The organism is Streptomyces sp. NPDC018610, from assembly GCF_044391765.1.
Taxonomy (GTDB): Bacteria; Actinomycetota; Actinomycetes; order Streptomycetales; family Streptomycetaceae; genus Streptomyces.
In genome coordinates this window covers 1,040,681-1,150,686 of sequence record NZ_JBISAL010000001.1, presented here as the reverse complement: position 1 = coordinate 1,150,686, position 110,006 = coordinate 1,040,681, and the positions used below count along the sequence as shown (strand labels likewise).

General features: G+C 72.4%; 106 protein-coding genes, 5 tRNA genes, 2 pseudogenes and 1 riboswitch (1 of these 114 cut by a window edge). Of the genes and pseudogenes, 65 read left to right on the top strand and 48 right to left on the bottom strand.

What is annotated here, in order from left to right; all coding sequences use genetic code 11:
• Positions 1-56 carry the 3' portion of a hypothetical protein gene (locus ACH5A8_RS05095; RefSeq protein ID WP_398998023.1) on the top strand. The gene continues 304 nt to the left of window position 1, outside the view, so 56 of the gene's 360 nt are visible here — the last part of the coding sequence; the start codon falls outside the window, past its left edge; it ends in the stop codon at positions 54-56.
• A gap of 18 nt (positions 57-74) precedes the next feature.
• Here the strand turns inward: ACH5A8_RS05095 and ACH5A8_RS05090 are convergent, their stop codons facing one another.
• Both ACH5A8_RS05090 and ACH5A8_RS05085 read right to left on the bottom strand, forming a co-directional pair.
• On the bottom strand, positions 75-662 hold the full coding sequence (locus ACH5A8_RS05090; RefSeq protein ID WP_398998022.1) for an isochorismatase family protein: 588 nt from the start codon (positions 660-662) through the stop codon (positions 75-77).
• An 88-nt stretch (positions 663-750) separates the two neighbouring features.
• The gene (locus tag ACH5A8_RS05085; protein WP_398998020.1) at positions 751-2,097 is read right to left on the bottom strand and encodes a nicotinate phosphoribosyltransferase; all 1,347 of its coding nucleotides are present in this window, start codon (positions 2,095-2,097) and stop codon (positions 751-753) included.
• Between the two features lie 170 nt (positions 2,098-2,267).
• On the opposite strand from ACH5A8_RS05085, the gene clpS reads away from it, so the two are divergent.
• The 9 genes from clpS (at position 2,268) to ACH5A8_RS05040 (ending at position 10,696) form a co-directional block, all read left to right on the top strand.
• On the top strand, positions 2,268-2,585 hold the full coding sequence (clpS, locus tag ACH5A8_RS05080) for an ATP-dependent Clp protease adapter ClpS (RefSeq protein WP_398998017.1): 318 nt from the start codon (positions 2,268-2,270) through the stop codon (positions 2,583-2,585).
• Between the two features lie 39 nt (positions 2,586-2,624).
• Positions 2,625-3,230 carry a DUF2017 domain-containing protein gene (locus tag ACH5A8_RS05075; protein ID WP_398998015.1) on the top strand — a complete coding sequence of 202 codons (606 nt, stop codon included), beginning with the start codon at positions 2,625-2,627 and terminating at the stop codon, positions 3,228-3,230.
• 429 nt (positions 3,231-3,659) lie between these two features.
• Positions 3,660-5,081, top strand: coding sequence for an amino acid permease (locus tag ACH5A8_RS05070; RefSeq protein WP_398998013.1), 1,422 nt, complete (start codon positions 3,660-3,662; stop codon positions 5,079-5,081).
• 188 nt (positions 5,082-5,269) lie between these two features.
• The gene (locus tag ACH5A8_RS05065; protein WP_398998011.1) at positions 5,270-5,692 is read left to right on the top strand and encodes a Mov34/MPN/PAD-1 family protein; all 423 of its coding nucleotides are present in this window, start codon (positions 5,270-5,272) and stop codon (positions 5,690-5,692) included.
• A gap of 91 nt (positions 5,693-5,783) precedes the next feature.
• Positions 5,784-5,879, top strand: a complete 96-nt coding sequence (locus tag ACH5A8_RS05060) for a putative leader peptide (RefSeq protein ID WP_398998009.1) — start codon at positions 5,784-5,786, stop codon at positions 5,877-5,879.
• 116 nt (positions 5,880-5,995) lie between these two features.
• Positions 5,996-6,274 (top strand): MoaD/ThiS family protein, encoded by a 279-nt coding sequence (locus ACH5A8_RS05055; RefSeq protein WP_398998007.1) that lies wholly within the window; start codon positions 5,996-5,998, stop codon positions 6,272-6,274.
• A 17-nt stretch (positions 6,275-6,291) separates the two neighbouring features.
• Positions 6,292-7,242 carry a PLP-dependent cysteine synthase family protein gene (locus ACH5A8_RS05050; RefSeq protein WP_398998005.1) on the top strand — a complete coding sequence of 317 codons (951 nt, stop codon included), beginning with the start codon at positions 6,292-6,294 and terminating at the stop codon, positions 7,240-7,242.
• Between the two features lie 643 nt (positions 7,243-7,885).
• Positions 7,886-9,967 (top strand): putative Ig domain-containing protein, encoded by a 2,082-nt coding sequence (locus ACH5A8_RS05045; protein WP_398998003.1) that lies wholly within the window; start codon positions 7,886-7,888, stop codon positions 9,965-9,967.
• 162 nt (positions 9,968-10,129) lie between these two features.
• A complete protein-coding gene (locus ACH5A8_RS05040) occupies positions 10,130-10,696 on the top strand; it encodes a hypothetical protein (protein ID WP_398998001.1) in 567 nt (188 codons plus the stop codon).
• 39 nt (positions 10,697-10,735) lie between these two features.
• On the opposite strand, the gene ACH5A8_RS05035 is transcribed toward ACH5A8_RS05040, so the two are convergent.
• Positions 10,736-11,191: a type II toxin-antitoxin system PemK/MazF family toxin gene (locus ACH5A8_RS05035; protein WP_398997999.1), complete on the bottom strand. Its 456-nt coding sequence runs from the start codon at positions 11,189-11,191 to the stop codon at positions 10,736-10,738.
• A 212-nt stretch (positions 11,192-11,403) separates the two neighbouring features.
• On the opposite strand from ACH5A8_RS05035, the gene ACH5A8_RS05030 reads away from it, so the two are divergent.
• The gene (locus tag ACH5A8_RS05030) at positions 11,404-12,156 is read left to right on the top strand and encodes an MBL fold metallo-hydrolase (protein WP_396318817.1); all 753 of its coding nucleotides are present in this window, start codon (positions 11,404-11,406) and stop codon (positions 12,154-12,156) included.
• A gap of 90 nt (positions 12,157-12,246) precedes the next feature.
• Here ACH5A8_RS05030 and ACH5A8_RS05025 read toward each other — a convergent pair whose 3' ends face one another.
• Positions 12,247-13,500, bottom strand: a complete 1,254-nt coding sequence (locus ACH5A8_RS05025; protein ID WP_398997997.1) for a PTS transporter subunit EIIC — start codon at positions 13,498-13,500, stop codon at positions 12,247-12,249.
• Positions 13,501-13,705: 205 nt separating this feature from the next.
• Positions 13,706-15,001, bottom strand: coding sequence for a PTS transporter subunit EIIC (locus ACH5A8_RS05020; RefSeq protein WP_398997995.1), 1,296 nt, complete (start codon positions 14,999-15,001; stop codon positions 13,706-13,708).
• A 174-nt stretch (positions 15,002-15,175) separates the two neighbouring features.
• Here ACH5A8_RS05020 and ACH5A8_RS05015 point away from each other — a divergent pair, with 174 nt between their 5' ends.
• The 4 genes from ACH5A8_RS05015 (at position 15,176) to rdgB (ending at position 17,408) form a co-directional block, all read left to right on the top strand.
• The gene (locus ACH5A8_RS05015; RefSeq protein WP_019980609.1) at positions 15,176-15,409 is read left to right on the top strand and encodes a glucose PTS transporter subunit EIIB; all 234 of its coding nucleotides are present in this window, start codon (positions 15,176-15,178) and stop codon (positions 15,407-15,409) included.
• 91 nt (positions 15,410-15,500) lie between these two features.
• Entirely contained in the window at positions 15,501-16,226 is a 726-nt protein-coding gene (gene rph, locus ACH5A8_RS05010) for a ribonuclease PH (RefSeq protein ID WP_398997992.1), read from the top strand.
• A 124-nt stretch (positions 16,227-16,350) separates the two neighbouring features.
• Positions 16,351-16,758 carry a hypothetical protein gene (locus ACH5A8_RS05005; RefSeq protein WP_398997990.1) on the top strand — a complete coding sequence of 136 codons (408 nt, stop codon included), beginning with the start codon at positions 16,351-16,353 and terminating at the stop codon, positions 16,756-16,758.
• Between the two features lie 47 nt (positions 16,759-16,805).
• Entirely contained in the window at positions 16,806-17,408 is a 603-nt protein-coding gene (gene rdgB / locus ACH5A8_RS05000; RefSeq protein ID WP_398997988.1) for an RdgB/HAM1 family non-canonical purine NTP pyrophosphatase, read from the top strand.
• Positions 17,409-17,463: 55 nt separating this feature from the next.
• Here rdgB and ACH5A8_RS04995 read toward each other — a convergent pair.
• The 4 genes from ACH5A8_RS04995 to bcp all read right to left on the bottom strand — a co-directional run bounded on the left by ACH5A8_RS04995 (position 17,464) and on the right by bcp (position 19,477).
• A tRNA-Leu gene (locus ACH5A8_RS04995) sits at positions 17,464-17,538 on the bottom strand.
• Between the two features lie 15 nt (positions 17,539-17,553).
• Complete coding sequence (locus tag ACH5A8_RS04990) at positions 17,554-18,216, bottom strand: HNH endonuclease (RefSeq protein ID WP_398997986.1); 663 nt, start codon at positions 18,214-18,216, stop codon at positions 17,554-17,556.
• Positions 18,213-18,866 carry an HNH endonuclease gene (locus ACH5A8_RS04985; protein WP_398997984.1) on the bottom strand — a complete coding sequence of 218 codons (654 nt, stop codon included), beginning with the start codon at positions 18,864-18,866 and terminating at the stop codon, positions 18,213-18,215. The genes ACH5A8_RS04990 and ACH5A8_RS04985 overlap by 4 nt, the downstream gene beginning before the upstream one ends.
• A gap of 143 nt (positions 18,867-19,009) precedes the next feature.
• Entirely contained in the window at positions 19,010-19,477 is a 468-nt protein-coding gene (gene bcp, locus ACH5A8_RS04980) for a thioredoxin-dependent thiol peroxidase (RefSeq protein WP_398997983.1), read from the bottom strand.
• A 129-nt stretch (positions 19,478-19,606) separates the two neighbouring features.
• Between bcp and ACH5A8_RS04975 the strand changes: the two genes are divergently transcribed.
• The 3 genes from ACH5A8_RS04975 to ACH5A8_RS04965 all read left to right on the top strand — a co-directional run bounded on the left by ACH5A8_RS04975 (position 19,607) and on the right by ACH5A8_RS04965 (position 20,892).
• Positions 19,607-19,936: a DUF3618 domain-containing protein gene (locus ACH5A8_RS04975; protein WP_398997981.1), complete on the top strand. Its 330-nt coding sequence runs from the start codon at positions 19,607-19,609 to the stop codon at positions 19,934-19,936.
• A gap of 42 nt (positions 19,937-19,978) precedes the next feature.
• A complete protein-coding gene (locus tag ACH5A8_RS04970) occupies positions 19,979-20,335 on the top strand; it encodes a GroES family chaperonin (protein WP_398997979.1) in 357 nt (118 codons plus the stop codon).
• Positions 20,336-20,438: 103 nt separating this feature from the next.
• A riboswitch (guanidine-III (ykkC-III) riboswitch) is annotated at positions 20,439-20,510 on the top strand.
• Positions 20,511-20,571: 61 nt separating this feature from the next.
• Positions 20,572-20,892, top strand: a complete 321-nt coding sequence (locus ACH5A8_RS04965) for a multidrug efflux SMR transporter (protein WP_360972607.1) — start codon at positions 20,572-20,574, stop codon at positions 20,890-20,892.
• 84 nt (positions 20,893-20,976) lie between these two features.
• On the opposite strand, the gene ACH5A8_RS04960 is transcribed toward ACH5A8_RS04965, so the two are convergent.
• Positions 20,977-23,307 carry a transglycosylase domain-containing protein gene (locus tag ACH5A8_RS04960; RefSeq protein WP_398998280.1) on the bottom strand — a complete coding sequence of 777 codons (2,331 nt, stop codon included), beginning with the start codon at positions 23,305-23,307 and terminating at the stop codon, positions 20,977-20,979.
• Between the two features lie 1,300 nt (positions 23,308-24,607).
• On the opposite strand from ACH5A8_RS04960, the gene ACH5A8_RS04955 reads away from it, so the two are divergent.
• The 6 genes from ACH5A8_RS04955 to ACH5A8_RS04930 all read left to right on the top strand — a co-directional run bounded on the left by ACH5A8_RS04955 (position 24,608) and on the right by ACH5A8_RS04930 (position 31,817).
• Complete coding sequence (locus tag ACH5A8_RS04955) at positions 24,608-25,408, top strand: ABC transporter permease (protein WP_398997976.1); 801 nt, start codon at positions 24,608-24,610, stop codon at positions 25,406-25,408.
• Positions 25,409-25,448: 40 nt separating this feature from the next.
• A complete protein-coding gene (locus ACH5A8_RS04950) occupies positions 25,449-26,240 on the top strand; it encodes an ABC transporter permease (protein WP_398998278.1) in 792 nt (263 codons plus the stop codon).
• Positions 26,241-26,244: 4 nt separating this feature from the next.
• Complete coding sequence (locus tag ACH5A8_RS04945) at positions 26,245-27,477, top strand: ATP-binding cassette domain-containing protein (RefSeq protein ID WP_398997974.1); 1,233 nt, start codon at positions 26,245-26,247, stop codon at positions 27,475-27,477.
• 33 nt (positions 27,478-27,510) lie between these two features.
• A complete protein-coding gene (locus tag ACH5A8_RS04940; RefSeq protein WP_398997972.1) occupies positions 27,511-28,467 on the top strand; it encodes a DUF1707 domain-containing protein in 957 nt (318 codons plus the stop codon).
• A 479-nt stretch (positions 28,468-28,946) separates the two neighbouring features.
• Complete coding sequence (locus ACH5A8_RS04935) at positions 28,947-30,209, top strand: DUF445 domain-containing protein (protein ID WP_398998276.1); 1,263 nt, start codon at positions 28,947-28,949, stop codon at positions 30,207-30,209.
• Between the two features lie 87 nt (positions 30,210-30,296).
• Positions 30,297-31,817, top strand: coding sequence for an MFS transporter (locus ACH5A8_RS04930; protein ID WP_398997970.1), 1,521 nt, complete (start codon positions 30,297-30,299; stop codon positions 31,815-31,817).
• A gap of 178 nt (positions 31,818-31,995) precedes the next feature.
• Here the strand turns inward: ACH5A8_RS04930 and ACH5A8_RS04925 are convergent, their stop codons facing one another.
• Positions 31,996-32,301 (bottom strand): hypothetical protein, encoded by a 306-nt coding sequence (locus ACH5A8_RS04925; protein WP_398997968.1) that lies wholly within the window; start codon positions 32,299-32,301, stop codon positions 31,996-31,998.
• 311 nt (positions 32,302-32,612) lie between these two features.
• On the opposite strand from ACH5A8_RS04925, the gene ACH5A8_RS04920 reads away from it, so the two are divergent.
• From ACH5A8_RS04920 to ACH5A8_RS04905, 4 genes and pseudogenes are all read left to right on the top strand, one after another.
• Complete coding sequence (locus tag ACH5A8_RS04920) at positions 32,613-33,086, top strand: carboxymuconolactone decarboxylase family protein (RefSeq protein WP_398997966.1); 474 nt, start codon at positions 32,613-32,615, stop codon at positions 33,084-33,086.
• A 166-nt stretch (positions 33,087-33,252) separates the two neighbouring features.
• Positions 33,253-33,723 (top strand): annotated as a pseudogene (locus ACH5A8_RS04915) (DUF4157 domain-containing protein); the annotation flags it as partial.
• Positions 33,724-33,950: 227 nt separating this feature from the next.
• A complete protein-coding gene (locus ACH5A8_RS04910; protein ID WP_398998290.1) occupies positions 33,951-34,592 on the top strand; it encodes a hypothetical protein in 642 nt (213 codons plus the stop codon).
• Between the two features lie 690 nt (positions 34,593-35,282).
• The gene (locus ACH5A8_RS04905) at positions 35,283-36,089 is read left to right on the top strand and encodes a DUF6551 family protein (protein ID WP_396318814.1); all 807 of its coding nucleotides are present in this window, start codon (positions 35,283-35,285) and stop codon (positions 36,087-36,089) included.
• An 87-nt stretch (positions 36,090-36,176) separates the two neighbouring features.
• Here the strand turns inward: ACH5A8_RS04905 and ACH5A8_RS04900 are convergent, their stop codons facing one another.
• Both ACH5A8_RS04900 and ACH5A8_RS04895 read right to left on the bottom strand, forming a co-directional pair.
• Positions 36,177-36,374, bottom strand: a complete 198-nt coding sequence (locus tag ACH5A8_RS04900; RefSeq protein ID WP_396318815.1) for a DUF397 domain-containing protein — start codon at positions 36,372-36,374, stop codon at positions 36,177-36,179.
• Positions 36,371-37,219: a helix-turn-helix domain-containing protein gene (locus ACH5A8_RS04895; RefSeq protein WP_398997962.1), complete on the bottom strand. Its 849-nt coding sequence runs from the start codon at positions 37,217-37,219 to the stop codon at positions 36,371-36,373. Before ACH5A8_RS04895 ends, ACH5A8_RS04900 begins: the two co-directional genes overlap by 4 nt.
• Between ACH5A8_RS04895 and ACH5A8_RS04890 the strand changes: the two genes are divergently transcribed.
• Positions 37,113-38,102, top strand: a complete 990-nt coding sequence (locus ACH5A8_RS04890) for an ATP-binding protein (RefSeq protein ID WP_398997961.1) — start codon at positions 37,113-37,115, stop codon at positions 38,100-38,102. The two genes, ACH5A8_RS04895 and ACH5A8_RS04890, sit on opposite strands and share 107 nt — an antisense overlap.
• 182 nt (positions 38,103-38,284) lie before the next feature.
• Here ACH5A8_RS04890 and ACH5A8_RS04885 read toward each other — a convergent pair whose 3' ends face one another.
• The 3 genes from ACH5A8_RS04885 to ACH5A8_RS04875 all read right to left on the bottom strand — a co-directional run bounded on the left by ACH5A8_RS04885 (position 38,285) and on the right by ACH5A8_RS04875 (position 40,010).
• Positions 38,285-38,524, bottom strand: a complete 240-nt coding sequence (locus ACH5A8_RS04885) for a hypothetical protein (RefSeq protein ID WP_396318846.1) — start codon at positions 38,522-38,524, stop codon at positions 38,285-38,287.
• A gap of 33 nt (positions 38,525-38,557) precedes the next feature.
• On the bottom strand, positions 38,558-38,833 hold the full coding sequence (locus ACH5A8_RS04880) for a hypothetical protein (RefSeq protein WP_398997958.1): 276 nt from the start codon (positions 38,831-38,833) through the stop codon (positions 38,558-38,560).
• A 109-nt stretch (positions 38,834-38,942) separates the two neighbouring features.
• On the bottom strand, positions 38,943-40,010 hold the full coding sequence (locus tag ACH5A8_RS04875; protein WP_398997956.1) for an SEC-C domain-containing protein: 1,068 nt from the start codon (positions 40,008-40,010) through the stop codon (positions 38,943-38,945).
• A 214-nt stretch (positions 40,011-40,224) separates the two neighbouring features.
• Between ACH5A8_RS04875 and ACH5A8_RS04870 the strand changes: the two genes are divergently transcribed.
• The 4 genes from ACH5A8_RS04870 to ACH5A8_RS04855 all read left to right on the top strand — a co-directional run bounded on the left by ACH5A8_RS04870 (position 40,225) and on the right by ACH5A8_RS04855 (position 44,072).
• A complete protein-coding gene (locus tag ACH5A8_RS04870) occupies positions 40,225-41,478 on the top strand; it encodes an amidohydrolase (RefSeq protein WP_398997954.1) in 1,254 nt (417 codons plus the stop codon).
• A 127-nt stretch (positions 41,479-41,605) separates the two neighbouring features.
• Positions 41,606-41,932, top strand: a complete 327-nt coding sequence (locus tag ACH5A8_RS04865; protein WP_398997952.1) for a DUF6412 domain-containing protein — start codon at positions 41,606-41,608, stop codon at positions 41,930-41,932.
• 272 nt (positions 41,933-42,204) lie between these two features.
• Entirely contained in the window at positions 42,205-42,942 is a 738-nt protein-coding gene (locus tag ACH5A8_RS04860; protein ID WP_398997950.1) for a YidC/Oxa1 family membrane protein insertase, read from the top strand.
• A 272-nt stretch (positions 42,943-43,214) separates the two neighbouring features.
• Entirely contained in the window at positions 43,215-44,072 is an 858-nt protein-coding gene (locus tag ACH5A8_RS04855; protein ID WP_398997948.1) for a fumarylacetoacetate hydrolase family protein, read from the top strand.
• A gap of 84 nt (positions 44,073-44,156) precedes the next feature.
• Here the strand turns inward: ACH5A8_RS04855 and ACH5A8_RS04850 are convergent, their stop codons facing one another.
• The 3 genes from ACH5A8_RS04850 to ACH5A8_RS04840 all read right to left on the bottom strand — a co-directional run bounded on the left by ACH5A8_RS04850 (position 44,157) and on the right by ACH5A8_RS04840 (position 47,481).
• On the bottom strand, positions 44,157-45,266 hold the full coding sequence (locus tag ACH5A8_RS04850) for a DUF2690 domain-containing protein (RefSeq protein ID WP_398997946.1): 1,110 nt from the start codon (positions 45,264-45,266) through the stop codon (positions 44,157-44,159).
• A 386-nt stretch (positions 45,267-45,652) separates the two neighbouring features.
• Complete coding sequence (locus ACH5A8_RS04845) at positions 45,653-46,030, bottom strand: peptidoglycan-binding protein (protein ID WP_398997944.1); 378 nt, start codon at positions 46,028-46,030, stop codon at positions 45,653-45,655.
• Between the two features lie 152 nt (positions 46,031-46,182).
• On the bottom strand, positions 46,183-47,481 hold the full coding sequence (locus ACH5A8_RS04840; protein WP_398997942.1) for a peptidoglycan-binding protein: 1,299 nt from the start codon (positions 47,479-47,481) through the stop codon (positions 46,183-46,185).
• A gap of 865 nt (positions 47,482-48,346) precedes the next feature.
• On the opposite strand from ACH5A8_RS04840, the gene ACH5A8_RS04835 reads away from it, so the two are divergent.
• Both ACH5A8_RS04835 and ACH5A8_RS04830 read left to right on the top strand, forming a co-directional pair.
• The gene (locus tag ACH5A8_RS04835) at positions 48,347-48,709 is read left to right on the top strand and encodes a peptidoglycan-binding protein (protein WP_398997940.1); all 363 of its coding nucleotides are present in this window, start codon (positions 48,347-48,349) and stop codon (positions 48,707-48,709) included.
• Between the two features lie 80 nt (positions 48,710-48,789).
• On the top strand, positions 48,790-49,158 hold the full coding sequence (locus ACH5A8_RS04830; RefSeq protein ID WP_398997939.1) for a peptidoglycan-binding protein: 369 nt from the start codon (positions 48,790-48,792) through the stop codon (positions 49,156-49,158).
• A gap of 66 nt (positions 49,159-49,224) precedes the next feature.
• Here ACH5A8_RS04830 and ACH5A8_RS04825 read toward each other — a convergent pair whose 3' ends face one another.
• The 3 genes from ACH5A8_RS04825 to ACH5A8_RS04815 form a co-directional block, all read right to left on the bottom strand.
• Positions 49,225-50,103, bottom strand: coding sequence for an LLM class F420-dependent oxidoreductase (locus ACH5A8_RS04825; RefSeq protein WP_398997937.1), 879 nt, complete (start codon positions 50,101-50,103; stop codon positions 49,225-49,227).
• A gap of 167 nt (positions 50,104-50,270) precedes the next feature.
• Positions 50,271-50,765, bottom strand: a complete 495-nt coding sequence (locus tag ACH5A8_RS04820) for a heme-degrading domain-containing protein (RefSeq protein WP_398997935.1) — start codon at positions 50,763-50,765, stop codon at positions 50,271-50,273.
• Complete coding sequence (locus tag ACH5A8_RS04815; protein WP_398997933.1) at positions 50,762-51,862, bottom strand: Gfo/Idh/MocA family oxidoreductase; 1,101 nt, start codon at positions 51,860-51,862, stop codon at positions 50,762-50,764. Before ACH5A8_RS04815 ends, ACH5A8_RS04820 begins: the two co-directional genes overlap by 4 nt.
• Before the next feature lie 201 nt (positions 51,863-52,063).
• On the opposite strand from ACH5A8_RS04815, the gene ACH5A8_RS04810 reads away from it, so the two are divergent.
• The 9 genes and pseudogenes from ACH5A8_RS04810 (at position 52,064) to ACH5A8_RS04770 (ending at position 59,537) form a co-directional block, all read left to right on the top strand.
• Entirely contained in the window at positions 52,064-53,251 is a 1,188-nt protein-coding gene (locus tag ACH5A8_RS04810) for an ROK family protein (RefSeq protein WP_398997932.1), read from the top strand.
• A gap of 288 nt (positions 53,252-53,539) precedes the next feature.
• Positions 53,540-54,295 (top strand): GntR family transcriptional regulator, encoded by a 756-nt coding sequence (locus tag ACH5A8_RS04805; RefSeq protein WP_398997930.1) that lies wholly within the window; start codon positions 53,540-53,542, stop codon positions 54,293-54,295.
• A 155-nt stretch (positions 54,296-54,450) separates the two neighbouring features.
• Positions 54,451-55,575 carry a TIGR03364 family FAD-dependent oxidoreductase gene (locus ACH5A8_RS04800; RefSeq protein ID WP_398997928.1) on the top strand — a complete coding sequence of 375 codons (1,125 nt, stop codon included), beginning with the start codon at positions 54,451-54,453 and terminating at the stop codon, positions 55,573-55,575.
• Positions 55,576-55,583: 8 nt separating this feature from the next.
• Positions 55,584-56,366, top strand: coding sequence for an HAD family hydrolase (locus ACH5A8_RS04795; protein ID WP_398997925.1), 783 nt, complete (start codon positions 55,584-55,586; stop codon positions 56,364-56,366).
• A 1-nt stretch (position 56,367) separates the two neighbouring features.
• A pseudogene (locus ACH5A8_RS04790) lies at positions 56,368-56,606 on the top strand (ATP-binding cassette domain-containing protein); the annotation flags it as partial.
• A gap of 307 nt (positions 56,607-56,913) precedes the next feature.
• Entirely contained in the window at positions 56,914-57,693 is a 780-nt protein-coding gene (locus ACH5A8_RS04785) for an HAD-IIA family hydrolase (RefSeq protein ID WP_398997923.1), read from the top strand.
• A 100-nt stretch (positions 57,694-57,793) separates the two neighbouring features.
• Positions 57,794-58,141, top strand: a complete 348-nt coding sequence (locus tag ACH5A8_RS04780; protein WP_398997920.1) for a hypothetical protein — start codon at positions 57,794-57,796, stop codon at positions 58,139-58,141.
• 13 nt (positions 58,142-58,154) lie between these two features.
• Positions 58,155-58,436 (top strand): hypothetical protein, encoded by a 282-nt coding sequence (locus tag ACH5A8_RS04775; RefSeq protein ID WP_398997918.1) that lies wholly within the window; start codon positions 58,155-58,157, stop codon positions 58,434-58,436.
• A 60-nt stretch (positions 58,437-58,496) separates the two neighbouring features.
• Complete coding sequence (locus ACH5A8_RS04770) at positions 58,497-59,537, top strand: glycoside hydrolase family 6 protein (protein ID WP_398997916.1); 1,041 nt, start codon at positions 58,497-58,499, stop codon at positions 59,535-59,537.
• A gap of 55 nt (positions 59,538-59,592) precedes the next feature.
• On the opposite strand, the gene ACH5A8_RS04765 is transcribed toward ACH5A8_RS04770, so the two are convergent.
• From ACH5A8_RS04765 to ACH5A8_RS04755, 3 genes are all read right to left on the bottom strand, one after another.
• Positions 59,593-61,533, bottom strand: a complete 1,941-nt coding sequence (locus ACH5A8_RS04765; protein ID WP_398997914.1) for a galactose oxidase-like domain-containing protein — start codon at positions 61,531-61,533, stop codon at positions 59,593-59,595.
• Entirely contained in the window at positions 61,530-63,410 is a 1,881-nt protein-coding gene (locus ACH5A8_RS04760) for a glycosyltransferase family 2 protein (RefSeq protein ID WP_398997913.1), read from the bottom strand. The genes ACH5A8_RS04765 and ACH5A8_RS04760 overlap by 4 nt, the downstream gene beginning before the upstream one ends.
• A gap of 480 nt (positions 63,411-63,890) precedes the next feature.
• Positions 63,891-63,964: transfer RNA gene (locus tag ACH5A8_RS04755), tRNA-Lys, on the bottom strand.
• A 198-nt stretch (positions 63,965-64,162) separates the two neighbouring features.
• Between ACH5A8_RS04755 and ACH5A8_RS04750 the strand changes: the two genes are divergently transcribed.
• The 3 genes from ACH5A8_RS04750 to ACH5A8_RS04740 all read left to right on the top strand — a co-directional run bounded on the left by ACH5A8_RS04750 (position 64,163) and on the right by ACH5A8_RS04740 (position 66,558).
• Positions 64,163-65,275 (top strand): SPFH domain-containing protein, encoded by a 1,113-nt coding sequence (locus ACH5A8_RS04750; protein WP_398998274.1) that lies wholly within the window; start codon positions 64,163-64,165, stop codon positions 65,273-65,275.
• A gap of 112 nt (positions 65,276-65,387) precedes the next feature.
• Positions 65,388-65,993, top strand: a complete 606-nt coding sequence (locus ACH5A8_RS04745) for a lytic polysaccharide monooxygenase (RefSeq protein ID WP_398997911.1) — start codon at positions 65,388-65,390, stop codon at positions 65,991-65,993.
• Positions 65,994-66,096: 103 nt separating this feature from the next.
• Entirely contained in the window at positions 66,097-66,558 is a 462-nt protein-coding gene (locus tag ACH5A8_RS04740; protein ID WP_398997908.1) for a DUF3592 domain-containing protein, read from the top strand.
• A gap of 85 nt (positions 66,559-66,643) precedes the next feature.
• On the opposite strand, the gene ACH5A8_RS04735 is transcribed toward ACH5A8_RS04740, so the two are convergent.
• From ACH5A8_RS04735 to ehuB, 6 genes are all read right to left on the bottom strand, one after another.
• Positions 66,644-66,717 (bottom strand) — tRNA-Lys (locus tag ACH5A8_RS04735).
• Between the two features lie 44 nt (positions 66,718-66,761).
• Entirely contained in the window at positions 66,762-67,562 is an 801-nt protein-coding gene (locus ACH5A8_RS04730; protein WP_398997907.1) for an IclR family transcriptional regulator, read from the bottom strand.
• A 180-nt stretch (positions 67,563-67,742) separates the two neighbouring features.
• A complete protein-coding gene (ehuA, locus tag ACH5A8_RS04725) occupies positions 67,743-68,531 on the bottom strand; it encodes an ectoine/hydroxyectoine ABC transporter ATP-binding protein EhuA (RefSeq protein WP_398997905.1) in 789 nt (262 codons plus the stop codon).
• Positions 68,521-69,171: an ectoine/hydroxyectoine ABC transporter permease subunit EhuD gene (gene ehuD / locus ACH5A8_RS04720; protein ID WP_398997903.1), complete on the bottom strand. Its 651-nt coding sequence runs from the start codon at positions 69,169-69,171 to the stop codon at positions 68,521-68,523. Before ehuD ends, ehuA begins: the two co-directional genes overlap by 11 nt.
• Entirely contained in the window at positions 69,168-69,896 is a 729-nt protein-coding gene (gene ehuC, locus ACH5A8_RS04715; RefSeq protein ID WP_398997901.1) for an ectoine/hydroxyectoine ABC transporter permease subunit EhuC, read from the bottom strand. Before ehuC ends, ehuD begins: the two co-directional genes overlap by 4 nt.
• A complete protein-coding gene (gene ehuB, locus ACH5A8_RS04710; RefSeq protein ID WP_398997899.1) occupies positions 69,893-70,804 on the bottom strand; it encodes an ectoine/hydroxyectoine ABC transporter substrate-binding protein EhuB in 912 nt (303 codons plus the stop codon). The genes ehuC and ehuB overlap by 4 nt, the downstream gene beginning before the upstream one ends.
• A 151-nt stretch (positions 70,805-70,955) precedes the next feature.
• On the opposite strand from ehuB, the gene ACH5A8_RS04705 reads away from it, so the two are divergent.
• The 3 genes from ACH5A8_RS04705 to ACH5A8_RS04695 all read left to right on the top strand — a co-directional run bounded on the left by ACH5A8_RS04705 (position 70,956) and on the right by ACH5A8_RS04695 (position 74,340).
• On the top strand, positions 70,956-71,681 hold the full coding sequence (locus tag ACH5A8_RS04705; RefSeq protein WP_398997897.1) for a decarboxylase: 726 nt from the start codon (positions 70,956-70,958) through the stop codon (positions 71,679-71,681).
• 198 nt (positions 71,682-71,879) lie between these two features.
• Entirely contained in the window at positions 71,880-73,034 is a 1,155-nt protein-coding gene (locus tag ACH5A8_RS04700) for a glutathione-independent formaldehyde dehydrogenase (protein ID WP_398997895.1), read from the top strand.
• A 220-nt stretch (positions 73,035-73,254) separates the two neighbouring features.
• Positions 73,255-74,340 carry an LLM class flavin-dependent oxidoreductase gene (locus ACH5A8_RS04695; RefSeq protein WP_398997893.1) on the top strand — a complete coding sequence of 362 codons (1,086 nt, stop codon included), beginning with the start codon at positions 73,255-73,257 and terminating at the stop codon, positions 74,338-74,340.
• Between the two features lie 141 nt (positions 74,341-74,481).
• Here the strand turns inward: ACH5A8_RS04695 and ACH5A8_RS04690 are convergent, their stop codons facing one another.
• A complete protein-coding gene (locus ACH5A8_RS04690; RefSeq protein WP_398997891.1) occupies positions 74,482-76,641 on the bottom strand; it encodes a putative bifunctional diguanylate cyclase/phosphodiesterase in 2,160 nt (719 codons plus the stop codon).
• A 457-nt stretch (positions 76,642-77,098) separates the two neighbouring features.
• Between ACH5A8_RS04690 and ACH5A8_RS04685 the strand changes: the two genes are divergently transcribed.
• On the top strand, positions 77,099-78,430 hold the full coding sequence (locus tag ACH5A8_RS04685; protein WP_398997889.1) for a M6 family metalloprotease domain-containing protein: 1,332 nt from the start codon (positions 77,099-77,101) through the stop codon (positions 78,428-78,430).
• A 217-nt stretch (positions 78,431-78,647) separates the two neighbouring features.
• Here the strand turns inward: ACH5A8_RS04685 and ACH5A8_RS04680 are convergent.
• The 7 genes from ACH5A8_RS04680 to ACH5A8_RS04650 all read right to left on the bottom strand — a co-directional run bounded on the left by ACH5A8_RS04680 (position 78,648) and on the right by ACH5A8_RS04650 (position 85,453).
• Positions 78,648-78,721: transfer RNA gene (locus tag ACH5A8_RS04680), tRNA-Lys, on the bottom strand.
• Positions 78,712-79,356, bottom strand: coding sequence for a bifunctional DNA primase/polymerase (locus tag ACH5A8_RS04675; RefSeq protein WP_398997887.1), 645 nt, complete (start codon positions 79,354-79,356; stop codon positions 78,712-78,714). Before ACH5A8_RS04675 ends, ACH5A8_RS04680 begins: the two co-directional genes overlap by 10 nt.
• A gap of 355 nt (positions 79,357-79,711) precedes the next feature.
• Positions 79,712-80,086: a hypothetical protein gene (locus ACH5A8_RS04670; RefSeq protein ID WP_398997884.1), complete on the bottom strand. Its 375-nt coding sequence runs from the start codon at positions 80,084-80,086 to the stop codon at positions 79,712-79,714.
• Positions 80,087-80,321: 235 nt separating this feature from the next.
• The gene (locus ACH5A8_RS04665) at positions 80,322-81,725 is read right to left on the bottom strand and encodes an AAA domain-containing protein (protein WP_398997881.1); all 1,404 of its coding nucleotides are present in this window, start codon (positions 81,723-81,725) and stop codon (positions 80,322-80,324) included.
• Positions 81,722-83,317 carry a hypothetical protein gene (locus ACH5A8_RS04660; RefSeq protein ID WP_398997879.1) on the bottom strand — a complete coding sequence of 532 codons (1,596 nt, stop codon included), beginning with the start codon at positions 83,315-83,317 and terminating at the stop codon, positions 81,722-81,724. Before ACH5A8_RS04660 ends, ACH5A8_RS04665 begins: the two co-directional genes overlap by 4 nt.
• Positions 83,308-84,537, bottom strand: a complete 1,230-nt coding sequence (locus tag ACH5A8_RS04655; RefSeq protein ID WP_398997877.1) for a hypothetical protein — start codon at positions 84,535-84,537, stop codon at positions 83,308-83,310. The genes ACH5A8_RS04660 and ACH5A8_RS04655 overlap by 10 nt, the downstream gene beginning before the upstream one ends.
• A complete protein-coding gene (locus ACH5A8_RS04650; protein WP_398997876.1) occupies positions 84,449-85,453 on the bottom strand; it encodes a phosphatase PAP2 family protein in 1,005 nt (334 codons plus the stop codon). The genes ACH5A8_RS04655 and ACH5A8_RS04650 overlap by 89 nt, the downstream gene beginning before the upstream one ends.
• Before the next feature lie 201 nt (positions 85,454-85,654).
• On the opposite strand from ACH5A8_RS04650, the gene ACH5A8_RS04645 reads away from it, so the two are divergent.
• On the top strand, positions 85,655-86,251 hold the full coding sequence (locus ACH5A8_RS04645) for a histidine phosphatase family protein (protein WP_398997874.1): 597 nt from the start codon (positions 85,655-85,657) through the stop codon (positions 86,249-86,251).
• A 214-nt stretch (positions 86,252-86,465) separates the two neighbouring features.
• Here the strand turns inward: ACH5A8_RS04645 and ACH5A8_RS04640 are convergent, their stop codons facing one another.
• Positions 86,466-87,965 carry a hypothetical protein gene (locus ACH5A8_RS04640; protein ID WP_398997872.1) on the bottom strand — a complete coding sequence of 500 codons (1,500 nt, stop codon included), beginning with the start codon at positions 87,963-87,965 and terminating at the stop codon, positions 86,466-86,468.
• Between the two features lie 273 nt (positions 87,966-88,238).
• Here ACH5A8_RS04640 and ACH5A8_RS04635 point away from each other — a divergent pair, with 273 nt between their 5' ends.
• Entirely contained in the window at positions 88,239-88,646 is a 408-nt protein-coding gene (locus ACH5A8_RS04635) for a hypothetical protein (RefSeq protein WP_398997870.1), read from the top strand.
• A gap of 185 nt (positions 88,647-88,831) precedes the next feature.
• The gene (locus ACH5A8_RS04630) at positions 88,832-89,701 is read left to right on the top strand and encodes a spermidine synthase (RefSeq protein WP_398997868.1); all 870 of its coding nucleotides are present in this window, start codon (positions 88,832-88,834) and stop codon (positions 89,699-89,701) included.
• A 154-nt stretch (positions 89,702-89,855) separates the two neighbouring features.
• On the opposite strand, the gene ACH5A8_RS04625 is transcribed toward ACH5A8_RS04630, so the two are convergent.
• On the bottom strand, positions 89,856-90,386 hold the full coding sequence (locus tag ACH5A8_RS04625; RefSeq protein WP_398997867.1) for a hypothetical protein: 531 nt from the start codon (positions 90,384-90,386) through the stop codon (positions 89,856-89,858).
• 154 nt (positions 90,387-90,540) lie between these two features.
• Here ACH5A8_RS04625 and ACH5A8_RS04620 point away from each other — a divergent pair, with 154 nt between their 5' ends.
• The 3 genes from ACH5A8_RS04620 (at position 90,541) to ACH5A8_RS04610 (ending at position 94,245) form a co-directional block, all read left to right on the top strand.
• On the top strand, positions 90,541-91,245 hold the full coding sequence (locus ACH5A8_RS04620; protein WP_398997865.1) for a response regulator transcription factor: 705 nt from the start codon (positions 90,541-90,543) through the stop codon (positions 91,243-91,245).
• Positions 91,242-92,615, top strand: coding sequence for an ATP-binding protein (locus ACH5A8_RS04615; RefSeq protein ID WP_398997864.1), 1,374 nt, complete (start codon positions 91,242-91,244; stop codon positions 92,613-92,615). The genes ACH5A8_RS04620 and ACH5A8_RS04615 overlap by 4 nt, the downstream gene beginning before the upstream one ends.
• Positions 92,616-92,769: 154 nt before the next feature.
• On the top strand, positions 92,770-94,245 hold the full coding sequence (locus tag ACH5A8_RS04610) for a cellulose binding domain-containing protein (protein ID WP_398997862.1): 1,476 nt from the start codon (positions 92,770-92,772) through the stop codon (positions 94,243-94,245).
• A 352-nt stretch (positions 94,246-94,597) separates the two neighbouring features.
• On the opposite strand, the gene ACH5A8_RS04605 is transcribed toward ACH5A8_RS04610, so the two are convergent.
• Positions 94,598-96,025, bottom strand: coding sequence for a GH1 family beta-glucosidase (locus ACH5A8_RS04605; RefSeq protein ID WP_398997860.1), 1,428 nt, complete (start codon positions 96,023-96,025; stop codon positions 94,598-94,600).
• 154 nt (positions 96,026-96,179) lie between these two features.
• The gene (locus ACH5A8_RS04600; RefSeq protein WP_398997858.1) at positions 96,180-97,277 is read right to left on the bottom strand and encodes a LacI family DNA-binding transcriptional regulator; all 1,098 of its coding nucleotides are present in this window, start codon (positions 97,275-97,277) and stop codon (positions 96,180-96,182) included.
• Between the two features lie 494 nt (positions 97,278-97,771).
• Here ACH5A8_RS04600 and ACH5A8_RS04595 point away from each other — a divergent pair, with 494 nt between their 5' ends.
• From ACH5A8_RS04595 to ACH5A8_RS04575, 5 genes are all read left to right on the top strand, one after another.
• The gene (locus ACH5A8_RS04595; protein ID WP_398997856.1) at positions 97,772-99,094 is read left to right on the top strand and encodes an ABC transporter substrate-binding protein; all 1,323 of its coding nucleotides are present in this window, start codon (positions 97,772-97,774) and stop codon (positions 99,092-99,094) included.
• Positions 99,095-99,670: 576 nt separating this feature from the next.
• Complete coding sequence (locus ACH5A8_RS04590; RefSeq protein WP_398997853.1) at positions 99,671-100,663, top strand: carbohydrate ABC transporter permease; 993 nt, start codon at positions 99,671-99,673, stop codon at positions 100,661-100,663.
• A gap of 14 nt (positions 100,664-100,677) precedes the next feature.
• Positions 100,678-101,598, top strand: a complete 921-nt coding sequence (locus tag ACH5A8_RS04585; RefSeq protein WP_398997851.1) for a carbohydrate ABC transporter permease — start codon at positions 100,678-100,680, stop codon at positions 101,596-101,598.
• A 644-nt stretch (positions 101,599-102,242) separates the two neighbouring features.
• Complete coding sequence (locus tag ACH5A8_RS04580) at positions 102,243-103,703, top strand: GH1 family beta-glucosidase (protein WP_398997849.1); 1,461 nt, start codon at positions 102,243-102,245, stop codon at positions 103,701-103,703.
• Positions 103,704-103,952: 249 nt separating this feature from the next.
• A complete protein-coding gene (locus ACH5A8_RS04575; protein ID WP_398997847.1) occupies positions 103,953-105,005 on the top strand; it encodes a LacI family DNA-binding transcriptional regulator in 1,053 nt (350 codons plus the stop codon).
• A gap of 126 nt (positions 105,006-105,131) precedes the next feature.
• On the opposite strand, the gene ACH5A8_RS04570 is transcribed toward ACH5A8_RS04575, so the two are convergent.
• Positions 105,132-105,638: a GNAT family N-acetyltransferase gene (locus ACH5A8_RS04570; protein WP_398997845.1), complete on the bottom strand. Its 507-nt coding sequence runs from the start codon at positions 105,636-105,638 to the stop codon at positions 105,132-105,134.
• 829 nt (positions 105,639-106,467) lie between these two features.
• Here ACH5A8_RS04570 and ACH5A8_RS04565 point away from each other — a divergent pair.
• Both ACH5A8_RS04565 and ACH5A8_RS04560 read left to right on the top strand, forming a co-directional pair.
• A complete protein-coding gene (locus ACH5A8_RS04565) occupies positions 106,468-106,731 on the top strand; it encodes a hypothetical protein (protein ID WP_396318872.1) in 264 nt (87 codons plus the stop codon).
• A gap of 16 nt (positions 106,732-106,747) precedes the next feature.
• Entirely contained in the window at positions 106,748-106,996 is a 249-nt protein-coding gene (locus tag ACH5A8_RS04560; protein WP_396318871.1) for a hypothetical protein, read from the top strand.
• Here ACH5A8_RS04560 and ACH5A8_RS04555 read toward each other — a convergent pair.
• Entirely contained in the window at positions 106,991-107,179 is a 189-nt protein-coding gene (locus ACH5A8_RS04555; RefSeq protein WP_398997841.1) for a hypothetical protein, read from the bottom strand. The genes ACH5A8_RS04560 and ACH5A8_RS04555 overlap by 6 nt on opposite strands.
• 286 nt (positions 107,180-107,465) lie before the next feature.
• On the opposite strand from ACH5A8_RS04555, the gene ACH5A8_RS04550 reads away from it, so the two are divergent.
• The gene (locus tag ACH5A8_RS04550) at positions 107,466-107,945 is read left to right on the top strand and encodes a hypothetical protein (protein WP_398997840.1); all 480 of its coding nucleotides are present in this window, start codon (positions 107,466-107,468) and stop codon (positions 107,943-107,945) included.
• Positions 107,946-108,200: 255 nt separating this feature from the next.
• On the opposite strand, the gene ACH5A8_RS04545 is transcribed toward ACH5A8_RS04550, so the two are convergent.
• The 3 genes from ACH5A8_RS04545 to orn form a co-directional block, all read right to left on the bottom strand.
• Positions 108,201-108,668: a hypothetical protein gene (locus ACH5A8_RS04545; protein ID WP_398997838.1), complete on the bottom strand. Its 468-nt coding sequence runs from the start codon at positions 108,666-108,668 to the stop codon at positions 108,201-108,203.
• 356 nt (positions 108,669-109,024) lie between these two features.
• A tRNA-His gene (locus ACH5A8_RS04540) sits at positions 109,025-109,097 on the bottom strand.
• A gap of 113 nt (positions 109,098-109,210) precedes the next feature.
• Positions 109,211-109,819, bottom strand: a complete 609-nt coding sequence (gene orn, locus ACH5A8_RS04535) for an oligoribonuclease (protein ID WP_396318908.1) — start codon at positions 109,817-109,819, stop codon at positions 109,211-109,213.
• Positions 109,820-110,006: the final 187 nt, after the last annotated feature.

Here is a 110,006-nt window from a genome sequence, read left to right as displayed (position 1 = left end):
TCAGGGCCCTGCTGCGCCGCCCCGCGCCCGCCCCGGCCGCCCCGGCCCGGGCGTAGCCCGAGGAGCGGCGGGGCTCAGGCGACGACCGGCTTGCCGGTCAGTCCGACGCCCGCCCGGCGCAGCTCCTCCAGCGCCCGTTCGGTGGTCGGGCCCGACACCCCGGCGGTGAGGTCCAGGAGCACCTGGGTGCGGAAGCCCTCCCGGGCGGCGTCCAGGGCGGTGGCCCGCACGCAGTGGTCGGTGGCGATCCCGACCACGTCCACCTCGTCGACCTCCCGGGCCCGCAGCCAGTCGGCCAGGGACACGCCGTTCTCGTCGAAGCCCTCGAAGCCGCTGTAGGCCGCCGAATACGCGCCCTTGTCGAAGACGGCGTCGACCGCGCCGGAGGCGACGGCGGGCGCGAAGTTCGGATGGAAGCCCACCCCCTCCGTGCCCGCCACGCAGTGCGCGGGCCAGGAGTGGACGAAGTCGGGGTCGTCCGCGAAGTGCCCACCGGGCGCGATGTGGTGGTCGCGGGTCGCCACCACGTGCCGGTAGCCGGCCGGCGCCTGCCCGATCAGCTCGGTGATCGCGGCGGCGACGTCCGCGCCGCCGGCCACCGCGAGGCTGCCTCCCTCGCAGAAGTCGTTCTGCACATCGACGACGATCAGGGCGCGGCGCATGGTGGTTGTCCTTCGGCTGTCGGGTCGGGGAGTCGGGGCCGGCGGGAGACCAGGCCTACGGATAAGGGCGGACGACGGCGATGTGCCGTTAGTTACCCGACCCGGCGGTCACGTACTCCGTCGGAAGGACGGGTTCCCCGCGCGAGAGCTGGGTCGCCGACAGCGGCAGCCCGGCGCGGACCGCCGTGTGCCGGTCCCGTACGACGTCCAGCGGCTCGCGGCCGACGACCTCGCCGCCCTTGACCAGCTCCACCAGCAGCTGCCGGTCGGCCAGCTCGGCGGGCACCGGCCCGGTGCCGACCACCTCGGTCTCGGCGATCCCGTACGCGTCCAGCCGGCGGGCCGCCCACTTGCGGCCGCCGATGGAGGTCTTGCCGCCGCTGGACTTCTTCGCCACCGGCCTGAGCGGGGCCGTCGGGTCGGCGGAGTCGGCGCGGGCGACCAGCTTGTAGACCATCGAGCCGGTCGGGTGGCCGGAGCCGGTGACCAGCTGGGTGCCGACGCCGTACGCGTCCACCGGCGCCGCCGCGAGGGAGGCGATGGCGTACTCGTCCAGGTCCGAGGTGACGACGATCTTCGTGTCGCGGGCGCCCAGCTCGTCCAGCTGCTGGCGCACCCGGTGGGCGACCAGCAGCAGGTCGCCGGAGTCGATGCGCACGGCGCCCAGCTCCGGGCCGGCGACCTCGACCGCCGCGCGCACGGCCTCGGTGACGTCGTAGGTGTCCACCAGCAGCGTCGTGTCCCGGCCGAGCGAGTCGACCTGGGCCTGGAAGGCGTCGCGCTCGCGGTCGTGCAGCAGGGTGAAGGCGTGCGCCGAGGTGCCCACGGTCGGGATGTTGTAGCGGAAGCCGGCCGCCAGGTCGGAGGTGGTGGCGAAGCCGCCGACATAGGCGGCGCGGGAGGCGGCCACCGCGGCCAGCTCGTGGGTGCGGCGGGCGCCCATCTCGATCAGCGGGCGGTCCCCGGCGGCCGAGGACATCCGGGAGGCCGCGGCGGCGATCGCCGAGTCGTGGTTGAGGATCGACAGGATCACGGTCTCCAGCAGCACGCACTCGCCGAACGACCCCTCCACCCGCATGACCGGCGAGCCCGGGAAGTAGACCTCGCCCTCCGGGTAGCCCCAGATGTCGCCGCTGAAGCGGTAGCCCGCCAGCCACTGGAGGGTCGCCTCGTCGACGATCCGCCGCTCGCGCAGGAAGCCGAGGACGTCGGCGTCGAAGCGGAAGTTCTCCACCGCGTCCAGCACCCGCCCGGTCCCCGCCACCACGCCGTAGCGGCGCCCGTGCGGCAGCCGCCGGGTGAAGACCTCGAAGACACTGTGCCGCCCTGCCGTCCCGGCCTTCAGGGCGGCCTGCAGCATGGTCAGCTCGTAGTGATCGGTGAAGAGCGCCGTCGAGGGAACATCGACCGGCAGCCCAAGGTCCGCTACGCCCACCAAACTCTCCTAGCCGTGAATCTGCGGCTCCCCGGCGCGGCGGCCGGGGATCCGGGGGTCGGCCCCCGGAATGTGCAGCATGGCGAAGGATCGTACTCCCATTTCGTCAGTCTGACGATTTAAGGGTCCGGCCCTGCTCGTTTGTGCTCCTACCCCCCTGTGGTGGCAGCATGGGCCATGTGACGGCAGCCGCACCCATCGAGATCGAGAAGACCGAGCCGGCTCAGGAGGTCTTCGCCGTACCCGAGCCGGACGTCCCCTGGGTGACGATCGTCCACAACGACCCCGTCAATCTGATGAGCTACGTGACGTACGTCTTCCAGTCGTACTTCGGCTACTCCAAGGACAAGGCCACCAAGCTCATGCTCGACGTCCACCACAAGGGCCGGGCGGTCGTCTCCAGCGGGAGTCGCGAGGAGATGGAACGGGATGTGCAGGCCATGCACGGCTACGGTCTGTGGGCCACCCTCCAGCAGGACCGCAAGTAGCCCGCCCGACAGCCCGGACCGGAAGTAGCGACCTCCTTCATGCCAGGACATTTCGAACCGCTTCCCGGCGGCGGCGCGGCCGTCGCCCTCGACGACGTCGAGATCTCCATCATCCGCTCGCTGGCGGTGCAGCTCCTGGAGCTGATCGGCCCCGGCCCGGCCGGGGACGCCGAGGGCGACCCGCTGGCCGAGCTGTTCGCCGAGGGCCCGAGCGAGCCGCCCTCCGACCCGGTCCTCAAGCGGCTCTTCCCGGACGCCTACAGCGACCCCGAGCAGGCGCCCGGCAGCCCTCGGGAGGCCGCCGAGCGGCGCGAGCACTCCGCCGAGTTCCGCCGCTACACCGAGAACGACCTCAGGGCCGGCAAGCGCGAGAACGCCCTCGCGGTGATCCACTCGCTCGACGAGCTGTCGGCCGGCGGCCAGGGCGCGGCCGTGCTGAAGCTGTCGCCTGAGGAGTCCAGGCGCTGGCTCGGCGCCCTCAACGATCTGCGGCTTGCCATCGCCGCCCGGCTGGACATCACCGACGAGGACGACGCCGAGATCCTCTACGCCCTGCCCGACGAGGACGCGCGCAAGCCGATGGTGATGGCCTACCTGTGGCTGGGCGGGCTCCAGGAGACCCTGGTCACCACTCTGCTGCCCTGAGTGCCCCCGCGCGGACCCGCGCCCGGGGCCCAGGCGACCGGCACGAACCGGCCGGGGTTCACCCGCATGCCCTGATCGTGGCGGTTCGTCCCGATCACGTGTTCGCTCAGAGGACGCTCAAATCCGGATAACGATCGCGTCACCATTGTGACCGCAATGGACCATTTAGCACGCATCTTGTCCGTTTCTTCCCGTGTCATGGGTCACATGGGACACCTGCGATCAGCGGTCCGCACGTGGTAAATCTTCACGACCGCCCGGCGAACACCACCCATGTTCAGCCGGGTGCGCCACCGAGCCGGCAACAGCCGGCCAGGCTGAGCGAGCCCGGCACGGCCGAGCCCGCTCGACTCCATCATCCGGGGGGATCGAGATCCGATCCGCGGCCGACCAACGGTCCGGGTCGGTATGGAGAAAGGCGCACCACACATGACCTCAGCGCAGGTCGAGCAAGCACACGACGGCGAAGAGGCCGTGCGGGACGGCGAGGGCTACCACCGCGGACTCGGCGCCCGGCAGATCCAGATGATCGCCATCGGCGGCGCCATCGGCACCGGTCTGTTCCTCGGCGCGGGCAAGGGCATCTCCAAGGCCGGCCCCAGCCTGATCCTGGCGTACGCCGTCGCCGGCTTCGTCATCTTCCTCATCATGCGGGCGCTCGGCGAGCTGCTGATGTACCGCCCCGTCTCCGGTTCCTTCTCGGAGTACGCGCGCGAGTTCATCGGCCCCTTCGCGGGCTTCGTGACCGGCTGGACGTACTGGCTGTTCTGGGTGGTCACCGGCATCACCGAGGTCACCGCCGCGGCCGCCTACATGACGTACTGGTTCGACATCCCGCAATGGGTGTCGGCCCTGATCTTCACCGTCGTGCTCTACGGCGCCAACCTGATCTCCGTGAAGCTCTTCGGTGAGCTGGAGTTCTGGTTCTCCATGGTCAAGGTCACCGCCATCATCGGCATGATCCTGATCTGCGCCGGCATCCTGACGATCGGCTTCTCCGACGCCGGCGACACCGCCTCCATGGCCCACCTGTGGAACCAGGGCGGCTTCTTCCCGCACGGTGTCGGCAACACGCTGATGACGCTGCAGATGGTCATGTTCGCCTTCCTCGCCGTCGAGCTGGTCGGCGTCACCGCGGGCGAGTCCAAGGACCCCAAGACCGTGCTGCCCCGCGCGATCAACACCGTGCCGTGGCGCATCGCCGTCTTCTACGTCGGCGCGCTGATCATGATCCTCTCGGTCGTGCCGTGGACGAGCTTCCACGCCGGCGCGAGCCCCTTCGTGGTCGCCTTCGAGAAGATGGGCCTGCCCGCCGGCGCCGGCATCGTGAACTTCGTGGTGCTCACCGCCGCCCTGTCCTCCTGCAACTCCGGCATGTACTCCACCGGCCGCATGCTGCGCGACCTGGCGCTCAACAACCAGGGCCCGCAGTTCTTCACCAAGCTGACCCGCAGCGGCACCCCGCTCGTCGGCACGACGTTCTCCGCCGCGCTGATGCTGGTGGGCGTCTGGATCAACTACCAGTGGCCGGGCAAGGCGTTCGACTACGTGGTCTCCTTCGCCACCATCTCCGGCATGTGGGCCTGGATCGTCATCCTGGTCTGCCAGATCCGCTACCGCGCCAAGTCCGACCGCGGCGAGCTGCCCAAGTCCGAGTTCCGCGCCCCCGGCGCCCCCGTGGCCAGCTGGTTCGCGCTCGCCTTCATCGCCATGGTGATCGTGCTGATGGGCATCGACAAGGACGCCCGGGTCTCGCTGTACTGCGCGCCGCTGTGGGGCGCGATCCTCGCCGTCGCCTACCTGGTGCTCAAGCGCCGCAACCCGGAGGCCGCCGCCTTCCGCAGGCGGTAGCCCCCAGAACCTGTCCGGCAGGCCCCGCCCACGGGCGGACGACGCCGAAGTGCCGGACGGGCGCAGGACGTCCAGCGGGAGCGGATACTCGTGGAAGCCGCTCCCGCAGCCGCTCAGGACGTCCGCGATATGGGCCGTTCCGTACCACTCCCCGGTACGGAACGGCCCTTCTGTCTATCCTGTGCCGCATGCTCACCATCACCCAGTCGCTCCACGACCAGATCGTCGCGCACGCGCGCGCGGACCACCCCGACGAGGCGTGCGGCGTGGTCGCCGGGCCCGTGGGCGCCGGCCGCCCCGAGCGGTTCATCCCCATGCTGAACGCGGCCCGCTCGCCCACGTTCTACGAGTTCGACTCGCAGGATCTGCTCAAGCTCTACCGCGAGATGGACGACCGCGACGAGGAGCCGGTGGTCATCTACCACTCCCACACCGCGACCGAGGCCTACCCCTCGCGCACCGACATCTCCTACGCCAACGAGCCCGGCGCCCACTACGTCCTGGTGTCGACCGCGGACACCGACGGCGCCGGCGACTTCCAGTTCCGCTCGTTCCGCATCGTGGAGGGCGAGGTCACCGAGGAGGAGGTCAAGGTCGTCCCGACCTACTGAGCGGGCGCCCGATCTCGCGGTGCGGATGGAATCTGTCCGAGGGGCGAGATCACACTCCGGGCAGCGGGCCGGGAATCGATACGATGAGCCCATGGTTCTTCACGACGTGAGCGACGAGACCCCGGGCGCACTGCTCGTGGCGCGCCTGCACGTCGACCTGTGCAGGTTGAACAGCGCCATCTGTTGACGTTCCCTGCCGCCGTACGGCCGTGAGCCGCGGCGCTTCCCCGGTGCCCGACGGCCGGGGAGCCCCTTCGCGCGCCCCACCCGAACCGACATCCTTCCCGACAGGAGCCCGCCACCATGGCCATCGAGGTCCGCATCCCGACCATCCTCCGCACCTACACCGACGGGCAGAAGGCGGTGGAGGGCTCCGGGGAGACCCTCGCCGAGCTCTTCGCCGACCTCGAGGCCCGCCACCCGGGCATCCAGGCCCGCATCGTGGACGGCGACCAGCTGCGCCGCTTCGTCAACGTCTACCTCAACGACGAGGACGTCCGGTTCCTGGACGGCATCACCACCAAGCTCGCCGACGGCGACAACGTGACGATCCTGCCGGCCGTGGCCGGCGGCATGCGCTGATCGGCCGCTGAGCAGCGATGCGCTACGACTCCCCGCTGGCCGCGGTGGGCAACACCCCTCTGGTGCGCCTGCCGCGGCTCTCGCCGTCCGCCGACGTCCGGATCTGGGCGAAGCTGGAGGACCGCAACCCGACCGGCTCGGTCAAGGACCGGCCCGCCCTGCACATGATCGAGCAGGCGGAGAAGGACGGCCGGCTCACCCCGGGCTGCACCATCCTCGAACCCACCTCGGGCAACACCGGCATCTCGCTGGCCATGGCGGCCAAGCTCAAGGGCTACCGCATGGTGTGCGTGATGCCCGAGAACACCTCCGCCGAGCGCCGGGACCTGCTCGGCATGTGGGGCGCCGAGATCATCTCCTCCCCGGCCGCCGGCGGCTCCAACACCGCCGTGCGCGTCGCCAAGGAGCTGGCCGCCGAGCACCCGGACTGGGTGATGCTCTACCAGTACGGCAACCCGGACAACGCCGGCGCCCACTACGCCTCCACCGGTCCCGAGATCCTCGCCGACCTGCCCTCCGTCACGCACTTCGTCGCGGGCCTCGGCACCACCGGCACCCTGATGGGCGTGGGCCGCTACCTGCGCGAGCACAAGCCGGACGTGCGGATCGTCGCCGCCGAGCCGCGCTACGACGACCTGGTCTACGGCCTGCGCAACCTCGACGAGGGCTTCGTCCCCGAGCTCTACGACGCCTCCGTCCTCACCACCCGCTTCTCGGTCGGCTCCGCCGACGCCGTCACCCGCACCCGGGAACTCCTCCAGCAGGAGGGCATCTTCGCGGGCGTCTCCACGGGCGCCGCCCTGCACGCCGCGATCGGTGTGGGCAAGAAGGCCGTCAAGGCGGGGGAGAGCGCCGACATCGTGTTCGTCGTCGCCGACGGCGGCTGGAAGTACCTCTCCACCGGCGTCTACACGGCGGCCACCACGGAAGAGGCCATCGAGACCCTCCAGGGCCAACTCTGGGCTTAGGGCCTCTCGTTTGGATCATGCCGGGCTCGCGGGCCCTGGCACCGCGCCTCGCCGCGTTGTCGTCGGTTGCCATGGCTCCGCCATGCCGCCCTCCTCCGCCTCGCGATGCTCGGCACCAGACCCCGCTCCCTGACCCGGCCTGATCCAAACGAAAGACCCTAGGTCCCGCCGTTCGGGCCGTTCTGGCCGGTCGAGCCGGGTGGGCCCCGCGGGCCTCTTGAGCCGTGCGGGCCGTCGGGTGATCGAGCCACCGGTCCGTCGGTCCAGCGGGCCGCCGGGCCGGACCACCGGCTCGGTCCGCCGGGCCGGGCCAGGACGAAACGCCCTGGCCCGGGCCGGACCCGGGGGCACAGGGCGGCGTCATGCGCGCCCGGCGATTCGCCCGTCCGAGATCAAGTTCGCGCCAGCCCCCTCCCACGAGGGGGCCAACCGCATCCTATGGAGGGGCAAAGAATTCCCTCCGGTACTGCCGGTCGCCCTCGGGCCGGGGCTACGGTCCTTCCGCATCCTGTCATGTCACGCTCATCGGCATGACGGAATGCGTAAGTGTCATGCTCATGACTGCGCGGTCTCGCCGCCGCTACGCGCGTCACGGGCCTGCCCGACCAGAGCGAAACCCCACTTCCGATGGAGGCAGTACCCCATGCGTGAGTCACGCCCGAGCGGGCCGAGACGGAGCCTGCCGAGGCTCCTCGCCCTCGCCTTCCCCGCGCTCGCCCTCAGCGTCGCCGGATTCGCCGCGGCACCGACGGCCGGCGCCCAGACCGCAGCGCCCGCTCCCGCGCACCAGACCTCCCGGGTCACGCAGAACGCCAAGGCCCTGACCGCCCCCGAGCGGCAGACCTTCCACTCCACCGGCAAGGCCGGCCAGAAGGTGCCCACCGAGCACCTGTGCGCCGCCGCCGAGCCCGGACAGGCGTCCTGCTTCGCCCAGCGCCGTACCGACATCAAGCAGCGGCTCGCCGCGGCCGTCGCCGCGGCCGCGCCCTCCGGCCTCTCCCCGGCCAACCTGCACAGCGCCTACAACCTGCCCACCACCGGCGGCTCCGGCCTGACGGTCGCCGTGGTCGACGCCTACAACGACCCGAACGCCGAGTCGGACCTCGCCACCTACCGCTCGCAGTTCGGCCTGTCGGCGTGCACCAAGGCCAACGGCTGCTTCAAGCAGGTCAGCCAGACCGGCTCCACCACCTCGCTGCCGAAGAACGACAGCGGCTGGGCCGGTGAAGAGGCCCTCGACATCGACATGGTCAGCGCCGTCTGCCCGAACTGCAGCATCATCCTCGTCGAGGCCGACTCCGCCACCGACACCGACCTCGGCACCGCCGAGAACGAGGCCGTCGCGCTCGGCGCCAAGTTCGTCTCCAACAGCTGGGGCGGCGACGAGGCGTCCACCCAGACCACCGAGGACAGCCAGTACTTCAAGCACCCCGGCGTCGCCATCACCGTCTCCGCGGGCGACTCCGGCTACGGCGCCGAGTACCCGGCCACCTCCCAGTACGTGACCGCCGTCGGCGGCACCGCGCTGACCACCGCCTCCAACTCCCGCGGCTGGAGCGAGTCGGTCTGGAACACCAACTCCACCGAGGGCACCGGCTCCGGCTGCTCGGCCTACGACCCCAAGCCGAGCTGGCAGACCGACACCGGCTGCTCCAAGCGCATGGAGGCCGACGTCTCCGCGGTCGCCGACCCGGCCACCGGCGTGGCGGTCTACGACACCTACGGCGGCTCCGGCTGGGCGGTCTACGGCGGCACCAGCGCCTCCGCCCCGATCATCGCCGGCGTCTACGCCCTCGCGGGCACCCCGGGCAGCGCCGACTACCCGGCGAAGTACCCCTACAGCCACACCGGCAACCTGAACGACGTCACCAGCGGCTCCAACGGCTCCTGCTCGACCTCGTACTTCTGCAAGGCGACCACCGGCTACGACGGCCCGACCGGCTGGGGCACCCCGAACGGCACCGCCGCGTTCACCTCGGGCGGCGGCGGCACCGGCAACACGGTGACCGTCACCAACCCCGGCAGCCAGTCCACCACCACCGGCGGCTCGGTCAGCCTCCAGATCAAGGCCACCGACAGCGCGGGCGCGGCCCTGACCTACAGCGCCTCCGGCCTGCCGGCCGGCCTGTCGATCAACGGCTCCACCGGCCTGATCACCGGCACCGCCTCCACCGCCGGCACCTACCAGGTCACCGTCACCGCCAAGGACTCCACCGGCGCCACCGGCTCCACCTCCTTCACCTGGACCGTCGGCACCGGCGGGGGCGGCACCTGCTCGGCCACCCAGCTGCTGGCCAACCCCGGCTTCGAGTCCGGCAGCACCGGCTGGACCTCCACCAGCGGCGTCATCACCACCGACAGCGGTGAGGCGGCCCACGGCGGCTCCTACAAGGCCTGGCTCGACGGCTACGGCACCTCGCACACCGACACCCTGTCCCAGTCGGTGACCATCCCGGCCGGCTGCAAGGCCACGCTCACCTTCTACCTGCACGTCGACACCGCCGAGACCACCACCAGCTCCCAGTACGACAAGCTGACGGTGACGGCCGGCTCGACCACCCTGGCGACCTACTCCAACCTCAACAAGGCCTCCGGGTACGCCCAGAAGTCCTTCGACCTGTCCTCGCTGGCGGGCCAGACGGTCACCCTGAAGTTCAACGGAGTCGAGGACTCCTCGCTCCAGACCAGCTTCGTCGTGGACGACACCGCCCTGACCACCAGCTGATCGCCACCCGGTGCGGTCCCCGCACCCCGCACGAGCCCCGGCCGTCCACCGGCCGGGGCTCCGGCGTGCGCGGGCGGAGGGATCCTGATGTGCTGGAGAAACGTCACATCGGCATCAGGGCACTGGACACCCGTAAAGGGCCGGCAGAAAGGCGGACGCCCCATGCGCCGTACGACGCTCACCACACGCACGCTCCACCGCGGCACCCTCGCCACCGCGGCGGCGGCAGCGGCCCTGCTGCTCGCCGGCTGCGGCACGCAGGACGACGCGAAGGGCGGCGGCTCTGCGAGCCCGGCGGGCCCCGCGAGCGGCGTCACGGCGTCCCCCAGCCCGTCGGCGAGCCCCACCGCGTCCTCCCCGGCCTCCGCGTCCGCCTCGGGTCCGGCCTCCGCGTCCGCCGATCCCTCCGGCTGCGCCGAGCACGTCGAGCTGACCGCCGCCGACTCCGGCCGCACCGTCTGCGTGACCGCCGGCGGCTCCGTGCGCATGAACCTCGACGGCACCAGGGAACGGCCCTGGAGCCCGGTCCGGGCCGGCGGCGGCATCCTCAAGGGCACCAACGCCGGCATCGTGATCCTCCCCGGCGACGCCCTCGCCGCGTACACCGCGCCCACCCCCGGCACCGCCCGCCTGACCTCCTCGCGCCCCCTGTGCGCGACCGGCCCCGGCAAGGTCTCCTGCAAGGGGATCCAGGAGTGGACCGTCACCGTGAAGGTGACACGGCCGTGAACGGCGTACGGGACGCGCGCCGCCCACCGCGGCCGCGGCTCACCCGGCCAGATAGCGCACCTGGTCCCAGAGCACCGGGTCCACGACCCCCACCCGGCGCCGGAAGTCCCACACCGGCACCTCCCGCACCTCGTCGGTCTCCAGGAAGCTGGTCCGCCCCTGCCCGTCCCCCACCGAACCGGGCGGCAGGGGGATCACCCCGGCCCGCTCGTCGTGGAACTTGCTGGTGATCTTGGCGACCCGGGCCCGCTTGCCGTGCACCGACAGCACCAGACAGGGCCGGTCCTTGGAGCCCGGACCGTCCTCGAAGGGCACGTTGGCCCACCAGATCTCCGCCGGCCGCGGCCGCGCGGCGGCCCGCCCGCCCTCCGGCCGCCCCGGCGGGCGCGATCTGCGGCCCGCGGGCCGGCGCCCGCGCCCCCACCCGTCGACGAGCGTGGCGACGAGCGCCAGCAGCACCACCGCCGCGAGCGCCAGCCACCAGGACGTGTCCATAAGGACGACGTTACCGGCGTGCGACCCGGTGCGCGCGCCCTCTTCCGGACCTCATGCGCCCCACGTCCAGCCGAACCGGTGACACCGCAGGTGAGTTCGCCCACAACCGCCCCTGCCGGAGGACCGACCAGCCGTTTCGCGCCTTACGCTCGACGGACCGCACGACCCCCGTCACCTTCTGTATCCATCCCGCCAGCGGAGGTTTCTGCTTCATGAAGCTCACCGTCGTCGGCTGCTCGGGGTCGTTCCCGTCCGCGGAATCGGCCTGTTCGAGCTACCTCGTAGAGGCCGACGGCTTCCGGCTGCTCCTCGACATGGGCAACGGCGCCCTGGGCGAGCTGCAGCGCCACTGCGGTCTCTACGACCTCGACGCCGTCTTCCTGAGTCACCTGCACGCCGACCACTGCATCGACATGTGCGTCTACTTCGTCGCGCGCTACTACCGGTACGACGGCGGCCGTTGCGACCCGCTCCCGGTCTACGGCCCCGAGGGCACCGAGCACCGCCTGACCACCGCCTACGCCGACACCCCCTCCGCCTCCTCCATGAGCGAGGTCTTCGACTTCCACACGGTCAAGCCGGGCACCTTCGAGATCGGCCCGTTCACCGTGCACACCGAGCGGGTGGCCCACCCCGTGGAGGCGTACGCCATCCGCATCGAGCACGGCGGCCGGACGCTGACGTACTCGGGCGACACCGGGGTGAGCGACGCCCTGGAGGAACTGGCCCGCGACGCGGACCTGTTCCTGTGCGAGGCCGCCTTCACCGACGGCAAGGAGGCCATCCCCGACCTCCACCTCAACGGCCGCGAGGCCGGCGAGGCCGCGACGCGCGCCGGCGCCCGCAGCCTGGTCCTCACCCACATCCCCCCGTGGACCGACCCGCAGATCAACCTCGCCGACGCCCGCGCCGCGTACACCGGGCCGGTGGCCCTGGCGGCGCCCGGAGAGACGTACGAGATCTGAGCCCGTACGCGGTGTGCGACGGCACGACGAGGCCCCCCGAGCCTGCTGGGCTCGGGGGGCCTCGTCATGTTCCACAAGGACCGGCGGGACTCACGCCTTGGTGAGGTCCTCGACCTCCTCCTCGGGCTCGCGGCCCGGGGTGGGGAGGTTGAACTTGGTGATGGCGAAGCGGAACACCACGTAGTAGAGCGCCGCGAACACCAGGCCGATCGGGATGATCAGCCACGGCTTGGTGGCCAGGTTCCAGTTCATGGCGTAGTCGATGAAGCCGGCCGAGAAGGTGAAGCCGGCGTGCACGCCGAGCGCCCAGGTGACCGCCATCGACACGGCGGTCAGCACCGCGTGGATCGCGTACAGCAGCGGCGCGATGAACATGAACGCGAACTCGATCGGCTCGGTCACACCGGTCACGAAGGAGGTCAGCGCGAGCGAGACCATCATGCCCATCACGGCCTTGCGGCGCTCGGGGCGGGCGGAGTGGGCGATCGCGATCGCGGCGGCCGGCAGGCCGAACATCATGATCGGGAAGAAGCCGGACATGAACTGACCGGCGGTCGGGTCACCGGCGAAGAAGCGGTTGAGGTCGCCGTGGACGACGTCGCCGGCCGCGTTCTTGAAGTCGCCGATCTGGAACCACGAGACGGTGTTGACGAACTGGTGCATGCCGACCGGGAGCAGCGCGCGGTTGATCAGACCGAACAGGCCGGCGCCGAACGCGCCGAGACCGGTGATCCACTCGCCGAAGTCGGAGATGCCCTCACCGATCGGCTTCCAGATCAGGCCGAAGAGGACGCCCATCGCGGTGCCGACGAAGGCCATGATGATCGGGACCAGGCGGCGGCCGTTGAAGAAGCCGAGCCAGTCCACCAGCTTCTTGCGGTGGTAGCGCTGCCACAGCACCGCCGAGAGCAGACCCATGATGATGCCGCCGAGGACACCGGGGTTGTTGTACGTCGCGGCTATGTCCGCGCCCGCCTGCACCTTCGCCTCGGTGACCGGGAACGCCTTCAGTACATTGCTGTAGACCAGGAAGCCGACGAGGCCGGCCAGCGCCGTGGAGCCGTCCGACTTCTTGGCGAAGCCGATCGCCACACCGATGCAGAACAGCAGCGGCAGGTTGTCGAAGATGGCACCACCGGCCGTCGCGAACACCGCCGTGACCTTGTCGGGCAGGTGCAGCTTGTCGTGCACGTCCGGCTGGCCCAGGCGCAGCAGGATGCCCGCCGCCGGCAGCACGGCGATCGGGAGCTGCAGGCTACGGCCGACCTTCTGCAGGCCCTGGAACAGGCCTGATCCCCGCTTCTTCGCGGGCGCCGCCTTCTGATCGGCGGTGGCGGTGGTCATACGTCCGTCCTCCATCGGGTGGTGGTCTACACCACTCAGTGGTGTAGACCTGTTGTAGCACGATGAAGGTGGCGTAAGGAACCCGCGAATCCGCTACCGATTCACTACGCGGCGTACGGGTCCGCGCGGGCGATCACCGCCCGGTTTCGGGCCGATGTCGGGCCGGTCTCGAAGACGGCCCGCGCCCCCGTGAAGTCCTCACGGCTCAGGGCTTCGTGGTGTCCTCGACCTCGTCCAGCGGCTCCCGCCCCGGAGTCCGCAGATCGAACCGCGCGATCGCGAACCGGAAGACCACGTAGTACACCACGGCGAAGCACAACCCGATCGGGACGATGCCCCACGGACGCGTCGCCAGGTTCCAGTTGATCACATAGTCGATCAGCCCCGCCGAGAAGCTGAACCCGTCGTGCACCCCCAGCGCCCACGTCACCGCCATCGACACCCCCGTCAGCACCGCGTGCACCGCGTACAGCACCGGGGCGACGAACAGGAACGAGTACTCCAGCGGCTCGGTGATCCCCGTGACGAACGACGTGAGCGCCACCGACAGCATCAGCCCGCCCACCTCCTTGCGCCGCTCCGGCCGCGCCGTGTGCGTGATCGCCAGCGCCGCGGCCGGCAGCGCGAACATCATGATCGGGAAGAAACCCGAGGTGAACTGCCCCGCGTCCGGATCGCCCGCCAGGAACATGTTGATGTCACCGTGCACCACCGTCCCGTCCGGCTTGGTGTAACTGCCGAACTGGAACCAGATGGGCACGTTCAGGAACTGGTGCAGCCCGATCACCAGCAGCGCCCGGTTCGCCAGCCCGAAGATCCCCGCACCCCACGCCCCCGCGTCGCTCAGCCAGTCGCTGAAACTCTCCAGCCCGTGCCCGATCGGCGGCCACACCCACAGACACAGCGCCGCGAACAGGATCGCCACGAACGCCATGATGATCGGCACCAGCCGCCGCCCGTTGAAGAAGCCGAGCCAGTCCACCAGCCTCGTGCGGTGGAACCGCCGCCAGAAGAAGGCCGCCAGCAGCCCCATCACGATTCCGCCGAACACCCCCGGATTCTGGTACGTGAACGGCGTCGCCGTCCCGTCGGCCGCCTGGCACCCCGTCGCCACCACCCTCGCCCCCGCCGGACAGGCGATCGGGAACTGGTGCAGCACGTTGTAATAGACGAGGAACCCCGCCACCGCCGCCAGCGCCGTCGAACCGTCCGCCTTCTTCGCCATCCCGATGGCCACACCCACGCAGAACAGCAGCGGCAGCCCCAGCTGTCCGTCGAGCAGCGCGCCGCCCGCCCCCGCCATCACCTTCGACACGTCGATCCAGCCCAGACCGTCCTTCCCGAACACGTCCGGCTGCCCCAGCCGGTTCAGGATCCCCGCCGCCGGAAGCACCGCGATCGGCAGCTGCAGACTGCGCCCCATCTTCTGCAGCCCCTGGAACAACGCGTTCCAGCGCGCACGCAGGGCAGAGGTCCCGATCTCGGCGCCGCCGGCACTCATGAACGTCCTCCCCGCACCGCGTTTGGCCACCGCCCGGACGGTGGTGTAGACCAGTCGGCGGGACGGTACCGCTGTCGTGAACGCCATCATTGGCCACCCACGGCACGACCGCTCGCGAAGATGGGCCAACTGTGGGTTACTGCGACCAAGCGGTTCGGATCAGGGAGAAGGAACATGGCCACCAAGGCTGAGAAGATCGTCGCCGGGCTCGGCGGCATCGAGAACATCGACGAGATCGAGGGCTGCATCACCCGCCTTCGCACCGAGGTCAACGACCCCTCGCTGGTCGACGAGGCCGCCCTCAAGGCCGCCGGCGCCCACGGCGTCGTCAAGATGGGCAGCGCCATCCAGGTCGTCATCGGCACCGACGCCGACCCCATCGCGGCCGAGATCGAAGACATGATGTGAAACCCGTGAACCGCGCCCCGCGGTTCACCCGGAAGGGGCTCTTCCCACCGCGGGAGGAGCCCCTTCCGCAGGGGGGACTAGGCTCGGCGCCATGTCTCGAATCGACGGCCGCACCCCCGAACAACTCCGCCCGGTCACCATCGAACGCGGCTGGAGCAAGCACGCCGAGGGCTCCGTCCTCGTCTCCTTCGGCGACACCAAGGTCCTCTGCACCGCCTCCGTCACCGAAGGCGTCCCGCGCTGGCGCAAGGGCAGCGGCGAGGGATGGGTCACCGCCGAGTACGCCATGCTGCCCCGCGCCACCAACACCCGCGGCGACCGCGAGTCCGTACGCGGCCGCATCGGCGGCCGCACCCACGAGATCAGCCGCCTCATCGGCCGCTCCCTGCGCTCCGTCGTCGACTACAAGGCCCTCGGCGAGAACACCGTCGTCCTCGACTGCGACGTCCTCCAGGCCGACGGCGGCACCCGCACCGCCGCCATCACCGGCGCCTACGTCGCCCTCGCCGACGCCATCACCTGGGCCCAGGGCAAGAAGATCGTCAAGGCCGGCCGCCAGCCCCTCACCGGCACCGTCAGCGCCGTCTCCGTCGGCATCGTCGCCGGCGCCCCCCTCCTCGACCTCTGCTACGAGGAGGACGTCCGCGCCGACACCGACATGAACGTCGTCTGCACCGGCGACGGCCGCTTCGTCGAGGTCCAGGGCACCGCCGAGGCCGAGCCCTTCGCCCGCGACGAACTGAACGCCCTGCTCGACCTCGCCGTCGCCGGCTGCACCGACCTCGCCGCCATCCAGCGCGCCGCGCTCGAAAAGTAAAGGACACATCAAGAACGGCACTCGCCGGGGGCAACTGCGCCCACCCTTACCGCGTCCTCACGGATACGGGCGCACGGCACACCGCCGTGCGCCCGGCCACGACAACGGGGAGGGAACCCACGCCATGGCCGCCAGCCGCCACCGACGCCCGGGCCGCACCACCGCCATAGCCGCCACCACGGCCGCCGTCGCACTCACACTCTCCGCGCTGACCGGCTGCGACGCGATGAACAAGGCCCTGGACTGCGTCCAGGCCGCCGACTCCATCGCCGACGGCGTCACCGACCTCCAACAGGCGGTGCAGAACGCCGCCGACGACCCCACACAGACCGACCAGGCACTCCGGTCGATCGAGAACAACCTGAAGAAGATCGGCGACAAGACCGACGACGCCGACGTCAACAAGGCCGTCGACGACCTCGGCAAAGCCGTCGACAACGTCCGCACCGCCATCAGGAACGGCGACGACACGCCCGACGTCAGCCCCGTCACCGACGCCGCCGGCGAACTGACCAAGGTCTGCACCCCCTGACACCGGCCGGCCCGGACAGGCGCCGTCACTGGCCGATACTGGTGACCATGACCCGCCTGATCCTCGCCACCCGCAACGCCGGAAAGATCACCGAACTCAGGGCGATCCTCACCGACGCCGGCCTGCCCCACGAACTCGTCGGCACCGACGCCTACCCCGAGATCCCCGACGTCAAGGAGACCGGCGTCACCTTCGCCGAGAACGCCCTGCTCAAGGCCCACGCCCTGGCCAAGGCCACCGGCCTCCCGGCCGTCGCCGACGACTCCGGCCTCTGCGTCGACGTCCTCGGCGGCGCCCCCGGCATCTTCTCCGCCCGCTGGGCGGGCCGCCACGGCGACGACAAGGCCAACCTCGACCTCCTCCTGGCCCAGCTCTCCGACATCGCCGCCGAACACCGCGCCGCCCACTTCGCCTGCGCCGCCGCGCTCGCCCTCCCGGACGGCACGGAACGCGTCGTCGAGGGCCGCATGCCGGGCACCCTGCGCTTCGAGCCCGCCGGCACCGGCGGCTTCGGCTACGACCCGATCCTCCAGCCCGACGGAGAGACGCGCACCTGCGCCGAACTGACCCCCGCCGAGAAGAACGCCATCAGCCACCGCGGCAAGGCCTTCCGCGCGCTGATCCCGGTGGTACGGGAGCTGCTGGGCTGAACCTAAGCAAGTGCCCCACACCTACGAAACGAAGGTGTGGGGCCTGCTTTCCCTATGGGCCCGGTGGGACTCGAACCCACGACACACCGGACCTAAACCGGCGCCCTCTTGCCAGCTGGGGTACGGGCCCGCAGCGTCGCCTACTCTACTGGGCGCTGCCCGCCCTTCGCCGCCTACCTCCGCGACACCAGGTGACAGTGATCGCATGACAGTTGGGGCAGAGCAACCGCAGGTTCTCGCGCCGGTTGTCGCACCAGTCTCCGTTGATGTGATCCACCTCCAGCGTCATAGGCCGACCATGCCACTCAGGGCCAACGCCGCACGTGGCGCACCGCTCGGGGACTCTGACCTCACACAGCGCACGGCGCAGTCGTGAGGTCTTGGTTCGCCGTTTGCCGTCTCCGTGGACCAGAACATCCTCGGGAGGCTTACTGCTAGGGGACGCTTTTCCTCGCCGGTGGGCCTGCCCCAGGAAATGGGCGGTCGAAAGCCCCTCCTCCGCGAGCCACCTTCGAAGTGCGGCACGCTGCCTGCCGTTGTCCGGACGACCCAGGCGGCGAAGTACCTCCGCGAGGGAAGCAGACTTGGCTACTGCCGCGCTCAATTCCTCGGACCCGGGCCGCGGGAGCCTGCCGCAGGGGCGGAAATGAGAGACGTCGATACCGAAGTGAGCGAATCGCTTCATCAGGTATCCACGGAGATGGCCGTATGGCCGAGTGCCGAAGAAGGCGATGACTTGGTCGATGTCAGAGCACCGTGCGGCTGCTTCTGCCAGCCGCTCGCGTGGATACTGCACGCCGCTGCTCATCGGGCTCCACCTCGGGCATGCTTCTTGCCGCGTCCCCGATAGCTGTCGGTTGTGGAGTGGCAGTTGGGGCAGAGCAGGCGAAGGTTCTCGATCCGGTTGTCTCGCCAATCACCGTTGACGTGATCGACCTCAAGAGGCAGCGGTTCCCCAAGCCAAACCGACTCGATTCCGCACAGGGCGCACTGCTCCTCTACCCCGCACTGCACCATTGCCCGCTTGAGGCGACTGCTCTGGATGCGCCGGGCTTGGGGAGCGGACTGAATGACGAGCAAGCCCTCCGACGTCCGGCGGCTTCGGGAACTGCGGTGCTGCGCTGGCACATGGAAGTGGGAAACGTCGATTCCGTATGCCTTGATCTTGCGGCTGATGTGGGTGTGATGCCCGCCGACCACCTCGAGTCCGAGATGCCGCAGCACCTCGCACATGTTCGTGGAGGCCGCCACTGCCTGTTCCAGAACTTCCGCGGTCCACTTCACCCCCTCCCGCTCGAAGTGCGAGGCGTCGATGCCGAGCTTCTTCATTCGCTCCCACACATAGCGCCGCGTAGAACTCTTCGGATCCACCCCCAACCGCACCAATGCCTCCGACAACGTCCGCGCCCCCCGAGCCGCCTCCTCCAGCCGCTCCTTGGTGTACGCACTGGCCCCCATGAGGCCCCCTCCGTTCGGTTCCCGGCCACGTGTTCATGGCCCGTACGGAGTAACGACCCGGTTATCGGACAGTCACGCACGGAAAGCGGAGCGGCCCGCACCGGAGTCGTCCGGTGCGGGCCGCTTTCGCCGAGGGGCGGGAGCTAGATGCCCAGATCCTTGATGATCTTGGCCACGTGGCCGGTGGCCTTGACGTTGTAGAGGGCTCGCTCGACCTTGCCGTCCTCGTCGACGACGACCGTGGAGCGGATGACGCCGGTGACCGTCTTGCCGTAGAGCTTCTTCTCGCCGAAGGCGCCGTAGGCCTCCAGGACCTTCTTGTCGGGGTCGGCGAGGAGGGTGACCTTCAGGGACTCCGTCTCGCGGAACTTCGCGAGCTTCTCCGGCTTGTCGGGGGAGATGCCGATGACGTCGTAGCCGGCGCCGGCCAGCAGGTCCAGGTTGTCGGTGAAGTCGCAGGCCTGCTTGGTGCAGCCGGGGGTGAGGGCGGCCGGATAGAAGTAGACGATGACCTTGCGGCCCTTGTGGTCGGCCAGCGACACCTCGTTGCCGTCGGCGTCGGGGAGGGTGAAGGCGGGGGCCGCGTCCCCGGGCTGCAGTCGCTCGGTCATCGAAGCTCGTCTCCTCGTCGTGCCAATACCGTGTCGGTCCGAGGGTAACCGGGGGTGCCGACAGTGCGGTCGCGGCGAGAGCTGACAGACTGTCCTGAACAGGCAGCAGTTGACATCGGAGGCGGTACGGTGGCGGACACGGCGGACACCAGAACCCCGGCTGAGATCGAGGCGGACATCAGGCGCCGCCGCGAGGTACTGGCCGAGACGCTCGACGAGATCGGCGTGCGGGTGCACCCCAAGACCCTCGTCGGCGACGCCAAGGCCAAGGTCGCCTCCAACATCGACCACACCCTCGGACGGGCCTATGTGCAGGTCAACCGGGTGGTCAGCGATGTGCGGGCGCAGTTCGTGGACACGGAGGGCGCGCCCCGGCTGGAGCGGATCGTGCCGGTGGCGCTGGTCGCCGTCGGGGTGGTCGGGCTGCTCACCCTGAGCAGTCGCAGGCGACGGGGCTGACCCAGCGGGTACGGACGCGCTGAAGGCAGGTAGGTTCGAGGCGTGAGCGCCAAGAGCAATGAGCACAGCACCGACCACGACAAGCTGCCCATCCGGATGCTGCACGACCGGGTGCTGGTCCGGCAGGACACGAGCGAGGGCGAGCGGCGTTCGGGCGGCGGCATCCTGATCCCGGCCACGGCCGCGGTGGGACGCCGGCTGGCCTGGGCGGAGGTCGTGGCGGTCGGGCAGAACGTGCGGACCGTGGAGGCGGGCGACCGCGTGCTGTACGACCCGGAGGACCGGGCCGAGGTGGAGGTGCGGGGCACGGCGTACGTGCTCATGCGCGAGCGTGACCTGCACGCCGTGGCCGCGGACCGGTTCGAGGGGTCGGAGGACTCCACGGGGCTGTATCTGTAGCGGCAGTGGCTTGAGCGGTGGCACGGGGTCGTGCCGCCGGCGGTTCTGCGCGGCGAGTGAGCTGCCGAAGGGGCCGGTGACGAGGGTCACCGGCCCCTTCGCCGTGGTTTTGCTAGCCTCGGCAGGGAGCCCGACGAGACGCGCCGTACCGGGATGAAGGAAAAGACGACGCACCCGTTGTCCGGCGGCGACCGACGTTCGCCGCCGGTCGCCGTTCTGTCTCGGAGGTGCCCGTCGTGGCTTGGGTTCTGCTTGTCGTCGCCGGTCTGCTGGAGGTCGGCTGGTCGATCGGGATGAAGTACAGCGAGGGCTTCACCCGGCCGGTGCCGAGTGTGCTCACCGGCGCCGGGATCGTCGCGAGCATGCTGCTGCTGTCGTATGCCGCCCGTTCTCTGCCCATCGGCACCGCCTACGGCGTGTGGGTGGGCATCGGGGCGGCCGGTGCGGCGGTGCTGGGCATGGTGGTGCTGGGCGAGCCGGTGACCGCCGCCCGGATCTTCTTCGTGTGTCTGCTGCTGGTGGCCGTGGTGGGTCTGAAGGCGACCTCGGGTCACTGACGCCGGGGGACGACGGGGGCCGCCCGGTCCGCGCGCCGCTGGGGCGAGCGGACCGGGCGGCCCGTTGTGTTTCCGGTCGCGGCCCTAGAGGACTCCTGGGCCGGTGCCCGCCGTCGACGCGCCGTCTCCCGTCTCGCCGCCGCCTCCGTCGGCGCCGCCCGTGGTGGGGGTGCCGCCGGCTCCGCCGGCCCCGCCGGGGCCCGAGCCGCCGGCCCCTCCGGCGTCGCCCGTGCCGCCGCCCGCTGCCGCACCGCCGCCCGTGGTCGGGGTGCCGCCGCCCGCGCCGGTGCTCGCGCCGCCGGTGGTCGGGGTGCCGCCCGCGCCGCCCGTGGTGGGGGTGCCGGTGCCCGTTCCCGGGGTGCCGCCGTCCTGGCCCGCGGTCTGCCCCTGGCCCTGGCCTCCGTCCTGGCCCTGCCCCTGCGTGTCCTGGCCGTCCGCGCCCGTGCTCGGGGAGGCGCTGCCGCTCTGGTCGCCCGCCCCCGGTGTCCGCGTGGTGCCGCTGGGCGGCGCCTGGCTCTCGTCGGCGCCGGGCTGGAGCTGGAGGTCGAAGTCACTGGACTCGGTGCCCTTGAGGGCGTCGCCCATGAACTGCGCCCAGATGCTGCCGGGCGCCCCGCTGCCGTTGACGCGGTCGAGTCCCATCGCGCCGTAGAGCGGCTCGTGCGCGGCGGTGTCCGGGTTCTGGCCCATCACGGAGACCACGGTGGCGAGGTCCGGGGTGTAGCCCGCGAACCATGCCGCGGTGTCCTCCTCGGCGGTGCCGGTCTTGGCCGCGGCGGGCCGGCCGATCGCCTGCGCCGGGGCGCCGGTGCCGTTCTCGACGACGCTGTGCAGGACCGCGGTGGTGGTGTCGGCGGCCTGGCGGCTGACGGCCTGCCGCTCGGTGTCCTGCGGCAGCCGGACGGCGTTGGCGCCGTTCTTGGTGATCTTCTTGATCATCGTGAAGACGCCGTGCTTGCCGTGGTTGGCGAGGGTCGCGTACGCGTCGGCCATCTCGACGACGTTGGCCCGGGCCACGCCGAGCGCGATGGACGGGCTGCCGACCAGCTCCGGCGTGGAGGCCGGGAGGCCGAGGTCGACCGAGGTCTCCTTGACCTTGTCGGAGCCGACGTCCACGGCCATCTGCGCGTACACCGCGTTGACCGACTTGTCGGTGGCCTCGCGGACGGTGATGTCGCCGTAGGAGTGCTGGTCCTCGTTCTCGGGGGCGTAGTAGCCGCCGTCCCAGCCCTGCACGGGACGCTTGTTGGTGCCGTCGTAGAGCGTGTTGGGCGTGATGGTGCGGCCGTCCCTCGTCCGGGCCTCGTTCTGGACGGCGGAGGTCAGGACGAACGGCTTGAACGTGGAGCCGACCTGGAAGTCCCGGCGGGTCGCGTTGTTCGTGTACTGCTTGACGTAGTCGATGCCGCCGTACATGGCGACGAGTTCGCCGGTCTTCGGGTCGACGGCGGCGCCGCCCGCGCGGACGTAGTTGTCGACCTTGCGGTTCTTCTTGTCGAGCTTGCTCATGAGCTGGTCGTCGACGGCCTTCACGAAGGCGTCCTGCCGGCCCTTCTGCAGGGTGGTCGTGATGCGGTAGCCGCCCGTGGCGAGCTCGTCCTCGGCGAGGATCTTGTTCTGGGAGAGGTAGTCCTTCACCGCGCGCACGATGTAGCCGCGCTGCCCGGACATGTTGGTGGGCACGGTGGCGTCCTTGGGCATCGGGAACTTCATCCCGGCCCGCTCGGAGGCGCCGAGCCAGCCCTGCTTGACCATGCCGTCCAGGACGTAGTTCCAGCGGGCGAGGGCCGCCGACTTGTTCTCCGGGTGCGCGACGACGTCGTACTCGCTGGGCGCGTTGACCAGCGCGGCGAGGTAGGCGGCGCGGGCCGGGTCGAGGTCCTTGGCCTTGACGCCGTAGTACGCCTGCGCGGCGGCCTGGATGCCGTAGGCGTTGCGGCCGAAGTAGCTGGTGTTGAGGTAGCCCTCGAGGATCTCGTCCTTGGACTCGGTGCGGTCCAGCTTGACCGAGATGAAGAACTCCTTCACCTTGCGGGTGACCGTCTGCTCCTGGCCCAGGTAGTAGTTCTTCACGTACTGCTGGGTGATCGTGGAGCCGGACTGCTTGCCCTTGCCGGTGGCGGTGTTCCAGCCGGCCCGCAGCATCGCCTTGGGGTCGACGGCGGACTCGGTGTAGAAGTCGCGGTCCTCGGCGGCCAGTACGGCGTGCTGGGCGTCCTTGGACACCAGGGACAGGTCGACGTTCTCCCGGTTGATGTCGCCGTCGCGGGCGATCTCGGTGCCGTCCGCGTAGAGGTAGACGTTGGCCTGCTTCATGGCCAGCGCGTTGGCGGGCGGGATCTTGACCAGGGAGTAGCCGACGAAGAACGCGCCGATGACCAGCAGCGCGACGGTGAGGACACCGCCGAGCAGCATCCGCCAGGTCGGCAGCAGCCGCCGCCAGCCGGTCCGCTTGCGCCGGGCCTTCTTGGCGGCCTTCCTGGCCTTCTTGCCGCCGTCGCCGCCGGAGCCCTCGGAGGGGTGGGCGGCCGTCGCGGGACCGCCGGGACCGCCGGCACCGCCGGGCGCGGCGGATCGCGGGGTGGCCGCGCGGAACTGGGTGGTGGGCTTGTCGGTGGCGGCGCCGGCGGCCGTGCCGGCCGCGGTCGTGGCTCCGGCGGCGTCGGTCGGGGTGGTGCGGGGGGCGCGCCCGGCCGACCGGGCGCCCGTGCCGAGTTCGCCGCCCGCTTCCGGGCTGCCGGAGGTGCGGGCGGCGGAACCGGCGCCCAGGGCTGCCGCGCCCGCCGCCGTGGAACCGCTGGAGGGGCGTGCCGAGGGGCCGGCGCCCGTCGCGCCCGCTGCGGCGCCTGCCGCCGGGTCACCGGGCGTGCGCCCGGCCGGGCCCCGGCCGCCGGGGCCGGTCCGGCCCCAGGTGATGCTTCCGGTCCCGGCACTGGTACCGGGTCCGTGCGAGGCGTCCGAGCCGGTCGCCGAGCCGGTCGCCGCGCCGGTCGCCGAGCCGGTCGCCGCGCCGGTCGCCGAGTCGGCGTCCGGCGCGGACCGCGGCTTCCGCTGCGGCAACTGCGCCTTGCCCTGGCCCTGACCCTGGCTCTGGCCCCGACGCTGGCCGCGATTCTGGCCCTGGCCCTGCCCCTGGCCCCGGCCCTGCGTCTTCGGCCGGTCCTGGCTCTGGCTCTGGTCGCTGCCCTGGCTCCGGGCCTGGGGCTCGGCCTCCGGCCGTGCCGGGCCCTCGCCCTCGGCGGCCGGCCCCGGCCGGTCCCCGGCGCGCCCCCCGGACGCCGACGCCGACGCCGACGACGGCGCTGCGGCCGGTGGCGTGGCCTTCGCCCCGCCCTCGGCCGGACCCTCCGTCCGACCCCGCTCACGGCCCTGGCCCTGGTCCCCGCCCTGGCGGTCACGTCCCCGGCCCTTGCCGTCACCCTGGTCCCGAGCCTCCGGCTCGGACTGCGGCCTCGGCTGCGGCTGCGCCTCGACCCGGGGCTCCGCCCCGGCCTGCGGCTGCGGCTCGTCGCTCATGTCGTGCACGGACTCCTGTTTTCGCGTCGTACGTCGCCGTACGCCCTCATGCGCCTTCTGCGCCCCCGGATGAAGACTCCCGTACCAGGCGTTCCGTTCCCGTTCCCGGGGATTTGGTCCGGAAAATGCGTGGCACGTCACGTCCCGTGCGCACTAGGCTCCTGCGCTTCGGTGTCGGCGGACCTTCTGGAGGCGTGACGTGGGCGCTGGGCGGTTGTACGCGGCCGTCGCGGCGGGGGGATTCAGACGGTACGCGACCTATCGTGCGGCCACGCTCGCCGGGGTGTTCACCAACACGGTGTTCGGCCTGATCCTCGTGTACACGTACCTCGCGCTGTGGGACGCACGGCCGCATCTGGGCGGCTACGACCGGTCCCAGGCCGTGACGTTCGTGTGGCTGGGGCAGGCGTTCCTGTCGACGCTCGCGATCGGCGGGGGCGGCGTCGAGGACGAACTGATGGAACGCATCCGTACGGGTGACATCGCCATCGACCTCTACCGGCCGGCCGACCTCCAGCTGTGGTGGCTGTCGGCCGATCTGGGCCGGGCCCTGTTCCAGCTGGCGGGCCGCGGGGTGGTGCCGTTCCTGTTCGGGGCGCTGGTCTTCCCCGCCACGCTGCCCGCGGACCCGGTGACCTGGCTGGCGTTCCTCGGCACCCTGCCGCTCGCCATGCTGGTGAGCTTCGCGATCCGGTACCTGGTGGCGCTGAGCGCGTTCTGGCTGCTGGACGGGACGGGGGTGACACACATGGCGTGGCTGGCCGGGTTCTTCTGCTCGGGGATGCTGCTGCCGCTGAACGTCTTCCCGGGCGCGCTGGGCGAGGTGGTCCGGGTGCTGCCGTGGTCGTCGATGCTCCAGGCCCCCGCCGATGTGCTGCTGGGGCACGCGGACCCGCTCGGCACGTACGTCTTCCAGGGGGCGTGGGCGGTGGCGCTGCTGGCGGCAGGGCGGCTGGTGCAGTCGCTGGCGACGCGACGGGTGGTGGTGCAGGGTGGCTGAGCTGACCGGGGTGGAGCGGCGCGGCCGGCTGCGGGAGGGGCTGCGGGCGTACCGGCTGATCGCCGGGATGTGGATCCGCTCCACGATGGCCTACCGGGCCTCCTTCCTGATGACCACGTTCGGCAACTTCGCGGCGAGCGCGCTGGACTTCGTGGCGATCCTGCTGATGTTCTCCCGGGTGGACGCGCTCGGCGGCTACTCGCTGCGGGAGGTGGCGTTCCTGTACGGGCTGACCGCGATCTCCTTCGGGTTGGCCGACCTCGCGATCGGCTCGATGGACCGGCTGGGGCGGCGGGTGCGCGACGGCACGCTGGACACGCTGCTGGTCCGCCCGGCGCCGGTGCTCGCGCAGGTCGCCGCGGACCGTTTCGCGCTGCGGCGGCTGGGCCGGCTGGTGCAGGGCGTGCTGGTGACGGGCTACGCGCTGTCCGGCCTCGACCTGCACTGGACGCTGCCCAAGCTGCTGCTGATGCCGGTGATGATGGTGAGCGGCGGCGGGATCTTCGGCGCGGTGTTCGTGGCGGGGGCGGCGTTCCAGTTCGCCGCGCAGGACGCCGCCGAGGTGCAGAACGCGTTCACGTACGGCGGGACGACGCTGTTGCAGTATCCGCCGACCGTGTTCGCCAAGGAGCTGGTGCGCGGGGTGACGTACGTGCTGCCGCTGGCCTTCGTCAACTGGCTGCCCGCCGCGTATGTGCTCGGGCGGCCGTATCCGCTGGGGCTGCCGGGCTGGACGGCGTTCTGCTCGCCCCTGGTCGCGTTGGTGTGCTGCGCGCTGGCGGGACTCGCCTGGCGGGCGGGGCTGCGGTCGTACCGGAGTACGGGGAGCTGAAGGGATGAGGGACGTGACGCTGGACGAGGACGGCCTCACCGGGGGCCCGGACGACGGACCCGCCGGAGACCGGGACGACGGCCAAGGCTCGGGGGAGGGCCTGGGCTCGGGCTCGGGCTCGGGGGAAGGCTCGGGCTCGGGGGAAGGCTCGGGCTCGGGGGAGGGGCCGGTGGAGGGCTCGGGCGGCGGTTCGGGACTGGGACCCGCAAAGGGCCCGGAGGGTGGCCCCGGCAGGGGCTCGGGCGGTGGCCCCGGCGGGGGCTTCATCGAACTCGACCGGGTCGAGAAGGTCTTCGACGTGCGCAAGAGGACCGGGTTCCTCAGGAGCGAGCGGCGGCGGGTGCGGGCGGTCGACGCGATCTCGTTCTCCGTGGCGCGCGGCGAGATGGTCGGCTACATCGGTCCCAACGGCGCGGGCAAGTCGACGACGATCAAGATGCTCACCGGCATCCTCACCCCGAGCGGCGGCCGGCTGCGCGTCGCCGGCATCGACCCCTCCCGCGAGCGGACCCGGCTCGCCCAGCGCATCGGGGTGGTGTTCGGGCAGCGTACGACGCTGTGGTGGGACCTTCCCCTGATCGACTCCTACCGGCTGACGCACCGCATGTACCGCATCCCCGACGGCCGTTACCGCGAGAACCTCGACCGCTGCGTCGATCTCCTCGATCTGGCCGACCTCCTGGACGTACCCGTACGGCAGCTCTCGCTGGGCCAGCGGATGCGCGGCGACATCGCGGCGGCCCTGCTGCACGACCCGGAGGTGCTCTACCTCGACGAGCCGACCATCGGCCTGGACGTCATCAGCAAGGCGAAGGTACGGGAGTTCCTGCGAGACCTGAACGCCGAGCGCGGCACGACGGTGCTGCTCACCACGCACGATCTGCAGGACATCGAGCAGTTGTGCTCGCGGGTGATGGTCATCGACCACGGGCGCCTGATGTACGACGGCCCGCTGGCCGGGCTGCACGAGGCGGGGGAGAGCGAACGGACCCTGGTGGTGGACCTGGAGCGGGAGCTGCCGCCGATCGAGGTGCCGTCGGCGCGCGTGGTGCGGGTGGAGGGGCCGCGGCAGTGGCTGGCCTTCCCGGCGGGCGAGTCGGCGGCGCCGCTGGTGGCGCGGATCGCGGACCGGTATCCGCTGGTGGACCTGTCGGTGCGGGAGCCGGACATCGAGGCCGTGATCGCCCGGATGTACGGCCGTTCGGAGCGGGGCGCGGCCGAGGGCGCGCACGCGTAGCCTCCCGTGCGGTGAACTCGTAGGCTTCTGTGCATGACCGACGCCGTGCCCTCCGAGGGAAGCGACCACCAGCGGCTGGCGCCGCAGAACTCCCGCCCTGTGGCCGGGCAGTTGCGCGCCTCCGACGCCGACCGTGAACGAGTCGCCGAGATCCTGCGGGACGCGCTCGCCGAAGGCCGCCTGGACATGGCGGAGTTCGAGGAGCGGCTGGAGGCGACGTACAGCGCGCGCACGTACGGCGAGCTGGAGCCGATCACCAGTGACCTGCCGGACGCGGGTGCGGCGGCGGCCCCCGTGATGCCGTCGGTGTCGCTGCGCAAGGAGCCGGTGCGGGACGGGAGTTGGCTGAGCCGGATCACCGGCGGCGAGGGGTCGTCGTCGTGGGCGGTCGCCGTCATGGCCGGCTTCCAGCGCAAGGGCACCTGGACCGTGCCGAAGCGGTTCAACGCCTTCGCCTTCTGGGGCGGCGGCGAGATCGACCTGCGCGAGGCGAACTTCGCCGACCGCGAGGTCGAGATCAACTGCGTGGCGATCATGGGCGGGGTGCAGGTGATCGTGCCGCCCGGCGTCGAGGTCGTCGTGCGCGGCATCGGCGTCATGGGCGGGTTCGACCACCGTGAGGAGGGCGTGCCGGGAGAGCCGGGCGCCCCGCGTGTGATCGTGACGGGCTTCGCGTTCTGGGGCGGTGTGGGCGTCGAGCGCAAGCTCACCCGCGCGGAGCGGCTCCGGCAGAAGGAGGCGCGCCGCCAGGAGAAGCTGGAGCGACGGGCCGAGCGCCGTCAGCTGCACGAGGCGCGCCGCGAGGACCTGCTGGATCAGCACCGCGAGCGCCTGGAGCAGCACCTGGACCGCTGGGACCACCACCGGGAGCGCCGGGAGGCCCAGCGGGAGCGCTGGGAGGAGCGCCTGGAGGAGCGGCTGGAGCGCTGGGAGGAGCGCCGGGACCGCTGGGAGGGCCGCCGGGGGCGCCGCGGTCACCACGGCCACTAGATCCGTTCGCTTCCGTCCTCCGCGCCGTCCGTCCTCCGTCCCCTGCGCTCCGTCCTCTGCGCTCCGCTCACCTTCCGATCCGTCCCGTCCCGTCCCGTCGCGTCGTCGCGTCCCTTTCCTTCCGCTCTCCTCCCGCTCTCCCTTCTTCTCCTCTTTCGGGTGATGCCGGGAACTCCTGTTCCGTTCCGGGAGTAGGTCAGGAGGGGACAATGGGGCGCGGACGTGCGCGGGTCGTGTGCGGGAACACGGAACGGGTGGAGCGGATGGAACGAAGGACGCAGACCGGCCGGGAGGCGGAACGGGCCCGGACCGACCGGGACCTCCCGGCCCGGGAAGCCGGACCGGCCGCGGGACTCGGTCCCCTCGCCGGGACCGGCACGGCCTCCGGGACCGACCCGGCCTCCGGGGCGAACTCCGGGGCCGGTGCGGCCGAGGGCGCCGGTCCGGGTGCGGCGGACGCCGCCGCCCCCCGCCGCGCGATGACCGTGTTCAGCCCCGCCGACGAGGAGCGCCGGCGCGGGGTGCGCCGGATGAAGCTGACCGCGACCGGCCTGCTGCTGTTCGTGGCGGTGGTGTACGTCCTCGCCAAGGCGGCGCAGCACAGCGGCGCCGGCGCGTGGGCGGGTTATGTCGCGGCGGCCGCCGAGGCGGGCATGGTGGGCGCGCTGGCCGACTGGTTCGCCGTCACCGCCCTCTTCCGCCACCCGCTCGGCCTGCCCATCCCGCACACCGCGATCATCCCGACCAAGAAGGACCAGCTCGGCGTCTCGCTGGGCGAGTTCGTCGGTGAGAACTTCCTCTCCGAGGACGTGGTGCGCCAGCGGCTGCGCGCGGTCGGCATCGGCAGCCGGCTGGGCGCCTGGCTCGCGCACCCGGAGCACGCCGACCGGGTGACGGCGGAGCTGGCCACCGCGCTGCGCGGCGCGCTGACGGTGCTGCGCGACTCCGACGTGCAGGCGGTGGTCGGGGAGGCGATCACCCGCCGGGCGGCCGTGCAGGAGATCGCGCCCGGTCTCGGCAAGATGCTGGAGCGGATCGTCGCCGACGGCGGCCACCGACGCGTCGTCGACCTGGTCGTCTCCCGGGCGCACGACTGGCTGGTGCTGCACGGCGACTCCGTGATGGACGCGGTGCAGGGCGGCGCGCCCGGCTGGACCCCGAGGTTCGTCGACCGGAAGGTCGGCGAGCGCGTCTACCGTGAGCTCCTGCGCTTCGTCACCGAGATGCGGGACATGCCGGGTCACCCCGCGCGCGGGGCCCTCGACCGCTTCCTGACCGACTTCGCCGCCGACCTCCAGTCCGACAGCGAGACCCGCGCGCGGGTCGAGCGGCTCAAGGGCGAGGTGCTGGGCCGCGGCGAGGTGCAGGACCTGATCGCCTCCGCCTGGACCGCCGTACGGTCCATGATCGTCGCCGCGGCGGAGGACGAGCGCAGCGAGCTGCGGCTGCGCGTGCGGGCCTCGCTGCTGTCCCTGGGCAACCGGATGGCCGAGGATCCCAAGGCGCAGGGCAAGGTCGACCGTTGGGTGGAGGGCGCGGCGGTGTACGTGGTGACGACGTACCGCCGGGAGATCACCTCCCTGATCACCGACACGGTCGCGGGCTGGGACGCCGAGCACACCACCCGCAAGATCGAGGCCCACATCGGCCGTGACCTGCAGTTCATCCGGATCAACGGCACGGTGGTGGGCTCGCTGGCGGGCCTGCTGATCTACACGGTGTCGCGCCTGCTGGGGGCGTAGGCCCTGTCCGGGGCGGCCGTCCCGAGGGCGTGATCCAGCCGCTTCGGGGGCACTCGCATGGCGTTCTGCTCGACGAGGAGGGAGCCCATGGCCAGTGCTGAGGCCGATAGCGGCCGTACCGTGACCACCGACATCCCCGCCAGACTCGACCGTCTCCCGTGGTCACGCTGGCACTGGACGATCGTCATCGGTCTCGGCACGGTGTGGATACTCGACGGCCTGGAGGTCACGGTCGTCGGCAACATCGCCAGCCGGCTGTCGGAGCCCGGCAGCGGTCTGTCGATCAGCTCCGGCCAGGTCACGGGCGTCGCCGCCGCGCTCTACGTGGCGGGCGCCTGCGTCGGCGCCCTGTTCTGGGGCCGGCTGACCGACCGCTACGGCCGCAAGAAGCTGTTCATGATCACCCTGGCGGTGTACCTGGCCGCCACGGCCCTGACGGCGATCTCCTTCGAGGCCTGGTGGTTCTTCCTCTTCCGCTTCCTGACCGGTTTCGGCATCGGCGGCGAGTACGCGGCCATCAACTCCGCCATCGACGAGCTGATCCCCGCGAACTACCGCGGCCGGGTCGACCTGATCATCAACGGCAGCTTCTGGGTGGGCGCGGTCGGCGGTTCGCTGCTGTCGATCCTCGCGCTGAACACCGACTTCCTGGCCGCGAACGTGGGCTGGCGGCTGACGTTCGCGCTCGGCGCCGTCCTCGCGCTGGTGATCCTCCTGGTGCGGCGGCACGTCCCGGAGAGCCCGCGCTGGCTGCTGATCCACGGCAGGGACCGCGAGGCCGAGGAGGTGGTCTCCGGCATCGAACGCGAGGTCGAAAGGGAGCGGGGCGAGTCGCTGCCCGAGCCGCACGGCGAGATCACCATCCACCAGCGCCGCAGCGTCTCCTTCCTGGAGATCGGCCGCACGATCTTCGCCGACTACCGCAAGCGCGCGGTGCTCGGCTTCTCCCTCTTCATCGGCCAGGCCTTCCTCTACAACGCCATCACCTTCGGCTTCGGCGCGATCCTGACCAAGTTCTTCCACGTCCCCTCCGACCACACCGGCTACTACTTCGCCGTCATCGCGGTCGGCAACTTCCTGGGCCCGCTGCTGCTCGGCAAGCTGTTCGACACGGTGGGCCGCCGGGTGATGATCTCCTCGACGTATCTGCTCTCCGGCCTGCTGCTGTTCGGCACGGCCTGGCTGTTCGGCCGCGGCTCGCTGAGCGCGACCACGCTGACGGCGTGCTGGTGCGCGGTGCTGTTCTTCGCCTCGGCGGGCGCCTCCAGCGCGTACCTGACCGTCTCGGAGATCTTCCCGATGGAGACCAGGGCGATGTCCATCGCCTTCTTCTACGCCCTCGGCACCGCGGCCGGCGGCATCAGCGGCCCGGTGCTCTTCGCCGACCTCACCGGCACCGGCAAGGTCGGCGACACGGTCCTCGCCTTCCAGATCGGCGCCGGACTGATGTGCGCGGCGGGCCTGGTGGCCGCCTTCCTCGCGGTCAACGCCGAACGCCGTTCCCTGGAGGACATCGCCAAGCCGCTCACGGCGGTGACGGAGAAGGCGAAGGCGGCGGCCAAGGGCGGCCCCCGCGACGTCACGCCCCCGTCGTCGAGCGCGGCCTGACACAGGTCGTACCCGCCGGACCGGAAGGACCCCTCAGGGGTCACGCGCGTACCCGGGCAGGGGCCGTACACAGGCCCCTGCCCGGGTACGCGCCGGTCCGCACCGGTACGCGCCGGTCCGCACCGGCCGGGCCCCTGCCGGTCCGTGCCGGCCACCCCTACGTCGGGACCCTCGCGGGTTACACGCCGCGCCGGTCGGCGACGGCCCAGGAGGCGAGGGCGACGGCCCCGGCGACCCCGAACACGGACGGCCAGGCGCCCACCTTCTTGGCCAGCGGGTGGGACCCGGCGAACGCGGCGACGTAGGCGGCGGTGAGCGCCCCCGCGGCCTTCCCGCCCGCCTGCCGCCGCCACTGCTGCGCCGCCGCGGCCCCGGCGACGGCCAGTACGGCCCCGCCCAGCTGCCGCTTCTTGGTCCAGCGCGCCACGCCGTACCCGCCGACGAGCCCGCTCGCGGCGACCACTGCCGTAGGAACCTTCGCCATCACTTGCCTCCCGCAGAAACGCAGAACGTGCGTCCGTGTACGGACACCGAACAGAAGCCGAAGTCGAACAAAGCGAGGCTAACCCGCACAAGGACTCGCCCGACGGCCACCCCTCCGGACCCGTCCCCGCGTGATCACACCGGTGAGACGCAGGTCACACGAAGTGCCCGGCGGGTGCTGTCACACATCGAACGCGGGCTCCGTCATACCTGTGCCACCACGGGAACGGCCGAGCGTGAACGAACGGCCGCACAAGGACGAACGGCCGAGCGTGAACGAACGGCCGCACAAGGACGAACAAGGAGCCCACGATGGAACCCCGCATCAACTTCTTCCAGAACGCCGTCGCCGCCAAGTTCCTCCGCTACATCAACTCCGCGGGCAAGGCGGTCTCCGACTCGACGCTCCCGGCCGCGACGCAGGAACTGGTCAAGATCCGCGCCAGCCAGATCAACGGCTGCGGCTTCTGCACCGACATGCACACCAAGGACGCCACGGCCGCCGGCGAGACGGCCCAGCGCCTGCACCTGGTCGCCGCCTGGAGGGAGGCGAAGGTCTTCACCGAGGCCGAGCGCGCGGCCCTGGAACTGGTCGAGCAGGGCACCCGCATCGCCGACGCGGCGGGCGGCGTCCGCGACGACGCCTGGGAGAACGCCGCCAAGCACTACGACGAGGACCAGCTCGCCGCCCTGGTCTCCCTGATCGCCCTCATCAACGCCTACAACCGCGTCAACGTGATCGTCCAGCAGCCGGCGGGCGACTACCAGCCGGGCATGTTCGGCTGAACGGGCGAGGCGTCGCCGCCTCGGGCCGCCGCCGCACAGGGGAGGGCGGCGGCCCGGCCCGCCCCGCCGGGACGGACCACGGCGCAGCCCACCGCCAGGACGACATTGCACTCAGGTCGGCGCATGTTGCCCGTCCGTACCTGGCGCCCGCCGTGCCCCGTCGCGTATGCAGGAGGAGACGAGCAGGCCGGTACCAGGGGGGACTTCCTTGCGCGAGCACGAGAACGCGAAGGGCGCGGAGGCGGCTCGTGGCCGCACCACCGCGCGCAAGCCGACCGCACCCGCCCCGTCCTCGCCGCTGCGCGGGCTGCCCGGCCTCCAGGCCGCGGCCGGGAACACGGCCGTCGTCCAGCTGCTCCACCAGGCCGGCCACTCCTGGGCGCGGGAGGAGCACCGGCACAGCGCCGACTGCGGTCACCAGCGGCCGGCGCCGCCGGTGCAGCGGTCCGCCGTGCACGACGTGCTGCGTACGCCCGGACGCCCGATGGACGACGCCACCCGCACCGACATGGAGTCCCGTCTCGGCGCGGACTTCTCCGACGTCCGCATCCACGCGGACGCCGCCGCGAAGGCCTCCGCCGCCGAGGTCGGCGCCCGCGCCTACACCAGCGGCAACCACGTCGTCCTCGGCGAGGGCGGCGGCGACAAGCACACCCTCGCCCACGAGCTCACCCACGTCATCCAGCAGCGCTCCGGCCCCGTCTCCGGCACGGACAACGGCGACGGACTCCAGGTCTCCGACCCCTCCGACCGCTTCGAACGCGCCGCCGAGGCCAACGCGCAGCGGGTGATGTCCGGCGCCGCGCCCCTGGTCGCCCGGCCGCCGGTCCGGCCCCTAGGGCCGCAGGCGGCGCCGTCCAGCGGATGCCCGCGGCAGGCCCCAGGCTTCAGGAGGCCGGTAGGACATGGTTCCAGGACAACAGCTCAGCGGACTTCTTCGACGACTACACCCGGTTCCTGGACTCGTGCGGCATCAAGAGCGGCGACAGGCTGGCGACCGCGTGGGAGGAGGAGTTCCAGGCGTCTATGCACGCCGTCTGGACCGCGGTCAGGGAGGAGCTGGGCACCGCGCAGGCCCAGGAGGCGGCCAACGCCGCACAAGAGGCCGACACCCGCAGGCAGAGCACCCGGGCCGACCGGCGCGACACCTGGACCATGACCGGTGACATCCTCTACCTCAACGGCGTCGGCTTCCAGAGCGGTGACGCCAACATCGAGGAGCAGGTCAGGCGCAACCAGGTCAGGGTCAACACGGCGGCCGGCCACGTCGAACCGGTCCTCAACCAGCGCTACCACGTCCACGCCAGCGGCGGCTCGCACGGCGCGGCGATCGTCTTCCTCCTCGACGCCGACTTCCGCGTCCGCCCCTGCATCTACGACTACGCGTCCACCCGCAGCGACAACAAGTACAAGTGGTGGAACGGCGGCACCGACTACAACAGCTCGGCGAACGTCCCCGACCTCCAGGCCTCCATCGACCGAGTGGGCCAGCTGGGCGGCGGCTGAGAACATCTGCGGATCACCGCCTCGTTGGGCCATTTCGTAACCGGGCACTTTCTGGCGATGTGAGTGGGCAGTTCGGTCGCCGCCCCTCGCCAAGAACGAGGCGGCGACCGCCAGTCGGCCGTAGGCGTGCCGCACTGGGTAGTGACCGTGCCAGGCGTCTACACACCTCAAGGACGTACCACGCTGAGTTCGCCCCAAGAACCAATGACTGGCATGACTTCGCAGTACTAGGCCCTTCTTTCGTGATGGGCAGGCATCTTGGTCAGGCGTTCCTGCTGCCTTGCTCTGAGCGAGCGAACACAGGAGTGGACTGGTCATTGAAAGGCATCCTGCCGTCTGTGAAATCTGCGCTTTCCGCCTGATAGATGACGCAATGTCCTGTGTTGGTGGCGGCGTGGAAAGATAGGAAAGGGCTGTCTCCTGTCCACCGGTTACGTGAGGCAGGGCGATGGACGAAAGGCGCGAAAGGCGCACGTTGTAGCGAGATTTATGACCTTTGTCAACGATTTGCTCAGTCAGATCCCGTCGCATGAAGTGCGCACCGTTGTGCCGTTCCTGGCTCATTGGGGGCGTGAGCGCTAAAAATTTGGCTGCTATGTGCGCGATGAGATGATTAAATTGCGCCACCGCTGTCTGTCATCAGCCTGACACACGGTCAATCTCTCGTTGAGCGGCATCTGGAGGGTCGGCATGCCTAAGTACACCTATGACCTGCCCAAGCATGAAGTTGACCACGGTGTGGAGGTGAAGATCGCCGACCTGCTCATCGATGCCAAGGCGCAGCGCACGTTGAACGAGCGTCGCGCCCAGACGATCGCGAACAACCTGGTGCGAGAGGCAATCGGGACGATTATCGTCTCTGAGCGCGAGGACGGCTCTCGCTACATTGTCGATGGGCAGCACCGCAAGCGCGCTTCCGAACTGGCGGGTCTCGAGACCATTAGGGCGGACATCCACTACGGACTCACGCAGGAGCAGGAGGCCATCCTCTTCCTGATCAAGAACCGTGAGTCCCACAAGCCGCGTCCGATCGATGAGTACCACGTCGGTCTCACGGGTGGGGTGCCGCTGTTCGTCGACACGGACCGTGTTCTCACATCCCACAACTTGAGCCTGGGTTCATCCTCCACCAACAGTGTCGGTGCGGTATCGGGCGTGCTGCAAATCACGGACCGATACGGAGCGGATGTGCTTGATCGCACGCTCACCATCGCGGAGGAAGCGTGGGGGCGCTCCGCTGAGTCCTGGGATGGAATGCTTCTGGGTGGCATCGGCATGTTCATCGGCCGCCATGGCGACGCCGTCAATGACGTGGAGCTCGCGAAGAAGCTCGAGCGCACCGGTACGGCTGCCAAGTGGCGCTCTCAGATTCTGAGCACCTCGTCCAACGGCGGCTTCAACAACAGCGGGACGGGCAGCAGGATCAGCGTCTCTTACCGGCTAGTCCTGGACGCGTGGAACAGGGGACGGCGATCCAGTAACCGGATTGAGGGCTGAGGGCGGCGCGTAACCTCAGCCTCGCCATCTCAAGCGGGGTCTGGCCTCATATGCCGGGCCCCGTTTGACGTGCTGTTGCGTAGACGCTCACCAGAGCTCGCCTTGCCTCATAGCCTGGATGAACATGTGCCACGTCATTGGCTGAACACGGATGGCCCGCTTTCCTCCTTGCTTCGAGTCGCGTATGAGCGTGCCGTCATCGCCGTGCGCACACTCCACACACTCCGTACCGCTACCTCCGCTGTAGGAGGATTTGAACCAATAGGGCTCGGGCGATGTCGTCATCGAGGCTCCTTGGCGATCCGACCGATGAGTCCGGCCGTGGACTCAAAATCGAGCGCCTGTGCGCTGAGGTACTGGAACGCCAACCTATAACGCTCCAACTCCTGCGGCTTCTCCATGAACAGTCCACCGCCAAGGATGTCCACATATACGACGTCTAATTCGGAAGCCTGCCCGCGTAGCACAGCGAAGCTACCTACGGCCGCCGCGTGAGCCCCACGCGCGAATGGCAGGACTTGGATGGTGATGTGCGGCCGTAGGGACATAACGAGTACGTGCTCCAGTTGCTCTCGCATGACCTCTCGACCACCGACCTGTCGCCGGACTGCTGCCTCGTCGATCACGCACCAGATGTGCGGAGGGTCCTCGCGATCCAGCAACTCCTGCCGCTTCATGCGGATGTCGACCATGTGCTGGACCTCGCGCTCCTCGCACCGTACTTCCGAAGCCCTGTGTACGGCCTCGGCGTAGGCGCGGGTCTGAAGCAGGCCAGGGATATACATGCAGGCATAGTGGTCCTCGCGTACGACCTCGTCTTCGAGAGTCAGCATGAGGTTCATGGACTCAGGGATGGGGTCGGCGAGGGACCGCCACCATCCTTGGATCTTTGCACCCTTGGCCAGCTCGACGAGTGCCTCACGCTCCTCGTCCGTGGCCTCGTACTGACGACACAGGGCGTCGACGGCCGGCCACTTGACCGTGCCTTCTTTAGTCTCGTAACGGCTCAGTGTCGCCTTGGAGATGCCGACTGCGGCCCCCGCCTCCTCCAGGGTCAGCCCCTTCTGTTCCCGGAGTCGCCGCAGATCAGCACCCAGTTGGCGCCTGCGTGTGGTGGGTCCTAATGCCATGTCAGCGGCTCCTTCGGGTCGGTGGGAGGAATCGTCGTCCTTCTGTGAGGGGAAGGGCAAGGAGGTGTGCGCCGGGAGCGCGCGGCATGTGGCCGCACTCCTGCGGGCAGGGCGTGAGAGTTTCATTTTGAGAGTTTCAATGCCACGCTGTGTGGTCATGGGAACACGAAAAGTGCTGAACATTGACGGTTGCGTGGGTGGTGGAGCGCCGGACTCTATGTCCGCACCCGGGGGCCCCACAGTGGGGGGCGGAAGGAGGGTGTGGAGGCTGCCCTTCTCGGCAGAGGCGGGGGATGTTGCTGGGCTACGTCGTTTTCTGCGGCTGCACTTGGAGCTCTGGGACGCACAAGAACTCAGTGACGTTGCTCAGTTGTGCGTCAGTGAACTGGTCGCGAACGTCATCAAGCATGTGGGACCCGGGACCCCAAGCCTCCTTGTCGTCTCGATGGAGGGCACGCGCTTGCGTATCGAGGTCCATGATCCCGATGCTCGCGCCTTGCCGGTGCTGAACGATGCGGATTTGGACGCTGTGACGGGGCGAGGCATGGCGCTCGTGAACGCCATCGCTGACCGTTGGGGTGTGGATCTCGCAGCCGGGCGCAAGTCAACGTGGTGCGAACTCAGCACGGGGAACAACGATATGAAGAGGCGTGTCGCTGCGCCTCGTGTGACCCGCGCGGCTGACATGCTGGGGTTCTATGCGTGCATGGCGATGCCGAAGCAGGGCCTGGCGCTCAGTCGACTGGGTGTGACAGTCGCGGAGGAGGCGGCGATCGACGTCATCACCGATCTTCTCCACTGGTTTCGTGCCCACGGCCAGGATCCCGATGATGTGCTGAATTGGGCCCAAACTCGTTTTGAGGCGGAGGGTGAAGCCCGCTGATCGCCAGCATGGTGATTCGCAGATCGGCCTGGTGTGACGACGAGTACGAGTACCGACTCCCGCTGCTGTGGCGAGCCACTTGCGGGAGTCGACAACCGTCACTCCCGAGATCCCGGCCAGGGTGTTGGGCTAGCTTGACGCACATAGGTCACGCGGCAGTGACAACACCAGCGAAGTGCGCTTCAGGGGGTAAGGCCGGGGAACGCCTCTGAGATGATCTCGAGCAACTTACGAGCCGAGTCGGCGTCAAGTTGGACGGTTTGACTGATCTTGCCTTGGATCTGCCGCTCGGGGGATCCATAGGTGTCCAGTTGCAGAACGCGACGACCCCCTACCGTGAAACTGCGATAACCGCAGGAGACAGGGCCGTGTAGTTGCTGTGTATCAGAGGGGACCTGCTGGAACTCTTTGATCAGGGCCATGATGACACCCTGCCTGAGAGCGCTGGCTCCTGTCTACGTCAAAGGGTTCAGGGGGACCTGGCGGTAGGTGTGGTCGGCGGGGGCGTCCGGGTGGCCGAGGGGCGGGGCCTGGTAGCGGATCTGGGGCGGGTGGTAGGACGGGCCGATGCGGCGGGCGTCGTTGGCCACCTCGCCCGTGGTGCGGACGCCGGGCACGCCCAGCAGGCGCAGGGAGCGGCGGGCACGCAGGGCGGCGTGGGCGCCGTGAGCGCCGATAAGCACGCAGGCGGCGGCGAAGAGGAGCCAGAGGGTGAGCCAGGGGTGGTTCACGGGTGGCTCCTCCGGCGCGTCGTCGCGGCGCGCTCGTCCGTCCCCGGTGTCCGGGGGCGGATGTGCTCGGCGCGGCTGGGTGGGGTGTGCTGCTGGGCGCGTCCGGGGGTCAGGTCAGTTCGGTCGGGGCGGGGGTGCCGTGGCACTCCCCGTACGCCGTGCCCGAGCCGCACCAGCAGGATGCGTCTCGCTGGGGTGGCCAGGCGACCGCCCGGCCCCTGGCCGCCAGGGTCGTCGCGTACTGGGGGAGGAGCGTCGGGTCCGACGGAGACGTGGCCTCCGAGGCTGCGAAGGCCTCGTAGGAGGGGACCGTGCCGGTGACGATGCCCAGGTTCGGGGTGCCGGAGGCGGACAGTTCCCGTAGCGACGCCTCTATCGTCGCGAGGTGGGTCTCGTGGGTCGGGTACTCCGTGGTGAGGCCGGGGTAGGCCGTGAGGAGTTCGTCCAGTTCGGCCGCCGGCCAGTGCAGGACCGCCACCGGGAAGGGGCGGGAGAGGGCCTCGCGGTAGGCGCCCAGTTCGGCGCGCAGGCGGGTGATCTCCGCCTTCAGCTCCGCCGGGTTCTCCGAGCCGAGGGACCAGACGCGCTTGGGGTCGTGGAGCTCGTCCAGGGAGACCGGCGAGGAGTGGAGGGCGTCGGCCAGGGTGTCCCAGTCGTCGTGGGCCGCGCCCAGCATGCGGCGGACGCGGTGGCGGCCGTAGAGGAGGGGATGGGTGGCGTACGGGGGTTCCTGGACGTCGGCGAGGAGCAGGTCCACCGCCTCAGTGAACGTCTTGTGCGCCGCCTCCAGCTCGTCGTGGGCCTCCAGGGACTCCGCGACGATCACCCAGGGGGCCGGGTCGCGCGGGGCGGTGGTGCGGATGCCGTCGATGATGGCCCTGGCCTCGGCCTCGTGGTCGTACTCCCAGAGGTTGGCGGCCTTCAGGGCGCGGACCAGCGAGGCGTTGTCCAGGGTGTCGGGGGAGGACAGCAGGCGGTCGTAGAGCGTGGTCGCGGCGGGGCGGTCGCCGGACAGTTCCCGGTGGGCCGCGGCCCGCAGGAGGAGGGCTTCGGCGTCCTCGGGGTACAGGCCGGCGGTCCGCTCCAGGCGGGCCGCCTCGGCGGCATGATCGACGTTTCCGGCGGTCTCGGCGTCAGCGGTGGTCTCGGCGGTCTGGGCGGGCGTGTCGGGGCGCATGGGGGACACCGTAGCGCCGGACGGTGACAAAAAGGAGGTATCTGCAGGCCAGGGCGAGGGCGGAAGGGCGCCGGCCGGCTCGCGCCGCCGCTCGGATTGCCCGGGCCGGGGCGGCGGCTACGCTCGGATCAAGGCCGCGGTGGCCTGCCGGAGCCGCGGTGACCCTCCCGTGGTACGGGCCGGTCGGGCCGCCCAACAACGTACGGGAGCTGCCATGACCGACCCCGCCCGCACCGTGCTCGCCGGCCTCGACGGCGTCCGCGCCGATCTGGAGGCCCTCTACAAGGACCTGCACCAGCACCCCGAACTCGGTCTGCGGGAGCACCGTACGGCGGGCAAGGCGGCCGACGCCCTGCGCGAGGCCGGTTACCGGGTGACCGAGGGCGTCGGCGGGACCGGCGTCGTCGCCGTGCTGGCCAACGGCGACGGGCCGACCGTGATGGCCCGCGCCGACATGGACGCGCTCCCGGTGCGCGAACGCACCGGCCTGCCCTACGCCTCCACCGTCACCGACACCGACGACGGCGCCGAGCAGCCGGTGATGCACGCCTGCGGCCACGACGTGCACGTCACCAGCCTGGTCGGCTGCGCGCGCCTGCTCGCCGCGGGCAAGGACGCCTGGCGGGGCACCTTCGTGGCGCTCTTCCAGCCCTCGGAGGAGAAGGGCGACGGCGCCGACGCGATGATCGCCGACGGGCTGACCGAGCGGTCGCCCCGCCCCGACGTCGTGCTCGCCCAGCACGTCCTGCCCCTCCCGGCCGGCTACGTCGGCACCCGCCCCGGACCGTTCCTGTCGGCCGCCGACAGCCTGCGCGTCACCGTCCACGGGCGCAGCGCGCACGGCTCCTCGCCGCAGAACGCGGTGGACCCCGTGGTGATGGCCGCGATGATCGTCGTACGGCTGCAGACCATCGTCTCGCGCGAACTGGCCGCCACCACCCCCGCCGTCGTCACCGTCGGCAGCATCCACGCCGGAGCCAGCCCCAACGTCATCCCCGACAGCGCCGTCATCCAGCTCAACGTCCGCACCTACGACGAGACCACCCGCGCCCGGGTGCTGCGGGCGGTGGAACGGATCGTCAGGGCCGAGTGCCAGGCGTCCGGGGCGCCGAAGGAACCCGAGTTCGAGACCGTCGCCACCTTCCCGCCCACCGTCAACGACGACGCCACCACCCGCCGCGTCGCCGAGGCGTTCGCCGCCCACTTCGGCGACGACGCGCACACCGTCGGCCTGCACACCGCCAGCGAGGACATGAGCAAGATCCCCGAGGCGTTCGGGGCGCCCTTCACCTACTGGGCCATCGGCGGCATCGACCCCGACCGGTACGCCGAGGCCGCCGCGAAGGGCACCGTCGACCAGGACATCCCGGTCAACCACAGCCCCCGTTTCGCCCCCGTCGTCCAGCCCACCCTGGACACCGGCGTCCGCGCCCTGACCACCGCGGCCCTCGCCTGGCTCGGAGCCTGACCCCGGGGCAGGGGTGCCGTCGGGCACACCGTCCCTGCCCCGCGCGCCGATCCTGTACAAGAGAATCCTGTATAAGAGAAGGTGAGATGAAGGACGAGCCACGTGCGCGTGGGGGAGGGAGCCGGTCGTGATCCGTGACCGGGCCGGGCTGCGCCCCGCCGTGCCGCTCCTCCTGTCGCTCGTGCTCCTCCAGCTCGCCCTGCTCGACGCCGGCGGCCTCTACGGCGCCGTGGCGCTCGCCGCGACCGCGACCACCGCCGCCGGTGCGGCGCTCGTCGTCTGCGCCCTGCTCACCTCGCGCTGCGCGCCCGCCGTGCCGCGCACCCGGGTGCGTACGGCGATCCGCGACCGGGACCGGCGTACGGCCTTCCTGCCGCAGCGCGATCCCGACGCCGCGGGCCGGCGACGGCCCCGGGCCCCCGGACACGCCCTTCTGACGACCGCCGCCGCGTAAGGCGCGCACCAGCGGTTCTCCTTTTCCGCCGCTGACGCCTGATCCCGCGCGGTCGTCATGCCGCCATGTCCGCTCCTGCGCGGCCACCTGGCGCTTCCTCGCGCGTCCTCGCGCTTTCCACGCGTCCGCCTACGCGTTCGCCCGTGCGTGCGACGCATGCGTGCGCTCACGCATGCGTCACCGCCCGCGTGGTCCGCGCGTTCTTCCGCGTGCTCCGCATCCGCGCCCTTTCCGCGCGCCCGGCACGACGAGACCCCCCGGAGGGCTCCCTCATGTCCGTCTTCTTCTCCTTCTTCGCGCAGCTCGTCGACCACCTCGCCGAACTGCTCCAGCCCCTGTTCCACGCGTCCTCGGCCGCCGCCGCGATCGTGCTGTTCACCGCGCTCGTACGGCTGCTGGTCCATCCGCTCTCCCGCGCCTCCGCGCGCGGACAGAAGGCGCAGGCGGCGCTGAGGCCCCGGATCGCCGAGTTGCGGACCAAGTACCGCAAGGACCCCGAGCGGCTCCAGAAGGCGGTGCTCGAACTGCACGCCGCGGAGAAGGTGTCGCCGCTGTCGGGCTGCCTGCCGAACCTGCTCCAGATGCCCGCCTTCTTCCTGCTCTACCACCTGTTCTCCAGCACGACGATCGGCGGCGAGGGCAACGGGCTGCTCGGGCACCGGCTGTTCGCCGCGCCGCTCGGCGGCCGGTGGAGCGACGCCCTGGCCGACGGTGGGCTGTTCGGGGCGGCCGGCATCGTCTACCTCGGGCTGTTCGCGGTCGTGGCCGTCGTCGCCGGGTTCAACTTCCGGCGCGCCCGGCGGACCGGCGGGGCCGACGCGGCCGGGGCGGCCGGCGGCGCTCTCGGCGGGGGTGAGCCGGTGCCGGGGATCGCGGCGGTCGGGAAGGTGATGCCGTTCCTGTCCTTCGGGACGCTCGTCACCGTGGCCGTCGTGCCGCTGGCCGCCGCCCTGTACGTGGTGACCAGCACGGCGTGGACCGCCGTCGAACGGGCCCTGCTCCTTCGCTGAGCGTGGGCGGGGCGGGCAGTCTCCCCGCCGGGCCCCGTCTCCCCACCGGCCCCCGTCTTTCCCCGTCTCCCCGCCACTCCGTCTCCCCGTCACTCCGGTGTCGAGCGTGCCCCGGCACGGCACGGAACGACCCCTACGGTCCAGTACGTGAACCGGGTATTGCGGAGTGGACCGTGGGATTGGAGGATCGGACAAGTCCGCCGATCGTCGCGGCCGCCGCACCCAGGCCGTGGACATCGGTGGGCTGCCCGCTATCGAGGGAGATGGGGACCATGAAGCTGCTGCGAGTCGGTACGGCCGGAGCGGAGCGGCCCGCGCTGCTGGACGGCGACGGGACGCTGCGCGACCTGTCGGGCGTCGTCGCCGACATCGACGGCGCACTGCTCGCCGACGCCGCCGCGCTCGACCGGATCCGGGCCGCCGCCGAGGCGGGGGAGCTGCCCGCGCTGGACGCGGACTGGGTGCGGATCGGGCCGCCGATCGGCCGGATCGGCAAGGTCGTGTGCATCGGGCTGAACTACCACGACCACGCCCGCGAGACGGGGGCCGAACCGCCCGCCGAGCCGGTGGTCTTCCTGAAGGCGGCGGACACCGTGGTCGGGCCGAACGACCCGGTGCTCATCCCGCGCGGTTCCGTCAAGACGGACTGGGAGGTGGAGCTCGCGATCGTCATCGGGCGCACCGCCCGCTACCTGGAGACGGACGAGAACGCCCTCGCGCACGTCGCCGGGTACACGATCGCGCACGACGTCTCCGAGCGGGAGTTCCAGATCGAGCGGGGCGGCACCTGGGACAAGGGGAAGAACTGCGAGACGTTCAACCCGCTCGGGCCCTGGCTCGTCACCGCCGACGAGGTGCCCGACCCGCAGAACCTGTCGCTCAGGCTGTGGGTCAACGGGGAGCTGAGGCAGGACGGGACGACCGCCGAGCAGATCTTCCCGGTCGCCGAGGTCGTGCGCTACGTCAGCCGGTTCATGACGCTGTACCCCGGCGACGTCATCAACACCGGCACGCCCGCCGGGGTCGCCATGGGGCAGCCCGAGCCCAAGCCGTATCTGCGCTCGGGGGACGTGGTCGAGCTGGAGATCGACGGGCTGGGGCGGCAGCGGCAGCAGCTGAAGGAGGCGTAGACGGTCCGTCGGCGGCGGGGAACCGCGCTCCCGGCAGCCGCGGTGCGGCGGCCGGGGACGCGGCTTCCGTGCCGCTCCGGCCGCTCAGTGCCCGGCGGGGACCGGGCTGTGGACGGTGCAGGTCCGGCTCTTGCCGCCCGGCTGGGTGCCGCAGGCCCAGGCGGTCTGGTCGCCGCTCAGCTCGGCCATCGGGGAGTAGACGTCGTTGCCCCAGTGCACCGGGGTGGCCTCGGCGGTGCCGCTGGAGTTGTTCACGTCCACGACCGCCTTGGGCTTCGCGTAGGTGATCCGTCCCCACGCGGCGCCGCAGGTCCTGCTGTACCGGAGTTCGATCACCATGTCACCGTTGCGGTCCAGGGCGAGCGTCTCTCCGTCCCGGGCGCATCCCATGGCTCCCGGGTCCTTGCCCGTGCAGCCGGCGTGGGTGCAGCCGACCTGGTCGGTGTGCGCGGAGGCGGCGGCTCCGGCCGCCCGGCCACCGACGGCGGCCGTGCCGCCCTCGTCGCCGTCCGAGACGTAGTGGCTGATCGCGAGGCCGGCGGCCGTCAGAGCGGCGCCCGCCGCCACGACCGCCGCGATCAGGAGCGGAGGCCGGCGGCGCCCCAGGGTCCGAGCAGTCCGAGGGTTCCCGGCGTCGGCGCCGGCGCCGGTGCCGGTGTCGGTGGCGGCGACAGGGGCGGCCGGATTCTCGGCCCCGTCCGACGCCGGCCCGGGTACGCCAGGCGCGGTCGACTCGGGTTCGGGGGCGGTCGGTTCGAGGTCGGGCGCGGATCCGGTCGGTTCGGCTTCCGGTGCGGGTTCGGGTGCGGTCGGCTCGGATTCCGGTGCGGGCGCGGTCGCTTCGCGCGGAGCCGGATCCTGGGCGGCGGCCGCCTCGGACCGCGCCGCTTCCGAGGCGTGTTCGTCCCCTCCCGCGGTGGCTCCGCGCGCCCGCTCGGCCCGTTCCCACAGTTCCAGCAGCGGCCTGGCGTCCGTCCGCGCGGCGCGGGCGAAGCTCTCCACGGCGCCGCGGGGCGGGAACTGCTTGCCATTGATCCAGCGTTCCCAGGACGACTTCGAGTAGTGCGTGAGCGCGCTGATCCGGGCGTAGCTGAGGCCGGATCGCTGCTTCAGCGCAAGCAGTTCCGCGTGCAGTACGGCAGTGGGGGCGGGCGAGGAGGAGGATACGGGGTTGGCTCTGTCGCTGTCGCTCACTGTGGGCCCGTTCGCTGATGGACCACCGGCCGCAGCCGAGGACACAGCGGCGGACCGGCACCCCTGCCGGCCCGCTGATGGACTTGCCCCCCGCCTCAGCCCGGTGCTCCGGTCCTGAAAGTCGAGAGGAAGCATACTGCCGCCGCAACGCGCCGCCACGGCGGCGCACGCTGCGGCGGCGGTGTTCGCCGACCCGCTCAACAGCCGGGCGGTACGGCTACTCGTAGTAGACGTGCGAGATCAGGCTGTGCCAGGTGTTCCGCCCCACGACGCCGTCGGCGCCGCCCGAAACCGCGTACCGGCTCTGGTACGTCACGACCGCGCCGTACGCCCTGGGCCCGAAGTCGCCGTCGACGAAGCGGGGTTGATCAGCGGTCGGGAGGATCTCAGCAGATCCAGAAGCCGCTGGTGTCCCAGGTGCTCCAGTTGTCCAGCTCCTTCCAGGTCTTCGGGCCGACGATGCCGTCCTGGGCGAGGCCGGCGCATCCCTGGAACTTGACGACGGCGTTGCGGGTGAGCCGGCCGAAGGCCCCGTCCTCGGCGAGGTTCACGTTCCGGACACTGTGGTTCAGCGCGCACTGCACGGCCTTGACGGCGATGCCTTGGTCGCCGTAACTCACCTCGGGTTCGTCGAAGGTGTAGGAGCCGCCGCAGTAGTTGCCCGGGGAGAGGGCGGAGGCACTGGTCGCGCCGCCGACGCCGATGCCGAGACCGGCGAGCAGCAGGAGTCCGGTGGTCGCGGCGGCGGTGAGTCTCGCGCGCATGGGTGTTTCCCTTCGGTGGATCGGTGGTGGATCGGCCGATCGGATGAGTGGCTGAGTGGCTGAGTGGACGGCCGGTGGGCTGGTGGGCCGGTGGAGCGGGTGGCTCCTGATTCCCGGTCCGGGGCGAGCCCGGACCGGGAATCAGGAAGAGGTCACGCCCCGGCGGGGGAGACGATCGCGTAGGCGCCGCGCGTGGCCGGGCTGAAGTGGTGGCGCATCACCTGGTCGTTGGAGTTGCCCTCGATGGTGTCGACCGTGCCGTCCGCGTTGGCCTTCTCGATGATGCCGACGTGGACACTGGTGGTGGTGCTCTGCGGTCCGCTGCCGAAGACGATGGCGTCACCGGGCTGGGGGTTGCTCAGGCCGCTGTGCAGCGTGCCGTTGCGCTGCCCGTAGTAGTAGAAGTCACCGCTGAACGCCGTGCTGAAGCTGACCCCGGCCTGCCGCCAGGTCCAGCTGGCGAACAGCGCGCACCAGGCCTCGCACGGGCCGTACGGGTTGCAGTTGTTGCCCCACTCGTGGACGCCGAGCTGGGAGCGGGCGGCCTGGACGATCTTGTCCCGGGCGCTGCCGGACAGCGGGGGGACGCTGGGCGTGCCGCCGCTCTCGCCGCCGGAGCTGCCGCCGCTCAGCTCGCGGGCGATCCCCATGGCCGCCATGGTCCGCGGGCCGGCGATGCCGTCGACGTCCAGGCCGTGGGCGCTCTGGTAGGACTTGACCGCGCTGAGGGTGGCGGTGCCGTAGTCGCCGTCGGCCGAGGTCCCGGCCTTGCTCTGCACCTGCTTGACCTTCGCGGCGAGCGCGGCGTCGGTCTGCGGGCCGGCGATGCCGTCGACGTCCAGGGCGTTGTCGCTCTGGAACGACAGCACCGCGTCCTTCGTTGCCGGACCGTAGACGCCGTCCACACCGTCGGCGGCCAGGTAGCCGAGGCCGACCAGGTTGCGCTGCAGCAGCTTGGTGTCGCTGTCGGAACCGGCGCCGCTGGAGGTGATGCGGTCGATGTTCATCGCGCCCATGGTCAGCGGGCCGGCGATGCCGTCGACGCCGAGGCCGTGCGCGCTCTGGTAGGACCTGACCGCGCTGAGGGTGCCGGTGCCGTAGTCGCCGTCGGCCGAGGTCCCGGCCTTGCTCTGCACCTGCTTCACCTTCGCGGTGAGCGCGCTCATGGTGGCGGGGCCGGCGTCGCCGTCCGCGTCCAGGCCGTTGTCGCTCTGGAAGTGACGCACCGATTCGGTGGTCTGGCTTCCGTAGATGCCGTCGACGGCGCTGAGCGGGGCGTAGCTGAGGCCGGCCAGGTCGCGTTGGAGCAGGCGGACGTCGGTCGCCGCCTGGGCCTGCGGTGCGGCCGGGCCGAGCAACAGGCCGACCAGGACCGCGGCGAGGGCGAGCACCAGTGAGGTGAGGGGTGCGCCGCCCGCACGTCCGGGGACGCGGAGGATCGTTGTGGACACGTGGATTCTCTCCCTGATGTCCCGGGGCATGCCCGGGGAGGGACGGATGGGGTGGTGGGGGGTGCCGGCCGGCGACGACCATCCTTGGACACGGCGCCACCGTCCCACCAGCTCGGACGGAAGGCTGGGACGCCGTGGGACGTCCCAGGCGGCTGACCTGCGGCTGAGTGGAGAGAAGGGACGGTGCGCGGTGCCGAGCCGGAGTGGGGAGGCGTACCTCTCGGCGGGGCAGGTCGCGCGGCTCGTCCGGTTGTCCGGCGATGCCGGGAGCGGCCGCGCGCAATGGGGGAGTCGTCCGGCGGCTCAGGCAAGCGGTCTGGCGGAATGGGGGAGTCGTCCGGCGACTCAGGCGAGCGGCTGGGCGGAATGGGGGAGTTGTCCGGCGGCTCAGGCGAGCGGCTGGGCGGAATGGGGGAGTCGTCCGGCGGCTCAGGCAAGCGGTCTGGCGGAATGGGGGAGTTGTCCGGCGACTCAGGCGAGCGGCCTGGCGGAATGAAGTTGTCCGGCGGAAGCGGGGGGAAGGCGTCGGACCGGGCCGCGAGGGCGTGGGCCGACCGTCCCGGAATCAGCGTTGTCCGATGGAGAAACAGCAGGTCAGAGTCTTGGGACGGTGGTCGGGTCACTGTGGGACGGCGTGCTGTTGTCCTGCGGACCACGGCTGTGGAACAGTCCTGACGACAGCGCGGACGGCGACCCGGTGCCCTCGCACCCGGCGCCCTCGTCCCGGGCCCTCCGCGGGGAGCCGGACACCCCGGCGTCTCTCGCGGCTCGTCGCGTGCACTCCGCCGCGTGTCTCCCCGAGCGTCCCGCGGCCTGACCCCGCCTCGACCTCTCCGTATCCCTCCGCACGAACAGGTGTCCCCCGATGGGCAAGAGACTCACCGCATTCGGCGTCGCCGCCGTCCTGGTGACCGGCACGGTCGTCGCGAGCGCGCCCGTGGCGTCCGCCATGACCACGCCCCAGGACTGCGGCATGTACTCCACGCAGGAACCACAGTTGAGTTACGGCGGCAGCGGCCCCGCGGTCAAGGCCCTGCAGTGCGAGCTGAACTCCGCGATGCGCGACACCGGCCTGACGGTCGACGGCGAGTTCGGCCCTCGGACCCGTGACGCGGTGCTCAGATTCCAGGGCGGCGCCTGCGCCGACGTCGGGGCCGACGGCATCGTCGGACCGAAGACGTGGGCCGCGCTCGACCTCTGGAGCGTGTACGGCGGCTACGTCTGCTGACAGTTCCCCCGCCCCGACAACCCCCCGAACACCTGAAGCGCTTCGGTACCACCGAAGCCCGAGTGAACAAGAGAGCCGTCATGCCCAGAAGACTCGTCACCCTCGCCACCGCCGCCGCCCTGACTCTCGGTGCGGGCGTGGCCGGCGCCGGAGCCGCCTCCGCGGCCCCCAGTTACCTGTACTGCGGCAAGCAGTACAGCTCCGCCGAGCCGGAGCTGGACTACGGCGACACCGGAGCCTCGGTGAAGGCCCTGCAGTGCCAGCTCAACGAGAACATGTCCGGCCCGGATCTCGCGATCGACGGCGTCTTCGGCGGGCTGACGTACAACGCCGTGATCAAGTTCCAGGGCTGTTTCAACCTCACGCCCGACGGCATCGTCGGTCCGAACACCTGGGCCGCGCTGGACGCGTTCAGCAACATTCCCGCCGAGGCGGAGCGCATCTGCTGACGCGCTTCGTGCCAGGGAGTGCGGGGCGCGGCCGGACACCGGCCGCGCCCCGCACCCCGTCCCGGGTCAGCCGAGGAGGGCGGCCAGGCGGCGCCACCCCTGCCTCGGCAGCTCGTCGCGGTCGCCGCTGCCCGTGACGACCTGGAGGGCCACGTGGTCCGCGCCGGCCGCGTGGAACTCCTCGACGCGCGCCCGGATGCGGGCGTCGTCGCCCCAGGCGAACACCGCGTCCACCAGGCGGTCGCTGCCGCCGTCCCGGACGTCGTCCTCGCTGAAGCCGAGGCGCAGGAAGTTGTCGGTGTAGTTCGGCAGCGCGAGGTACATCGCGAGGTAGCCGCGGGCGGTGGCCCGGGCCCGCTCGGGGTCCTCGTCCAGGACTACCTTGAACTCCGGTGCCAGCAACGGTCCTTCGCCCAGGATCTCGCGGGCGCGGGCCGTGTGCTCGGGGGTGACCAGGTACGGGATGGCGCCCGCCGCCCGGTTCCGGGACAGTTCGAGCGTCTTCGGGCCGAGCGCGGCCAGCACCCGGCGCGCCGCGGGCACCTTCGCGGCGTCCAGGGCGTCCAGATAGGCGACCAGCGCCGAGTACGGGCGGCGGTACTGCTCCGCCAGTTTGGCGTGGCTCACCCCGAGCCCGAGCAGGAACCGGCCGGGGTGGGCCGACTCCAGCTCGGCGAAGGCGGCGGCGCTCTCCTCGGCGTCGTACTGCCAGATGCTCTGGATGCTGGTGCCGACGGTCAGCGTCGACGTCGCCTCCAGCAGCGGGGCCGCGTGGTGCGGGGCGCTGCTGCCGCCGAGCCAGGCGGTGCCGTAGCCGAGCTCCTCCAGCTCGGCGGCGGCCTCGGCGATCTCGCCGCGCCGGGCGGGATCCTCCGAACGCAGGCCGACGCTCCACACGCCGTACCGTCCGACCGTTTCCTGCAGCGGGGCTGCCGTGTCGCTCATCGGTTTCATCCCTCCGGGCGGGGTCGCCGTGGTCGCGCGCGGTGATCGTCGCGCGTACAGCCAACCCCAACCCGGGGGACGGCACCGGTATTTCCGGCCGCCGCGGCGGGTCTCGCGGCGGATCAGGGGCGGGGTGCGGCACCGGTCCGGAGCGGAACCGGGCGGTGCTACTCGCCCAGGAACCGTTCCAGCGCCTCGACGACCAGCTGGTGGTCCCGCACCTGGGGCAGGCCCGACACCGTCACCGCGCCGATCACGCCGACGCCCTCGACGTCGATCGGGAAGGAGCCGCCGTGCGCCGCGTACGTGTCGGGGTCCAGGCGGGAGGACTCCTCGAACGTGGTGCCCTTGGCCCGGAAGCGGGCGCCGACCAGGTAGGAGGCCGCGCCGTAGCGCTCGACCACCCGGCGCTTGCGGGCGATCCAGGCGTCGTTGTCGGGGGTGGAGCCGGGCAGGGCCGCGTGGAAGAGCCGCCGGCCGGCGCGGTGGATGCCGATGGCGACCGGGGCCTGCCGCTGCCGCGCCATCTCCACCAGCAGCGAGCCCAGCGCCCAGGCGTCGTCCTCGGTGAACCGGCGGAAGACCAGGCGGCGTTGCTGCTCCTCCAGCTCCTCGATCGTGGGGGCGGCCGGGGCCTGGGCGGTGCGCGGGGTGTTCGTCACAGCGTCACCGTCACACCGTCGCGGGCGGAGCGGCGGGCCGCCTCCAGCACGTCGAGCGCGGCGGCGGCCTCACGGGCGGTCACCGGGTTGGGGGCGCCCTCGCGCAGGGCGGCGGCCACGGCGGCGTAGTACGCCGGGTAGTCGCCGGGCAGCGTCGGCACGGGACTGCCGCCGCCGGTCACGGGGGACTCTCCCGCGCCCAGGCGGCCCCACAGGGACTCCTCCTCCCTGCCCCACGCGTCGCCCTCGCCGCCCGGGCGCCGCCCGTCCCGCAGGGCCGCCTCCTGGGGGTCCAGGCCGTACTTGACGTAGCCCGCCTCGGAGCCCAGCACCCGGAAGCGCGGGCCGAGTTGGGCGGTCGTCGCGGAGACGTACAGGTGCGAGCGGACGCCGCTCGCGTGCGTGAGCGCGAGGAACGTGTCGTCGTCGGCCTCGGCTCCCGCGCGGCGCACGACCGTCTCGGCGTACACCTGGGCGACCGGGCCGAACAGGACCAGGGCCTGGTCGACGACATGGCTGCCGAGGTCGTAGAGCAGGCCGCCGATCTCCGCCGGGTCGCCGGACTCGCGCCAGCCGCCCTTGGGCCGCGGGCGCCACCGCTCGAAGCGGGACTCGAACCGCCACACGTCGCCCAGCGCGCCCTTGGCGACCAGCTCGCGCAGGGTCAGGAAGTCGTTGTCCCAGCGGCGGTTCTGGAAGACGGACAGCAGCAGCCCGCGCTCCTCGGCGAGGTCGGCGAGGGCGCGCGCCTCGGCCGCCGTGCCGGCGAGCGGCTTGTCCACGACCACCGGCAGGCCGGCCTCGAGCGCCGTGCCGGCGAGCGGGACGTGCGTCTTGTTGGGCGAGGCGATGACGATCAGGTCGAGTTCGCCGGCGCGGGCGAACAGTTCGTCGGCGTCGGCGGCCGTGCGGACGTCCGGGAACTCCGCCCGGGCCTGGGCCTGCCGTTCCTCGTTCGAGGTGACGACCGTGTCGAGGACCAGGCCCTCGGTCGCGGCGATCAGCGGGGCGTGGAAGACGGAGCCGGCGAGGCCGTAGCCGACCAGGCCGACGCGGAGTGGGGCACCGGGTGCGGTGCCGGTGAGGGGGCCAGTCATGCCTTCCACTTTCGCAACGCTGTTGCCAAAGTGCAAGCGCGGGGGAGAATGAAGGGGGAGCCGAGCGGGTGAGGTCGTCGGCTGACGGCTGACGGCTGTCCGCCGGCCGACGGCTGTCCGCCGGCCGCCGGCCGACGGCCGACGGTCGGCCGGCGGTCGTACGGCTCTTGAGCGATGCGGGTGCGGAAGGCGGGGTGCGCGATGACGGCGGGGAGCGGGACGCGAGCGGGGAGCGGGACGGCCGGGGGCGGTGGGGCCGGCGGCGCGGGGGTGAACCTCCTCGGGCTGCGCAGCCACAACACCGCGCTGGTGCTCGATCTGCTGCGCGGGGCGGGCGCGGACGGGATCAGCCGGCTGGAGCTCGCCGAGCGCACCGGGCTCACCCCGCAGGCCGTCAGCAAGATCACCGCGCGGCTGCGCGAACGCGGGCTCGCGGCGGAGGCGGGCCGGCGGGCGTCCACCGGCGGCAAGCCGCGCACGGTGCTGCGGCTGGTCCCGGAGGCCGGGCACTCGGTGGGCGTGCACGTCGACCGGGACGAGGTGCGGGCCGTGCTCGTCGACCTGAACGGCACGGTGGTCGGCGAGCGGCTGCGCCCACTGCGCCTGGACGCGCGGGCGGGAGCGGAGACGATCGTGGAGGAGGTGGCCGTGCCGGCCGAGGAGCTGGTGGCGCGGGTGCTCGGCGCGGCCTCCCCGTGTGCGGCGTCCGCCGCGTCCCTGGTAGGGGTCGGCGTGGCGCTGCCCGGGCCGCTCGACCACCGGAGCGGGGTGCTGCACCGGGTCACCGGGTTCCCGCAGTGGGACGGGTTCCCGCTGCGGGACGCGCTCGCGCGGCGGCTCGGGGTGCCCGTCGTGGTCGACAAGGACACCAACGCCGCGGCCCTCGGTCTCGCGCTCGCCGCCACCGACGAGGACGGCGGCGGCTCCTTCGCCTACGTCCACCTCGGTACGGGACTGGGCGCCGGGCTGGTGATCGGCGGCGACGTGCACCGGGGGGCGCGGACCGGGGCCGGGGAGTTCGGGCACCAGGTGATCCGGCTGGACGGTCCGCCGTGCGGGTGTGGCGACCGGGGGTGCCTGGAGGCGCTGTGCCTGGCGGCCGTGGAGCGCGGGGACGTCGAGGAGGCCGCCCGGGTGCTGGGGGTGGGGGCCGCCAATCTCGTGGGACTGCTCGACATCGACCTGGTGCTGCTGGGCGGCCGTACGGTCGCGGCGGCGCCCGGGGTGTTCGCGGCGGGAGTGGGGGAACGGGTCTCCGCGCGGGTCCGGCGCGAGGGGCTGCCGGCGGACGCGGTGCCGGTCCGGGTCGTGCCGGGCGGGGCACGGGTCGTCGCGGAGGGCGCGGCCCAGCTGTTGCTGGCGCCGGTGTTCGGGCGGGGGGCGGGGTGAGGAGCGCCCGACGGGGCGTCCCCGTCGGACCCTTCACACCACCGGACCGCTGACGCCACCGGACCGCTCATGCCTGAAGCACCCGCGGCCCAGCCCCCGAGCCGCCGTCGTCGGAGTGTCCGCGCGGGAGTGTCCGTGCCGGAGTCCGCGCCGGAGCGTCCCTGCCGGAGCGTCCCTGCCGGAGCGTCAGCGCCGGAGTGTCCGTGCCGGAGTCCGCGCCGACGCGCCCGCCGCTGGAGTGCCCGCCCGCCGCTGGAGCGCCCCGCCCCGGTCTGCGACGATCCCCGGGTGGACTACCCCAATGACCAGGCCCCCGGCGCCCCGGTCCGTTCCGGCATCCCGGAGCACGGCCGGATCCCCAAGTACTACGCGGTGAAGGCGAGGATCGACCGCCTCGTCGGCGAGCTGGGGGAGGGCAGTCCGATCCCCACCGAACGCGACCTGTCCGAGGAGTACGGGGTCGCCCGCGAGACCGTGCGCCAGGCGCTGCGCGAGCTGGTGCTGGAGGGCAAGCTGAGGCGGCGGGGCCGGGGCACGGTGGTCGCCGGGCCCAAGCTGGAGCAGCCGCTGTCCCTGGCCAGCTACACCGAGGGCGTGCGGCGGCAGGGCCGTACCCCCGGCCGGACCCTCGTCTCCCTGGACCGCTTCCCCTGCCCCGACGCCCTCGCCGCCGAGACCGGGCTCAGCCGGGGGGAGCCCGTCTGGCACCTGGAGCGGGTGCTGCTCGCGGACGACGAGCGGGTCGGCCTGGAGAGCACCTACGTGGCGGTGGCCCGCGTGCCCCGGCTGGACGCCGACTTCGACCCCGACTCCTCCTTCTACGCCTACCTGCGCGGCCTCGGTCTCGCCTTCGGCGACGCCGACGAACGCATCGAGACCGTCCTCGCCACTCCGCGCGAGGCCCTGCTCATCGGCACCCCGCCCGCGCTGCCCATGCTGCTGATCCACCGCGCCTCGCGGGACCCGGAGGGCCGGCCGCTGGAGCGGGTGCGCAGCCTGTACCGGGGCGACCGGTTCTCCTTCAGCGCCCGGCTGCACGGCTGAATCCGGCCACCGTCGCCGACTGAGAGAAAGGCCACTCCCACGGGGGATCGACATCACGAAGAGGTAACGGGTCTAGCCCAATAGTGATGGCTCGTTCAGGCTCTCGTTGTCAGCCGGACTCTTCCGGTTTCCCCCGTACGAGGAGCGTTGCCGTCGTGAAAGTGACAGTCGTCGGAGCCGGCGTGGTGGGCACCATGCACGCCTGGCAAGCAGTGGAGCGCGGCCACGAGGTCGTGCAGATCGAGCGCGAGGCCGAGGCGCGCGGCGCGTCGCTGCGCAATTTCGGCCAGATCTGGGTGAGCGGCCGGGCGGGCGGCGAGGAGCTGGAGACCGCCCTGCGGGCCCGCGAGATGTGGGAGGAGATCGGCGCCCGGGTGCCCGCGCTCGGCTTCCGCGCCAACGGCTCCCTCACCCCCGTACGCGGCGATCTCGAACGGGCCGTCGCCGAGGCCGCGGTCGCCCGCCCGGACGCCGCCGCCCGCGGCCACAAGCTGCTCACCCCCGCCGAGGCCCGCGCCCTGAACCCCGCCCTGCGCGGCGCGTTCGACGCGGCCCTGTACTGCGAGCGCGACGCCGCCGTCGAACCGCGCACCGCCCAGCTCGCCCTGCGCGCCGAACTGCTCAGGCAGCCGAACTACACCTTCCTGCCCGGGCGCGAGGTCCGCGAGGTCGTCGGCGAGGGCGCCGTCCGCGACGACCACGGCGACGTGCACGAGGCCGACGTGGTGGTGCTGTGCACGGGCGCCTGGCTCGGCGGGCTCGTCCGCGAGCTGGCCGGCCCGGACCTGCCGGTGCGGCGCGTGCGCCTGCAGATGATGCAGACCGACCCGCTGGGCGAGCCGCTGACCACCTCGGTCGCGGACGCCGACAGCTTCCGCTACTACCCGGCGTACGCCTCCGGCGCCCTGGACGCGCTCGACGCGGCGCAGCCGCAGCCGGAGACCGCCGCCGCGCACCGGATGCAGCTGCTCATGGTGCAGCGCGCCGACGGCGGACTGACCATCGGCGACACCCACGAGTACGAGCACCCGTTCGCCTTCGACACCGTCGAGGACCCCTACGACCACCTCGCCGAGGTCGTCGAGTCCCTCCTCGGCCGCCCGCTGCCGAAGATCCGCCGCCGCTGGGCGGGCGTGTACGCGCAGTGCACCGACCCCTCCCGGGTGGTGCACCGGCAGCAGGTGGACGACGGGGTGTGGCTGGTCACCGGGCCCGGCGGGCGCGGCATGACCTGCTCCCCGGCGATCGCCGAGAAGACCGCCGACGAACTGGGCTGGTGAGAAGGAAAATGAGCGACGAGCACACCACCGACACGCCTCAGAACACCGACAGCACCATCAGCGCCGACCGCACCGTCAGCGCCATCGGCACCGGCAGCACCGACGGCCCCGGCATCCGCCTCGTCGTCCTCGACATGGCCGGCACCACTGTCGCCGACGGCGGCCTGGTCGAGCGGGCCTTCGCCGCGGCCGCCGCCGAACTGGGCGTGGAGCCCGGCTCCGCCGACCACGCCGACAAGCTCGCCTACGTCCGCGCCACCATGGGCGAGTCGAAGATCTCCGTCTTCCGCCACCTGTTCGGCGCCGAGGACCGCGCCCGGAAGGCGAACGCCGCCTTCGAGCAGGCGTACGGCGAGCTCGTGGACGGCGGGCTCGTCGCCGAGATCCCCGGCGCCCGCGAGGCGATCGAACGGATCCAGGCCGACGGCCGCACCGTCGTCCTGACCACCGGTTTCGCCCGGGTCACCCAGGACGCGATCCTCGGCGCGCTCGGCTGGCGCGACCTCGTGCCGCTCACCCTGTGCCCGGCCGACGCGGGCGGCCGCGGCCGGCCGTACCCCGACATGGTGCTCACCGCCCTGCTGCGCACCCGGGCCGCCGACTCCGTGGCCGAGGTCGCCGTCGTCGGCGACACCGGTTACGACGCGCTCAGCGGCGTACGCGCCGGCGCGGGCCTGGTCGCCGGGGTGCTGACCGGGGCGCACGCCGAACCCGACCTGCGCGCCGCCGGCGCCACCCACATCCTGCCCTCCGTGGCCGCCCTTCCCGCCCTGCTCCGAGGAGAACGATGACATGAGCATCCGCTTCGACTCCGTCACGTTCGACTCCGTCACGGTCGCTACGACGGCAACGTCGTCCTCGACTCGCTCGACCTCACCGTCGCGCCCGGCGAGGTGATGGCGCTCCTCGGGCCGTCCGGGTCCGGCAAGACCACCGCGCTGCGGGCGGTCGCCGGGTTCGTACGGCCCGCGTCGGGGCGGGTGCTGCTCGGGGGGCGGGACGTGACGGACCTGCCGCCCCACCGGCGGGGTCCCGCCCCGCCTCTGGGCGTTCCCCCCCCGGTCGCCCTGCTCTCCGTGCGCGCCTACACCGCCGACGTCCCCTCCCGCACCGAGACGGTCGCCCTCCAGGTCCCCTCGGGCGCGACGACGGCCCGCGTCCGGTTCCGTCACACCGGCGGCAACAACTGGTACTGGGTGGTCGACGGTGTGAAGATCACACAGTCCTGATCGAGCCGGGGCCGTCCGCGGCCGGTGCTGGCTAGGCTGGGGGCGTCGGTACGCCGTGGTTCCGGCGCCCCCGCTCGACGACCGCACGCACGCCAGGAGACGTACAGACATGGCAGACCGCAAGCCCATCGAGTCGTGGCTCACCGACATGGACGGCGTCCTGATCCACGAGGGCGTTCCGATCCCCGGCGCCGACGCCTTCCTCAAGAAGCTGCGGGACTCCGGCCGGCCGTTCCTCGTCCTCACCAACAACTCGATCTACACCCAGCGCGACCTGCACGCCCGGCTGCTGCGCATGGGCCTGGACGTGCCGGTGGACAACATCTGGACCTCCGCGCTGGCCACCGCCCAGTTCCTGGACGACCAGCGGCCCGGCGGCAGCGCCTACGTGATCGGCGAGGCCGGCCTGACCACCGCGCTGCACGACGTCGGCTACATCCTCACCGACCACGACCCCGACTTCGTGATCCTCGGCGAGACGAGGACGTACTCCTTCGAGGCGCTGACGAAGGCGGTACGGCTGATCAACGACGGGGCCCGGTTCATCGCCACCAACCCCGACAACGTCGGCCCCTCCGTCGAGGGAGACCTGCCCGCCACCGGTTCCGTCGCCGCCCTGATCACCGCGGCGACCGGCCGCAAGCCGTACTTCGTCGGCAAGCCCAACCCGCTGATGATGCGCGCCGGGCTGAACGCGATCGGCGCCCACTCGGAGACCTCCGCGATGATCGGCGACCGGATGGACACCGACGTGCTGGCCGGTCTGGAGGCCGGCATGCGCACGTTCCTCGTCCTCACCGGGGTCACGCAGCCCAAGGACGTCGACCGCTACCCGTTCCGGCCCTCCGAGGTCATCGACTCGATCGCGGACCTGGTCGACCGGATCTGACGGGCGGGGAGCCCGCCCGTCACCCGTTCGGCGCAGTACCGGCCCGTCACGGGGTGCGGGACCGGCACCCGGGAGGTCTCCTGTCAGCGGAGGTCTCACGATGGGTTCACTGCGCCTGACCGTCTGCGCGGGGCTGCTGGTGGCCGGCGCCTTCGCCCCGGCGCTCGACACCGCCGGCGCGGGCAGCCCGGCGGACCGGACGGCCGGGGCCGCCCCGAGCGGCGTCCCGGTGACCCCGTCGTCCCCCGCCGCCGACGGGAAGGCCACCGTCGTACCGCGGCCGACCCGGCCGGCTCCGTCGGCGTCTCCGGGCGGGCACGCCGTGCCGGAGACCCCCGGCACGGCGCACGCGGTGACCGGACTCGTCCTCGCGGCCGCCGCCGCGGCCGCGGTCGTCCTCCTGCCCAGGGCGGCCGGTCCCGGCCGGCCGCGCCGGGGACCGCACTGAGGGAGCGATCAGCATGTCCGACACCGACACCGAAGAACGCCCGTACGGCACCGGACGCCTCCTGACCGGGACGGCCTGGCTGGTGCTGCTGCTCGGGCTGTGGCTGTGGGGCGGCCGGCGGGCCGACGTGCCGTCCGGGCCGGTCGGCCCGGCCACCGGGGACATGGCCGCCGCCGGCCGCCCCGCCCAGGACGCGCCCACGCCCCGCGCCGCACGGCCCCCCACCCGCCCCTCCGGCACCATCCCCGCCCTCCCGTCACCCGTGTCGGTGCACCTCCTGCGAACCGGCCCCTGACCCGGTCCCGCCTGGCAGCATGGACGCGGGCCGCACGGCCGAGCGCACCAGGGGAGTCGCATGCACCGCACGAGGGGGGCCCGCCCGCACGTCCCGGTGGCCGGGGCACGGCTGTCCGCGGTGCTGCTGGGCGCGGCGCTGCTGATCACCACCGGGTGCTCCTCGGACGACGCGGGCGCGGGCCACGGCGGGGCGGGTGCGGCGATCACCCAGCGGCCCGACGGGAGCGACCCGTTCTGGGTCGACCCGGACAGCGCGGCGGCCCGGCAGGTCGCCGCCTACGCCGAGGCGGGACGCCGGGCCGACGCCGAGCGCATCCGGCGGATCGCCGAGCAGCCGACCGGCGAGTGGATCGGCCCGGACGCCCCCGAGCGGGAGGCGCGCGGCTTCACCGAGGCCGCCGCGCGGGCCGGCCGCACCGCGCTCCTCGTCCTCTACGACATCCCGCACCGCGACTGCGGCCAGTACTCGCGAGGCGGCGCCGCCGACGGCGACGGCTACCGCGCCTGGATCGACGCTGTCGCCCGCGGCATCGGCGACCGCGCCGCCACCGTCGTCCTCGAACCGGACGCCGTGCTGCACCTGGTGGACGGCTGCACCCCCGAGGAGTTCCAGGAGGAGCGCTACGACCTCCTCGCCGGCGCCGTCACCACGCTCAAGTCCCTGAAGAACACCCGGGTCTACCTGGACGCCGGGAACGCCGGCTGGGGCCACCCCGACCAGATCCACGAACCGCTGCGCCGTGCCGGCGTCGACCGCGCCGACGGTTTCGCCGTCAACGTCTCCAACTTCTACTCCACCGAGGACTCCCTCGCCTACGGCAAGCGGCTCTCCGCGAAGGTCGGCGGCAAGCACTTCGTCATCGACACCAGCCGCAACGGCAACGGCCCCTACACGACGGGCGATCCGGAGGAGCGCTGGTGCAACCCGCCCGGCCGCGCCCTCGGCGAGCCGCCCACGACGCGCACCGCCGACCCCCTCGTCGACGCCTACCTGTGGATCAAGCGCCCCGGCGAGTCCGACGGCACCTGCAAGGGCGGCCCGAAGGCGGGGCAGTGGTGGGAGACGTACGCGCTGGAGCTGGCGCGAGACGACGAGTGACCGTCCTCGTACGCGCCTCGGGGCTCCCGCCACGCGGCGGGCGCCCCGAGTGGCCCTAGAGAACCTTCACCCACCGCGCCTTGCTGGGCGTGCCCCGGTCGTCGTCCACGAACAGCATGTACCAGCCCGACCGCACCAGGTTCCGGTTCTTCGGCACCGTCACCGTGACCGTGTCGCCGGACGCCGTGAAGTCCAGCGCGACGGACCGCTGGTCGACGTCCGTGACGTGCGTGGACGCACTGGGCCGGATCAGCCGCGCCTTGCGGATCGAGGCGGCGTGCCGTGAGGTGAAGGTGGCGGAGGCGCCGCGCGCGACGGTCCTCGGGCCGCCCGACAGGGAGGGCCGCGAGTCCCGGTACAGGTACGGCGGCGTGTAGATCTCGATGCGCTGCTCGAAGGCGCCGGGTCTGGTGCCGGCCTTGTCGCCGTAGAGCGGGTCGGAGCCGAAGAACATCACCCGGCCGTCCGGCAGCAGGATCGAGCCCGCGTGGTAGTCGCGGCCCACCAGCGGGTCGGCGACCCGCCGGAAGGTGTCGGTCCCCGGGTCGTACAGCCGGGCCTGGAGGATGTCGGAGTCGCCGCGGCCCCGGTAGTCCCGCGAGCCGCCGGAGACCAGCACCGAGTCGTCCGGGAGGATCGAGGTCTGCGGGTAGCGGGTGCCCTCGTCCAGCGACGGGCCGTCCGTGAAGCGCGGGTCGCGCGCCTTCAGGTCGACGATCCGGGTCCTCCGGCTGGACAGCCGCGACTCGCCGACCCCTCCGCCGCCGACGACCAGGTACCTCTGGTCCTGCGCGGGCGGCAGCGGCACCGTCGCGGAGGTCTCCATCATGTTCGCGTCGCTCAGCCCGGGCACCTCGGTGAACCCGTTGCCGGCCACGTCCCAGATCCCGGGGGCGCGTCCGACGTCGTCGGGGCCGTAGCCGGCGTTGGAACCGGAGTAGAAGAGCCTGCCGTCCGCCATCAGGAACAGCGCCGGGTAGGTCGGGAACTGGCGGGTCTTCGCGGTGTACGTCCACTTGCCGGTCCTCGGGTCGAAGATCTCGTTCTTGCCCGGGACCAGCTGGCCGATGTCGTCGAGGCCCGAGACGCCGAGGACCCTCCCGTCGCCCAGGGTGGTGAGCGTCGGGTACCAGCGGGCCTCGTGCATCGGATCGACCTCGATGTACTTCTCGGCCACCGGGTCGAACTCGTAGGCGTCCCGGATCCCCTGGAAGTCCTTCTTGTCCAGGGCGAGCTTCTGTGCGATGCCGTAGGTGTTGCGGGCGTCCGCCCCCGTCAGGCCCTGGATCCGGTAGTTGTCCTGGACGCCGGTCTCGTACCGTGCGCCGCTCCTCGGCGCCTCGACGTAGATCCGGCCGAGGCCCGGGGTGTTGCCGAGGAACCGGCCCGTCCTGTGGTCGAAATTCTTCTTCGCGCGCGGCACCAGCACCGGGTCCTTGGAGACGAACGTCTTCCCGCCGGCCCGGCCGGTGAACACGGTGCCGGCGGGCAGGGTGACCGGCTTGTCCGGGTTCTCGTTGTGCACGATCATCAGGCCGCCGGCCTTGGTGACGTCGCCCTTCAGCTTCTCGTAGCGCTTGGTGCCGCCCGCGATCAGGACGGAGCCGTCGGCGAGCTGGGTGTGGCCCGTGCAGAACAGGTCGGTGGGCGTGGGCACCTTCTTGACCGTGCCCTTGACCGGGTCCCAGATCCGCGAGTCGAACCTCCTGGCGTCGAAGTTCGCCTGGTTGTTGCCCGACCCGGCCACCAGCAGGACCTTCCCCGTGTGCAGCAGCACGGCGTGGATGGTGTCCTGCCGGTACCCCTCGGGGAACTCGACGATGTCCCAGTGGCCGTTGGCGGCCTTGTACTCCGGCTCGTTGATCTTGTACTCGTGATAGCGCTCCGTGCCGAAGCGGTAGAGCCAGGGCCCGTTCGTCCCGGCCAGCGCGAGCACCGCCACCGCGCCGATCCCGAGCCGGCGGGCACGGCGGAGGCCGGCCTGCTGCTCCCTCATCCCTCACGCCCTCCCGGCCCCGTGGCGTGGGCGGCGTACGCCGGCGGCACGGCGTCGTGCGGCCCGGAGGGCACGGGCACCGGCGGGGGCGGGGCCTCGGCGGTCGCGGGCCCGCGCCGGTCGCGGCGCGGCGTCCACCACCGGACGAGGATCGGCGCGGCGGTGATGAGCAGGGCCAGCGAGGCCCAGGTGATCATCGCCGGGTGCAGGTGCCCGAGGGCGGCGCCGGCGACGATCGAGCCCCCGAAGACCAGGATGAAGAACCAGTGCGCGCGGAAGGTGCCGAACAGCGTGTCGGGACTCGCCGAATCGCCCTTCGGGGTCACCACGAACCCGCTCCCGCGGCGCAGCACCGCGTCCGCCAGCGAGCGGGCGTAGATCGGCGCCGACATCGCCGACATCACCATGCCGGCCACCCCGCCGGATCCCTCCGGTTCGTGCGGGGAGACGTTGTGCCGGCGGTTCCAGACGTACAGGCCGATCTGGAGCGCGGAGGCGTTGCCGTACAGCATCAGCCACACCGTCGGGTCGATGTCCACGCCCGAGGCGCCCAGGCCCAGGAAGAGGGCGCAGCTCAGCGCGGCCAGGATCCAGTTGAGGGCCGACAGCGGATAGAAGATGATCATCATGGTGTAGTTGAGGAGCCGGCCCGGCGGAAGCGAGCCGAAGCCCTTCCAGTACTGCTTGAGGATGGTCTCGTACGTCCCGCGTGACCAGCGCAGCTGCTGGGTGAAGAAGTCCGTCCAGGACACCGGGCCCTCGCCGACGGCGAGCACGTCGGGGGTGTAGACCGACTTCCACCTGCGGCCGGTCGCCGGGTTCTTGGCGCGGTGCATCTCGAAGCCGGTGGCCATGTCCTCGGTGATCGAGTCGTACAGGCCGCCGATCTGCTTGATGGCGCTGATCCGCACGGCGTTGGAGGTGCCGACGAACATGGGCGCGCCGTAGCGGTTGCCGGCGCGCTGGATGAGGGCGTGGAAGAGGAACTGCTGCGACTCGGCGGCCTTGGTGACGAAGGTGTCGTAGTTGCCGTAGACCTGCGGGCCGATGACGAAGCCGACGTCCGGGTCGCGGAAGTAACCGAGCATCCGCTCCAGGTAGTTGGGCAGCGGTACGTGGTCGGTGTCGACGGAGGCGAAGAAGTCGTACGCGTCGCCGTGCGCCTGGAGCCAGGCGTTGTAGTTGCCGTGCTTGGTCCGGGCGCGGTGCGGGCCCTCGGGCCGGTTCCAGCGTGCGACGCCCTTGCGGGTGAAGTGGTGCACGCCCAGGCGCGCGCAGACCGCCTTCACCTGCGCGTCGTCGCCCTCGTCGAGCAGCCAGACGTGCATGACGCCCCGGTGGCGCAGCCGTACGGCCGCCCGGAGGGTCCGGGTGACCATCTCCAGCGGTTCCTTGCCGGGCACGTAGCTGGTGAGGAAGGCGATCCGGGTGCCGGCCTCGGACACCACCGGGACCGGGTCGCGGGCGACCAGGGTGGCGTGCGCGTTGGACAGCACGTTCAGGCAGCGGAACAGCTCGATGAGGCCGATGGCGACGAGCATCACGACGTCGAGGACCGGCAGGAAGCCGTACGCCGGGTGGTCGCGCTCGGTCCAGTGGGCCGGCCTCATCAGCCAGGCCAGCAGGCCCAGGGAGAGCAGCGGGGCGGCGGCCAGCATCAGTGCGACCCGCAGGCGGTGCGGCTCCTGCGAGAGCAGCGAGCGGTAGCGCACCCGGTAGGGCCGGTCGGGGTCGGGCCGGGTGAGCGGTCCGGCCAGGCGGCTGTAGTGCTCGTAGTCGTATCTCGGCAGGGTGCCGCGGACCGTGTGCGGGTCCCCGGCGCTCCCCGTGGGCCGCGGATCGTGCCGGTGCCGGGCGCCTGTCGGCGTCGACGTCATGAGTCGTCCCCCCACACGCGAGGTCGAGCGCGTGTTGATCGGTGTCCTGCCGGTTGCATGGCTGCCCCCCTCGGCGGCCGTCGACGCGACGAGGTTCCTTCTCCCCACCCATCGGGCAACAGGCCCAAACGGCTGTTCGAATCTTCTGGCGCCGCCAACTACCGCGAACCGGCGATGACTTGGCATTCCGGGTTCTACGGTGTATATCGTGATCGCAACACACGAAAAGTGGATCTGACCGGTCAGATGTACGCAAGGTGCGTAGGTGCGCATGAGTGCGAGCGAGGAGGGGTGCGGGGGCCCGTCGAGGGGGTGGCGGAGTGCGCGCGGGGGAGAGCGAAAGGCCCCTCGCTCGCGCGAGGGGCCTTGCCCGGGGGATATGGGTGGCGGGGCCCCCGCCGCGCGCGGCGCGGCCGCGCGGAAACAGAGATGGCGGGTCTTGTTCGCGCTTTCCGCGAACAGGACCCGCCATCGTCATCGTGCGCCGCCAGGGACTCGAACCCCGGACCCGCTGATTAAGAGTCAGCTGCTCTAACCAACTGAGCTAGCGGCGCCTGCTGACATCCGTAACTCTACAGGATTCCGTGTGGTGGTCCTGACCACTGGCGGTGGACGTCAGGGGTGTCCTGTGGCATCCCGGCGGCCCGGATACATCCTTCTGGTCGTCAGACATGCGTACTTTCACCCCTGTTGTGACACTGATCAACGTGCACAGATCCGGACAAGTCCGTATGGAGTGTGACGTGGATCGCATGGATTCCCCGGCCGACCTGGCGAATCGTTCCGTCTCCCGGCTCATCCAGAACGAGGTCACCACCGAGATCCCCGTGCACCTCCTCTTCCGCGACGACCCCGACCCCGGGCGCCGCGATCCCCGTCCGGCCCCGGTGGCGCTGGGGCCCGCCGTGGTGGGCAGCAGGCGCGGCACGGGCGAGCAGCCGCGCTCCCGGCGCCGGGTGCCCGGGCCCGCCGGTCCGGCGCCTGAGCCGGACCCGGCCCTGGTGGAGCGGCCGGCGCGGGTGCTGCCGGGGGTGGTCGGGGTGCTCGCCGGGGCCTGCGGGGCGGCGGGCTGCGTGGTCACCTCCTGGTGGGCGGGCGTGCTGCCGCCCCTCGCGCAGGGCCTGCCGCTGCCCGGGGGTGCGGGCGCCGGGCTCGGCCTGCCCCAGTGGGCCGCGTACGCCGGCGCCGGCGCGCTCGGGCTCGCCGGCTTCGGCGGGCTGACCCGGGGGCCGGCCGGGCGGGCGTGGGTGCTCGGACTGTACGGCCGCTACCGGGGGACCGTCCGGCGCACCGGGCTGTTCTGGGCCAATCCGCTGGTGCGGCGCCGCCGGGTCGACGTGCGGCTGCGGCACTGGCGCAGCGAGCCGATGCCGGCCGCCGACGCGGGCGGGATCCCGCTGCGGGTGGCGGTCCTCGTGGTGTGGCGGGTGCGGGACACCGCGCGGGCCGTGCTCGGCGTCGACGACCATGAGGCGTATCTGCGCCGGTGCGTGGAGGCGGCGCTCGCGCGGGTGCGGCCGGCGGCGCCGGGCGGCTCGCGCGGGGCGGCGGAGGCGACCGGGGACGCGCTGACGCGGCTGGTGGCGCGGGAGACGGAGGCAGCCGGGCTGGAGGTGTACTCGGTGCGGCCGGCCCGGGTCGAGTACGCCCCCGAGGTCGCCGATGCCATGCACCGGCGCGGCGTGGCCGCGCTGGACGCCCGGGACCGGGCCGGCGCGCTCACCTCGGTGGTGGACTCGGTCGAGGACACGGTGACCCGGCTGACCACGCGCGGACTGGTCGATCTCGACGACGGCGAACGCAAGGTGCTGGTGCGGGACCTGACGGTGGCGTTCTGCGCGGGACGCCGGGAAACCATCCCGTGATTGGTATGGACATGTTCAAGTAGTCCCCATAATCTGAGACTTGGTCTAGACCAACGAACGCAGCACAGTCCTGCTCACCGAACCTCCCCACACGTTCACCAGGAGCGACTACATGCGGACCAAGGCCAAGCTGTACGCGGCCGTGCTGGGCCTCACCACCGCCGGAGCGTTCGCGCTCTCCACCGGTGGCGCCAGCGGCCACGGGTACACCGATCTCCCCATCAGCAGGCAACTGCTCTGCGCCAACGGCACGGTGAAGGGCTGCGGCGAGATCCAGTGGGAGCCGCAGAGCGTCGAGGGCCCCAAGGGCTTCCCGGCGTCCGGACCGGCCGACGGGCACATCTGCTCGGGCGGCCTGGACCGGTTCGGCCAGCTCGACGGCGCCCGCACCCCCAAGGGCGCGGCGTGGCCCACCACGAAGGTCACCGGCGGCCAGAGCTACACCTTCCGCTGGCAGTTCGAGGCACGGCACGCCACGACCGACTTCAAGTACTACGTCACCAAGCAGGGCTGGAACCAGGACCACGCCCTGACCCGGGCCGACCTGAACACGACCCCGTTCCTGACGGTCCCCTACGGCGGCAAGCAGCCGCCGGCCACCCTCAGCCACAGCGGGATCCTGCCGTCCGGTCTGAGCGGCCACCACGTCATCCTCGGCGTCTGGACCATCGCCGACACGGGCAACGCGTTCTACGCCTGCTCCGACGTCACCTTCTGACCCCGCGGACTCTGAGCATCGCTTGAGCTCCCCGGAAGGCCGGCGTGGGTATTTTCCTCCCACACCGGCCGACCGGGGCCGGGCGCGGAGTCCGGGGGGAACCATGGAAGCGCTGTTCTACGTCGTGCCGACGCTCATGATCGCCTGCGCGGTGTCCGCGCTGGTGGCGATCACCAGGCGCGCCCGCGAGATGCGCGGCGCCTGGGACGGGGGAGAGACGGCCGAGGCCCGGTGCCTGAGGACGTACACCACGGCCAGCGGCGGCGGGGACACCTCCGTGAGCACGACCGTGCACCACGTCTACGAGTTCCGCACGCGCGAGGGCCGGGGCGTCCGGTTCGAGGAGGCGGGCGGGCCGGCGACGATCGTCGAGGGCGACATCGTCCCCGTGCGCTACCAGGCCGCACGTCCCGAGCGGGCGACGGCGCACGCTCCGGCGCGCGGGCGGCTCGCGGCGGAACAGGGCTGCGTGTTCGCCTTCCTCGGCGTGTTCATCACCGGCTGCCTGGCCTTCATGGCCGTGGTCCACACCGCGTTCTCGATGACGGACGACTTCATGCCGTGACGGCGGCGCGGCGCGGCCGCGCGGAAACAGAGATGGCGGGTCTCGTTCGCGCTTTTTCCGCGAACAGGACCCGCCATCGTCATCGTGCGCCGCCAGGGACTCGAACCCCGGACCCGCTGATTAAGAGTCAGCTGCTCTAACCAACTGAGCTAGCGGCGCATGACTCCCGCCCTCCGCTTTCGCGGCCGGCGACGAAGAAAATACTACCCGGTTCCCAGGGGTGCTCGTGACCACCCGTCCGTGAGCCGGATCGCCAGCGCCAGCAGCACGGGCGCCGAGTGCCGGCTGAGTCCTTCGGCGGCCCGGCGCAGCCGGTGGGCGTGCTCGGCCGGCAGCGACAGCGCCAGGCAGCCCACGGCGGTGCCGGCCCGGACCGGCACCGCCGCGCAGACCGTGCCGATCGCGTACTCCTGGAGGTCCAGCACCGGCGCGGCCGGCGGCTGGGCGGCCAGGCGGGACAGCAGCAGCTTGTCGCTGGTGATGGTCCGCGAGGTGAGGCGGGCCATCCGGTGCCGGGCGAGATGGTCGCGCCGGCCGTCGTGGTCGAGCTGGGTCAGCAGGCTCTTGCCGACCGCGGTGGCGTGGGCGGAGCGGCGGAAGTCCACCCACTCGTGGACCGCGGGGGCGCCGGGCCCGGCGGCGTACTGCGTGACGCTGACCTCGCCGTCGACGTACCGGCTCAGGTAGACGGCCGCGCCCACCGAGTCGCGCAGCCGCTCCAGGGTCCGCTGGAGCAGGTCGCGCAGTGCCCGCTCGTCGCCGCGGGCCGCGCCGAGGCGGGCGAGGGCGCCGCCGGCGACGTAGGCGTCCTCGGTGACCTGCTCGACGTAGCCCTCGCGGCGCAGCAGCCGCAGCAGGGCGGTCAGCCGCTCGCCGGGCAGGCCGGTGCGCCGGGACAGTTCGGCGGCGGTGACCCCGCGGGAGTGCCGCGCCACCGTGTCCAGGACGCGCAGGGCGTCCTGGACCGAGTGGTCGAAAACGGTCGGCTCGTGCCTCAGCGCCACGGTTTCCCCCCGCGCCTGCTCGCTTCCCGGGCCGTGCTCCGGTCGGCCGGACCCGATCCACGATAAGGGGCGAAGGCGCCGGGGCGAGTGGCCGTCGACGAGATTTCCCGCTCCCGGGAGCCCGTACGGGAGATCGGCATATGCCGCGGTCGCACCACCGCCCCCGGGAGCTCGCCGCGGTCACAGCACCGCGCTCAGGAACTCCCGGGTGCGTATGCGCTCCGGGTCGCCGAAGATCTTCTCCGGCGGTCCCGACTCCACCACGCGCCCCGCGTCGAACATCAGCACCTGGTCGGAGATGTCACGGGCGAAGCCCATCTCGTGGGTCACGCACAGCATCGTGATGTCGGTGGAGCGGGCGATGTCCCGCAGCACGTCCAGGACGCCCGCCACCAGCTCCGGGTCCAGCGCCGAGGTCACCTCGTCCAGCAGCAGCACCTGCGGCCGCATCGCCAGCGCCCGGGCGATCGCCACCCGCTGCTGCTGCCCGCCGGACAGCTGCGCCGGCCGCGCGTCGCACTTGTCGGCCAGGCCCACCAGCTCCAGCAGCTCCCGCGCCCGCTCCTCGGCCTCGTCACGGGACAGGCCGAGCACGGTGACGGGGGCCTCGGTGATGTTCCTGAGGACGGTCATGTTCGGGAACAGGTTGAAGTGCTGGAAGACCATCCCGATCTTCTTGCGGATCTCCCGGACCTGTTTGACGGGCGCCGGGAACAGCTGTTCGCCGCCCACCGTGATCGTTCCCTCGTCCGGCCTGGTCAGCGTCATCAGCAGCCGCAGGATCGTGGTCTTGCCCGAGCCGGACGGCCCGATCAGCGTGACGTGGCGGCCGGCGTCGACGCGGAAGTCGAGCCCGTCGAGGACCGTGTGGTCGCCGAACCGCTTGGTCACGTTCTCCAGGCGGACCAGCTCCGTGGGCGCGCCGGGGACTGCGGGGAGTTCGGGGTTCTTCGCGGTGTCAACGGACAAGACGTCGCTCCAGTGCTCGCAGGAGGAGGGAGGCCAGATAGGAAACGAGGATGAAGGCCACGCCGATCACGGTCAGCGGCTCGGTGAACCGGAAGTGCTGCTGGGAGTACAGCCGCGCCTGCCCGAGCATCTCCAGGACCGTGATCGCCATCAGCATCGGCGTGTCCTTGAGCATCGAGATGACGTAGTTGCCGAGGGCCGGGACCACCCTGCGGATCGCCTGCGGCAGGATCACCGCCGTCCAGGTCCGCCGCCGGGGCAGGTTCAGCGCCGTCGCCGCCTCCCACTGGCCGGCCGGCACCGCCTCGATGCCGGCCCGGTAGACCTGCATCGTGTACGTCGAGTAGTGCAGCCCGATCGCGAAGACGCCGGTGGCCAGGGCGGAGAAGGTCAGTCCCCACTCGGGCAGCACGTAGAAGAGGAAGAACAGCTGCACCAGCAGCGGCGTGTCGCGGACGAACTCCGTCACCGCCCCCACCGGCCAGCGCACCCAGCGGGTCGGCGCCCGCATCAGCAGCGCCCACACCAGGCCCAGCGCGAAGGAGATCACCGATCCCAGCGCGAGGACCTGGAGGGTGACGAGCAGGCCGTCCCAAAAGTGCGGCATGAAGTCGCGTACGGCGCCCCAGTCCCAGTTCACCGGGCACCGCCTCCCGCGACGCCCACGCCGGTCGTCGCGGCGCGCTCGACCTCACGCGCCCCCGCCTCGCTCAGCGGGTCCTTGCCGACGCCCCGCTTCAGCCGTTTCTCCAGCCCGCGCATCAACCGCGTCAGCGCGAAGGCGATCACGAAGTAGATGACCAGCAGATACGTGTAGATCCCGGCGCTCTCCTGCAGCGCGAGCCGCACCAGGTTGCCGCTGAACGCCAGGTCGCCCATGCCCATGACCGACACCAGCGAGGTGCCCTTGAGCAGTTCGATCAGCAGGTTGCAGAAGGAGGGGATCATCTCCGGGACGGCCTGCGGCAGCAGGATCAGCCGCATCCGCTGCCAGGGCGTGAAGCTGAGCGCTACCCCGCCCTCGCGCTGCGCCGGGTCCACCGCGTTCAGCGCGCCGCGCACGATCTCCGAGCCGTACGCGCCGTAGGTCAGCCCGAGCGCCAGCGTGCCCGCCCACATGGGCACCAGCTGCCAGCCGAAGGCGGGCGGCAGCACGAAGAACACCCAGAAGATCATCACCAGCGCGGAGGTGCCGCGGAACACCTCGGTGTAGAAGCCCGCCAGGAAGCGGACGATCCACAGCCGGTGGGTGCGGGCGACGCCGACCACGAAGGACACGGCGCCGGCCAGCAGGGCGCTGAAGAACAGCAGCTGCAGCGTGGTCCACAGGCCCCGGAGTACGAGTTCCCACAGTCCGGTGGTCATCCGGCGCACAGCTCCTTCGCGGTCAGGTCCGTCATCTCGTCCCGCGTGAACCCGAAGGGGCTGAGGATGCGGAGCAGCTCGCCGCTCTTCTTCAGCTTGCGCAGCTCGGTGTTGAAGGCGTCCCGCAGCCGCGTCTCCGTCGGCCGGAACGCGAAGGCGCCGCCGTCCACGTGGGGCTTGCCGTGCACCAGGGGCGCGAAGGGCGCGGTGGCCTCCGCCTTGGAGGACTTCTTCACCACCTCGCGGGTGGTGAGGGCGGTGCCCGCGAAGACGTCCACGCGGCCGGCCTCGACGGCGTTCAGCCCGGCCACCTGGTCCGGGACGATCAGGATGTCGCTCTCCTCGTAGCCGGCGTCCACCGCGTACTGGATCTCCGCGTAGCCGGTTCCGGTGGCGAACCTCGCCTTCTTCGCGACGACGTCCCGGTAGTCGTGCAGGCCCTTCGGGTTGCCCTTGCGGACGATGAAGGAGTCCAGCATCTGGTAGTCCGGGTCGGCGAAGATCACCTGCGCGCAGCGGTCGGCGTTGACGTACATCCCGGCGGCCACGACGTCGAACTGCTGGGAGTTCAGGCCCGGGATGAGCGAGCCGAACTCGGTCGGCACGGGCTGCACCTTCGGCACGCCGAGCCTTTCGAAGATCACCCGGGCCAGCTCGGGCGCCTCGCCCGTGAGATCACCGTCCTTGTCCATGTACCCGAACGGGATCTCGCCCGCGATGCCGAGCCGTACGACGCCCTGGGCCCTGAGCCGGTCCAGGAGATCGCCGCCGTCGTCGGCGGACGCCGTGGCCACGCGGCTGCAGCCGGCGGCCCCCAGCGCGCCGGCCGCCGCGACCCCCGCGAGCAGCGACCGACGGCTGGGCCGGGGCGTTCGTCTGTCTTCGTCGAGTGCGTGTGGTGGAGCCATGAGCGCGCCGCTACCCAAGCGCCCGCCAGTTATGCCGAGGAAAACGACGCCCGCGCTGGGTACCCGAACGGGCAGGGCCGCGGCGACCACACGGCGGGCCGCGGCGACTTCGCGGCCCCGCCGCGGCACACCACATCCAGGAAGGCTGGTCATGACCGCACTCGGAATCCTCTACCCGGGCCACTTCGCGAAGGACGACTACCCCCGCATCGAACAGCTCCTGGGCAGCGACATCCGGGTGGACCTGATCGAGACGGGCGCCGACGCGGACCCGTACCCCTACCCGGCCACGGCGGACCGGACCGACCGGCTGGAGCGCAGCGTCGAGGCGCTGCGGCTGTCCGGCGCGGAGGCCGTGGTGTGGGCGGACGGCGACGGCGGCTTCGGGCGCGGCTGGGAGGGCGCCCACGCGCAGGTGCGCGCCCTGGCCCGCGCGGCCGGCATGCCGGCCTCCTCCACCTCCTTCGGCTTCGTGCACGCGGTGCGCGAGGTCGGTGTGGGGCGGGTCGCGGTCGCGGCGCCCTACGCGGACGAAACGACCGCTCTGTTCACGGACTTCCTGCGGGCCGGGGGACTGGAGGTCGCCGCCGCGCACAGCGCCCGGGGGGCCACGGCGGACGAGGTGGCCCGCTGGGGCGAGCGGGAGCTGCTGGAGCTGGCGCGGGCCGCGGACACGGCGGACGCGCAGGCGCTGCTCGTGCCCGGTACGGCACTGCACACCGCGTCCCACATCGCCGCCCTGGAGGACGGGCTCGGCAAGCCCGTCCTCACCGCGAACCAGGTGACCGTGTGGGAGGCGCTGCGGCTGACCGACCGCCGCGTCAACGCCCCAGGTCTGGGGGCGCTGTTCACCCGGGAACCCATCGTCCAGGTGTGACGTGGGTCCCTGACGTCGAGGTCGGGGGCGGTGGGTTGCGGCTCCTCGCACGGGGGCGTTACCTGGAACTGTCCGGCGGCGCGGCGAGTGGACGCCCCCGGAGCACCGGCACCGGCCGGCGGCCCCCGCCCGCGCGCCCCCGGCGACGGCCCGACGTCGCCGTGCGGGCCGGCGCTCTCGACGCGGAGGTGACCGAAGGTGAAAGCCGTCGTCTATGAGAAGCCCTTCAACGTGGTGGTGCGGGACGTCGACGATCCGAGGATCCAGCACCCCAACGACGTGATCGTGCGCGTCACGTCGAGTGCGATCTGCGGGTCCGACCTGCACATGTACGAGGGCCGTACGGCCGCCGAGGCCGGCATCGTCTTCGGCCACGAGAACCTCGGCATCGTCGAGGAGGCCGGCGGCGGCGTGACCTCCCTGTCCGAGGGCGACCGGGTCGTGATGCCGTTCAACGTGGCCTGCGGCTTCTGCAAGAACTGCCTCGCCGGGAAGACCGGGTTCTGTCTGACGGTGAACCCCGGGTTCGCGGGCGGGGCGTACGGATACGTGGCGATGGGCCCGTACACCGGCGGCCAGGCGGAGCGGCTGCGGGTGCCCTTCGCCGATTTCAACTGCCTCAAGCTGCCGCCGGGGGAGGAGTTCGAGACCGACTTCGTGCTGCTGGCCGACATCTTCCCGACCGGCTACCACGGCTGCGAGCTGGCCCAGGTCTCGCCCGGCGAGTCCGTGGCGGTCTTCGGTGCGGGGCCGGTGGGCCTGATGGCCGCGTACTCGGCGCTGCTGCGCGGGGCGTCGAAGGTGTTCGTGGTGGACCGGGTGCCCGAGCGGCTGGCCAAGGCGGAGGAGATCGGGGCGATCCCGATCGACTTCACCCGGGGCGAGCCGGCGGACCAGATCAAGGAGCGGACGGGCGGCGAGGGCACCGACAAGGGCGTGGACGCCGTCGGCTACCAGGCCCAGTCCCATCACGAGGAGGGGCACGAGGAGCCCGCCGTCGTCCTCAACACGCTCGTCGAGACGGTACGGCCCACCGGCCTGCTCGGCGTGCCGGGCCTGTACGTCCCCGCCGACCCGGGCGGCCCCGACGAGCACGCCAAGCACGGTCAGCTGCTGGTCTCCATCGGCAAGATGTTCGAGAAGGGCCAGCAGATGGGCACCGGCCAGTGCAACGTCAAGCGGTACAACCGCCAGCTGCGCGACCTGATCGTCTCCGGCCGCGCCCGGCCCAGCTTCGTCGTCTCCCACGAGTTCCCGCTGGACCAGGCCCCCCAGGCCTACGAGAAGTTCGACAAGCGGATCGAGGGCTACACGAAGGTGGTGCTCCACCCGGGCCACGCCTTGGCGGCGTGACGGTTTCGCCGGGCGGGAAGGGAGACGACGCCCTTCCCGCCCGGGCGCCTGCCTCTGTACGTCCTTCCCGCCCGGCGCCTGCCTCTGTACGGTGCGTGGCTCCCGCCTGGGGGGGATCCGTGGATCCGGGTCGGCCGGGTAGAGCGGGGGAGGAACAAACGGGGACCGCCTCCTGTTAACGCCCGGGCAGGCCAAGCAGACGAACCGCAGGAGGCACCCCGTGGCAGACGAGATCCGAGGCACGACACACGGCACCGCACCGGTGCCCCTGTCCGTACTGGATCTGGTGACCGTGGGCGCGGGCCGAACGGCCACGGACGCCCTCCGCACCAGCGTCGCCCTCGCCCGCCTCGCGGAGACCCGCGGCTACCACCGCTACTGGGTCGCCGAGCACCACTCCATGCCCGGGGTGGCCTCCTCCTCGCCGGCGGTGATCCTCGCCCACCTCGCCGCCCACACCGATCGCATCCGCCTCGGCTCGGGCGGCGTCATGCTGCCCAACCACGCCCCCCTGGTCATCGCGGAGCAGTTCGGCACCCTGGAGGCCATGGCCCCCGGCCGCATCGACCTGGGTCTCGGCCGCGCCCCCGGCACCGACGGCGCCACCGCCGCCGCCCTGCGCCGCACCGACCGGCTGAACGAGGGCGCCGACGACTTCCCCCAGCAGCTCACCGAGCTGATCCGCTTCCTGGACGACGACTTCCCCGACGGCCATCCCTACCACCGGATCCACGCCGTCCCCGGTCCCGTCCAGGCCACCTCCCCGGGCGGTGTCCAGTCCCCGCACCGGCCGCCGGTCTGGCTGCTCGGCTCCTCCGGCTTCAGCGCCCGCCTGGCCGGCATGCTCGGCCTGCCGTTCGCCTTCGCCCACCACTTCTCCGCGCAGAACACCGTCCCGGCCCTCGACCTCTACCGCGAGTCCTTCCGCCCGAGCGCGGTGCTGGACGAGCCGTACGCTCTCATCGGCGTCGCCGCCCTCGCCACCGACGAGGAGAAGGAGGCCCGCCGACAGGTCCTGGCCGCCGCGCTGAACATGGTCCGGCTGCGCACCGGCCGGCCGGGCCTGGTGCCCACCCCGGAGGAGGCCGAGGCGTACGAGTTCAGCCCCATGGAGGAGGAGTTCGTCCGCTCCTGGAACGCCAACGTCGTCCACGGCACGCCCGACGAGGTCCGCGCCGGCCTCGACGACCTCCAGAAGCGCACCGGCGCCGACGAGCTGATGATCACCGGCAACGCGCACAGCGGCGAGGTACGCCTGCGCTCCTACGAACTCATCGCCGACGCCTACGGCCTGCCCCGCGCCTGACCCGAACCGCGCCCCCGACGCGACCAGGGACCACGACGCGACCCGCGACCGCGGCGGGATCCGCGGCTGGGGCGTGACGCGCGGCTCCGGCGGGACCCGAAGTTCCGCCGGGGCCCGCGGTCGCGGCACGTGCCGGAGGCCTCAGCGGCGGCCGCAGGCGTGGCCGTCGAGGAGTTCGGAGATGCGGTCCGGCGACACCGGGCGCGAGTACAGCCAGCCCTGCCCGGTGTCGCAGCCGATCCGGCGCAGTCTGCTGGCCTGGTCGGAGGTCTCCACGCACTCGGCGGTGACGGTCAGCCCCAGTCGGTGGGCGAGCTGGATCATCGCCTCGACGATCACCTCGTCGGCGGGGCTGGGCGGCTCCGCCTCACCCGCGCGCTGACCGGGCTGGAAGCCCCGGACGAAGGAACCGTCCAGCTTCAGCGCCGACACCGGCAGACGGCTGAGGTAGGCGAGGTTCGAGTAGCCGGTGCCGAAGTCGTCGATGGCGATGTGCACGCCCATGTCGCTGAGCGCCCGCAGGGCCTCCAGCGGCCGTCCGGCCGAGCCCATCACCGCCGACTCGGTCAGCTCCAGCTGGAGCAGGCGCGGCGCGAGGCCGGTCTCCGCCAGCACCTCGGCGACGTCCGCCACCAGATCGGAGTCCCAGACCTGGCGGACCGCGACGTTGACGCTGACGAAGATCGGCGGCTCGTCCGGGTGGTCCAGCTGCCAGCGGCGGGCCTGGCGGCAGGCGGTGGCCAGGATCCAGCGGCCCAGCGGGACGATCGAGCCGTCCTCCTCCGCCAGTGTGATGAACCGATTCGGCGTCAGCATGCCGAACTGCGGGTGCGCCCAGCGCACCAGCGCCTCGACCCCGCGCAGCCGCCCGTCCTCCATGGCGACCAGCGGCTGGTACTCCAGCGTGAACTCACCCCGCTCCACGGCGGCGCGCAGCGTCGAGACGAGGGCCTGCCGGGTCATCCGGTGCGCGTTGCGCTCCGGGTCGAACAGGGTCCAGCGGGCCCTGCCGTCCGCCTTCGCCCAGTACAGGGTCGTGTCGGCGGCCTGCATCAGGGCGGTGGCCGAGGTCCCGGCCGCCTGCCGTTCGACCACGCCGATCGAGGCCGACAGCGACAGCCGTCGGCCGGCGATCTCGAACGGCTCCTGCAGGGCGGTCAGCACCGACTCGGCCAGATCGGCCAGCTGCTCGGTGCCGGTGGAGTCCTCCACCAGCAGGGCGAACTCGTCACCGCCCAGCCGGGCCACCAGCGGCGCGCTCGCCCTGCCGTATCCGGCCTCGTCCGCGCAGCCCGACAGCCGCCGGGCCACGGCAGCGAGCAGCCGGTCGCCGATCCGGTGGCCGAGGGTGTCGTTGACCGCCTTGAAGCCGTCCAGGTCCAGGTAGCACAGCCCGATGCGGCCGGTCCCGCCGCGCTCGTACGACTCCGTCTCCAGCGCGGCCGACAGGCGTTCGAAGAACAGGGTGCGGTTGGGCAGCCGGGTCACCGGATCGTGCATCCGCAAGTGCCGCAGCCGGGCCTGGAGTTCGCGGCGGGCGCTGACGTCGGTGAGGGACAGCAGGACGCCCGGCGGGCGGGCCGGTACGCCGGGCGCGCCCTCGGACGCGTCGCCCGCCGTGCCTCCGGACCCGCTCGCCGGCACGTCCCCGGGCGGCAGCGGCGCGACCGTGACGTGGACCCACAGCGAGCGACCGTCGGGATGCTTGAGGTGGCGGGTGCAGCGCAGCCGGGCCCGCCGGCCGCGCAGGACCCCGCGGTACGCCTGCCAGGTGCGGGTGTCGGACGCGAGGTCCACCAGGTCGGCGGCGGCCCGTCCGGCGAGCTCGCCGGGACCGGCGCCGAGCAGCGCGCCGAAGCTGTCGTTGGCGCTGACGACCAGCCCCTCGCGGTCGACGACGGCCATCGCGAGCGGTGCGGCGTCGAAGGCGGAGCGGAAGGGCTGCTCGGCGGGGGCCGGGACCGGTTCCGCCACCGGAGTGAGGGGTTGGGCCGTCGGAGTGAGGCGGGAGGCGCGGAGGGACGTCCGGGCGGGCCCGGCGGCGGACGCCGGGCGGGGCGCGGGTTCGGCGGGCGCGTCGGGTGCGGGCCCGGGCCCCGAAGCCGATCCTGGAACGAGCGGTCCCGATGGACCCGCGCTGGTCAGCGCGGGTTCCGGGGCCGCCTGGACGGTGGTGGGGGCCGCCGTGGCGACGGCCTGGGCCCGGACCTGCCCGGCGGTCAGGGCGCCGGCCTGCTCGGTACCGGGTGGATCGGTACCGGGTGGCGTCAGAAGATCACTCTGTGTGACTTTCGGCTGCATGAGGTCTGCCGCGGGCGTCGGCCCTTCGGACGTTCCGCTCACCGCTCGCTCCCGCAGTGCACTCGGTTCTCGTATCGGTCTCGTCGGGTGGCCGACCGAGTGGTCAACGGCCGCCGGCCCCGTGTCCGCGCAGGAAAGTGCCAGGAAAGTGTGCCGATCATAGAGGTTGGCACCGGACCCCTTCCAGCGGTTCGCCGGTCTCGTCGGACCACCTGCCCTCCTGATGGATCGTTTCTGTCCGCACCTGGACAGGTTCTTCGGGCCACCGACCACTTGTGACGTTCCGTGAACGGCTCGGGGGTGTCGGTCCGCCCGGGTCCGCCGCGGGTCCGTCGAGACATCCCTACCGCGCGAAGTCGGGCCTCTCACCCTTCCGGTGCAGACAAACAGGGCGTACTCCTCCAAACTCCCACAGGCTGGATGCGGTGTCCCCGCGAACCGCACCCGGAGGTCCCCCGTGCCGCGTCAGCTCCCCCTGAAGGCGCTCAGCCGTGACGCCCTCAAGGCGCTGGACCGGGCCGGCGTACGGCCCCGACTGCGCAGCACCGCCGCCGTGTTCACCACGCTGTCCGCGCTCGCCGCCACCTCCATCCTCAGCGGCCCGTCGGTCGCCGAGCCGTTCTCGACGACACCGTGCGCGCTGCGCCGCACCGCCGCGCACCACTCCGAGGGGGTGGACACCTGGAACGCCTCCTATGTCCGGCCGACCCGGACGCTCGACGCCGTGATGGTCTTCCTGTCCTTCCCCGACTCGGCCCCCGTCACCACCCCGGACGAACTCGCCGCCGACCACTTCCCGGGCACCAGCCAGTTCTTCGAACGCGCGTCCTACGGCAGGTTCACGCTGCGCCCGCACCCCCTGCGGCACTGGATCCGGATGCCGCGCCCGTCCACGGCGTACGCCATGCACCGCGACTGGAACGCCGCCGACCGGGCCGTCTACCTGCGCGACGCGCTCGCCGCCGCCGACCCGGAGGTCGACTTCTCGCGCTACGACGTCGTCTACCTGGTGGCCGACCCGGACGCGCCGGGCGTCGACTCGGACGCCACAAAGGTCGTCAACCTGGACACCCCGCTGCGGGTCGACGGGCGGGAGATCCGGCGGGTGGTGACGGTGTTCGAACGGCACCCCCCGGACCGGCTGGTGCTCGCCCACGAGACGGGCCACGTCTTCGACCTGCCGGACCTGTACCACCGCCCCTCGGACGACAAGGGCGACTGGGACACGTACGTGGGCGACTGGGACCTGATGGGCAGCCAGTTCGCGCTCTCGCCGGACCTGTTCGCCTGGCACAAGTGGCGGCTCGGCTGGCTGGGCCCGCGCCAGGTGACGTGTGTACGAGGCACCGGGCCGACCCGGCTGACACTGGAACCGGTGGAGGCCGGGCCGGGCGGGGGGAGCGGGAGCGGCGTGGGCGCGGCGGGTCCCCAGGGGGAGCCGGCGTTCGGGATGGGCGGCGGGACGAAACTGGCGGTGGTGCGGACCGGGGGCGACAGCGCGCTGGCCGTGGAGGCGCGGGACTCGCTCGGCAACGACGTGACCGGCTGCCGGGACGGGGTGCTGGTGTACCGGGTGCGCGGCGCGACCGAGTCGGGCGGCGGGGCCGTCCAGGTGATCGACGCCCATCCGCACACCGAGGCCTGCTGGGAGAACTCCGTCTACCCGCCGCTGGCCGACGCGCCCGTCGGGGTGGGCGAGAGCTTCACCGTGCCGGGCGACGGCGTCCGCGTGGAGGTGGAGAACCGCACGGCCTCGGGGGAGTACACGGTCGACATCACACCCGGCTGAGCGGAGGCCCGGCGCGGGGCGGCCGGAGGGGCGGGCGTGCCGACGAGGGGGCCGGTCGAGCGAGAGTGCGACCGAGCGGGGCGTGATCGAGCGGGGAGGCGACCGAGTCGGGGGGTGTGGGTGGCGAAGCCCCCACAACGCGCGGCGCAGCCGCGCAAGAACGAAGATGGCGGGTCCTGTTCGCGCTTTCCGCGAACAGGACCCGCCATCGTCATCGTGCGCCGCCAGGGACTCGAACCCCGGACCCGCTGATTAAGAGTCAGCTGCTCTAACCAACTGAGCTAGCGGCGCCTGCTGACGTCGTAGACATTAGCATCCTGGTCGGCCGGAGGAAAAATCGAAATCCGCACGGCCGCCCGGGCCGCCCGCACCGCCGCCCACAGCAGGATCTCCGGGCCCGGCAGCCACGGGTGGCGGGTGTCCGGAGCGACCAGCCAGCGGGAGGCGGAGCGCCCGAGGCCGGCGCCGCCGACCGGTGCGGGGACGGTCACCGCGTCGCCGCCGCCGTGGCACAGCAGCGGCGGCACGCCTCCCGCGCGGCCCGCGCCGTCCGTCCGGCCGCGCGAGCCCCACTCCTCCCACTCCAGCAGCGAGGGCAGGCGGTGCGCGGTGCCCGGCGCGGTGAACAGCAGCATCCGCCCCCGGTGCACGGCCACCGGGCCGGACCCGGGGCCTTCCTCCCACATCCGGTCCAGCATCCGGCGGCCGAACATCGCCGGCGCGTTGACGACGTCGAACGCGGAGCCGCACGGGAGCACGACGGGCGCGTCCGGCCGCTCCCGCCAGAACGCGAGCGTGCTGCGCGGGTAGGGGGCGGCCGAGGCGAGCCAGGCGGCGCCGTCCGCCGTGACGCCGCAGGCGTCGCTGCGGCGTCCGGCGACGAGGTCGAGCTGGTCGAGGAGCGGTTCGTTCCGGGTGCGGCTCATGCGTCCATGTCTACCGACCGTGAGCGGCCGGTTTCCCAGGGTCGCGCGAAACCGGGACAGGTGAGGGCGGGAGGGAGTATCTTGCCCGCCTGTCATATGCCAGGGGGCGCGTCCGATGGCCTGTTCCAGCGCCCCGGGACGCGGCGGGACCGCGAGGGCGCGGGGCGCCGGCCGCGACGACGCGGCGATCCGCGGACCCGGGCACGGGACGGCCGCGGGATGCGTACGGCCCCGGGTGCGAGGTCGGCCGGAGGCCGGGTGAACTCGGGCGAGGGAGTGCGGGGAGCGCCGGCGGCGTGCCGGGCGCGGTGACGTACATGGCCGTAGGCGGCGCACGGTCACGCGGGGGGCCGCGTCACACGGGGTCGGCCGGGTTGGCGTGGACGCTCCCCTCGGTGCCGCGCAGCAGGTCCCAGCCGAACTCGATCATCTTCTTGGCGTAGTCCTCGGTCCACTCCGCCCGCTCGGCGACGTCCGCCGCGCTCAGCCGGTCGAAGCGGCGCGGATCGGCGAGCTGTGCCGCCGCGATGGCCTGGAACTCCACCGCCCGGTCGGTCGCCGCCCGGAACGCCAGCGCGAGCTCGGTCGCCCGTTCGAGCAGGGCCCGTGGGTCGTCGATCGACTCCAGGTCGAAGAAGTGCTCCGGGTCGGCAGCGGCCTCTGCGGGCTCGAAGAGCAGGGGCGCGGGGCGTAGCCGCGGTTCGTTCCGACGCGGCGTGGGCTCCGCCATGTCTTCTCCTCCTCGTACGGTTCGGGTGGCGCCGCCTTTTGGAAGGGGCCACCCTCCATTGTCTCGCGCGGGCGCAAGGGGACCTCCGGCCGAGCGGCGGACCCCGGAGGTACTCAAGGCGCCCGGCGCCCCCGATGTTCCCGCCATGCCCCGCCCGGCCGGCCCACGGCCGCCTCCGGCGGTGGGCCGGCGCCGCGTCGGCGGGAGTGGTGGCGGGCCGCCGCGCGACCGCCGGTCAGGGCCGCCAGGGCACCCGGTGTTCGTGCAGTCGTGCGAGCACCGCGTGGTTCGCCTCCCAGCCGTCGGGGAACTTCACCGTCACGCCCAGCTGGACGGGCTCCGTGGAGGGATGGTCGTCCAGGAGGTCGGTCACTCCGGCGCGGCAGACGACGATGCAGGCGTGCCGGTGCCGGGAGGCCAGGACGCACAGCCGGCCCGTCTCCAGGTGGAAGGCGGTGGCGTCGGGGCGGCCGGAGAGCGGGTGCAGGACGACCGTGACGTCGAACTCCCGGCCCTGGAGCCGGTTCGCCGTGTCCACGGTCACGTCGGTGACGCCCAGGTCCGCGAGTGCCGCCCGCACCGCCGCCGCCTGGTCCCGGTGGGCCGTGCCGACCGCGATCCGGTCCGCGGTCAGCGGCGAGGGGGCGGCCGTAGGGGTCCCCCCTGCTCGCGCGGCGAGAGCCCGGGTGACCTCGGAGGTCGCCGCCCCGCCCCGCTCCAGCAGCCGCCGCACGACCACCGCCACCGCCCGCACCGCCTCCGGGTCCGTGCGCGGAGTGTGCCGCGCGGGCAGCTCCAGCAGGCCCCAGCCGGCCTCGGCGGCCTCGTCGATCACCCGGTCCGGGCCGGAGCCGTCCGAGGGGACCGCGAAGGTCAGCCGCCGGTCGCCGGCCGCCGTGCCGCTGCGGAACGGCGTGTACGGGTAGAACGCGTCCGACACCAGCGGCGCGGCCGACGCCGGCAGCCGCCAGGACACCGGCAGCCGGTGCTGGGGCAGCTCCGGATTGTGCGCGAGCAGGGTGGTCACCGCGGACGCCGACGGATCGTAGGCGAGCCCCGCCCACTGCTCGCTGCCGACGATCGCGAACGGGTCCAGCTGCCCCGGGTCGCCCACGAACAGCGCCCGCTCGAACAGCCCGGCCACGGCGAGCAGCGCGTCCGAACGCATCTGGTACGCCTCGTCGACGATCGCGTGCCGCCACGGCTCGTCGACCTTCACATGCGCCCACTTCGCTGCGGTGGACACCACCACGTCGAGTCCCGCGAGGTCGGCCGCCTTCGCGGACTTCCTGACGTTCGGCAGGCCGTCCAGCGCCTTGTCGTAGGGGTCGGCGTCGCTGCTGTGCAGCCGGCCCACGGGCAGTTCGGGCTCCTTCTCCGCCAGCCGCGTCACCAGGTCGTCGACCTGCGCGTTGGTCTGCGCGACCACCATCAGCGGCCGTCCGGCGGCGGCCAGCTCCAGCGCCGCCCGCACGACGAGCGTCGACTTGCCGGCGCCGGGCGGCGAGTCGACGACCACACCGCGGTGCGTGCCGTGCAGGGTGTCGCGCAGGATCGCGTCGGTGGCGCGGGCGGCGGCCGCGCCGGGGTCGAAGGCGGTCTCCGGGCCGGTCCCGGGGCTCCGGACGGGGGCGGTCACAGCAGGTCCTCCTCGGTCACCGGGTCGGGGGCCTCCGGCGCGCTCTCCTCGCCCGGCGGGCCGCCGTGCGTCCACGGGGTCCGCTCGGGGTCGGGCAGCTTCGCGCCGCCGCGCTGCTCGTGCTCGAAGAGCGTGAAGCACACCCGGTCGCCCTTCTCGGGGACGGAACCGGCCTCGGGCTCCTTGCCGCGGCCCATCTTGTCGAGAATCCGCAGGACGATCAGCGTCCCGTCGTCCTCCTCCGACACGAACTCCGCCGACTGCGGCCGGCCGCCCAGCGAGCGGAACACCTTGGCGCGCTCGGCCAGGTGTGGCCGGTCGTCGGTGCGCACGGCCACCAGCGGGCGCGGGCTGGGCCGCTTGCCCTCGCTGTAGGCCATGACGACATCGGTGACCTCGCCCGCGAACGCCTCCCCGGCCAGCCGCCGCCCCGCCATGACCAGCGGGTCGTCCAGCGCCTCCTGGGCGTCCAGACGCGCCTGCTCGCGCTCGCGCGCGGCCAGCTTGTTCGCCGCGGTGACCGCGTCGTCGTGGCGCGGCTGCGGCGGCTCCCCGGCGAGGACGCGGTCGCGGTGCCCGGTGAACGACCACCGGTCGCGCGTCCACCGGTCCTCGACGTGCGCGCCCTCGGGCAGCGCCCGCAGCAGGTCCAGGCCGTCCCAGACCCTTCGCCAGGTGGGCAGGGCGCACTGCTCGACCAGCACGTGGACGCCGCGCTCGGCCGCCGTCAGCGCGCCGAGCCGGTCGTCCGCCTCCAGGCCGTCCTCGGCGGCGGCCAGGGCGTGGCGCGCGCGGTCGTAGCGCTCGATGGCGGGCGCGAGCAGCTTGTTGTCGAAGGCGGGGTCGGTGGCCGGGCCCGCCGGCGGGCACCGCAGCTGACCGGCCCCGTCCCGCTCCAGCTCCGCGCGCAGCGCGGCCTCGGCGCCCGGGACGCCGTCCGGCGGCGCGATCCACGCCAGCAGCGCCCCCAGGTGCTGGTCCTCCAGTCCGGACTGGCCGGTGGTCCAGTGCCGGGCCAGTACGTCGCTCAGCGCCAGCAGCAGCGAGGAACCGGGCACCCGGGCCCGCTCCCCGAAGTGGGTCAGCCACCGCCCGAGCAGCGGCACCCTCGGCGGCGCCGGATGCGGGGCCTCGGGATCCTGCTCGGCGGTGCGCCGGAACCGCGTGGAGCGCCCGAGCAGCCGTACGAACTCGATGCCGGCGCGGCTCGGCACGATCAGCTGGGGCGCGTCCGCGCACAGCTCGACCTCCACCTTGACCCGCTTGCCGGTCTCCGGGTCGGTCTCGGTGCGCTCCGCGGCCTCGACCGCCTCCGCGAAGGAGTCGACGTAGGGCAGGACCACGTCGGCCAGCTCGGCGAGGAACGCGAACCTGAGGTCACGGTCGCGCGGCTGCGGCACGGCCAGCAGACAGGGCGCGTCGCGGTCGGTGCCGACCAGCGCGCCGAGCGGGGCGCCCGCCTCGCCGGCGGTGGTCAGCGGCACGAACACCAGCGGCCGCGCGGACAGGTGCCGGTGCCGCACGGTCGCGGCCGGCTGCGCCCGCCCGGTCTGCACGGCCTCGAGCCGGGCGAGGGTGTCGATCAGCGACATGCCGCCCCCTGCCCGGCGTCGCCGGTCGTCCTCGCCCAGGAGTCCCCGCGGCCGTCGCCCGCCCGCGGCCGGTGGCCGGCGAGGGCCTCGGCCCGCAGGTGCGCGGCCCTGCGCAGGGCCGCCACGGCCGGGTCGTCCGGGTCGCCGGCCTCGCCGCGGGCCGCCGCGAGCACGTCCTCCACCGTCGTCAGACCGCCCAGCTCCGCGCGGACCGAACGGCCCAGCGCGGTCACCGCGCCCCGCGCCCGGGACCGCGCCCGGCAGTGGAAGGCCAGCTCGCATGCGGCCAGGCACTCCGGCGCGTACGCGGCCGGGACCGCCTCGACGGCGGCGGTCAGTTCCTCGGCGGGCAGCTCGGGGGAGAAGCACACCCCCTCGGGGAGCGCGTCGGCGATGTCCTGGACGCGGGTCAGCCGCGCCAGCTGGCGGCCGGTCACGGCGCGCTGCTTGCGCACGTCCACGGCACAGGCGGTGGGCAGGTTGGAGAAGTCCTTGGGACACACCAGGAGCACCCGTTGCCGCACCCTCGGGGCGGCCTCCAACCGGGCGGCGGCGTCCTCCAGCGCCAGCACGTACACCGCGGCCTGCCGTGCCGCCGCGCCGACCTTGGCCGGGTCGGCGGAGCCGTCCAGCATCGGGAACGACTTGATCTCCACGACCGTCCAGCCGCCGTCCGGATGCACCACCACCGCGTCGGGCTCCAGGAAGGCGGGTGAGCCGGCCACCTCCAGGGCGAGCATGGGATGGTCCAGCAGCGTCCAGGCGCCCGCGGCCGTCGCCTCGCGCAGCGCCAGCGCCGTGCGCTCCGCGCGCCCCTCGGGGCCGGCGGCGGTCAGGTCCGGGACCTGCGCGTCCCGGGGCGGCTCGGCGGCGGGGTCCAGCCGCTCGTGGACCAGGCGCAGCAGCTCGGCGCCGCCGTCCGCCTTGACCCGCGCCTCGAACGCGTTGCCCCGGGTGAGGGCGAACTGGGACTGCCCGAACGCGGACGGCGCGCCCAGAGCGCCGGCGAGCGCGGCCTTGTCGACGCCCGCGCCGTCCAGGATCGCGCGCCGTCGGCAGCCCGGGTTCGCGGCCAGCGCCGCCAGCGCGCGGGCGTCCAGCGGCCGGGCCGGAACGCCCGGCCCGCGCAGCTCAGCGAGCCTTCCCCAGACTCTCGGCTTCGCTGGAGCGGGGGAGGCCCCAGTCCGGAGCGCCGTCCCCCGCGTCCTGGGAGGAGGCACCCGGCTCGGCTCCGGGCCCGAACCGTGTTTCGCGCTGCCGTGGAATTCGCTCACCCGCCGAAGTCTGGCACCCGCCACTGACAATCGCGGAACCCGTGCCGGAGGCGGGGTCCGCGAGGGCCGGGATCCGGGCCGCCAGCGGCGCCCGCACCCGGTTCACGGCCCGCGTCACGAACGGCGCGAGCAGCAGTCCGACGCCCATCACGGCGACCCCGGCGACCGCGTCCAGGAAGTAGTGGTTGGCCGTGCCCATCACCACGAGCGCGGTGAGGAGCGGATAGGCGACACCGGCCGCCTTGGCCCACCGGGTGCCGCCGTGCCGCCACAGCATGATCCCGCACCACAGCGCCCAGCCCACGTGCAGGCTCGGCATCGCCGCGTACTGGTTCGTCATGCCGCCCAGGCCGCGGGGCGCGCTGGCCTCGCCGCCCCACCAGCCGTACGAGCTGTAGTGGGCCATGGTGTCCACGAAGCCGTGGTCCGCCGAGAGCAGACGGGGCGGGCACGTCGGCAGCAGCGTGAAACCGATCAGGCCGATGAACGTGGACGTCATCAGCCAGGTGCGGACCGAGCGGTAGATCGCCGAGCGCGAGCGGAACAGCCACACCAGTATCGCGGGCGTCACCACGTAGTGCAGTGACGCGTACCAGAAGTCGGCGGGGACGCCGAGCCAGGGCGCGCGGGTGAAGAGGCGGTTGAGCGGGTGCTCGGCGTTCAGGTGCAGCGCCTGCTCGAAGCGCAGGATCGCCAGGCCGTGGTCGACGGCGCCGGCCACGTCGCCGCGGACCAGCAGCCGCCCGCCCGAGTAGCAGGCGTACACCAGCACGATCAGCGGCAGCTCGGTCCACCAGCGCAGCCGGGTGCGCGGGGCCGCCTCGGTGCGTGGTGCGGGTGCCGGTGCCTTGGTCTGCGGCATCCGATGCCCCTCCCCGTTCTGATCGCTGCGGCGCCGGTGGTTCCCGGTCGGTCGTGACACTTTACGGTGTATGCGCCCGCCTTCGTGGAGCGCCCCCGGCCCTCGAAGACGCACGGATCGCCCCCCGGGTTGCCCCTGACCAGCGTGCGCGATGATGGAAGGGTCCCGCTGAAGATCTGACTTTTCCCGGAAAGGTTCCTCATGGCACCGCGCATCCTGCTGGCCCGGCACGGACAGACCGCGTGGTCACTGTCCGGCAAGCACACCGGCAGGACGGACGTGCCGCTCCTGGAGGAGGGCCGGCGCGGCGCCAAACTGCTCGGCGAGCGCCTGCACCGGGCGCCGTACGACGGCCTGCCCGGCGTCGAGGTCCGCACCAGTCCGCTGGTGCGCGCGCGGGAGACCTGCGAGCTGGCCGGATTCGGTGACCGCGCGACGTCCTGGGACGTGCTCATGGAGTGGGACTACGGCGCGTACGAGGGCATGACCCCGCGCCAGATCCAGGACGAGCGTCCGGGTTGGTTCATCTGGCGCGACGGCGTCCCGCGCGGAGAGACGCTCGCCGATGTGACGGCCCGCGCCGACGAGGTGGTGGCCTGGGCCCGCGCCGAGGACCGTGACGTGCTGGTCTTCGCCCACGGGCACATCCTGCGCTCCATAGGCGCCCGCTGGCTCGGCCTGCCGATCGACTTCGCGGCGCGGATCCGCCTCAACCCGACGTCCCTGTCGGTCCTGGGCTGGGCGTACGGGGAACCGGCCCTGGAGAGCTGGAACGAAACGGGTCACCTGGCCGCGTGACCGCCCCCGAGTGACCGCCCCCGCGCGGCCCTCCGGGGGCCGGACCTCCGGGGGGCGGACCTACGGAGGCCCGCCCGGCCCGCCCGGCCCGCCCGGCCCCCGGCCACCGGACGATTCCCGTCCTGGAGTGCCTACGGCGGCGATGCATGCCCCGTGGGAGCGGCCGTGCCCGCGGGGCGGCCGTGCGCTCAGGCGGTGCGCGCAAGCCGTGCGCTCAGGCCGTGCGAGGCGCCGAGGCGTGCCGTTGGAGGAAGGCGGACACGCCGGAGGCGCGCCGGTGTGGCAGGAGCACGCGGGCCGTTCCCGCCAGCATCGTCTGGATGCGGGAGGACTGGACCTGGTCCAGCAGGTCCAGGACCCGCATCCCGGCCGAGGCGGCCTCGTCGGGACGCCCCCCGCGCGCGAGGTCGTCGGCCAGTTCGGCCGTGTAGAGGGCGATGTTCCGCGTGAAGTGGGGGTCTTGCAGCTGTGCGGCGCGCCGGGCGTGCCCGGCGGCGCGCGGCCAGTCGCCCAGCATGGACCAGCACTGCGCCTCCAGTCCCTCCAGCTCGGCCTCGCCGTAGAAGCTCATCCACTCCGGATCGGAGTCCGAGGTGCCGCGCGTGAACAGGGCCTGCGCGCGCGTGAGCGCCTGCGCGCACGCGGTGCGGTCGGCGAGCCCGGCCCAGCCGCCCGCCTCGCGCAGCGCGAGCAGCGACATCAGCCGTGCGGAGCCCAGCCCGCGCCCGACCCGCTGGGCGGCCTGCGCGGCGCGCACCGCCTCACGGGGGCGGCCCGCGTCGCGTGCGAGGAACGCCGTGTTGCAGAACGCGTGCGCCTCCAGGCCCTGGTCCCCGGTCATGCGCGCGGTCGCCAGCGCCTCCGCGTAGTGCGAGCGGGCGTCGTCGAAGCGGCCCGAGTCGTGGGCCAGCCAGCCCACCGAGATGGCCAGCTCGCCGGCGCCCGAGTGCAGCCGGTCGGCGGTGGCCTGGCGGGTCGCGCCGGCGTCCAGCAGCGCGTAGGCGGCGCGCAGCGGGGCCGCCGCGCGCCGGTAGAGGCCGTCCGCCCCGTGCCGGTCGTCGAGCAGCCGGATTCTGCGGACGGCCTCTTCGAGGGCGCCCGCGTCGCTCGCTCCGGCGCGGCGGACCGGCCGGTCCGCGGCCGACGCGTCGAGGGCGAGCCCCAGGGGGCCCAGCGAGGCGGCGGCCACAGTGGCGCCCCCGCGGGTCATGAATGCGCGACGCAGCACGTCGCTCTCCTCGTGGTCTTCGTACGGGTGGTACGGATATTGCCGATCTTGCGTGGCGCGCAGGTCCGCCGTCTCCCGCGGGTCCTGCGTGTCGTAGGGGTGGTACGGGTGGCACGCCCCCCGCGTTTCATTCGGGGCGCGTTCCGGGTTCGTGGTGCACGCCGGGGGCGCATCGTCCTCGGGGGCACGCGCCGCCCGTCCGCGGACGGACGAGCGGGGTGCGAACCCCAGGTCGGCGAGCGTCCGGCCGGGGAACATGTGCAGGAACACCCGTTCGTAGGCGTAGTTGGGACAGCGGATCTCGCCCGCCTCCACCCGTCCGATGTAGCGGGCGTCACAGCTGACCCGCTCGCCGATCTCGCGTGCGGCCCGCCGCACCGTCGCGGCGAACTCGGCCGGCGAGCGCTGCCCGCGCAGCTGCCGGAAGGCGAGATTCGGCCGTGGTGGCCGGGGGTACGGGGACGAGGTCACCGTTGACGACGCCATGTCCGGGCCCTCTCGTGCGAACCGTCGAACCATGCCGGACTCAGGATGAGTTGTCCGAGTCGCACCCTGTTTCCGGCGAGCAAGAACGTACCCGCTGTGTCCGGTCCGCCACGCGGTGTTTAGCTACAAACCGGATATCTCATCCGTGATCTGCCATGAACTGCCATCCTTTGAGGCTGTCTTCGGCCGTAGCCGTTGACGTGCGGCCGCGTTGGACCCCATGGACCGGGAGCCGCCCGACTCCCGCCCGTTCGCTCACGAGGAGGGGTATCCGTGGTGGAGGCCGGGACGCAGACCAGCGGGAGCGTCGATCCGTGTCCGCCGCCGGCGCCGGGGACCGGGTGCGACCTGGTGACGGTGCCGGCGCGGCAGGGCCTGGAGGCGGTCGACATCCTGCGCCGCGGCGCGGTGGACGCGGTGGGACCCGTACTGCACGACGACGGCGGCGACACGCTGGGGTTCGTGGTGCCAGCGGGCACGGCCGCGGGATGGGACGTACCGGGGAGCACGTGCACCCGGACGAACGGCAGGGGCCTGTGCCTGGCGCCCGAGCCGCCGGTCGAGGGCTCGGACTGGCTGCTCCCGCCCGGGGAGGCCGACCCGGCGACGGACCCCGCCGTGCTGCGGCGCGCGCTGGACGAGGCGGCCCGGCTGATCGAGGCGGCCGACAGCTGCCGTTGACGGCAACGCCACGGTGGTGCGTGGCAGGCGGTGCGGAACACTCTCCGGAGCGGCGTGACCGCCGGATCCGCCCCAGCCGTACCGTGACGTGAGGCGGACCCGAGGTGACCGCCCACTGCTCGAGGCGTCCCCGGCGTCGCGCCCGCCCGCGCGTGGCACCCGCCGCCGCTTGCGACAATGGGCCCATGGGAAGGTCCAGAAGTCCCCGCCGCGAGCGCGGAGCCGCCGAAGCCGTGACCGAGCAGGTCGACGGCGGGCTGGCCCAGCTCATGCCCGACCGGGAGCGGGCCCGGGCCTGGACCCTGCTGATCGACGGCGCCCCGCAGTCCCACGTCGACCTCGACGATCCGGCCCACCTCTCCTTCGAGTACCAGCGCCGGCTCGGACACGTCATCGATCTGGCCGCGCCGCCCGGGAAACCGGTCCACGCCGTCCACCTCGGCGGCGGCGCCCTCACTCTCGCCCGCTACGTCGCCGCCACCCGGCCCCGCTCCACCCAGCAGGTCGTCGAACGTGACGCGGCCCTCGTCCGACTGGTCCGCCGAGAGCTGCCGTTGGACGCGAACGCCCGGATCCGGATACGTACCGCCGACGCCCGCGCGGGGCTCGCCAAGGTCCCCGACGGCTGGGCCGACCTCGTCATAGCGGACGTGTTCAGCGGTGCCCGCACCCCCGCGCACCTCACCTCGACGGAGTTCCTCGACGAGGTCCGCAGGGCGCTGAAGCCGGGCGGCCGCTACGCCGCCAACCTCGCCGACGGGCCGCCGCTGGCCCATCTGCGCGGCCAGATCGCCACCGCCGCCGCCCGGTTCGCCGAACTGGCCCTGGTCGCCGACCCCACCGTGCTGCGCGGCAAACGCTTCGGCAACGCCGTCCTCGTCGCCTCCGACCTGCCGCTGCCGGTCGCCGAACTGACCCGGCGGGCCGCCTCCGACCCGCATCCGGGCCGCGTCGAACACGGCCGCTCCCTCACCGACTTCACGGGCGGCGCGCTCCCCGTGACGGACGCCGCCGCCGTCGCCTCACCGGCCCCGCCGCCCTCGGTCTTCCGCTGAGCCACCGCCGGAGGGCACCGAGCGGCCCGGTCCCGCGCCGAACCCGCCGACGGTCCCGCCCCGAACCCGTCGCCGGTCCCGCCCCGAACCCGTCGCCGGCCCCGTGGACTTCCGCCGACCCGGTCGGCGGGCTCGGTGAAGGAGCGCGGGGTCACTAGTAATTGCCCACCTCGACCCGCGGCGGCCCGTCGTGCCAGGTGCAGATGACCGACACCCGGTCGGTGCCTGAGGTGAACTCCACCCGGATCCAGGACGCCGTCTTCCACACCTGCATCGACCAGCCCGTGCCCGGGGTCGCCGAGACCAGGGCCGCGCCGGCCGGGCCGAGGTCGAAGACCACCCGGCCGCCGTCGGTGTCGTAGCTCTTGACCCGGCCGGTCGTGGTCGCGGTGGGGGAGGGGGCGGCCGGTGCGGCGGGCGCGGACCTCGAAGTACGGGACGCGGCGGGCGTCCGGGACGGCGCCGCCGAGGTGGCCGGCGCGCTCGGCGACGAGGCCGTCCCGTGGGTGGCGGACGTGAGCGGCGCCGATCGAGGCGCCGTGGACCCGGCCGCCGTGATGGGCAGGGCGCGCGGCGGGTCGTAGGCCGTGCCCGCCATCACCGAGTGGACGCCCCACCACGACAGCGTGACCGCCGCGCCGGTGGCGAGCGACCACGCCAGTACGTGTACCAGTCCTCTGTGCATCGCCGGTCATACTGCCGCACGCGCCCCGTCCGTGTCGGCGGCAGGTGGGCGGGGTGAGGTTGTCCACAGGCAGTCGTCCCCAAGCGCGCGGGGCCCGCGCCGAGTTGTCCACAGGCCCGCACCGCGTCCGGACGCATGGCGTACGGTGCGGCGCATGGCAAGTGTGCTCGTGGTCGAGGACGACCAGTTCGTACGCTCGGCGCTCATCCGGCATCTGACCGACGCCTCGCACACCGTGCGCAGCGTCGGCACCGCGCTGGAGGCGCTGCGCGAGGTCGCCCACATCCGTTTCGACGTCGTCGTCCTGGACCTCGGACTGCCCGATCTGGACGGCTCCGAGGCCCTGAAGATGCTGCGCGGCATCACCGACGTGCCCGTCATCATCGCCACCGCGCGCGACGACGAGGCGGAGATCGTCCGGCTGCTCAACGCCGGGGCGGACGACTACCTGACCAAGCCGTTCTCGGTCGAGCACCTGTCCGCCCGGATGGCCGCCGTGCTGCGCCGGTCCCGCTCCGGCCCCGCCGACGCCGCGCCCCCCACCGTCCTGCGGGTGGGCGGCCTGACCGTCGACCCGCTGCGCCGCCAGGCCGCACTGGACGGCGTACGACTGGACCTCACCCGCCGCGAGTTCGACCTGCTCGCCTTCCTCGCCGGCCGGCCGGGCGTCGTCGTGGCGCGCAGGGAGCTGCTGGCCGAGGTGTGGCAGCAGTCCTACGGCGACGACCAGACCATCGACGTCCATCTGTCCTGGCTGCGCCGCAAGCTGGGCGAGACCGCCGCCCGGCCCCGCTACCTGCACACCCTCAGGGGAGTCGGCGTGAAGCTGGAACCACCCGGAGCGGAGCCGTCGCGATGAGATGGGCACTGGTCAAGGTGTGCCTCGCGGTCACCACGATGGTCGTGGTCGCCTTCGCTGTCCCGCTCGGACTGGTCGTCAAGGAGATGGCCCGGGACCGCGCCTTCTCCAACGCCGAACGCCAGGCCGCGGCCGTGGCGCCCGCGCTGTCCATCACCACCGAGCGCGACCAGCTGGAGCGGGTCGTCGCCTCGGCCGGCTCGGACGCCCAGATGGCCGTGCACATACCCGGGGCCGACGGCAGGCCGGCCGTCGACATCGGGCGCCGCCGGGCCGCCGAGGCGGACATCGCCGCCGTGCGCAGGATGGGCCGCGCCTCCACCACCGAGGTGTCCGGCGGATCCACGCTGCTCCAGCCGGTCGCGCTCAGCTCCGGCGCCATCGCGGTCGTCGAGGTCTACGTCCCCGAGGCCGAGGTCAGCAACGGCGTCGGCACCGCCTGGGCGGTGCTCGCCGGCGTCGGAGCCGCGCTCGTCGTCGGCTCGGTCGCCGTCGCCGACCGGCTCGGGGTGCGGATGGTGCAGCCCGCGCAGCGGCTCGCCGAGGGCGCGCACGAACTGGGGGAGGGCAAGCTCGGCGCGCGGGTGCCCGAGGAGGGGCCGACCGAACTGCGCCTGGCAGCGGTCGCGTTCAACTCCATGGCCGACCAGGTCGTCGGGCTGCTCGCCAACGAGCGGGAGCTGGCCGCCGACCTGTCCCACCGACTGCGCACCCCGCTGACCGTGCTGCGGCTGAACGCGGCCTCGCTCGGCGACGGGCCGGCCGCCGACCAGACCCGGGCCGCGGTGGCCCAGCTGGAGCGCGAGGTCGACACCATCATCCGCACCGCCCGGGAGGCCAAGCCGCAGACGGCCGCAGTCGGTCCGGGCGCCGGCTGCGACGCGGCCGAGGTGGTCCGGGAGCGGATGGCGTTCTGGTCGGCGCTCGCCGAGGACGAGGGCCGCAAGTGGCGGCTGGCCGGCGTCGAACGGCCGGTGCGCGCCCCCGTGGCCCGCGCGGACCTCGCCGCCGCGCTGGACGCCCTGCTCGGCAACGTGTTCCGGCACACCCCCGAGGGCACGGCGTTCGCCGTCGACGTGCACAACGGCGAGGACGCGGTGATCGTGCTCGTCTCCGACGCGGGTCCCGGCATACCCGACCCGGACGCGGCCATGCTGCGCGGAAGCGGATCGGGCCACGACGGCTCCACCGGGCTCGGCCTCGACATCGTGCGGCGCCTGGCGGAGGCGACCGGCGGCGACGTGCGCATCGGCTCCTCCGTCCTCGGCGGCACGGAGGTGCGCGTCTGGATCCAGCTCGACGGCCGCCGGCCCGCCGTCGGCGGCCACCGCGGGAACGTACGGCGGCGCAGACGCCAGGCGGCGAGGTGAGGCGCCTGGAGACCGCGACCTTTAACCGTCCCCGATCCCTTCCTTAAGCGCACCCTAAGATCCCCAACGCCCGCCCGGATCCGGCGGATTGCCCGATTCCGGACCGCTAGCGTGCTGCCGCACCGCACCCCCGTGAACAGTGAAGGCAGGCACGATGAGCACGCACCGGCGCAGGATCAGTGGCAGGAACAAGGTGATAGGCGGCCTCGTCGCCGCGGCCGTGGTCGGGGGCGGCGCGTTCCTGTTCACCGCCAACGCGCAGGCGGCCGGCGTCGGCGCCGCGTACACGAGGACCAGCGACTGGTCGACCGGCTACACCGCGCAGTACGTCGTCACCAACGACAGCGGCCAGGCGGAGAAGGACTGGACGCTGGAGTTCGACCTGCCCGCGGGCGCCAAGCTGGGCTCGCTGTGGAACGGGGAGTCGAGCGTCAGCGGTCAGCACGTCACCGTGAGGCCGGCCAAGTGGGACACCGCCGGGCTCGCCGCCGGCAAGTCGGTCACCGTCGGATTCGTCGTCGACGGCACCGGCGACCCCACCGGCTGCCGGATCGACGGCGCCTCCTGTTCGGCGGACGGCGCCGCCACCCCGGAGCCCAGCGGTCGGCCGACCCAGACCGCGACCCCCACGACGGTCCCCACGCCGACCCCCACCGCCACCAGGACCACCCCGCCGGCCACGTCGACGCCGACCCCCACCCCGACCGCCTCGCAGAGCACCGGCACGGGCACCGGCACGACCGCCGGCTTCGCCCCCTATGTCGACACCTCCCTCTACCCGGCTTACGACCTGTCGGCGAGCGCCGACGCGACCGGTGTGAAGAACTACAACCTCGCCTTCGTCACCGACGGCGGCGGCTGCACCCCCAAGTGGGGCGGCGTCACCGACCTGGCGAGCGACGGCGTCGCCTCCCAGATCGGCGCGCTGCGCGCCAAGGGCGGCGACGTGCGCGTCTCCTTCGGCGGCGCGTCCGGCTCCGAACTGGCCACCACCTGCTCCTCGGCGGACACGCTGGCGGCGGCGTACGGGAAGGTCGTGGACCAGTACAAGCTGACCAAGGTCGACTTCGATGTCGAGGGCGGCGCGCTGCCCAACGCGGCCGCCAACACCCGCCGCGCCCAGGCCGTCGCCAAGCTCCAGCAGCAGCACCCGGGCCTGGACGTCTCCTTCACCCTCCCCGTCATGCCCGAGGGCCTGACCCAGGACGGCGTCAACCTGCTGTCCGACGCCAAGTCCAACGGCGTGAAGATCTCCGCCGTCAACATCATGGCGATGGACTACGGCGCCTCCTACAGCGGCGACATGGGCACCTACGCCGAGCAGGCCGCCACCGCCACCCAGGCCCAGATCAAGAGCGTGCTGGCCCTGTCCGACAGCGCGGCCTGGAAGACGGTCGCCGTCACCCCGATGATCGGCGTCAACGACGTCTCCTCGGAGGTCTTCAAGGTCGACGACGCCACCCAGCTGGTGAACTTCGCCAGGTCCAAGGGTCTCGGCTGGCTCTCCATGTGGTCCGCCGCCCGCGACAAGCAGTGCGCCGGCGGCGCCAAGGCCTACGCCGACCCGACGTGCAGCTCGATCACCCAGGACGACCACGCCTTCGCCAAGGCCTTCGGCGCCCTCGGCTGACACCGCCCGGCCCGCGAACCCGGCCTCGCGGGCCCCGGCCTCGCGGGCCCCGGCCTCGCGGGCCCCGGCCTCTCGGGGCCCGATCTCCCGGGCCCCAACCTCCCGGGCCCAACCTCCCGGGGTCCAGCCCCTCTCGGTCCTCGACCCCGCGGGCCCCGGCTCCTGAGCCCGGGGCCTACGAAGGGCCTGGGCTCCAGGCCCTGGGCTCTGGGATTTCGGGTCTGGGCCTTGGGCCCGGACGCCCCGGCCCTCGAACCCCCGACCTCATGGGGCGCGGCACTCCCCTCCGACTCCCGCGTGCCGCGCCCCGCACATCCCCCGCCGACCGGTCCGTCCCCGGTCGGCGGAGGCGTCAGACGGCGGCGTCCACCGCGGGCAGCCGCCCGCTGCGGGCGGCCCGCGCGTACCAGTGGGCGCTGGACTTGGGGGTCCGGGCGAGGGTCGCGTAGTCGACGTGGATCGCGCCGAACCGCTTGGCGTAGCCGTAGGCCCACTCGAAGTTGTCCATCAGGGACCACAGGTAGTACCCGCGCACGTCCGCGCCGTCCGCCATGGCCCGGCGGACCGCCGTCAGGTGGCCGTGCAGGTAGGCGATGCGCTCCGGGTCGTGCACGCGCCCGTCGTCGTCCATCTTGTCGTCATAGGCCGCGCCGTTCTCCGTGACGTACAGCGGCACCCCGGGCGCCTCCCGGGTGTAGCGCATGATCAGTTCGTGCAGGCCGGCCGGGTCGACCGTCCAGCCCATGTCGGTGCGTTCGCCCGGGACCTGGTGGAACACCACGTCGTCGGCGGCCGGCCACGGCGAGTGCGCGCTCGCCCCGTGCGTGTCCGAGCGCGGCCCCGCGGGCGCGGTCTCCACGGACGACACGATCTGGGGCGTGTAGTAGTTGAGGCCCAGCGCGTCCAGCGGCTGCCGGGTGTCGCGCAGGTCGCCGTTCAGGACGAAGGACCAGTCCGTGACCGACGAGGTCGCCTCCAGCAGGGTGGCCGGGTAGGCGCCGTGCAGCAGCGGGCCGTGGAAGACGCCGTTGGCCAGGTCGTCGATGCGCCGCGCCGCGGCCACGTCCGCCGGGTGCTGCGACAGCGGGCGGATCACCTGCGAGTTGAGGCTGACGCCGACCGATGCCCGCGCCGGCAGCACCGAGCGCAGCGCCTGGGCGCCCAGACCGTGGGCCAGGTTCAGATGGTGCGCGGCGCGCAGCGCGGCGAGGGGGTCGGTGCGGCCGGGGGCGTGGACGCCGGAGCCGTAGCCGAGGAAGGCGCTGCACCAGGGTTCGTTGAGCGTGATCCACTGGTCCACCCGGTCACCGAGCGCCTCGCCCACGAGCTGCGCGTACTCCGCGAACCGCAGCGCCGTCTCCCGCTCGGGCCAGCCGCCCGCGTCCTCCAGCTCCTGGGGGAGGTCCCAGTGGTAGAGGGTGAGGGCGGGCTTGATCCCGTGGGACAGCAGCTCGTCCACGAGCCGGCGGTAGAAGTCCAGGCCCACCTGGACCGCGGGCCCCCGGCCGGTGGGCTGCACCCGCGGCCAGGACACCGAGAAGCGGTAGGCGGTCAGGCCCAGCTCCGCCATCAGGGCGACGTCGTCGCGGTAGCGGTGGTAGTGGTCGACAGCGATGTCACCGGTGTCGCCGCCGGCCGTCCTGCCCGGCGTATGGCTGAAGGTGTCCCAGATCGAAGGGGTGCGGCCGTCCTCCCGCACCGCGCCCTCGATCTGGTAGGCGGAGGTCGCGGCGCCCCAGAGGAAGGCGGGCGGGAAGGACACGGTCAACGGTTCGGGCATGGAATCGCTCCCACGAGTCGGGTGCGCCCATTATGCATGGGAGCGCTCCCACGCCAAAAGGGGTGTCCGCGCACCGAAAAGGCGGCGCGATCGCCCGTCCGCGCACCGCGGGGCCCGCGGCTCAGGCCGACTCGCGCACCGCGGGGCCCGCGGCTCAGGCCGACTCGCGCACCACCAGCTGCGTCGGCAGGACTACTTCGCGGTGGCCGGAGCCGCGCTCGGCGATCTCGTCCAGCAGCAGGCTCGCCATGGTGCGGCCCATCTCCTCCAGCGGCTGGCGCACACTGGTCAGCGGGGGGTCGACGTGCCGGGCCACGATCGAGTCGTCGAACCCGACGAGGGCGACGTCGTCGGGCACCCGCCGCCCCGCGGCGCGCAGTTCGAGCACGGCGCCCGAGGCCATCACGTCGGAGGCGGCGAAGACGGCGTCGAGGCCGGGCCGCCGGCGCAGCAGCTCGCGCATGGCCGCGCGCCCGCCGCTCTCCGTGAAGTCGCCGCTCGCGATCAAGTCCTCGTCGACGGCGACGCCGGCGCCCCGCAGCGCCTCGCGGTAGCCGTCGAGCCGGTCCTGCGCGGCGTCCATGTCCAGCGGTCCGGTGATGGTGCCGATGGACCGCCGCCCGGCCGCCAGCAGGTGCTGCACCGCGACCCGCGCGCCGCCGCTGTTGTCCGCGCGGACGTGTCCCAGCTGCTCGCGGTGGCTGCGCCGGCCGGCCAGCACGGTCGGCACCGCCAGTTCCTCCAGCCGGTCGGGCAGCGTGTCGTCGCTGTGCACCGCCATCATGAGCACGCCGTCCACCCGCTGCGCCGACAGATAGGAGGCGAGGCGCGCGTACTCCTGCGCGTCGCGGGCGAGGACGAGCAGCAACTGCATCCCCGCGCCGGCGAGTCCGGCGGAGACGCCCCGGATGATCCCCGAGAAGTACGGCTCGGAGAACAGCCGGGTCTCGGCGTCGGGGACGACCAGGGCGACGGAGTCGGTGCGGCGGGTGACCAGGGCGCGGGCGGCGCGGTTGGGGACGTAGCCGAGTTCGGCGATGGCCCGCTCGACGGCGGCCCGGGACCGCTCGCTCACCTTGGGGGATCCGTTGATCACCCGGGAGACCGTGCCGCGGCCGACCCCGGCGCGCGCGGCCACGGCGTTCAGGGTCGGCCGCCGCACGTCCGCCTTCAGGGCCGGGCGCCGGACGTCCGCGTTCAGGGTCGGACGGAGGGCGTCCGCGGCCTGGGGCGGGTGCTCGGCGGGGTTCATCGTTCACCTTCCGGCGGTCGGTGGGGGGTCGCCTCATTCTGGCCCAGAAAAATCCGGCCACCGCCCCGGCGGGGCCCCGGAGTTCATGGCCTGGACCATTGACCTGCCCGTGACCTGCGTGAATCCTGTACCGGGCCGGTCGATGACGGGCGGGTGACGCCTCCGTGACAGACACATTCACGTGACGCGCTGAACACGCTTGCGCAACAACGCCGTTTTCAACTCTTGACACCTGGCCCGGCAACCAGGAGTCTTCCGGACATGCCGCGTGGGAGCGGTCCCACGGAGACGTCGGGGTCCTCTCCCGTGTGGACCGAACCACCAATGGCCCTTCCCTCTACCTCGCATGGCACACCGTTGACCAGCACCTTTTCACCGCACGACGCGTGCTGTGGGCTGGCCGCTGCTCGAACCGAGAGGGCAGGTCCGGGCCGTCGAACCCCGACGGTCTGATTCCTGAGGTCCCGTTCCCCACTGGAACAAGGAGTAGTGGAATGCGCATCACCCGTACCGGCGGCGGTCGTGGCCGCAGAGCAGCGGCCATGGCCACGACGGTCCTGACGGCCTCCGCCCTGCTGCTGACCGGCTGCAGCAGCGACGACGGCGACTCCGACGCCGCGGACTCCAACGGGAACATCACCCTCAAACTGGCCGACTTCGGTCAGTTCGGTTACAAGGAAGCCGGCCTGTTCGAGCAGTACCACAAGCTGCACCCGAACATCACGGTCAAGGAAGAGACCACCGCCGAAGAGCAGCAGTACTACCCGAAGTTCCTTCAGCAGCTGAACTCGAACAGCGGTCTGGGCGACGTCACGGGCATCGAGGTCGGCCGCATCAAGGAGGTCGTCGACACCCAGGCGGGCAAGTTCACCGACCTCAGCAAGTCCATCAACGTGAGCGACTGGGTCTCCTGGAAGGAGAAGCAGGCCACCGCGAAGGACGGTTCGGTCATCGGCGCCGGCACCGACATCGGCCCGATGTCCCTGTGCTACCGCAAGGACCTCTTCGAGAAGGCGGGCCTGCCCACCGACCGCGAGGCCGTCGCCAAGGCCGTCGCGGGCGGCTGGGAGGACTACCTCAAACTCGGTGAGCAGTACCAGAAGAAGGCGCCCTCCGGCACCCACTTCATGGACTCCGCGAGCGCCATGTACAACGCGGTCGTCAGCTCCTCCGCCAAGCAGTACTACGACGCCGACGGCAAGCCGATCTACAAGGACAGCCCGGCCGTCCAGCAGGGCTGGAACCTGGCCGCCGAGACCGCCTCGAAGAAGCTGAGCGCGGGCCTGCCCCAGTTCGGCGTCCCGTGGCAGACGGCGCTGCGCAAGGGCCAGATCGCCTCCATGGTGTGCCCGGCCTGGATGGCCGCCCAGATCTCGACCTACTCCGGTGACTCCTACAAGGGCAAGTGGGACATCTCCCGCGCGCCCGGCACCACCGCGGCCAACTGGGGCGGCTCCTTCCTGGCCGTTCCCAAGGGCGGCAAGCACGTCAAGGAGGCCGTCGAGCTGGTCAAGTGGCTGACCGCTCCCGAGCAGCAGGCCGCCGTGTTCAAGGCGGTCGGCGTCTTCCCGTCCAACAAGGGCGCCTACGAGCTGGCCAGCGTGAAGAGCGCCAAGCTCCCCTACTTCAGCGACGCGCCGATCGGTGAGATCTACGCCGACGAGGCCAAGTCCATCCCCGAGGCGGTTCTCGGCGCGAAGGACGGCGTGATCAAGGACTCGATCTCCAACCAGATCAACAACATGGAGACGCGGGGCACCAGCTCCGACAAGGCCTGGAAGGCCGTGACCGACTCGGTCGACAAGGCGATCGGCTGAGCACAGCCCGGGGTGCGGGCGGCCGACCGGCCGCCCGCACCGCGCCCGCGCGCGACAGCCGCACCCCGCGGCCGCCGCGGCGGGCTCGGGGTGTATGACCACTGCCGCCGGGGGCGCCGGACCGTACGGCGGCCGCCACCGGGGGCGCGGGGCTGTGTGACGGCGGTACGGTCCGCCGCGGCGGACCCGGGCCCGTGACGACGGCGGCGGCCGCCACCGGCCCGGACCCGCACGACGGCCCGGGACCCGGACCGGACGACGGCCCGCGGACCTCGCCGCAGCGGCGGCCGGCGGCGCGGACGTGGTCCTCGTACGGGGTGACCACGCCGGGAAGCCGGCCCCGCACCCCGCCGTCGCCGCGGACCAGGACCGGACCAGGGCCCGGACCCGCGACACCGCCCCGCCACCGCCGCGGGCGCCCGGCCGTGCGGCGGCCCGGCCCCGCACGCACGACAGGCCGCGGTACGGACCGTCGACACCGTTGTCGATCCGCGCCGGGAGCGGCGGAACGGACGCCCGGCCCCGACCCCCTCCCGCCCCGTACCCGGCCCAGACCTCCAGGGAAGGACTCCCTCCGTGGCAACGACAACCCCCGCACGGGGCGCCTACACCCCGCCACCCGGCGGTACCGGCACCGCGTCGAAGGGACCCAGCAAGTGGCGCTCGCGGCTGTGGCGCTTCGACGACAAGGCGTCGCCGTACGCCTACATCGCCCCCTTCTTCCTCATCTTCGGCGCCTTCGGGCTCTACCCCCTCCTCTACACCGGCTGGATCGCCCTGCACCGGGTGGAGATGACGGGGCTCGACCAGTCCGAGTGGGTGGGCTTCGACAACTTCGCCAAGATCCTCCAGGACTCCGAGTTCTGGACGGCCGTCGCCAACACCTTCATCATCGGCGTCATCTCCACCGTCCCGCAGCTGCTCGTGGCGCTCGGCCTGGCCCACCTGCTCAACTACAAGCTGCGCGCCAGCACCTTCTGGCGGACCGTCATCCTCACCCCGTACGCCACCTCGGTCGCCACCGCGGCCCTGGTCTTCGCCCTGGTCTTCCGCGCCGACGGCGGCCTGCTCAACTGGGTGCTGCACTTCTTCGGCGCCGGCAACACCGACTGGGGCAATGGGGAGTGGACCTCCAAGATCGCCATCTCGGTCATCGTGATCTGGCGCTGGACCGGCTACAACGCCCTGATCTACCTGGCCGCCATGCAGGCCGTGCCGACCGATCTGTACGAGGCCGCCTCGATCGACGGAGCCTCGCGCTGGCAGCAGTTCCGCAAGGTGACCATCCCCGCGCTGCGGCCGACGATCCTGTTCACCATCGTCATCTCGACGATCGGCTCCATGCAGCTGTTCGGTGAGCCGCTGCTGCTCCAGGGCGGCACGCTCGGCTCCGTCGGCGGCAGCGAGCACCAGTACGAGACGCTGAGCATCTACCTCTTCAACTACGGCTGGAAGCTCGGGCACCTGGGCCCGGCGGCGGCCGTGGCCTGGGCGATGCTCGTCCTGCTGCTGCTCATCGCCCTGATCAACTGGATCGTCGGCCGGATCATGCGCAAGAGCGCGGCCTGACGGGAGCGATATCGATGACCACGACCAGTCCCACCAACACCGCGCCGGGCATCGCCCCGGCACCGCTCCCCGCCGCCCCGGGCAAGGGCGGCAACCGCTTCAAGATCGGCGCCGGGCAGCAGCTCAAGGGCGGGCCGTTCACCTACATCGCCCTGACCGTCGTCGGCCTGGGGTCGATCCTCCCGCTGTACTGGACGCTGGTGGCGGCCTCCCACGACCAGGCACGGGTCCTGGACAACCCGCCCCCGCTGGTGCCGGGCGGCAGACTGTGGCACAACCTCCAGGCGGCCTGGGACCAGGCCAACCTGGCCAAGGCCATCGTCAACACCGTCATCGTGGCCGGCTGCATCACCGCGGCCACGCTGTTCTTCTGCACCCTGGCCGGCTACGCCTTCGCCAAGATGCGCTTCCGCGGCCGGGGCGCGCTCATGACCGCCGTCATCGCCACCCTGACGATCCCGCCGCAGCTCAGCGTCGTGCCGCTGTACATGATGATGTCGGACATCGGCTGGAACGGAAAACTGGAGTCGGTGATCTTCCCGACCCTGGTCGGCGCCTTCGGCGTCTTCTTCATGCGGCAGTACCTGCTGGAGGCGCTGCCCTACGAGCTGATCGAAGCGGCCAAGGTCGACGGGGCGAGCAACATCCGCATCGTGTGGAACGTGGTCCTGCCCGCCGCCCGGCCCGCGATGATGGTGCTCGGCATGCTCACCTTCGTGCAGGCGTGGAACGACTTCTTCTGGCCGTTCCTCGCGCTGGACCAGGAGAACCCCACCATCCAGGTGGCCCTCGGCCAGCTCAGCGCCTCCTACACCCCCGACCAGAGCATCGTCATGGCGGGAGCGCTGATCAGCACGCTGCCGCTGCTGCTGGTGTTCGTGATCTTCGGCAAGCAGATCGTCGGAGGCATCATGGCGGGCGCGGTCAAGGGCTGACCGGGCCGCACGCGGGGCGGCCGCCCGGCCACGGGCCCGGCCGCCCGCACTCCGCGGCCGGACCGTCACCGGGTACGGGGCGCACCGTGCCCCGGGCCGGGCGCCGGTCGCGGTCCACCCGCGCACGGACCGGCCCGCGCCCCGACCCGCCCCCGGCCGCCCCTGCCTCCGCTCCACCTCGGCCGGGACCGTCCGGCCGGGTCGCCTCGGCCGGGATCCCGCCCGGTCCGGGCAGCCCGGACCGGCCCCCGGTTCCAGCCCGGCCGCGCCGTCCGGCACGGTCCTCCCGGCCCGGTCACGGGGGGCGGATCAGGCCGCATGTCCGCCGCCCCGGCCGGAGCGAACCGACCCGCCTGACCCGCCCGGTCAGGCCGCCCCCGCACGTCGGCCGGCGATCACCATCGCCCGCCCCGCACGCCGGCCGGCCAACCCGTCCGGTCCGGTACGGCCCGTACGCGAGCCGTACCGGACCGGACGCCCGAGCCCGTACGACCGGAGCCCCGGCCCCGGCGGACCGGGTGTCCCACCGTCTTGTCCCGTCCCGCCCCGAGGACCGCGGCGCCCACCCCCGCACCCGGTCCCTCCCCCCACCGCCGGACCACTGTCCGTTCTTTCCTCCACGCCACTTTGGGAGCGTTCTCACCATGACCGCCGTACGACCCGAGACCACTGCCCAGTCGGCCTCGGACACCCCTTCCTCCCTCTCCTTCCCCACCGGCTTCGTCTGGGGCGCCGCCACCGCCGCCTACCAGGTCGAGGGCGCCGCCGCCGAGGACGGCCGCACCCCTTCCATCTGGGACACCTTCAGTCACACCCCCGGCAAGGTCCGCAACGGCGACACCGGTGACATCGCCGCCGACCACTACCACCGGTACCGCGACGACGTGGCGCTGATGAAGCACCTCGGCCTGAAGGCGTACCGCTTCTCCGTCTCCTGGTCCCGGGTCCAGCCCACCGGCCGCGGCCCCGCCGTCGAGCGCGGCCTGGACTTCTACCGCCGGCTCACCGACGAACTCCTCGAAGCGGGCATCACCCCCGTCGCCACCCTCTACCACTGGGACCTCCCCCAGGAGCTGGAGGACGCCGGCGGCTGGCCGCAGCGCGACACCGCCGACCGCTTCGCCGACTACGCCGACCTCGTCGCCCGCGCCCTCGGCGACCGGGTCGGCGTGTGGACCACCCTCAACGAGCCCTGGTGCAGCGCCTTCCTCGGCTACGGCTCCGGCGTGCACGCCCCGGGCCGCACCGACCCGGCCGCCACCCTGCGCGCCGCGCACCACCTCAACCTCGCCCACGGCAAGGCGATCGGCGCGCTGCGCTCGGTGCTGCCGTCCTCCGCGCAGACCTCCATCACCCTCAACCTGCACCAGGTGCGCCCGCTCACCGACAGCGCCGAGGACGTCGAGGCCGCCCGCCGCATCGACGCGGTCGGCAACCGGGTCTTCACGGGGCCCATCCTGGACGGCGCCTACCCCGAGGACCTGCTCGCCGACACCGCGCACCTCGTCGACTGGGGCCGACTGGTGCACGAGGGCGACCTCGCCGAGATCTCCCGCCCCATCGACCTGCTCGGCGTCAACTACTACTCGCCGACCGTGGTCTCACACCCCGTGGACGGCGCGGGCACCACCAAGAACGACGGGCACGGCGCGAGCGACCACTCCCCGTGGACCGGCTCCGACCACATCGCCTTCCACCTCGCCAACGACGACCTGACCGCGATGAACTGGGCCATCGACGCGAGCGGACTGCACACCCTGCTGACCGGCCTGGCGAAGTCGCACCCGCGGCTGCCGCTGATGGTCACCGAGAACGGCGCCGCCTTCGACGACTACGTCTCGCCCGAGGGCCGGGTGAACGACCCGCAGCGCATCGCGTACCTGCACACCCACCTGGACGCCGTACGGCGGGCGATCGCCGACGGAGCGGACGTGCGCGGCTATTTCCTGTGGTCCCTGCTGGACAACTTCGAATGGTCCTACGGCTACTCCAAGCGCTTCGGCGCCGTCTACGTCGACTACTCCACCCAGCGCCGCATCCCCAAGGAGAGCGCCCACTGGTACGCCGACGTGATCCGCGCCAACGCCCTGCCGACGACCCGGTGAGCGAGCGCGCGGCCTGACCGGCGGGAGCGCGGCCGCCTGCCGGCGGGGGTGCGACCGCCCGTCCGGCGGGTGTGCGGGCGGGGCCGACGGGCACGCGGGGCGCGGCCGGGGACACCGGCCGCGCCCCGCCGCCGTTCCGCGCGCCCGCGGGGGAGGAGTCCCGGCCGGACGAGGGACGATCGGGGACGGGGCGGCCGGCGGCAGGCTGTTACATTCCTGCCCAGACGGCTGCGAACGGAAGGCACCACAATGGTCAACGGCGGGCGGAACCGTGGCGGTCGGCGGCCGACCCTCGAGGAGGTGGCGGCCCGGGCCGGCGTGGGCCGCGGCACGGTCTCCCGGGTGATCAACGGCTCGCCCCGGGTCAGCGACGCCACGCGCGCCGCCGTCGAGGCGGCGGTCGCCGAACTCGGCTACGTCCCCAACACCGCCGCCCGCGCCCTGGCGGCCAACCGCACGGACGCGATCGCGCTGGTCGTCCCCGAACCGGAGACCCGGTTCTTCGCCGAGCCGTACTTCTCCGACATGCTGCGCGGTGTGGGCGCCGAACTCGCCGACACCGAGATGCAGTTGCTGCTGACCTTCGCGGGCGGCGACCGCGAACGCCGCCGGCTCGCCCAGTACCTGGCCGCGCACCGCGTGGACGGGGTGCTGCTGGTGTCCGTGCACGCGGACGACCCGCTGCCCGACCTGGTGGCCCAGCTGGAGATCCCCGCCGTGATCAGCGGCCCGCGCTCCGCGGCGGAGACCCTGACCTCGGTGGACTCGGACAACTACGGCGGCGCGCGTTCGGCGGTGGAACACCTGCTGGCCGGCGGCCGGCGCCGTATCGCCCACATCACCGGCCACATGGACGTGTACGGAGCCCAGCGGCGCCTGGCCGGCTACCGCGACGCCCTGCGCGACGCCGACCTGCCCGTGGACGAACTCCTAGTCGAGCGGGGCGACTTCACCGAGGAGGGCGGCCGGCGCGCGATGGCGCGGCTGCTGGAGAACGCCCCCGACGTGGACGCCGTCTTCGCCGGTTCGGACGTCATGGCGGCCGGCGCCCGCCAGGTGCTGCGCGAGCGGGGCAGGCGCACACCCGAGGACGTGGCCCTGGTCGGCTACGACGACTCGGCCATCGCCCGCCACATGGACCCGCCGCTGACCAGCGTCCGCCAGCCCATCGAGGAGATGGGCCGCGCCATGATCGACCTGCTGCTGACGGAGATCGCCGACCGCCGCCCGCCCGGCGCCCCCGGTCACGAGCCCCGGCACGCGGTGCTCCCGACCGAGCTGGTGGTCCGAGCCTCGTCGTAGCCGGGGGCCGGGGCCTGACGCCTCGTGTCCGCCGCACGGGACGGCCTCGTGGCCGCGGGACGCCCCTGTGGCCGTCGGGCGTCGTTCGGGTGTCGTCGCACCCGCGGGGCCGTCCCGCCGGGCCGCTCACGGCCCGAGCGTCCGCCGCCACACCACCTCGCCGTCCGCCACCTCACCGGTCGGCGTGAGCCCGGCGGCCCGGGCGACGCCGGCGGAGGCCCGGTGCTCCGGGTGGATATGCGCGACGACGACGCCGACACCCCGCCGCTCCAGCAGCCCCACCAGCCCACGCGCCGCCTGTGAGGCGAACCCGCGCCCCTGCCACGGCGTCCCCACCACCCAGGCGATCGCGGCCACCGCACCCGCGCCGGTGACCGTGGCCTGCACGGTGCCCACCAGCGGACGGCGGCCCTCCCGCACCCGCAGCACCCAGTTGCACCAGGACACCTCCGGGTCCGGAGAGCCGGCCACCAGCCGCTCGTACCGCGCCCGCAGCCCCGCCTCGTCGAGCGGCGCGCCCCCGGTGAAGCGGTGCAGCGCCGGATCGGACAGCACCCCGGCCATCTCCCCGGCGTGCTCGACACCCAGCGGCACCAGCTCGAGACGACCGGCGCGGACGGCTTCGGCGCGCATACGACTCCCCGGTGCGGACAGACCCGTGACGGAACGGACAGGCGATCGGACGGCTGATCGGACGTGATGGGGATTCCCCGTACGCAAGAGGCCGGTGACCCGATTCTCTCGGGTCACCGGCCTCTTCGGCCACACGAGTGACGGGACTCGAACCCAATCCTTTGAAGAGGCTTGACCTCGGCGTTCCCTCCAACCAGGACATCCTGGTGAGTTTCGACGAGCGTTCGGTTGCAGTGTATGTCGTCCGTGTGGTCACGCGTGTGGCCGCGTCCACACCTCCGCCACTCGTTGATCCGGGGGACCTTGACCAGTGGGTCCCGGCGTCCTGAGCGGCCCGGATCACCTCGTCCAGGAACTCGTAGGCCTCCTCGTCCGTGAGGCGGCTCAGCCAGGGGAAGGCGGTGCTGTGCACGGCGTCTCCTCGGGGGTTCTTGGGAGCATCGCGTCGAACCGTTCCCCGGGCCTCGTGAGCGCGATCCAGCTCAGCGAGGACCAGGGCGTCCAGCGCGTGGAGGAACGCGGTTCGTCCCACGCGAAGTCGCGGGGGTGCCAGAGAAGGGTTACACCGTGCCGGAGCAGTGGGGTTTGCGCGGCGACCCCTACGCCTGACGGGCCCTTCGTGATCACCTGGCTGGTTCCGGGATTCCGACATCGGCAGACGAGGTGCGCGGCCTTCTGCGTGCGGCTTTCAGCGAGGTCGTGGGGGTCGACCTCGTCACCGAACGAGAGACGCAGGTGTACCGGGAGCAATTCGCCCACGGCGGCATGTCCAGCGGCTACATCTGTCCCCCCACTTGGCGAGATCGGCTGATGCCTCTGCTCGTGAAGCGTGCGTGGACGCTGTTGGTGGCCTGATCGCGTCAGTTGCCGGCATGGTCGCCGGCGTCGTCATCGCCGATATGCCGCGCCACCTTGGTCAGGGCCTCACCGAGGTCTTGCCTGCTCCACGCTGGGCGGCCTCATACTCCTGGCCGGTATCGCCATGGCGATTTCCAAGGCGGACAGCACGGGGGACCAGTACGCCTCCGTCACGGCGAGTGTGGCTGGCCTCCTGATGACGGTCATCGGCAACCTTGTTCCATCGCAGGGCTGACCAGGCGCTGAAGCACATGGAGTCGCAGACCCAGTCGCTGCGCCAGGACATGAATGCGGAGAGGGACGCCGGGCAGGCGGTCCGGCTGCTGGAGGACGTCGGTGACCCGGCTCTCAAGGCCCATCTCCAGGCGGCGTTGATCCTGAAATTCTCCGCAGCCGAGCTGCCCGAGTTTGGGGGCGTCCTGAAGCCGACCGATCCTCTTCCGCGGGGGAGTGTCAACGACACCGTCCCGCAACAGCAGTTGGAGAGCCCCGCCTCATGACCTCTTGGGGCGGTTCTTCAGGTACCAGTCGAGGAAGCGCTCGCTGACGCCCTTGCGGTCGCCGAAGTCCTCCTTGAGGACTCGCCACATGTACGTACTGTCGTGTCCGGATGCGAAGGTGCTGTCCTCGCCGATCTCGGTGTCGCAGCCGCATAGGCAGAGGTTGGGACCAGCGGTGCTCATCAGGGCCTCCTGAGCTTCCACGAAGGAACGGTGAACGTATCCTCTCGTGCTCAGGCGGCAACGCGGAAGCTCAGCCGGGTAGCGCGGTCCGGATCGCCTTCTCGGCACTCGTGACGGTGAGGTGACGAAGGAGTCATCAAGCACTGATGGGACCGTCAGGCGAACCTCACGGCTAGATCACGACCCGGACCTACGTGTAGAACCCATGTAGGTCTCGTGGATACTCTGTGCCGCCCGACTCCTCGTGCACCACGTAGTTGCCGGTCAGGGCTCCAAGGAGGCTCTCGTGGAGAACCCTTCGCCACTTCCCCCGAACGTCCCCCCGCGTCCGTCCGGCGCTCCCACGGTGCACATGGCCGCGGACTCGCAGAACGATTGGCGGGACGAGTACGAGAACGACCCGGAGTACCAGGCCATCCTGTCGAGGATGGAGACGCCTTGGTGGCGGCGACCTGCGGCCCTATGGGGTGGAGTCGTCGCCGTTGCTGTCGGTTCGTTCTTCCTGGGCGGAGCGGTGATCGGTTCTGACGGCAGCTCGGGCGCGTCCCCGGATCCGTGGGTGCAGGGTCAGACCGACAACCAGCCGCAGAACCTGCAACAGCAGAACAATCAGCCGGCCGGGGTCTCCGCCGCGCAGAAGTTCCAGATCCTGACCAGGTTTTGCAGTCAGCAGGCGGGCGGGCCGACGAACGTGGACGAAGCTGCCCTCATGCAGTGCAAGAACGACTACTACGTGACAGACCAAGGTCAAGTCCTGCCGAAGTAGTCTCACACGTCCCGTGTCAGGCAGCAGGCACCAGTACGCGCTTGGCCTTCGCCCGGGTGACCTTCTCGGCCCGAGCGACGTCCAAGTGCCGAAGGAGCTTCTGGCCTCGGTGGTCGAGACCTTCGACTGTCAGATGTCCTCCCCAGCTCGTCGTAGAGTCGCCGGACGGCTTGGTCCGCCGTGGGCTCTGCGGGTTCTCCCGGGCATTCTCCGGCTCCGGGCTGACGCGGGTCGTCACCACCTTCGGGCCTGCCGTCAGAGCGGCGCTGACGGGCCTCTGCGCAGGCGGCTGGAGAGGCGGTGACCACACTTGGGCGTCGGGGGCTTCCACGGGGGCTCTGGGGCCCGGCTGACGTTCGCTGTCACCGCCTCGGGCTCGGCCGTCAGCGGGGGAGGAACGGGCTTCGAGGGGCTGACGCTCGCCAGGTGCAGGGTGTGCGCCGTGACCAACGGAGGCACCGCGCTGACGGCCACCACGACGAAGGGACCCTTGGCCATGTAACCAGCCTCGATCAGGTGCGAGACCACCTGAGCTGTCATCGCCAGCAGCAGGGCCAGCACGGCGCCGACGTTGGCCTGGATGTGGTCGGGGCTGATGGCCTCGGGGGAGCAGACGTCCTTGTCCCCGAAGAGGGGGAGGAAGTGCTTCTTGATGTCGCGCGGTAGTCGTGTCGGGTGCGGACCTCCACGCCGGTGAGGGTCTCCACGAAGTGCTCGGCCCACGCCTCGAAGGTCACGGCCTTCTTGTCCTGCCCGCCCTCGCCGGGCTGGACGAAGCCCTCGCCTTGACCCACCCCGTGGGCCAGTGCTGTCCGTGGGCGTCCACGAGCGCCTTGAACTGAAGGGCTTCCGGCTCGGAGTCGAGGACCTCGGACTGAGGGGCGCCGTCGCGGGAGCCTCCTTCACGCCAGCGGACCTGATGTGCGGTGCTGCCGTCCTGGCGGACGCGCCCGCGGATGCTCGCCATGGGAGGACCGTGGGACCCTTCTCAAGATCCCGGGTGGCCACCGGTGTGGCCACAGGAGAGACGAATGAGGCCGGCGACTGCGTTTCCGCAGATCACCGGCCTCATTCCAGAGGGTGAGTGACGGGACTCGAACCCGCGGCATCCTGGACCACAACCAGGTGCTCTACCAGCTGAGCTACACCCACCATGACCGGCATCGGTTGACTTTGTCGTTTCCCCGACCGGCCGAGAAAAAGTGTACAGGGTCCGAAGGGGTGCTCGCGCACGACTTTCGCGGCGCCCCTCCGAGGGACCCCTCTCAGCCCCGCTGAGCAGGCAGGACGTGCTTCGCGGCGATCGCCTTGGCGGTGTCGGAGTCCGGGCCCGGCGGCGGGACGAAGACCGCCTCGCGGTAGTAGCGCAGCTCCGCGATGGACTCGCGGATGTCGGCGAGGGCGCGGTGGTTGCCGTTCTTCTCCGGGCTGTTGAAGTACGCCCGCGGGTACCAGCGCCGGGCCAGCTCCTTGATCGAGGAGACGTCCACGATGCGGTAGTGGAGGTAGCCCTCCAGGGCCGGCATGTCGCGCAGCAGGAAGCCGCGGTCGGTGCCGACCGAGTTCCCGCACAGGGGCGCCTTGCCGGGCTCCTTCACGTGCTCGCGGACGTAGGAGAGGACCTGGTCCTCGGCGTCCTTCAGGGTCGTGCCGCCGGACAGTTCGGCGAGCAGGCCGGAGGCGGTGTGCATCTGGCGCACGACCTCCGGCATCGTCTCCAGCGCGGCGTCCGGCGGGCGGATGACGATGTCGACTCCCTCGCCGAGCACGTTCAGCTCGGAGTCGGTGACGAGGGCGGCCACCTCGATGAGAGCGTCGTCGGACAGCGAGAGGCCGGTCATCTCGCAGTCGATCCACACCATGCGATCGTTCATGTGTGCAACCTTACGGCGAGCGGCCCCGGGCCGGACCGGCCGCGCGGCGCCGAAGCGGGGCGGGGGGGGGGCCCCCCCCCCCCCCCCCCCCGGGGGGGCCCCCCCCCCCCCCCCCCCCCCGCCCCCCGGCCCCCCCCCCCCCCCGGGGCGCCCCGGCCCGGGGGGGCCCGGGGCGCAGGGGGGGGGC

Excerpts from the sequence above, each read along its gene's own strand:
- ACH5A8_RS05090 (WP_398998022.1), bottom strand. The coding sequence starts at position 662 with ATGCGCCGCGCCCTGATCGTCGTCGATGTGCAGAACGACTTCTGCGAG.
- clpS (WP_398998017.1), top strand. The coding sequence starts at position 2,268 with ATGGGCCATGTGACGGCAGCCGCACCCATCGAGATCGAGAAGACCGAG.
- ACH5A8_RS05075 (WP_398998015.1), top strand. The coding sequence starts at position 2,625 with ATGCCAGGACATTTCGAACCGCTTCCCGGCGGCGGCGCGGCCGTCGCC.
- ACH5A8_RS05070 (WP_398998013.1), top strand. The coding sequence starts at position 3,660 with ATGACCTCAGCGCAGGTCGAGCAAGCACACGACGGCGAAGAGGCCGTG.
- ACH5A8_RS05065 (WP_398998011.1), top strand. The coding sequence starts at position 5,270 with ATGCTCACCATCACCCAGTCGCTCCACGACCAGATCGTCGCGCACGCG.
- ACH5A8_RS05060 (WP_398998009.1), top strand. The coding sequence starts at position 5,784 with ATGGTTCTTCACGACGTGAGCGACGAGACCCCGGGCGCACTGCTCGTG.
- ACH5A8_RS05055 (WP_398998007.1), top strand. The coding sequence starts at position 5,996 with ATGGCCATCGAGGTCCGCATCCCGACCATCCTCCGCACCTACACCGAC.
- ACH5A8_RS05050 (WP_398998005.1), top strand. The coding sequence starts at position 6,292 with ATGCGCTACGACTCCCCGCTGGCCGCGGTGGGCAACACCCCTCTGGTG.
- ACH5A8_RS05045 (WP_398998003.1), top strand. The coding sequence starts at position 7,886 with ATGCGTGAGTCACGCCCGAGCGGGCCGAGACGGAGCCTGCCGAGGCTC.
- ACH5A8_RS05040 (WP_398998001.1), top strand. The coding sequence starts at position 10,130 with ATGCGCCGTACGACGCTCACCACACGCACGCTCCACCGCGGCACCCTC.
- ACH5A8_RS05035 (WP_398997999.1), bottom strand. The coding sequence starts at position 11,191 with ATGGACACGTCCTGGTGGCTGGCGCTCGCGGCGGTGGTGCTGCTGGCG.
- ACH5A8_RS05030 (WP_396318817.1), top strand. The coding sequence starts at position 11,404 with ATGAAGCTCACCGTCGTCGGCTGCTCGGGGTCGTTCCCGTCCGCGGAA.
- ACH5A8_RS05025 (WP_398997997.1), bottom strand. The coding sequence starts at position 13,500 with ATGACCACCGCCACCGCCGATCAGAAGGCGGCGCCCGCGAAGAAGCGG.
- ACH5A8_RS05020 (WP_398997995.1), bottom strand. The coding sequence starts at position 15,001 with ATGAGTGCCGGCGGCGCCGAGATCGGGACCTCTGCCCTGCGTGCGCGC.
- ACH5A8_RS05015 (WP_019980609.1), top strand. The coding sequence starts at position 15,176 with ATGGCCACCAAGGCTGAGAAGATCGTCGCCGGGCTCGGCGGCATCGAG.
- rph (WP_398997992.1), top strand. The coding sequence starts at position 15,501 with ATGTCTCGAATCGACGGCCGCACCCCCGAACAACTCCGCCCGGTCACC.
- ACH5A8_RS05005 (WP_398997990.1), top strand. The coding sequence starts at position 16,351 with ATGGCCGCCAGCCGCCACCGACGCCCGGGCCGCACCACCGCCATAGCC.
- rdgB (WP_398997988.1), top strand. The coding sequence starts at position 16,806 with ATGACCCGCCTGATCCTCGCCACCCGCAACGCCGGAAAGATCACCGAA.
- ACH5A8_RS04990 (WP_398997986.1), bottom strand. The coding sequence starts at position 18,216 with ATGAGCAGCGGCGTGCAGTATCCACGCGAGCGGCTGGCAGAAGCAGCC.
- ACH5A8_RS04985 (WP_398997984.1), bottom strand. The coding sequence starts at position 18,866 with ATGGGGGCCAGTGCGTACACCAAGGAGCGGCTGGAGGAGGCGGCTCGG.
- bcp (WP_398997983.1), bottom strand. The coding sequence starts at position 19,477 with ATGACCGAGCGACTGCAGCCCGGGGACGCGGCCCCCGCCTTCACCCTC.
- ACH5A8_RS04960 (WP_398998280.1), bottom strand. The coding sequence starts at position 23,307 with ATGCTGCTCGGCGGTGTCCTCACCGTCGCGCTGCTGGTCATCGGCGCG.
- ACH5A8_RS04945 (WP_398997974.1), top strand. The coding sequence starts at position 26,245 with ATGAGGGACGTGACGCTGGACGAGGACGGCCTCACCGGGGGCCCGGAC.
- ACH5A8_RS04940 (WP_398997972.1), top strand. The coding sequence starts at position 27,511 with ATGACCGACGCCGTGCCCTCCGAGGGAAGCGACCACCAGCGGCTGGCG.
- ACH5A8_RS04935 (WP_398998276.1), top strand. The coding sequence starts at position 28,947 with ATGACCGTGTTCAGCCCCGCCGACGAGGAGCGCCGGCGCGGGGTGCGC.
- ACH5A8_RS04930 (WP_398997970.1), top strand. The coding sequence starts at position 30,297 with ATGGCCAGTGCTGAGGCCGATAGCGGCCGTACCGTGACCACCGACATC.
- ACH5A8_RS04925 (WP_398997968.1), bottom strand. The coding sequence starts at position 32,301 with ATGGCGAAGGTTCCTACGGCAGTGGTCGCCGCGAGCGGGCTCGTCGGC.
- ACH5A8_RS04920 (WP_398997966.1), top strand. The coding sequence starts at position 32,613 with ATGGAACCCCGCATCAACTTCTTCCAGAACGCCGTCGCCGCCAAGTTC.
- ACH5A8_RS04910 (WP_398998290.1), top strand. The coding sequence starts at position 33,951 with ATGCCCGCGGCAGGCCCCAGGCTTCAGGAGGCCGGTAGGACATGGTTC.
- ACH5A8_RS04905 (WP_396318814.1), top strand. The coding sequence starts at position 35,283 with ATGCCTAAGTACACCTATGACCTGCCCAAGCATGAAGTTGACCACGGT.
- ACH5A8_RS04900 (WP_396318815.1), bottom strand. The coding sequence starts at position 36,374 with ATGACGACATCGCCCGAGCCCTATTGGTTCAAATCCTCCTACAGCGGA.
- ACH5A8_RS04890 (WP_398997961.1), top strand. The coding sequence starts at position 37,113 with ATGCCGACTGCGGCCCCCGCCTCCTCCAGGGTCAGCCCCTTCTGTTCC.
- ACH5A8_RS04895 (WP_398997962.1), bottom strand. The coding sequence starts at position 37,219 with ATGGCATTAGGACCCACCACACGCAGGCGCCAACTGGGTGCTGATCTG.
- ACH5A8_RS04885 (WP_396318846.1), bottom strand. The coding sequence starts at position 38,524 with ATGGCCCTGATCAAAGAGTTCCAGCAGGTCCCCTCTGATACACAGCAA.
- ACH5A8_RS04875 (WP_398997956.1), bottom strand. The coding sequence starts at position 40,010 with ATGCGCCCCGACACGCCCGCCCAGACCGCCGAGACCACCGCTGACGCC.
- ACH5A8_RS04870 (WP_398997954.1), top strand. The coding sequence starts at position 40,225 with ATGACCGACCCCGCCCGCACCGTGCTCGCCGGCCTCGACGGCGTCCGC.
- ACH5A8_RS04860 (WP_398997950.1), top strand. The coding sequence starts at position 42,205 with ATGTCCGTCTTCTTCTCCTTCTTCGCGCAGCTCGTCGACCACCTCGCC.
- ACH5A8_RS04855 (WP_398997948.1), top strand. The coding sequence starts at position 43,215 with ATGAAGCTGCTGCGAGTCGGTACGGCCGGAGCGGAGCGGCCCGCGCTG.
- ACH5A8_RS04845 (WP_398997944.1), bottom strand. The coding sequence starts at position 46,030 with ATGCGCGCGAGACTCACCGCCGCCGCGACCACCGGACTCCTGCTGCTC.
- ACH5A8_RS04835 (WP_398997940.1), top strand. The coding sequence starts at position 48,347 with ATGGGCAAGAGACTCACCGCATTCGGCGTCGCCGCCGTCCTGGTGACC.
- ACH5A8_RS04830 (WP_398997939.1), top strand. The coding sequence starts at position 48,790 with ATGCCCAGAAGACTCGTCACCCTCGCCACCGCCGCCGCCCTGACTCTC.
- ACH5A8_RS04825 (WP_398997937.1), bottom strand. The coding sequence starts at position 50,103 with ATGAGCGACACGGCAGCCCCGCTGCAGGAAACGGTCGGACGGTACGGC.
- ACH5A8_RS04815 (WP_398997933.1), bottom strand. The coding sequence starts at position 51,862 with ATGACTGGCCCCCTCACCGGCACCGCACCCGGTGCCCCACTCCGCGTC.
- ACH5A8_RS04810 (WP_398997932.1), top strand. The coding sequence starts at position 52,064 with ATGACGGCGGGGAGCGGGACGCGAGCGGGGAGCGGGACGGCCGGGGGC.
- ACH5A8_RS04795 (WP_398997925.1), top strand. The coding sequence starts at position 55,584 with ATGAGCGACGAGCACACCACCGACACGCCTCAGAACACCGACAGCACC.
- ACH5A8_RS04785 (WP_398997923.1), top strand. The coding sequence starts at position 56,914 with ATGGCAGACCGCAAGCCCATCGAGTCGTGGCTCACCGACATGGACGGC.
- ACH5A8_RS04780 (WP_398997920.1), top strand. The coding sequence starts at position 57,794 with ATGGGTTCACTGCGCCTGACCGTCTGCGCGGGGCTGCTGGTGGCCGGC.
- ACH5A8_RS04775 (WP_398997918.1), top strand. The coding sequence starts at position 58,155 with ATGTCCGACACCGACACCGAAGAACGCCCGTACGGCACCGGACGCCTC.
- ACH5A8_RS04770 (WP_398997916.1), top strand. The coding sequence starts at position 58,497 with ATGCACCGCACGAGGGGGGCCCGCCCGCACGTCCCGGTGGCCGGGGCA.
- ACH5A8_RS04765 (WP_398997914.1), bottom strand. The coding sequence starts at position 61,533 with ATGAGGGAGCAGCAGGCCGGCCTCCGCCGTGCCCGCCGGCTCGGGATC.
- ACH5A8_RS04760 (WP_398997913.1), bottom strand. The coding sequence starts at position 63,410 with ATGACGTCGACGCCGACAGGCGCCCGGCACCGGCACGATCCGCGGCCC.
- ACH5A8_RS04750 (WP_398998274.1), top strand. The coding sequence starts at position 64,163 with ATGGATTCCCCGGCCGACCTGGCGAATCGTTCCGTCTCCCGGCTCATC.
- ACH5A8_RS04745 (WP_398997911.1), top strand. The coding sequence starts at position 65,388 with ATGCGGACCAAGGCCAAGCTGTACGCGGCCGTGCTGGGCCTCACCACC.
- ACH5A8_RS04740 (WP_398997908.1), top strand. The coding sequence starts at position 66,097 with ATGGAAGCGCTGTTCTACGTCGTGCCGACGCTCATGATCGCCTGCGCG.
- ehuC (WP_398997901.1), bottom strand. The coding sequence starts at position 69,896 with ATGACCACCGGACTGTGGGAACTCGTACTCCGGGGCCTGTGGACCACG.
- ehuB (WP_398997899.1), bottom strand. The coding sequence starts at position 70,804 with ATGGCTCCACCACACGCACTCGACGAAGACAGACGAACGCCCCGGCCC.
- ACH5A8_RS04705 (WP_398997897.1), top strand. The coding sequence starts at position 70,956 with ATGACCGCACTCGGAATCCTCTACCCGGGCCACTTCGCGAAGGACGAC.
- ACH5A8_RS04690 (WP_398997891.1), bottom strand. The coding sequence starts at position 76,641 with ATGCAGCCGAAAGTCACACAGAGTGATCTTCTGACGCCACCCGGTACC.
- ACH5A8_RS04675 (WP_398997887.1), bottom strand. The coding sequence starts at position 79,356 with ATGAGCCGCACCCGGAACGAACCGCTCCTCGACCAGCTCGACCTCGTC.
- ACH5A8_RS04670 (WP_398997884.1), bottom strand. The coding sequence starts at position 80,086 with ATGGCGGAGCCCACGCCGCGTCGGAACGAACCGCGGCTACGCCCCGCG.
- ACH5A8_RS04660 (WP_398997879.1), bottom strand. The coding sequence starts at position 83,317 with ATGTCGCTGATCGACACCCTCGCCCGGCTCGAGGCCGTGCAGACCGGG.
- ACH5A8_RS04650 (WP_398997876.1), bottom strand. The coding sequence starts at position 85,453 with ATGCCGCAGACCAAGGCACCGGCACCCGCACCACGCACCGAGGCGGCC.
- ACH5A8_RS04645 (WP_398997874.1), top strand. The coding sequence starts at position 85,655 with ATGGCACCGCGCATCCTGCTGGCCCGGCACGGACAGACCGCGTGGTCA.
- ACH5A8_RS04640 (WP_398997872.1), bottom strand. The coding sequence starts at position 87,965 with ATGGCGTCGTCAACGGTGACCTCGTCCCCGTACCCCCGGCCACCACGG.
- ACH5A8_RS04630 (WP_398997868.1), top strand. The coding sequence starts at position 88,832 with ATGGGAAGGTCCAGAAGTCCCCGCCGCGAGCGCGGAGCCGCCGAAGCC.
- ACH5A8_RS04625 (WP_398997867.1), bottom strand. The coding sequence starts at position 90,386 with ATGCACAGAGGACTGGTACACGTACTGGCGTGGTCGCTCGCCACCGGC.
- ACH5A8_RS04620 (WP_398997865.1), top strand. The coding sequence starts at position 90,541 with ATGGCAAGTGTGCTCGTGGTCGAGGACGACCAGTTCGTACGCTCGGCG.
- ACH5A8_RS04615 (WP_398997864.1), top strand. The coding sequence starts at position 91,242 with ATGAGATGGGCACTGGTCAAGGTGTGCCTCGCGGTCACCACGATGGTC.
- ACH5A8_RS04610 (WP_398997862.1), top strand. The coding sequence starts at position 92,770 with ATGAGCACGCACCGGCGCAGGATCAGTGGCAGGAACAAGGTGATAGGC.
- ACH5A8_RS04605 (WP_398997860.1), bottom strand. The coding sequence starts at position 96,025 with ATGCCCGAACCGTTGACCGTGTCCTTCCCGCCCGCCTTCCTCTGGGGC.
- ACH5A8_RS04600 (WP_398997858.1), bottom strand. The coding sequence starts at position 97,277 with ATGAACCCCGCCGAGCACCCGCCCCAGGCCGCGGACGCCCTCCGTCCG.
- ACH5A8_RS04595 (WP_398997856.1), top strand. The coding sequence starts at position 97,772 with ATGCGCATCACCCGTACCGGCGGCGGTCGTGGCCGCAGAGCAGCGGCC.
- ACH5A8_RS04585 (WP_398997851.1), top strand. The coding sequence starts at position 100,678 with ATGACCACGACCAGTCCCACCAACACCGCGCCGGGCATCGCCCCGGCA.
- ACH5A8_RS04580 (WP_398997849.1), top strand. The coding sequence starts at position 102,243 with ATGACCGCCGTACGACCCGAGACCACTGCCCAGTCGGCCTCGGACACC.
- ACH5A8_RS04575 (WP_398997847.1), top strand. The coding sequence starts at position 103,953 with ATGGTCAACGGCGGGCGGAACCGTGGCGGTCGGCGGCCGACCCTCGAG.
- ACH5A8_RS04570 (WP_398997845.1), bottom strand. The coding sequence starts at position 105,638 with ATGCGCGCCGAAGCCGTCCGCGCCGGTCGTCTCGAGCTGGTGCCGCTG.
- ACH5A8_RS04560 (WP_396318871.1), top strand. The coding sequence starts at position 106,748 with ATGGAGTCGCAGACCCAGTCGCTGCGCCAGGACATGAATGCGGAGAGG.
- ACH5A8_RS04555 (WP_398997841.1), bottom strand. The coding sequence starts at position 107,179 with ATGAGCACCGCTGGTCCCAACCTCTGCCTATGCGGCTGCGACACCGAG.
- orn (WP_396318908.1), bottom strand. The coding sequence starts at position 109,819 with ATGAACGATCGCATGGTGTGGATCGACTGCGAGATGACCGGCCTCTCG.